This window comes from Vagococcus carniphilus, assembly GCF_014397115.1.
GTDB classification, from domain to species: Bacteria; Bacillota; Bacilli; order Lactobacillales; family Vagococcaceae; genus Vagococcus; species Vagococcus carniphilus.
This window is the reverse complement of the sequence record NZ_CP060720.1, coordinates 344,646-459,988: the sequence shown is the minus strand read 5'-3', so window position 1 is coordinate 459,988 and position 115,343 is coordinate 344,646. Positions and strand designations below refer to the sequence as shown.

123 protein-coding genes and 3 riboswitches (2 of these 126 cut by a window edge) are annotated in these 115,343 nt (G+C 33.3%); of the genes, 30 read left to right on the top strand and 93 right to left on the bottom strand.

Annotated features, from left to right (window positions below):
* The 5 genes from adhE to queA form a co-directional block, all read right to left on the bottom strand.
* Nucleotides 1-1,300, bottom strand: partial view of a bifunctional acetaldehyde-CoA/alcohol dehydrogenase gene (adhE, locus tag H9L18_RS02390; protein WP_126793698.1) — the 5' end (the start) only. The gene continues 1,304 nt to the left of window position 1, outside the view; 1,300 of the gene's 2,604 nt are visible here — the first part of the coding sequence; the start codon lies at nucleotides 1,298-1,300; the stop codon falls past the left edge of the window.
* Between the two features lie 195 nt (nucleotides 1,301-1,495).
* Entirely contained in the window at nucleotides 1,496-1,765 is a 270-nt protein-coding gene (locus H9L18_RS02385) for a post-transcriptional regulator (RefSeq protein ID WP_126793696.1), read from the bottom strand.
* Between the two features lie 37 nt (nucleotides 1,766-1,802).
* Nucleotides 1,803-2,153: a preprotein translocase subunit YajC gene (gene yajC, locus H9L18_RS02380; RefSeq protein WP_126793694.1), complete on the bottom strand. Its 351-nt coding sequence runs from the start codon at nucleotides 2,151-2,153 to the stop codon at nucleotides 1,803-1,805.
* Between the two features lie 82 nt (nucleotides 2,154-2,235).
* Nucleotides 2,236-3,381 carry a tRNA guanosine(34) transglycosylase Tgt gene (gene tgt / locus H9L18_RS02375; RefSeq protein ID WP_126793692.1) on the bottom strand — a complete coding sequence of 382 codons (1,146 nt, stop codon included), beginning with the start codon at nucleotides 3,379-3,381 and terminating at the stop codon, nucleotides 2,236-2,238.
* 19 nt (nucleotides 3,382-3,400) lie between these two features.
* Nucleotides 3,401-4,435, bottom strand: a complete 1,035-nt coding sequence (gene queA, locus H9L18_RS02370) for a tRNA preQ1(34) S-adenosylmethionine ribosyltransferase-isomerase QueA (RefSeq protein WP_126793690.1) — start codon at nucleotides 4,433-4,435, stop codon at nucleotides 3,401-3,403.
* A gap of 179 nt (nucleotides 4,436-4,614) precedes the next feature.
* Here queA and H9L18_RS02365 point away from each other — a divergent pair, with 179 nt between their 5' ends.
* Both H9L18_RS02365 and H9L18_RS02360 read left to right on the top strand, forming a co-directional pair.
* Nucleotides 4,615-4,872: a hypothetical protein gene (locus tag H9L18_RS02365; protein ID WP_126793688.1), complete on the top strand. Its 258-nt coding sequence runs from the start codon at nucleotides 4,615-4,617 to the stop codon at nucleotides 4,870-4,872.
* Nucleotides 4,873-4,907: 35 nt separating this feature from the next.
* The gene (locus H9L18_RS02360; RefSeq protein ID WP_126793686.1) at nucleotides 4,908-5,492 is read left to right on the top strand and encodes a class I SAM-dependent methyltransferase; all 585 of its coding nucleotides are present in this window, start codon (nucleotides 4,908-4,910) and stop codon (nucleotides 5,490-5,492) included.
* Nucleotides 5,493-5,512: 20 nt separating this feature from the next.
* Here H9L18_RS02360 and ruvB read toward each other — a convergent pair whose 3' ends face one another.
* Nucleotides 5,513-6,523, bottom strand: coding sequence for a Holliday junction branch migration DNA helicase RuvB (gene ruvB / locus H9L18_RS02355; RefSeq protein WP_126793684.1), 1,011 nt, complete (start codon nucleotides 6,521-6,523; stop codon nucleotides 5,513-5,515).
* A gap of 12 nt (nucleotides 6,524-6,535) precedes the next feature.
* Entirely contained in the window at nucleotides 6,536-7,153 is a 618-nt protein-coding gene (gene ruvA / locus H9L18_RS02350) for a Holliday junction branch migration protein RuvA (protein WP_126793682.1), read from the bottom strand.
* 189 nt (nucleotides 7,154-7,342) lie between these two features.
* Between ruvA and H9L18_RS02345 the strand changes: the two genes are divergently transcribed.
* Entirely contained in the window at nucleotides 7,343-8,230 is an 888-nt protein-coding gene (locus tag H9L18_RS02345) for a 3-hydroxyacyl-CoA dehydrogenase (protein ID WP_126793680.1), read from the top strand.
* Between the two features lie 41 nt (nucleotides 8,231-8,271).
* Here H9L18_RS02345 and msrB read toward each other — a convergent pair whose 3' ends face one another.
* Genes msrB through H9L18_RS02315 form a run of 6 tightly spaced genes read right to left on the bottom strand, consistent with a single transcriptional unit; the run spans nucleotide 8,272 to nucleotide 15,009 of the window.
* Nucleotides 8,272-8,700, bottom strand: coding sequence for a peptide-methionine (R)-S-oxide reductase MsrB (gene msrB, locus H9L18_RS02340; RefSeq protein ID WP_126793678.1), 429 nt, complete (start codon nucleotides 8,698-8,700; stop codon nucleotides 8,272-8,274).
* A gap of 17 nt (nucleotides 8,701-8,717) precedes the next feature.
* On the bottom strand, nucleotides 8,718-9,272 hold the full coding sequence (locus H9L18_RS02335) for a Maf family protein (protein ID WP_126793676.1): 555 nt from the start codon (nucleotides 9,270-9,272) through the stop codon (nucleotides 8,718-8,720).
* A gap of 11 nt (nucleotides 9,273-9,283) precedes the next feature.
* The gene (mutL, locus tag H9L18_RS02330) at nucleotides 9,284-11,179 is read right to left on the bottom strand and encodes a DNA mismatch repair endonuclease MutL (protein WP_126793674.1); all 1,896 of its coding nucleotides are present in this window, start codon (nucleotides 11,177-11,179) and stop codon (nucleotides 9,284-9,286) included.
* 21 nt (nucleotides 11,180-11,200) lie between these two features.
* Complete coding sequence (gene mutS / locus H9L18_RS02325; RefSeq protein WP_126793672.1) at nucleotides 11,201-13,789, bottom strand: DNA mismatch repair protein MutS; 2,589 nt, start codon at nucleotides 13,787-13,789, stop codon at nucleotides 11,201-11,203.
* A gap of 4 nt (nucleotides 13,790-13,793) precedes the next feature.
* On the bottom strand, nucleotides 13,794-14,189 hold the full coding sequence (locus H9L18_RS02320) for a YlbF family regulator (RefSeq protein ID WP_246433304.1): 396 nt from the start codon (nucleotides 14,187-14,189) through the stop codon (nucleotides 13,794-13,796).
* A gap of 19 nt (nucleotides 14,190-14,208) precedes the next feature.
* A complete protein-coding gene (locus H9L18_RS02315; RefSeq protein ID WP_126793669.1) occupies nucleotides 14,209-15,009 on the bottom strand; it encodes a TIGR00282 family metallophosphoesterase in 801 nt (266 codons plus the stop codon).
* A gap of 150 nt (nucleotides 15,010-15,159) precedes the next feature.
* On the opposite strand from H9L18_RS02315, the gene H9L18_RS02310 reads away from it, so the two are divergent.
* Genes H9L18_RS02310 through H9L18_RS02295 form a run of 4 tightly spaced genes read left to right on the top strand, consistent with a single transcriptional unit; the run spans nucleotide 15,160 to nucleotide 17,753 of the window.
* Nucleotides 15,160-15,789: an NAD-dependent epimerase/dehydratase family protein gene (locus H9L18_RS02310; protein ID WP_126793667.1), complete on the top strand. Its 630-nt coding sequence runs from the start codon at nucleotides 15,160-15,162 to the stop codon at nucleotides 15,787-15,789.
* Nucleotides 15,790-15,809: 20 nt separating this feature from the next.
* Nucleotides 15,810-16,565, top strand: coding sequence for a phosphopantothenate--cysteine ligase (gene coaB, locus H9L18_RS02305; protein ID WP_126793664.1), 756 nt, complete (start codon nucleotides 15,810-15,812; stop codon nucleotides 16,563-16,565).
* Nucleotides 16,566-16,578: 13 nt separating this feature from the next.
* Nucleotides 16,579-17,127 carry a phosphopantothenoylcysteine decarboxylase gene (locus H9L18_RS02300; protein WP_126793662.1) on the top strand — a complete coding sequence of 183 codons (549 nt, stop codon included), beginning with the start codon at nucleotides 16,579-16,581 and terminating at the stop codon, nucleotides 17,125-17,127.
* A 5-nt stretch (nucleotides 17,128-17,132) separates the two neighbouring features.
* On the top strand, nucleotides 17,133-17,753 hold the full coding sequence (locus H9L18_RS02295) for an ECF transporter S component (protein WP_126793660.1): 621 nt from the start codon (nucleotides 17,133-17,135) through the stop codon (nucleotides 17,751-17,753).
* 207 nt (nucleotides 17,754-17,960) lie between these two features.
* Here H9L18_RS02295 and thiT read toward each other — a convergent pair whose 3' ends face one another.
* The 3 genes from thiT to H9L18_RS02280 all read right to left on the bottom strand — a co-directional run bounded on the left by thiT (nucleotide 17,961) and on the right by H9L18_RS02280 (nucleotide 19,735).
* Entirely contained in the window at nucleotides 17,961-18,518 is a 558-nt protein-coding gene (gene thiT / locus H9L18_RS02290) for an energy-coupled thiamine transporter ThiT (protein ID WP_185847471.1), read from the bottom strand.
* Between the two features lie 65 nt (nucleotides 18,519-18,583).
* A riboswitch (TPP riboswitch) is annotated at nucleotides 18,584-18,685 on the bottom strand.
* Between the two features lie 102 nt (nucleotides 18,686-18,787).
* Nucleotides 18,788-18,988, bottom strand: a complete 201-nt coding sequence (locus H9L18_RS02285; RefSeq protein ID WP_126793658.1) for a hypothetical protein — start codon at nucleotides 18,986-18,988, stop codon at nucleotides 18,788-18,790.
* A gap of 135 nt (nucleotides 18,989-19,123) precedes the next feature.
* Nucleotides 19,124-19,735, bottom strand: coding sequence for a TetR/AcrR family transcriptional regulator (locus H9L18_RS02280; RefSeq protein WP_126793656.1), 612 nt, complete (start codon nucleotides 19,733-19,735; stop codon nucleotides 19,124-19,126).
* 124 nt (nucleotides 19,736-19,859) lie between these two features.
* Here H9L18_RS02280 and H9L18_RS02275 point away from each other — a divergent pair, with 124 nt between their 5' ends.
* The 3 genes from H9L18_RS02275 (at nucleotide 19,860) to H9L18_RS02265 (ending at nucleotide 22,129) form a co-directional block, all read left to right on the top strand.
* Nucleotides 19,860-20,969, top strand: a complete 1,110-nt coding sequence (locus H9L18_RS02275) for a YibE/F family protein (RefSeq protein ID WP_126793654.1) — start codon at nucleotides 19,860-19,862, stop codon at nucleotides 20,967-20,969.
* Nucleotides 20,959-21,711 carry a YibE/F family protein gene (locus H9L18_RS02270; RefSeq protein WP_126793652.1) on the top strand — a complete coding sequence of 251 codons (753 nt, stop codon included), beginning with the start codon at nucleotides 20,959-20,961 and terminating at the stop codon, nucleotides 21,709-21,711. The genes H9L18_RS02275 and H9L18_RS02270 overlap by 11 nt, the downstream gene beginning before the upstream one ends.
* A 36-nt stretch (nucleotides 21,712-21,747) precedes the next feature.
* A riboswitch (M-box (ykoK) riboswitch) is annotated at nucleotides 21,748-21,916 on the top strand.
* A 72-nt stretch (nucleotides 21,917-21,988) separates the two neighbouring features.
* Nucleotides 21,989-22,129 carry a hypothetical protein gene (locus H9L18_RS02265; protein WP_185847470.1) on the top strand — a complete coding sequence of 47 codons (141 nt, stop codon included), beginning with the start codon at nucleotides 21,989-21,991 and terminating at the stop codon, nucleotides 22,127-22,129.
* Between the two features lie 86 nt (nucleotides 22,130-22,215).
* Here H9L18_RS02265 and H9L18_RS15490 read toward each other — a convergent pair whose 3' ends face one another.
* Nucleotides 22,216-23,322 (bottom strand): 3D domain-containing protein, encoded by a 1,107-nt coding sequence (locus H9L18_RS15490; protein WP_126793650.1) that lies wholly within the window; start codon nucleotides 23,320-23,322, stop codon nucleotides 22,216-22,218.
* Nucleotides 23,323-23,470: 148 nt separating this feature from the next.
* Between H9L18_RS15490 and H9L18_RS02255 the strand changes: the two genes are divergently transcribed.
* The 3 genes from H9L18_RS02255 (at nucleotide 23,471) to H9L18_RS02245 (ending at nucleotide 27,552) form a co-directional block, all read left to right on the top strand.
* Nucleotides 23,471-23,950, top strand: coding sequence for a nucleoside 2-deoxyribosyltransferase (locus H9L18_RS02255; protein ID WP_126793648.1), 480 nt, complete (start codon nucleotides 23,471-23,473; stop codon nucleotides 23,948-23,950).
* Between the two features lie 124 nt (nucleotides 23,951-24,074).
* Nucleotides 24,075-25,802 carry an ABC transporter ATP-binding protein gene (locus tag H9L18_RS02250; protein ID WP_126793829.1) on the top strand — a complete coding sequence of 576 codons (1,728 nt, stop codon included), beginning with the start codon at nucleotides 24,075-24,077 and terminating at the stop codon, nucleotides 25,800-25,802.
* Between the two features lie 4 nt (nucleotides 25,803-25,806).
* A complete protein-coding gene (locus H9L18_RS02245; protein WP_126793646.1) occupies nucleotides 25,807-27,552 on the top strand; it encodes an ABC transporter ATP-binding protein in 1,746 nt (581 codons plus the stop codon).
* A gap of 73 nt (nucleotides 27,553-27,625) precedes the next feature.
* On the opposite strand, the gene H9L18_RS02240 is transcribed toward H9L18_RS02245, so the two are convergent.
* The 3 genes from H9L18_RS02240 to H9L18_RS02230 are packed head-to-tail and all read right to left on the bottom strand — an operon-like array spanning nucleotide 27,626 to nucleotide 29,382.
* Nucleotides 27,626-28,111 carry an LURP-one-related/scramblase family protein gene (locus H9L18_RS02240; RefSeq protein ID WP_187559355.1) on the bottom strand — a complete coding sequence of 162 codons (486 nt, stop codon included), beginning with the start codon at nucleotides 28,109-28,111 and terminating at the stop codon, nucleotides 27,626-27,628.
* 60 nt (nucleotides 28,112-28,171) lie between these two features.
* Nucleotides 28,172-28,870: a YjjG family noncanonical pyrimidine nucleotidase gene (locus H9L18_RS02235; protein ID WP_126793642.1), complete on the bottom strand. Its 699-nt coding sequence runs from the start codon at nucleotides 28,868-28,870 to the stop codon at nucleotides 28,172-28,174.
* 23 nt (nucleotides 28,871-28,893) lie between these two features.
* Nucleotides 28,894-29,382 carry a MerR family transcriptional regulator gene (locus H9L18_RS02230; RefSeq protein WP_185847469.1) on the bottom strand — a complete coding sequence of 163 codons (489 nt, stop codon included), beginning with the start codon at nucleotides 29,380-29,382 and terminating at the stop codon, nucleotides 28,894-28,896.
* A gap of 82 nt (nucleotides 29,383-29,464) precedes the next feature.
* Between H9L18_RS02230 and H9L18_RS02225 the strand changes: the two genes are divergently transcribed.
* Nucleotides 29,465-30,199 carry an SDR family oxidoreductase gene (locus tag H9L18_RS02225; protein ID WP_126793638.1) on the top strand — a complete coding sequence of 245 codons (735 nt, stop codon included), beginning with the start codon at nucleotides 29,465-29,467 and terminating at the stop codon, nucleotides 30,197-30,199.
* Between the two features lie 38 nt (nucleotides 30,200-30,237).
* Here the strand turns inward: H9L18_RS02225 and H9L18_RS02220 are convergent, their stop codons facing one another.
* The gene (locus tag H9L18_RS02220; RefSeq protein WP_126793636.1) at nucleotides 30,238-30,762 is read right to left on the bottom strand and encodes a folate family ECF transporter S component; all 525 of its coding nucleotides are present in this window, start codon (nucleotides 30,760-30,762) and stop codon (nucleotides 30,238-30,240) included.
* Between the two features lie 40 nt (nucleotides 30,763-30,802).
* Nucleotides 30,803-30,907: riboswitch (THF riboswitch) on the bottom strand.
* A 52-nt stretch (nucleotides 30,908-30,959) separates the two neighbouring features.
* On the bottom strand, nucleotides 30,960-31,346 hold the full coding sequence (locus tag H9L18_RS02215) for a methylglyoxal synthase (RefSeq protein ID WP_126793634.1): 387 nt from the start codon (nucleotides 31,344-31,346) through the stop codon (nucleotides 30,960-30,962).
* Nucleotides 31,347-31,473: 127 nt separating this feature from the next.
* On the opposite strand from H9L18_RS02215, the gene H9L18_RS02210 reads away from it, so the two are divergent.
* Nucleotides 31,474-32,580, top strand: a complete 1,107-nt coding sequence (locus H9L18_RS02210) for an ABC transporter ATP-binding protein (RefSeq protein ID WP_126793632.1) — start codon at nucleotides 31,474-31,476, stop codon at nucleotides 32,578-32,580.
* 72 nt (nucleotides 32,581-32,652) lie between these two features.
* Here H9L18_RS02210 and H9L18_RS02205 read toward each other — a convergent pair whose 3' ends face one another.
* The 6 genes from H9L18_RS02205 to H9L18_RS02180 form a co-directional block, all read right to left on the bottom strand.
* Nucleotides 32,653-33,234, bottom strand: a complete 582-nt coding sequence (locus tag H9L18_RS02205) for a hypothetical protein (RefSeq protein WP_126793630.1) — start codon at nucleotides 33,232-33,234, stop codon at nucleotides 32,653-32,655.
* A gap of 77 nt (nucleotides 33,235-33,311) precedes the next feature.
* A complete protein-coding gene (gene rsmA, locus H9L18_RS02200; protein WP_126793628.1) occupies nucleotides 33,312-34,196 on the bottom strand; it encodes a 16S rRNA (adenine(1518)-N(6)/adenine(1519)-N(6))-dimethyltransferase RsmA in 885 nt (294 codons plus the stop codon).
* Nucleotides 34,189-34,767 (bottom strand): ribonuclease M5, encoded by a 579-nt coding sequence (rnmV, locus tag H9L18_RS02195; protein WP_126793626.1) that lies wholly within the window; start codon nucleotides 34,765-34,767, stop codon nucleotides 34,189-34,191. Before rnmV ends, rsmA begins: the two co-directional genes overlap by 8 nt.
* Nucleotides 34,767-35,537, bottom strand: a complete 771-nt coding sequence (locus tag H9L18_RS02190; protein WP_126793624.1) for a TatD family hydrolase — start codon at nucleotides 35,535-35,537, stop codon at nucleotides 34,767-34,769. The genes rnmV and H9L18_RS02190 overlap by 1 nt, the downstream gene beginning before the upstream one ends.
* A gap of 82 nt (nucleotides 35,538-35,619) precedes the next feature.
* Entirely contained in the window at nucleotides 35,620-37,629 is a 2,010-nt protein-coding gene (gene metG / locus H9L18_RS02185) for a methionine--tRNA ligase (protein WP_126793622.1), read from the bottom strand.
* A gap of 297 nt (nucleotides 37,630-37,926) precedes the next feature.
* Nucleotides 37,927-38,196 (bottom strand): GNAT family N-acetyltransferase, encoded by a 270-nt coding sequence (locus tag H9L18_RS02180; RefSeq protein ID WP_126793620.1) that lies wholly within the window; start codon nucleotides 38,194-38,196, stop codon nucleotides 37,927-37,929.
* 136 nt (nucleotides 38,197-38,332) lie between these two features.
* Between H9L18_RS02180 and H9L18_RS02175 the strand changes: the two genes are divergently transcribed.
* The 3 genes from H9L18_RS02175 (at nucleotide 38,333) to H9L18_RS02165 (ending at nucleotide 41,330) form a co-directional block, all read left to right on the top strand.
* A complete protein-coding gene (locus H9L18_RS02175) occupies nucleotides 38,333-39,679 on the top strand; it encodes an Nramp family divalent metal transporter (protein ID WP_126793618.1) in 1,347 nt (448 codons plus the stop codon).
* A gap of 123 nt (nucleotides 39,680-39,802) precedes the next feature.
* Entirely contained in the window at nucleotides 39,803-40,339 is a 537-nt protein-coding gene (locus tag H9L18_RS02170; protein ID WP_126793616.1) for a hypothetical protein, read from the top strand.
* 133 nt (nucleotides 40,340-40,472) lie between these two features.
* Complete coding sequence (locus H9L18_RS02165) at nucleotides 40,473-41,330, top strand: AraC family transcriptional regulator (RefSeq protein ID WP_126793614.1); 858 nt, start codon at nucleotides 40,473-40,475, stop codon at nucleotides 41,328-41,330.
* 52 nt (nucleotides 41,331-41,382) lie between these two features.
* Here the strand turns inward: H9L18_RS02165 and mtnN are convergent, their stop codons facing one another.
* The 3 genes from mtnN to H9L18_RS02150 form a co-directional block, all read right to left on the bottom strand.
* Complete coding sequence (gene mtnN / locus H9L18_RS02160; protein WP_126793612.1) at nucleotides 41,383-42,060, bottom strand: 5'-methylthioadenosine/S-adenosylhomocysteine nucleosidase; 678 nt, start codon at nucleotides 42,058-42,060, stop codon at nucleotides 41,383-41,385.
* Between the two features lie 30 nt (nucleotides 42,061-42,090).
* Nucleotides 42,091-42,516, bottom strand: a complete 426-nt coding sequence (locus H9L18_RS02155; protein ID WP_126793610.1) for a hypothetical protein — start codon at nucleotides 42,514-42,516, stop codon at nucleotides 42,091-42,093.
* Between the two features lie 194 nt (nucleotides 42,517-42,710).
* Nucleotides 42,711-43,928: an MFS transporter gene (locus H9L18_RS02150; protein WP_126793608.1), complete on the bottom strand. Its 1,218-nt coding sequence runs from the start codon at nucleotides 43,926-43,928 to the stop codon at nucleotides 42,711-42,713.
* A 201-nt stretch (nucleotides 43,929-44,129) separates the two neighbouring features.
* Between H9L18_RS02150 and H9L18_RS02145 the strand changes: the two genes are divergently transcribed.
* Complete coding sequence (locus tag H9L18_RS02145; RefSeq protein ID WP_126793606.1) at nucleotides 44,130-44,993, top strand: Rgg/GadR/MutR family transcriptional regulator; 864 nt, start codon at nucleotides 44,130-44,132, stop codon at nucleotides 44,991-44,993.
* A 105-nt stretch (nucleotides 44,994-45,098) separates the two neighbouring features.
* Here the strand turns inward: H9L18_RS02145 and H9L18_RS02140 are convergent, their stop codons facing one another.
* A complete protein-coding gene (locus H9L18_RS02140; protein WP_246433303.1) occupies nucleotides 45,099-45,767 on the bottom strand; it encodes an HD domain-containing protein in 669 nt (222 codons plus the stop codon).
* A 98-nt stretch (nucleotides 45,768-45,865) separates the two neighbouring features.
* Between H9L18_RS02140 and H9L18_RS02135 the strand changes: the two genes are divergently transcribed.
* Nucleotides 45,866-47,275, top strand: a complete 1,410-nt coding sequence (locus H9L18_RS02135; protein WP_126793602.1) for a cryptochrome/photolyase family protein — start codon at nucleotides 45,866-45,868, stop codon at nucleotides 47,273-47,275.
* Between the two features lie 50 nt (nucleotides 47,276-47,325).
* Here H9L18_RS02135 and H9L18_RS02130 read toward each other — a convergent pair whose 3' ends face one another.
* From H9L18_RS02130 to murQ, 10 genes are all read right to left on the bottom strand, one after another.
* Entirely contained in the window at nucleotides 47,326-47,556 is a 231-nt protein-coding gene (locus tag H9L18_RS02130; protein ID WP_126793600.1) for a hypothetical protein, read from the bottom strand.
* 14 nt (nucleotides 47,557-47,570) lie between these two features.
* Nucleotides 47,571-48,425 (bottom strand): MurR/RpiR family transcriptional regulator, encoded by an 855-nt coding sequence (locus H9L18_RS02125; protein ID WP_126793598.1) that lies wholly within the window; start codon nucleotides 48,423-48,425, stop codon nucleotides 47,571-47,573.
* 16 nt (nucleotides 48,426-48,441) lie between these two features.
* Entirely contained in the window at nucleotides 48,442-49,593 is a 1,152-nt protein-coding gene (locus H9L18_RS02120) for a GNAT family N-acetyltransferase (protein ID WP_126793596.1), read from the bottom strand.
* Nucleotides 49,594-49,601: 8 nt separating this feature from the next.
* Complete coding sequence (locus tag H9L18_RS02115; protein ID WP_126793594.1) at nucleotides 49,602-50,729, bottom strand: exo-beta-N-acetylmuramidase NamZ family protein; 1,128 nt, start codon at nucleotides 50,727-50,729, stop codon at nucleotides 49,602-49,604.
* A gap of 6 nt (nucleotides 50,730-50,735) precedes the next feature.
* Nucleotides 50,736-51,833, bottom strand: a complete 1,098-nt coding sequence (locus H9L18_RS02110; protein WP_126793592.1) for a DUF871 domain-containing protein — start codon at nucleotides 51,831-51,833, stop codon at nucleotides 50,736-50,738.
* 75 nt (nucleotides 51,834-51,908) lie between these two features.
* The gene (locus tag H9L18_RS02105) at nucleotides 51,909-52,214 is read right to left on the bottom strand and encodes a PTS sugar transporter subunit IIB (protein ID WP_126793590.1); all 306 of its coding nucleotides are present in this window, start codon (nucleotides 52,212-52,214) and stop codon (nucleotides 51,909-51,911) included.
* A 51-nt stretch (nucleotides 52,215-52,265) separates the two neighbouring features.
* Nucleotides 52,266-53,543: a PTS sugar transporter subunit IIC gene (locus H9L18_RS02100; protein WP_126793588.1), complete on the bottom strand. Its 1,278-nt coding sequence runs from the start codon at nucleotides 53,541-53,543 to the stop codon at nucleotides 52,266-52,268.
* A gap of 14 nt (nucleotides 53,544-53,557) precedes the next feature.
* On the bottom strand, nucleotides 53,558-53,815 hold the full coding sequence (locus tag H9L18_RS02095) for a hypothetical protein (RefSeq protein WP_126793586.1): 258 nt from the start codon (nucleotides 53,813-53,815) through the stop codon (nucleotides 53,558-53,560).
* A gap of 25 nt (nucleotides 53,816-53,840) precedes the next feature.
* Complete coding sequence (locus H9L18_RS02090) at nucleotides 53,841-54,167, bottom strand: PTS lactose/cellobiose transporter subunit IIA (RefSeq protein WP_126793584.1); 327 nt, start codon at nucleotides 54,165-54,167, stop codon at nucleotides 53,841-53,843.
* Nucleotides 54,167-55,084, bottom strand: coding sequence for an N-acetylmuramic acid 6-phosphate etherase (gene murQ / locus H9L18_RS02085; protein WP_126793582.1), 918 nt, complete (start codon nucleotides 55,082-55,084; stop codon nucleotides 54,167-54,169). The genes H9L18_RS02090 and murQ overlap by 1 nt, the downstream gene beginning before the upstream one ends.
* A 144-nt stretch (nucleotides 55,085-55,228) precedes the next feature.
* Here murQ and H9L18_RS02080 point away from each other — a divergent pair, with 144 nt between their 5' ends.
* A complete protein-coding gene (locus tag H9L18_RS02080) occupies nucleotides 55,229-56,089 on the top strand; it encodes an N-acetylglucosamine kinase (RefSeq protein ID WP_126793579.1) in 861 nt (286 codons plus the stop codon).
* Nucleotides 56,090-56,143: 54 nt separating this feature from the next.
* Here H9L18_RS02080 and H9L18_RS02075 read toward each other — a convergent pair whose 3' ends face one another.
* From H9L18_RS02075 to H9L18_RS02060, 4 genes are read right to left on the bottom strand one after another with little or no spacing between them, the layout of a single operon-like run.
* Entirely contained in the window at nucleotides 56,144-57,109 is a 966-nt protein-coding gene (locus tag H9L18_RS02075; protein ID WP_126793577.1) for a siderophore ABC transporter substrate-binding protein, read from the bottom strand.
* Nucleotides 57,110-57,128: 19 nt separating this feature from the next.
* A complete protein-coding gene (locus H9L18_RS02070; RefSeq protein WP_126793575.1) occupies nucleotides 57,129-57,887 on the bottom strand; it encodes an iron ABC transporter ATP-binding protein in 759 nt (252 codons plus the stop codon).
* Complete coding sequence (locus tag H9L18_RS02065) at nucleotides 57,884-58,846, bottom strand: iron chelate uptake ABC transporter family permease subunit (RefSeq protein WP_126793573.1); 963 nt, start codon at nucleotides 58,844-58,846, stop codon at nucleotides 57,884-57,886. Before H9L18_RS02065 ends, H9L18_RS02070 begins: the two co-directional genes overlap by 4 nt.
* Nucleotides 58,843-59,790 carry an ABC transporter permease gene (locus H9L18_RS02060; RefSeq protein ID WP_126793571.1) on the bottom strand — a complete coding sequence of 316 codons (948 nt, stop codon included), beginning with the start codon at nucleotides 59,788-59,790 and terminating at the stop codon, nucleotides 58,843-58,845. Before H9L18_RS02060 ends, H9L18_RS02065 begins: the two co-directional genes overlap by 4 nt.
* A 151-nt stretch (nucleotides 59,791-59,941) precedes the next feature.
* On the opposite strand from H9L18_RS02060, the gene H9L18_RS02055 reads away from it, so the two are divergent.
* From H9L18_RS02055 to H9L18_RS02045, 3 genes are read left to right on the top strand one after another with little or no spacing between them, the layout of a single operon-like run.
* Nucleotides 59,942-60,397 (top strand): YueI family protein, encoded by a 456-nt coding sequence (locus H9L18_RS02055; RefSeq protein ID WP_126793569.1) that lies wholly within the window; start codon nucleotides 59,942-59,944, stop codon nucleotides 60,395-60,397.
* A gap of 55 nt (nucleotides 60,398-60,452) precedes the next feature.
* Nucleotides 60,453-61,532, top strand: coding sequence for a serine hydrolase domain-containing protein (locus tag H9L18_RS02050; RefSeq protein ID WP_185847468.1), 1,080 nt, complete (start codon nucleotides 60,453-60,455; stop codon nucleotides 61,530-61,532).
* Nucleotides 61,533-61,570: 38 nt separating this feature from the next.
* Nucleotides 61,571-61,951 (top strand): hypothetical protein, encoded by a 381-nt coding sequence (locus H9L18_RS02045; RefSeq protein WP_126793565.1) that lies wholly within the window; start codon nucleotides 61,571-61,573, stop codon nucleotides 61,949-61,951.
* 45 nt (nucleotides 61,952-61,996) lie between these two features.
* Here H9L18_RS02045 and gshAB read toward each other — a convergent pair whose 3' ends face one another.
* The 18 genes from gshAB to H9L18_RS01955 form a co-directional block, all read right to left on the bottom strand.
* Entirely contained in the window at nucleotides 61,997-64,273 is a 2,277-nt protein-coding gene (gene gshAB, locus H9L18_RS02040; RefSeq protein WP_376765016.1) for a bifunctional glutamate--cysteine ligase GshA/glutathione synthetase GshB, read from the bottom strand.
* A gap of 148 nt (nucleotides 64,274-64,421) precedes the next feature.
* Nucleotides 64,422-66,329: a PTS fructose transporter subunit IIABC gene (locus H9L18_RS02035; protein WP_126793561.1), complete on the bottom strand. Its 1,908-nt coding sequence runs from the start codon at nucleotides 66,327-66,329 to the stop codon at nucleotides 64,422-64,424.
* A 15-nt stretch (nucleotides 66,330-66,344) separates the two neighbouring features.
* Nucleotides 66,345-67,262 carry a 1-phosphofructokinase gene (gene pfkB / locus H9L18_RS02030; RefSeq protein ID WP_126793559.1) on the bottom strand — a complete coding sequence of 306 codons (918 nt, stop codon included), beginning with the start codon at nucleotides 67,260-67,262 and terminating at the stop codon, nucleotides 66,345-66,347.
* Entirely contained in the window at nucleotides 67,259-68,011 is a 753-nt protein-coding gene (locus H9L18_RS02025; RefSeq protein WP_126793557.1) for a DeoR/GlpR family DNA-binding transcription regulator, read from the bottom strand. The genes pfkB and H9L18_RS02025 overlap by 4 nt, the downstream gene beginning before the upstream one ends.
* A 127-nt stretch (nucleotides 68,012-68,138) precedes the next feature.
* Nucleotides 68,139-69,428: a signal recognition particle-docking protein FtsY gene (ftsY, locus tag H9L18_RS02020; RefSeq protein ID WP_126793555.1), complete on the bottom strand. Its 1,290-nt coding sequence runs from the start codon at nucleotides 69,426-69,428 to the stop codon at nucleotides 68,139-68,141.
* 11 nt (nucleotides 69,429-69,439) lie between these two features.
* A complete protein-coding gene (locus H9L18_RS02015) occupies nucleotides 69,440-70,252 on the bottom strand; it encodes a Cof-type HAD-IIB family hydrolase (RefSeq protein ID WP_126793553.1) in 813 nt (270 codons plus the stop codon).
* A gap of 16 nt (nucleotides 70,253-70,268) precedes the next feature.
* Nucleotides 70,269-73,844 (bottom strand): chromosome segregation protein SMC, encoded by a 3,576-nt coding sequence (gene smc / locus H9L18_RS02010; protein ID WP_126793551.1) that lies wholly within the window; start codon nucleotides 73,842-73,844, stop codon nucleotides 70,269-70,271.
* 18 nt (nucleotides 73,845-73,862) lie between these two features.
* Nucleotides 73,863-74,567, bottom strand: a complete 705-nt coding sequence (gene rnc / locus H9L18_RS02005; protein WP_126793549.1) for a ribonuclease III — start codon at nucleotides 74,565-74,567, stop codon at nucleotides 73,863-73,865.
* Nucleotides 74,568-74,688: 121 nt separating this feature from the next.
* A complete protein-coding gene (locus tag H9L18_RS02000) occupies nucleotides 74,689-76,482 on the bottom strand; it encodes an oligopeptide ABC transporter substrate-binding protein (RefSeq protein ID WP_126793546.1) in 1,794 nt (597 codons plus the stop codon).
* 23 nt (nucleotides 76,483-76,505) lie between these two features.
* On the bottom strand, nucleotides 76,506-77,399 hold the full coding sequence (locus H9L18_RS01995; protein WP_126793544.1) for an ABC transporter permease: 894 nt from the start codon (nucleotides 77,397-77,399) through the stop codon (nucleotides 76,506-76,508).
* 31 nt (nucleotides 77,400-77,430) lie between these two features.
* Nucleotides 77,431-78,393 carry an oligopeptide ABC transporter permease gene (gene opp4B, locus H9L18_RS01990; RefSeq protein ID WP_126793542.1) on the bottom strand — a complete coding sequence of 321 codons (963 nt, stop codon included), beginning with the start codon at nucleotides 78,391-78,393 and terminating at the stop codon, nucleotides 77,431-77,433.
* A gap of 1 nt (nucleotide 78,394) precedes the next feature.
* Nucleotides 78,395-79,345 carry an ATP-binding cassette domain-containing protein gene (locus H9L18_RS01985; protein ID WP_126793540.1) on the bottom strand — a complete coding sequence of 317 codons (951 nt, stop codon included), beginning with the start codon at nucleotides 79,343-79,345 and terminating at the stop codon, nucleotides 78,395-78,397.
* Nucleotides 79,342-80,346 carry an ABC transporter ATP-binding protein gene (locus H9L18_RS01980; protein WP_126793538.1) on the bottom strand — a complete coding sequence of 335 codons (1,005 nt, stop codon included), beginning with the start codon at nucleotides 80,344-80,346 and terminating at the stop codon, nucleotides 79,342-79,344. The genes H9L18_RS01985 and H9L18_RS01980 overlap by 4 nt, the downstream gene beginning before the upstream one ends.
* 494 nt (nucleotides 80,347-80,840) lie before the next feature.
* A complete protein-coding gene (gene acpP, locus H9L18_RS01975) occupies nucleotides 80,841-81,080 on the bottom strand; it encodes an acyl carrier protein (protein WP_126793536.1) in 240 nt (79 codons plus the stop codon).
* Nucleotides 81,081-81,174: 94 nt separating this feature from the next.
* Nucleotides 81,175-82,185 (bottom strand): phosphate acyltransferase PlsX, encoded by a 1,011-nt coding sequence (plsX, locus tag H9L18_RS01970; RefSeq protein ID WP_126793534.1) that lies wholly within the window; start codon nucleotides 82,183-82,185, stop codon nucleotides 81,175-81,177.
* A 52-nt stretch (nucleotides 82,186-82,237) separates the two neighbouring features.
* Complete coding sequence (recG, locus tag H9L18_RS01965; protein ID WP_126793532.1) at nucleotides 82,238-84,277, bottom strand: ATP-dependent DNA helicase RecG; 2,040 nt, start codon at nucleotides 84,275-84,277, stop codon at nucleotides 82,238-82,240.
* A gap of 100 nt (nucleotides 84,278-84,377) precedes the next feature.
* On the bottom strand, nucleotides 84,378-86,066 hold the full coding sequence (locus H9L18_RS01960) for a DAK2 domain-containing protein (RefSeq protein WP_376765015.1): 1,689 nt from the start codon (nucleotides 86,064-86,066) through the stop codon (nucleotides 84,378-84,380).
* A gap of 43 nt (nucleotides 86,067-86,109) precedes the next feature.
* Nucleotides 86,110-86,472 (bottom strand): Asp23/Gls24 family envelope stress response protein, encoded by a 363-nt coding sequence (locus H9L18_RS01955; RefSeq protein ID WP_126793528.1) that lies wholly within the window; start codon nucleotides 86,470-86,472, stop codon nucleotides 86,110-86,112.
* A gap of 215 nt (nucleotides 86,473-86,687) precedes the next feature.
* Here H9L18_RS01955 and rpmB point away from each other — a divergent pair, with 215 nt between their 5' ends.
* Nucleotides 86,688-86,876, top strand: coding sequence for a 50S ribosomal protein L28 (gene rpmB, locus H9L18_RS01950; protein ID WP_126793526.1), 189 nt, complete (start codon nucleotides 86,688-86,690; stop codon nucleotides 86,874-86,876).
* A 50-nt stretch (nucleotides 86,877-86,926) separates the two neighbouring features.
* Here the strand turns inward: rpmB and H9L18_RS01945 are convergent, their stop codons facing one another.
* Nucleotides 86,927-87,283 carry a hypothetical protein gene (locus H9L18_RS01945; protein ID WP_126793523.1) on the bottom strand — a complete coding sequence of 119 codons (357 nt, stop codon included), beginning with the start codon at nucleotides 87,281-87,283 and terminating at the stop codon, nucleotides 86,927-86,929.
* Nucleotides 87,284-87,365: 82 nt separating this feature from the next.
* On the opposite strand from H9L18_RS01945, the gene H9L18_RS01940 reads away from it, so the two are divergent.
* A complete protein-coding gene (locus H9L18_RS01940; protein ID WP_126793521.1) occupies nucleotides 87,366-87,854 on the top strand; it encodes a hypothetical protein in 489 nt (162 codons plus the stop codon).
* A gap of 89 nt (nucleotides 87,855-87,943) precedes the next feature.
* On the opposite strand, the gene H9L18_RS01935 is transcribed toward H9L18_RS01940, so the two are convergent.
* Nucleotides 87,944-88,144 (bottom strand): hypothetical protein, encoded by a 201-nt coding sequence (locus tag H9L18_RS01935; RefSeq protein ID WP_126793519.1) that lies wholly within the window; start codon nucleotides 88,142-88,144, stop codon nucleotides 87,944-87,946.
* Nucleotides 88,145-88,327: 183 nt separating this feature from the next.
* On the opposite strand from H9L18_RS01935, the gene H9L18_RS01930 reads away from it, so the two are divergent.
* Nucleotides 88,328-89,923 (top strand): ATP-binding cassette domain-containing protein, encoded by a 1,596-nt coding sequence (locus tag H9L18_RS01930; RefSeq protein ID WP_126793517.1) that lies wholly within the window; start codon nucleotides 88,328-88,330, stop codon nucleotides 89,921-89,923.
* A 55-nt stretch (nucleotides 89,924-89,978) separates the two neighbouring features.
* Here H9L18_RS01930 and H9L18_RS01925 read toward each other — a convergent pair whose 3' ends face one another.
* Entirely contained in the window at nucleotides 89,979-90,146 is a 168-nt protein-coding gene (locus H9L18_RS01925; protein ID WP_185847467.1) for a hypothetical protein, read from the bottom strand.
* 201 nt (nucleotides 90,147-90,347) lie between these two features.
* Between H9L18_RS01925 and H9L18_RS01920 the strand changes: the two genes are divergently transcribed.
* On the top strand, nucleotides 90,348-90,680 hold the full coding sequence (locus H9L18_RS01920) for an SdpI family protein (RefSeq protein ID WP_126793515.1): 333 nt from the start codon (nucleotides 90,348-90,350) through the stop codon (nucleotides 90,678-90,680).
* 20 nt (nucleotides 90,681-90,700) lie between these two features.
* Nucleotides 90,701-91,090, top strand: coding sequence for a DUF3139 domain-containing protein (locus tag H9L18_RS01915; RefSeq protein WP_126793513.1), 390 nt, complete (start codon nucleotides 90,701-90,703; stop codon nucleotides 91,088-91,090).
* 71 nt (nucleotides 91,091-91,161) lie between these two features.
* Here H9L18_RS01915 and H9L18_RS01910 read toward each other — a convergent pair whose 3' ends face one another.
* From H9L18_RS01910 to H9L18_RS01875, 8 genes are all read right to left on the bottom strand, one after another.
* Nucleotides 91,162-92,022 (bottom strand): sugar phosphate isomerase/epimerase family protein, encoded by an 861-nt coding sequence (locus H9L18_RS01910; RefSeq protein WP_126793511.1) that lies wholly within the window; start codon nucleotides 92,020-92,022, stop codon nucleotides 91,162-91,164.
* The gene (locus H9L18_RS01905) at nucleotides 92,022-93,008 is read right to left on the bottom strand and encodes a Gfo/Idh/MocA family protein (protein ID WP_126793509.1); all 987 of its coding nucleotides are present in this window, start codon (nucleotides 93,006-93,008) and stop codon (nucleotides 92,022-92,024) included. Before H9L18_RS01905 ends, H9L18_RS01910 begins: the two co-directional genes overlap by 1 nt.
* Nucleotides 93,008-93,472: a hypothetical protein gene (locus H9L18_RS01900; RefSeq protein ID WP_126793507.1), complete on the bottom strand. Its 465-nt coding sequence runs from the start codon at nucleotides 93,470-93,472 to the stop codon at nucleotides 93,008-93,010. The genes H9L18_RS01905 and H9L18_RS01900 overlap by 1 nt, the downstream gene beginning before the upstream one ends.
* Before the next feature lie 4 nt (nucleotides 93,473-93,476).
* Nucleotides 93,477-94,649: a Gfo/Idh/MocA family protein gene (locus H9L18_RS01895; protein WP_126793505.1), complete on the bottom strand. Its 1,173-nt coding sequence runs from the start codon at nucleotides 94,647-94,649 to the stop codon at nucleotides 93,477-93,479.
* A gap of 178 nt (nucleotides 94,650-94,827) precedes the next feature.
* Nucleotides 94,828-95,655 carry a carbohydrate ABC transporter permease gene (locus tag H9L18_RS01890; RefSeq protein ID WP_126793503.1) on the bottom strand — a complete coding sequence of 276 codons (828 nt, stop codon included), beginning with the start codon at nucleotides 95,653-95,655 and terminating at the stop codon, nucleotides 94,828-94,830.
* 13 nt (nucleotides 95,656-95,668) lie between these two features.
* A complete protein-coding gene (locus H9L18_RS01885; RefSeq protein ID WP_126793501.1) occupies nucleotides 95,669-96,577 on the bottom strand; it encodes a carbohydrate ABC transporter permease in 909 nt (302 codons plus the stop codon).
* A gap of 15 nt (nucleotides 96,578-96,592) precedes the next feature.
* Nucleotides 96,593-97,870 carry an ABC transporter substrate-binding protein gene (locus H9L18_RS01880; protein WP_126793499.1) on the bottom strand — a complete coding sequence of 426 codons (1,278 nt, stop codon included), beginning with the start codon at nucleotides 97,868-97,870 and terminating at the stop codon, nucleotides 96,593-96,595.
* Nucleotides 97,871-97,971: 101 nt separating this feature from the next.
* Nucleotides 97,972-98,892 carry an AraC family transcriptional regulator gene (locus tag H9L18_RS01875; RefSeq protein ID WP_126793497.1) on the bottom strand — a complete coding sequence of 307 codons (921 nt, stop codon included), beginning with the start codon at nucleotides 98,890-98,892 and terminating at the stop codon, nucleotides 97,972-97,974.
* 300 nt (nucleotides 98,893-99,192) lie between these two features.
* Between H9L18_RS01875 and H9L18_RS01870 the strand changes: the two genes are divergently transcribed.
* Complete coding sequence (locus tag H9L18_RS01870) at nucleotides 99,193-100,221, top strand: Gfo/Idh/MocA family protein (protein WP_126793495.1); 1,029 nt, start codon at nucleotides 99,193-99,195, stop codon at nucleotides 100,219-100,221.
* Between the two features lie 63 nt (nucleotides 100,222-100,284).
* Here H9L18_RS01870 and H9L18_RS01865 read toward each other — a convergent pair whose 3' ends face one another.
* The 18 genes from H9L18_RS01865 to H9L18_RS01780 all read right to left on the bottom strand — a co-directional run.
* Complete coding sequence (locus H9L18_RS01865) at nucleotides 100,285-100,980, bottom strand: hypothetical protein (RefSeq protein ID WP_126793493.1); 696 nt, start codon at nucleotides 100,978-100,980, stop codon at nucleotides 100,285-100,287.
* 241 nt (nucleotides 100,981-101,221) lie between these two features.
* Nucleotides 101,222-101,635: a GNAT family N-acetyltransferase gene (locus tag H9L18_RS01860; protein WP_126793491.1), complete on the bottom strand. Its 414-nt coding sequence runs from the start codon at nucleotides 101,633-101,635 to the stop codon at nucleotides 101,222-101,224.
* 54 nt (nucleotides 101,636-101,689) lie between these two features.
* Nucleotides 101,690-102,103, bottom strand: coding sequence for a helix-turn-helix domain-containing protein (locus tag H9L18_RS01855; protein ID WP_126793489.1), 414 nt, complete (start codon nucleotides 102,101-102,103; stop codon nucleotides 101,690-101,692).
* Between the two features lie 122 nt (nucleotides 102,104-102,225).
* Complete coding sequence (locus H9L18_RS01850) at nucleotides 102,226-102,879, bottom strand: thiamine diphosphokinase (RefSeq protein WP_126793487.1); 654 nt, start codon at nucleotides 102,877-102,879, stop codon at nucleotides 102,226-102,228.
* On the bottom strand, nucleotides 102,879-103,532 hold the full coding sequence (rpe, locus tag H9L18_RS01845) for a ribulose-phosphate 3-epimerase (RefSeq protein WP_126793485.1): 654 nt from the start codon (nucleotides 103,530-103,532) through the stop codon (nucleotides 102,879-102,881). Before rpe ends, H9L18_RS01850 begins: the two co-directional genes overlap by 1 nt.
* Nucleotides 103,533-103,549: 17 nt before the next feature.
* Entirely contained in the window at nucleotides 103,550-104,431 is an 882-nt protein-coding gene (gene rsgA / locus H9L18_RS01840; RefSeq protein WP_126793483.1) for a ribosome small subunit-dependent GTPase A, read from the bottom strand.
* A 93-nt stretch (nucleotides 104,432-104,524) separates the two neighbouring features.
* Nucleotides 104,525-106,393: a Stk1 family PASTA domain-containing Ser/Thr kinase gene (pknB, locus tag H9L18_RS01835; RefSeq protein WP_126793481.1), complete on the bottom strand. Its 1,869-nt coding sequence runs from the start codon at nucleotides 106,391-106,393 to the stop codon at nucleotides 104,525-104,527.
* Nucleotides 106,390-107,145 (bottom strand): Stp1/IreP family PP2C-type Ser/Thr phosphatase, encoded by a 756-nt coding sequence (locus tag H9L18_RS01830; protein ID WP_126793479.1) that lies wholly within the window; start codon nucleotides 107,143-107,145, stop codon nucleotides 106,390-106,392. Before H9L18_RS01830 ends, pknB begins: the two co-directional genes overlap by 4 nt.
* Before the next feature lie 24 nt (nucleotides 107,146-107,169).
* Nucleotides 107,170-108,540 carry a 16S rRNA (cytosine(967)-C(5))-methyltransferase RsmB gene (gene rsmB / locus H9L18_RS01825; protein WP_126793477.1) on the bottom strand — a complete coding sequence of 457 codons (1,371 nt, stop codon included), beginning with the start codon at nucleotides 108,538-108,540 and terminating at the stop codon, nucleotides 107,170-107,172.
* Nucleotides 108,533-109,474 carry a methionyl-tRNA formyltransferase gene (fmt, locus tag H9L18_RS01820; protein WP_126793475.1) on the bottom strand — a complete coding sequence of 314 codons (942 nt, stop codon included), beginning with the start codon at nucleotides 109,472-109,474 and terminating at the stop codon, nucleotides 108,533-108,535. Before fmt ends, rsmB begins: the two co-directional genes overlap by 8 nt.
* Nucleotides 109,467-109,958 carry a peptide deformylase gene (gene def, locus H9L18_RS01815; protein ID WP_126793473.1) on the bottom strand — a complete coding sequence of 164 codons (492 nt, stop codon included), beginning with the start codon at nucleotides 109,956-109,958 and terminating at the stop codon, nucleotides 109,467-109,469. The genes fmt and def overlap by 8 nt, the downstream gene beginning before the upstream one ends.
* 13 nt (nucleotides 109,959-109,971) lie before the next feature.
* Nucleotides 109,972-112,392, bottom strand: a complete 2,421-nt coding sequence (gene priA, locus H9L18_RS01810) for a primosomal protein N' (RefSeq protein ID WP_126793471.1) — start codon at nucleotides 112,390-112,392, stop codon at nucleotides 109,972-109,974.
* Between the two features lie 152 nt (nucleotides 112,393-112,544).
* On the bottom strand, nucleotides 112,545-112,922 hold the full coding sequence (locus tag H9L18_RS01805) for a cytidine deaminase family protein (protein ID WP_126793469.1): 378 nt from the start codon (nucleotides 112,920-112,922) through the stop codon (nucleotides 112,545-112,547).
* A 74-nt stretch (nucleotides 112,923-112,996) separates the two neighbouring features.
* Nucleotides 112,997-113,308, bottom strand: coding sequence for a DNA-directed RNA polymerase subunit omega (gene rpoZ / locus H9L18_RS01800; protein WP_126793467.1), 312 nt, complete (start codon nucleotides 113,306-113,308; stop codon nucleotides 112,997-112,999).
* Complete coding sequence (gene gmk, locus H9L18_RS01795; protein ID WP_126793464.1) at nucleotides 113,309-113,923, bottom strand: guanylate kinase; 615 nt, start codon at nucleotides 113,921-113,923, stop codon at nucleotides 113,309-113,311. It abuts the gene before it with no gap.
* Between the two features lie 101 nt (nucleotides 113,924-114,024).
* Nucleotides 114,025-114,909, bottom strand: a complete 885-nt coding sequence (locus H9L18_RS01790; RefSeq protein WP_126793462.1) for a YicC/YloC family endoribonuclease — start codon at nucleotides 114,907-114,909, stop codon at nucleotides 114,025-114,027.
* Between the two features lie 10 nt (nucleotides 114,910-114,919).
* On the bottom strand, nucleotides 114,920-115,138 hold the full coding sequence (locus H9L18_RS01785) for a YdbC family protein (RefSeq protein WP_126793460.1): 219 nt from the start codon (nucleotides 115,136-115,138) through the stop codon (nucleotides 114,920-114,922).
* Between the two features lies 1 nt (nucleotide 115,139).
* Nucleotides 115,140-115,343 carry the final stretch of a patatin-like phospholipase family protein gene (locus H9L18_RS01780; RefSeq protein WP_126793458.1) on the bottom strand. The gene runs 1,497 nt beyond the window's last position, so 204 of the gene's 1,701 nt are visible here — the last part of the coding sequence; its start codon lies off the right edge, out of view; it ends in the stop codon at nucleotides 115,140-115,142.

Genomic DNA, 115,343 nt, shown 5'->3' with positions numbered 1-115,343 from the left:
CATAAGATCCACAACCCAGTGTTAATGAAGGAATCATTTCATTGTAGATATCACCAATACCACCTTGAGCTGCTGGTGAATTGATTAAGATACGACAAGCATTCATTCTTAAGCCAAACTCGATATGTAAATCTTCATCTTCTGAATGTAATACAGCTGTATGTCCTTCTCCACCAAGTTTTAACATTTTCTCACATAATTCTAAACCATGCTCACGACTGTTAGCTTTAAACATTGCTAAAACTGGAGATAATTTTTCTCTTGATAATGGGTAATCTTCACCAGCATCTTCTAATTCAGCGATTAGAATTTTTGTTCCTTCTGGTACTTTGATTCCAGCATCTTTTGCGATTGAAACTGCTGAATGACCAACAATATTAGGATTAACAGCTGTTTTAGCTTCATTCATAACTGCTTTTTCTAATTTAGCTAATTCATTTGGTTTCACAATGTAAACTTGATGTGCTTCAAATTCAGCTTTTACTGTATCATAAATTTCTTTATCAACAATAACACCTTGTTCAGACGCACAAATCATTCCGTTATCAAATGATTTAGAAGCAATTAAATCGTTTACTGCACGTTTGATTTTAGCAGATTTTTCAACATAAGAAGGTGTATTACCAGGTCCAACACCTAATGCTGGTTTTCCTGTAGAGTAAGCTGCTTTTACCATACCTGCTCCACCTGTTGCTAAAACAATAGCAACTCCTTCATGGTTCATTAAACCATTTGTTGCTTCAATTGATGGTTGTTCGATCCATTGAACACAATTTTCAGGTGCTCCTGCTTGAATCGCTGCATCTCTTACAATACGAGCTGCTTCTGCTGAACATTTTTGCGCGCTTGGATGGAAAGCAAAAATAATTGGGTTACGTGTTTTAATTGAAATCATTGCTTTAAAAATAGTTGTTGATGTCGGGTTTGTTGTCGGTGTTACCCCACAAACCACTCCAACTGGGTCTGCGATTTCAATAATTTGTTTTTGTTTATCTTCATTGATTACACCAACTGTCTTATCATATTTGATATTATTCCAAATACTTTCTGATGCAAACATATTTTTAATTGCTTTATCTTCGTAAATACCACGGCCAGTTTCTTCAACTGCCATTTTCGCTAAAGGCATGTGTTCGTTTAATGCTGCCATTGCCATTTGATGAACAATGTGGTCAACTTTTTCTTGATCAAAAGCTTTCATTTCTTTTAATGCCACATTTCCTTTTACAACTAACTCGTCAATCATTTGTGCTACATTATTTTCTTTTACTTCAACTTTTTTATCTTTTGTCTTAACCATAATAGCCTCCCGAAAAATTTGTTATTTACTTCACAAATGTAATATACAATATTTTTTCATTCTTGTAAAGTGTTTTTGTGATTAATTTCACTTTTATTCTAAAAAGTAAAAGTAACTATTCTTATAGGTTTAAAATGAATAATTACTTTTATTAGATATGTTTACACCTTTATTGATAAAATAATCACAATACCTTTACATTAAATCGTCTATGTTTTGACAATCATTAGTCATCATTGCTTTCATTTGTTGGTAATCAAAAAATTCATTCGGTGTCATCTTTTCAATATCTTCTTTTATCAAAGCTATCGTTTCTGGAGAACTTTTTTTCCAACGATACTCACACAGATATTCCCAGACATCATTTTCTGTCACTCCTTGATAACCGTTACTCGCTAAATTATTCAACCAATCTTTGACAACTGATTTTAATAACCATCTTTTAGTTCTACTTATTTTTGTCATCTTTAATACCTCAACATAAATAAAAAAAAAGAAAATCTTATTGATTTTCTTTTTCTTCTTCAACTATTGTTGTTTCAACTTCTTCAACCACTTCAGTTTCTTGAACTCGAGCTGGAGTTGCTGTTGTACCTTCTTTGACTGTTTTAATAGCGTTACGTTCAAATTCTAAGTAGATACCTTCACAGTCAATAACAACTGTACCTTTATCAGTATTTACTTCATGAACTACACCGTATAAACCACCAATTGTAACAATCTCGTCGCCAGCTTTCATATTATTAAGCAATTCTTGACGTTGATTTTGTTGTTTCTTTTGTGAGCGAGTCATGAAAAACATCATCCCACCGATAATAACTAACGGAAAAATCATTGTTCCTAAACCGTTCATTCCATACACCTCTTCTTCTTTTATAAGTCACTATACACTTTAACAAATTTTAATAGCTTACACTAGCTTATTTTATTAAAATTTAGAAATTTTTCGGATTTTCTTCATTAAATCCATACTCTTCAAAAAAGGTTTGTCTAAATTCTAATAAATTATCATCCATGATTGCTTGTCGGACTTGTTTCATCACATTTAGTAAGAAATACAAATTATGATAAGAAGTTAAACGAATACCAAATGTTTCATCGCATTTAATTAAATGACGGATGTACGCACGAGAATAATGACGACATGTGTAGCAATCACATTTTTCATCAATTGGTCTAAAGTCTTTGGCATACTGAGCATTTTTAACAACTAAGCGGCCTTGACTTGTCATACAAGTACCATTTCTCGCAATTCTAGTTGGTAGAACACAGTCAAACATATCAACTCCGCGAATAACACCATCGATCAATGAGTCTGCTGTCCCTACTCCCATTAAGTAACGTGGTTTATTTTCAGGGATTAATGGTGTTGTAAATTCTAACACACGGTTCATTTCAGATTTAGGTTCTCCTACAGATAACCCACCAATTGAGTAACCTGGAAAATCTAAACTAACTAAATCTTTAGCACTTTGCTCTCTTAAATCTTTGAATCCAGCCCCTTGAATAATACCAAATAAGCCTTGACGATCAGCATTTTGATGGGCGTTTAAGCCACGTTCAGCCCAACGAGATGTTCGCTCAATTGATTTTTTAACATAATCATGACTTTGCTCAAATGGTGGACATTCATCAAAACTCATCATGATATCTGGTCCTAATTTATTTTGAATTTGAATAGCTTTTTCAGGTGATAAGAACATTTTAGAACCGTTCAAATGATTTCTAAAATGAACACCTTCTTCTTCAATTTTTCGCATATCACTTAGTGACCAAACTTGAAAACCACCTGAATCTGTTAGTATTCCTTGGTCCCAGTTCATAAATTTATGCAGGCCGCCTGCTTCTTCTACAATATCTTCACCAGGACGTAACCATAGGTGATAGGTATTACTTAAAATAATACCTGCTCCCATATCTTTTAATTCCTCAGGCGCCATTGTTTTAACTGTTGCTAAAGTCCCAACCGGCATAAACATTGGTGTTGGAAATGTTCCATGAGGTGTGATAATTTCGCCTAGTCTTGCTCCTGTGTGTTTCTCTTTTTTAATTAAACGATATTTAATCGCTGGTTCACTCATTTAATCTTCCTACTTTCTTTTATTTTACAAACATAGCATCGCCAAAACTGAAGAAACGATATTTTTCTTCTACTGCATGCTCATAAGCATGAAGTACATGTTCTCTTCCTGCAAAAGCACTAACTAACATGATCAACGTAGACATTGGTAAATGGAAATTAGTTGAAAAAGCATCTACTACTTTAAATTCATATCCCGGCTTAATAAAAATTTCTGTCCAACCACTATCAGCTTGTATGTCACCTTCAAATTTTGAACCAATTGTTTCTAGGGTTCTAATAGAAGTTGTTCCTACTGCTACCACTCGTCCACCTGATGCTTTAACCTCTCGAAGAACTTCGGCTGCTTCTTCTGTTAAACGATAAAATTCACTGTGCATGTGATGGTTGTCTAAATCTTCCACACTAACAGGTCTAAAGGTTCCTAACCCAACATGTAATGTTAGATAAACTAACTTCACACCTTTAGCTTCAATTTTTTCTAAAAGTTCTTGAGTAAAATGTAGTCCTGCTGTTGGGGCTGCTGCTGAGCCGTTTTCTTTAGCATAAACAGTTTGATAACGTTCTTGATCATCTAACGTTTCTTTTATGTATGGTGGTAGAGGCATCTCTCCTAAAGATTCAAGGTTTTCTAAAAAGACTCCTTCATAAGTAAAATCAATGATTCTTCCGCCATGCTCTAACTCTTCTTTAACGATAGCTTTTAATCTACCGTCACCAAAAGAAATAGCTGTACCAACTTTTGCTCGCTTAGCTGGTTTTATTAAAGTTTCCCATCTATCGCCCTCAATATTATTCAATAAAAGAACTTCTAAATGCCCACCAGTTTCTGGCTTTTCTCCGTGAAGTCTTGCAGGTAAAACTCTTGTATCATTCATAACAAGAGCATCCCCTTCATTTAACTCATCTAATATATCATTGAAATGCTTATCTTCAACTTTTCCAGTTTCTTTATCTAAAATTAGTAATTTGGAAGCTGCACGATTTTTTAACGGTGTTTGCGCAATCAATTCTTCCGGTAAATCAAAATCAAAATCCGACGTTTGTAATGTCATAATCTTCTATTCCTCTCTCAGTCATTCTGTTGTATTTTAACATCTTTCCTTAAAAAGAAAAAGAGGAAGGGAATATCACAGATTAAATAGATTATTTTTAGAATAAATCAGTTACAATTCTTTATTTAAATTTTGTCATTAAAGAAATAAGGGTATACTAGATAAAAGGAGAGTTTTTTATGGAGAAGAGAAAAATACTTAGCATTGTAACTGCCCTGTTGTTTGTTGTTTATATTTCTGTTGCCTTCAATTGGCTCAACTATGAAAATTCAATCAGTTTTTTGATTTTCATCTTAGCTCTAATTATCATTATTATTGCTAATAAAGAAAATGATGCTGCTACTAGAGTTGCCTTTAGTTTTATTTTATTCAGCACAATACTCCCTATTATCATTCCATTTATTTTTTTATTTGATTACTGGTTGGATCGCCCCTAGTTAATTAGTTTAACTAATAGTAAAGGAGAATAATCATGAAGGCTAAATTTTGGGATAAACTTGCTCCAAGCTTTGATAAAAACAACACTATTAATCCATTATTACTTGAAACTATTAAAAATTACCTATCCTCACAAGACAATTTATTAGAGATTGGGACTGGAACAGGACAAATGGCAGAAGCTTTATCTGAAAGTTGCTATTTTATTGAAGCCAGCGATTTTTCACCTGAAATGATTGCTCGTGGAAAAGAAAAACAATTAGCACCTAACATTAATCTTTCTATTCAAGATGTAGCTAATTTAACCTTTTCTGATAGAAGCTTTGAAGTTGTATTAGCAATCAACATTCTTCATGTCGTTTCTGATATCGATCAAGTACTCAAAGAGGTTCATCGAGTGCTCAAAACAGGGGGCTATTTCATCTCTGTTGTCCCTATTTTTAAACAAAATAAACTAAAGTTCTTTTTATTAAGTTTTCTCATGAAGCTAATGAAATTTCGGCTATGGTCTATTTCAGATTACCGTACACTCTATACTAAATATAAATTTGAGATTATTTGCGAGCGAAGTATCTCTGATGACGGTAGCTCTATTCTATTAATTGGTAAAAAAGAATGAGTTCTCTTTTTAAGGAGAACTCATTCTTTATAAAAGTCATAACCTAAATGCTCATAAGCAAATTCTGTCACCACTCGACCTCTTTGCGTTCTTTTAATGAATCCTTTTTGTATCAAATAAGGTTCATACATATCTTCTACCGTTTCTGTTTCTTCACTAATATTAACCGCAATCGTGGTTAAGCCAACTGGTCCTCCATTATAGAGTTCAATCATTGTTCTTAGTATTTTTTGATCCACATAGTCTAATCCTTTATGGTCAACTTGAAGCATTTTTAAGGCTTCATCTGCTAATTGGATGTCAATTTCACCATTTCCCTCGACTTGAGCAAAGTCACGGACACGTTTTAATAACCGATTGGCAATACGTGGTGTGCCTCTTGATCGTCTCGCAATTTCAAAAGCACCGGATTCAACAATATCTGTTGCAAATATATCAGCTGACCTTAGAACGATTTCTTTTAAATCATCATCTTCATAATATTCCATATGGCAAATAATTCCAAAACGATCTCTTAAAGGAGCTGATAACATGCCTGCTCTTGTTGTTGCACCAACTAATGTAAAAGGCGGTAAAGGAAAATGAACAGGGTGAGCATTTGGACCTTGTCCCACCATAATATCTACATAAAAATCCTCCATAGCCGAATAAAGAAGCTCTTCTGCTACTCGAGGTAATCGGTGAATCTCATCAATAAATAAAACATCTCCAGGCTCTAACTCATTTAAAATGGCAACTAAATCTCCTGGTTTTTCAATTGCTGGTCCACTAGTTGTTTTGATATTAACCATCATCTCGTTAGCAATAACCATCGCCATCGTTGTTTTTCCTAATCCAGGAGGGCCGTAAAGTAAGACATGGTCTAATGATTCTTCTCTTTGTTTAGCTGCTTTAATATAAATTTCAAGTTCTCGCTTCACTTTATCCTGACCAATGTATTGAGATAAATACTGAGGTCGGAGTGACTTTTCTAAAAACTCTTCGGATTGTTCTGCTTCACTTGATAAAAGCCGACTTTCTTCCTCATTCATTTAATCTTCTCCCTACTTTTTCATTAATAATTTTAATCCATGACGAAGGATTTCATCTGTTTTGTGGCCTGTCATCACTTCAAGTTCTACTTTAATTCGCTTGATTTCTCTATCTGAGTAACCAAGTGCCTTCAATGCTTCGATTGCTTCATGAAGTGAACTATCATCAACACTTGTAAACAAATCATCTTGTTTCATGCTAACAGATTTTGGCTCACCTGTTATTTCTAGTTCACCTAGTTTACCTTGTAAGTCTAAAACCATTTGTTGAGCTGTTTTCTTCCCTACTCCTGGGAATTTTGTTAAATATTTAGCATCTTCTGTTTCAATGGCATTAACAAGTCCGGCATGATCATCTAATGCCATAATAGCTAAGCCACTTTTAGGTCCAATACCTGAAACACTGATTAATTTTAAGAAAAGTTGTTTTTCATCCAAATCAGAAAAACCATATAAAACATGGGCATCATCTCTAATAACTTGATGCAAGTACACCGTTACTTCCTGTTCTAAATAAGCAGAATAGCGAAACGGATTCGCTACCGCAATTTGATAACCAATTTGGTTTGTTTCAATCACAATATAGTAAGGACTAATGAATGTAACCTTCCCTTTAATATACTCAAACATGCTTTTCTCCTTTATTAATTCTTTTAATTTCCGCACATACGTTCTCTAAGATTGTATCATATCTTAGTTTTTTTACCAAAAAGTTTTGTGTTTCCTTTAAAATAACAGGCAAAACGTTTTATTTTAACTTATTATCATTTAGGACTATACTTTAGTTGTACCCATAATTGGAAAGAAGGTAGATTTTTGATGGATATTAAAAATGTAACTGTTATTGGTAGTGGTGTTTTGGGTAGTCAAATTGCTTTTCAAATTGCCTACTCTGGGTTTAAAGTGACTGTTTTTGACATTAATGATGAAGCTTTAGTCAAAGCACAGCGTAGTATGGTGACGTTAACCAAAAGCTATGAAAGAGACATGGAAGTGACCGATTTAGAACTAAAAGAAACTCTTTCAAATCTTATCTACACAACTAATCTTGAAACCGCTTCAAAAGAAGCCGATTTAATCATTGAAGCTATCCCTGAAATCAAAGAACTTAAAATTAATTTGTACAAACAACTAGCAACGATTGCTCCTGAGTCAACTATTTTTGCAACGAACACTTCAACTTTTTTACCAAGTGACTTTGCAGCTGAAACAGGACGACCTGATAAATTTTTAGCTCTTCATTTTGCTAATCAAATTTGGCTGAATAACACAGCTGAAATAATGGGAACAGCTGAGACTGATCCAGATGTTTTCGAGACAATCGTAGCATTTTCTAAAAATATCGGTATGATTCCTTTACCCCTTTACAAAGAACAACGAGGATATATTCTTAATTCTTTACTCGTTCCACTCCTCAAATCAGCTGAGGATTTATTGGTGAATGAAGTTGCCGACCCTGAAACGATTGATAAAACATGGATGATTGCAACTAAATCACCACGTGGTCCATTTGGTATTTTAGATATTGTTGGTTTAAATACGGCTTACAATATTGCTCTTAGTAAAGACACAGACGATTCTAAAAAAATCGCTCAATTCTTAAAAGAAAATTACCTTGATAAAGGACACCTTGGTATTCAATCCGGACAAGGATTTTATACTTACCCAAATCCTTCATACTTAGAAAAAGATTTCTTAACAGAATAGACAAAAAAGGATTGTGACTTAAATAATCACAATCCCTTTTTTTAATTAAATAATTGTAAATAGCTTCCGTAACCTTCTTCACGCATTTTTCCAACTGGAACAAAACGTAAAGCTGCTCCGTTAATACAATAGCGCAAGCCACCTTCAGATGTGGGGCCGTCAGGAAAGACATGGCCTAAGTGAGAATCAGCTTCCTTACTTCTAACTTCTGTCCGCACACGAGAAAGAGTCGTATCTTCTAATTCTTGTAACGTAGCAATCGGTTTGGTAAATGATGGCCAGCCACATCCAGCATCATATTTATCCTTTGAAGAAAATAACGGTTCTCCGCTTACTATATCTACATAAATACCTTCTTCAGAAAATTGATCAAATTCACTCGTAAAAGGGTGTTCTGTTCCGTTTTCTTGAGTCACTTGGTATTGTAGTGGGGTTAATTTTGCTCTTAAATCTGCTTCATTTTTTTTCATTATTCTGGCTCCTTTTTTTAAAGAACTTTTTTCATAACTTGATTAACATAACCGATTGGAAATCCGACAATGGAATAATAATCCCCAGAAATTTCTTTAACAAATAGCGCACCTTGACCTTGAATCCCGTAAGCTCCAGCTTTATCTTGGTGCTCTTTAGTCTCGATATAGCAATTAATGTCCTCTTCTTCTAATGGGTAAAAAACAACATCTACTGTTTCTGTTTTTTGAAAAACCCCTTGTTCAGTGTTTATATAAACACTGGTTAACACTTGGTGGGTTGTGTCACTTAATTTTTCCAACATTCGATAAGCGTCCTCATCATTTTTTGGTTTTCCCATAATCTCATTTCCTAAAACAACTGTTGTATCACATCCAATCACAATATCTTTTGGCTTATCTTTAATTAAGCACATTGCTTTTTCTTTAGCCATTCTCTCAACATAAGCTAAAGGCTCTTCTCCTACTTGTACAGTTTCATCAATATCAGCAGGCATGATGTCAAACTCTTTAACTGATTTACTAAGTAATTCTTTTCTTCTAGGTGAACTTGAGGCTAATATCACTGACATTTTTTATCCTCCTAATGCGGATCTTGTATTCGTTTGAACAGTTTCTCCATATCTTTATTGGTGAAGCGGATTAATACTGGTCTACCATGAGGGCAATTAAATGGATTTTCACAGTGTTTTAAATCTTCTAGAAGAGCACGTGCTTGTTTTTCATCTAGATAGTGATTAGCTTTAATCGATCTCTTACAACTCATCATTATCGCTGTATCTTCTCTAAATTTTGCCACACTTGCTTTTCCTGTTTCTAAAAATATATCGATCATTTCACGGATGATACTTTCTTCTTGCCCTTTAATATACCAAGTCGGATGACTTCTGACAATTAAACTGTTATTGCCAAAATCTTCTAAATAAATACCGACTTCTTCTAACACAGATTGATTTTCTTTAATCCTCAAAACATCATCAGCAGAGTACTCTAAGACAATTGGAACAAGTAGCTCTTGTAAGTCGTTTGATACTTCTCCAATTTTTTGTCTGAAATATTCATACTTGATTCGCTCTTGAGCTGCATGTTGATCGATAATAAAGAGGCCATCTTTATTTTGAGCAAACAAATAAGTGCCATGCATCTGACCAAAATAATCCAAGTCCGGAAAACTTTCGATTTCTTCTTTGATTTCTTTTTCTTCTTCAAACACAGGTATTTCAGTAGCAACTTCCTCTACATGAAAGTGCTCTTGCTCTTTTAATACACTTGGTTGCGACATTTCAACAAATGGTTGGCTTTTTTCTTCCGGCTGATTTTTTAAATAAAAATCACCAGATTCTCTATCATAAGCTAAATCACTTGGTACACGTGATTCAACTGATTTTTCTATTACTTTTGGTTTAGAAAAATCTAAATCAAGTTGTTCTACTTTTTCTTCTGGAGCCATTCTTTTTCTGTAAGGAGCACTGTCACTCGCATTAGGAATTAGCACTTGGTCCATTAAAACGGATTGGATAGCCTCTCTAATTAGAACAACTAATTCTTTTTCTTTACTTAGACGTACTTCTTGTTTAGTTGGATGGACATTTACATCCACTAATAAAGGATCCATCTCAATTTGTAAAACCACTAGAGGAAATCTACCTACCATTAATTTTGAACCATAGCCTTCAATGATGGCTTTATTCAAAACATAATTTTTAATAAAACGGCCATTGATAATTAAGGACAGATAATTTCTGCTGGCTCTTGTCACTTCTGGTAAGGAAATATAACCTGAAAGTTTAAAATCCAAATCTTCACTCTCAATTTTCAACATCTTCTTAGCTGTTGCCACACCGTAAATACCAGCAATGGTTTGCTTCAAATCACCACTACCAGTTGTTACCAACATCCGGTTGTCATCATGAACTAATCGAAAAGCAACGTTAGGATGACTCATAGCTAACCGATTAACGATATCTCCAATATTGGCTAGTTCTGTTTGAAGTGTCTTAACGTATTTAAGTCTAGCTGGCGTATTAAAAAATAAATTTTCAACTGTAATACTAGTCCCCTTACGTAACGAATGAGGTTTATGTTCTTCTACTTTTCCTCCTGAAAGAAATAAATAGCTACCATTTCCTTCTCCAGTTGATGTTTCTAAGGTTATTTCAGAAACTGACGCAATACTGGGTAGAGCTTCTCCCCTAAATCCTAACGAACGAATTCGGAATAAGTCATCTCGGTTATGAATTTTACTAGTAGCGTGGCGTTTGAAGGCATTTAAAACATCATCTGCTTCAATTCCTTCACCATTATCCACTACTTGAATTTTTTTTAATCCTGATTCTTCTAAATAAATATCGATTTGCGTACTTCCAGCATCAATCGCATTTTCAACTAACTCTTTTACAACGGATGCTGGTCGTTCAACCACTTCACCTGCCGCAATCTGATTGGCAAGCGTTTGAGATAATTCTTCAATTTTCGTCATTCACTCTGCCTCCTATACTTATTAAAGTTTCTTTTGTAATTTAAATAGACAATTAAGAGCATCCATTGGTGTCATTTCCAATAAACTCAATTCTTTTAATTCTGTTAAAACGGTTGTTTCTGATTCAGATAAACCGCCAAATAAAGAAAGCTGCTCTGTTTCTTCCACCACATCTTGTTGAATAGGTTGTTCTTTGATAGATTCTATTGTTACGTCCGTTGTTTTAGCCTCTAAATGAACCAATATATCTGAAGCTCTTTCTAATAGATCATCTGGTAAACCTGCCAGTTTAGCAACATGGACACCATAACTTTTGTCAGCAGGTCCTGTCATCATTTTATGTAAAAAGACAACTTCTCCATCCTTTTCAACAGCTCCAACATGAATGTTTTTCAAACCAGACAACTCTTCTTCAAGTACCGTTATTTCATGATAGTGAGTTGAGAACAACGTTTTAGCTTTTACATTTTTATGGATGTATTCAATAATAGCTTGAGCTAAAGCCATGCCGTCATAAGTAGCTGTCCCTCGACCAATCTCGTCAAACAAAATTAAACTTCTTGGTGTTGCATAAGATAAAGCTTGATTAGCTTCCATCATTTCAACCATGAAAGTACTTTGACCTGAGATTAAATCATCTGAAGCCCCGATTCGTGTAAAGATTTGATCAAAAATTGGTAACACTGCTTTTTCACATGGAACGAAACAACCAATTTGAGCCATAATAACCGTTAAAGCTAGTTGTCTCATATAAGTACTTTTACCTGACATATTTGGTCCTGTAATTAGTAATATTGATGTTTCTTCATCCATTAAAACAGAGTTTGGTACATACTCTTGTTGTCCTAATACTTTTTCAACAACTGGATGTCGTCCTTCAATAAGTTCAAGTTCATGTTTGTGGCTCACTAATTCTGGTCTAACATAATGATATGACTCACTAATGTCAGCAAAACTTTTTAAAACATCTAAGCTTGCTATTGATTTGGCCAACTTTTGTAAAAAATCAATTTCTTTTTTGACTTCTTCACGCACAGATAAAAATAATTGATATTCTAATTCTTGAGATTTTTCTTCTGACTCTAAAATCAACGTTTCAATTTCTTTTAACTCTGGTGTAATGTAACGTTCAGCATTGGCTAACGTTTGCTTTCTTTCATAACGCCCTTCTGGTAATAAATCAATGTTACTTTTAGTAATTTCAATAAAGTAACCAAATACACGATTGAATTTTATTTTTAAGGTTTTAATGCCTGTTTCTTTTCGTTCTTTAGCTTCAAGTTCTGCAATCCATTGTTTCCCATTACGCATAGCATCTCGGTAAACATCTAATTGCTCATTGTAACCGTCCTTAATCACATTACCTTCTGTAATCGCTAATGGCGCATCTTCATTAATAGACGCGTCAATCATTTCAACAAGCTCAAAAGCTGGCACTAAATCAACTAAAAGCTCATCCCACTCGCCCTGATTAATGCCTTCAAGCACTTGGCGGATACCTGGTACTTGGTTCAATGAGGTTTTTAATTGGATTAAATCACGACCATTTACCGTGCCAAATGCCACTCTTCCAGCTAAACGTTCTAAATCATAAACTTTTTTCAAACGATCTTTTAAATCCATTCGTTCAAAATAAGCATTTAATAAGCTTTCAACCATATTTTGACGAGTTACAATTTGTTTTTCTTGAACAAGAGGACGATCTAGCCATTGTTTTAAAAGTCTAGCTCCCATCGCTGTATTGGTTTCATCTAGTAACCACAAAAGAGTGCCTTTTTTCTCACCTGTCCGAATCGATTTTGCTAATTCTAAATTGTATTTAGAATAATAATCCATTTTTAAAAAGTGATCTGATTGATAACTAATCGCTTGTTGTAAGTGATCCAAATTTCTTTTTTGTGTCACTTGTAAATAAGAAATCAGTGTCTTAGCCCCTGTTTTAAGGGCTTCATTTTCTAAATGAACGACTAAATGACTCATCTGGGCAACTGGTTTTTCAGCGACTTCATGTTTTGAGATGACAATATTATGTTGATCTAATTTTTCTTCCAAGCCTGTATCAATGCTTGAGCCAATCACGATTTCTTTGGTCTGTAAGCTTTCACATTCATTAATGATGTCATCTACCGTTTCAAGTAAACTAACTTTAATTTCTCCTGTACTTAAATCTGCATAAGAAAAACTATATTGTTTATTTTCTTCAATAAAGGTCACAGCTGTTAAATAATTATTTTCTCTAGATGCGACTTCTCCCGAAGCTACTCTCGTTCCTGGTGTCACTAATTGAACAACTTCTCGTTTCACCATTCCCTTTGTTGTTTTCGGGTCTTCTACCTGCTCGCAAACTGCTACTTTGTATCCTTTTTCAATCAACGTATCAATATAGTTAGCCGCTGCATGGTGAGGAACACCACACATAGGAATTGGGTCATCTGCGTTTTTATTGCGACTTGTTAAAGTTAATTCTAACAACTGAGAAACTTGTTCTGCGTCATCATAAAATAATTCATAAAAATCACCTAGACGGTAGAATAAAAAAGCATCTGGATAGTCGGCTTTAATGCTAAAATACTGTTCCATCATTGGTGTGTGTTTCGTTTTTTGAGGCATCTAATTACTCCCCTTCTACTGCCTTGTTTAATTCCTCTTCTAATCCTTCATTCACTTTTTTCTCAAGGGAATGTGTTACATGTTGTAATAAATCATTTGCCTCAACTAATTTTTCTCGGTAAGCAATGACTAATGGATGCTCATCAAATTCTTTTTGCTTAGCATCTGCCAAACGAATGGCTTCTCTTTCTGCTTCTGGTTTATCATAATGAGCAAATTGAACCGCATCCTTTTGAAGTGCCTTTATTTCTTCAACCATTTGCTTTAATCCTTCATGCTGATCGACTTTTTCAGCAATTTGTTTATATGAAACAATGATTTCGTTATCACTTATCTTTTCCAATAAATTATCTAAAGCTAACTGAATCGTTTCCTCGTACTGAAACTCTCGTTCTTCCACTATTTCCTCGTCCTTTCTTCTATTCTTTAAAGGGACGGTCTGGATTAATAAGATTAGCTTCAATCTTTTTCGTCTTTCCTGTTACATCATCAATATCAATCACACAATAAGATAATAGTTCTCGACCTTCTGTGACCACTTCAAAACGATGAGGTAAGGCTGTTCTAAATTTCTCAATAACAGCTGTTCTATCCATTCCTAAAATACCGTCATAAGGACCAGTCATCCCTACATCAGTGATATAGCCTGTTCCTTGTGGCAAGATTCTTGCATCATTTGTTTGAACGTGGGTATGAGTTCCAACAATTGCTGATACACGTCCGTCAATATACCAACTCATAGCTTGTTTTTCACTCGTTGTTTCACCGTGAAAATCTACAAAAATATGAGGAGTTCTCTCTCTTGCTTCTTCAATTAATTCGTCAATGACCGTAAAAGGATCATCTATCGCTGTCATAAAAGCTCTTGCTTGAAGATTAATAACGGCTAACTCTTGTTGATTAACCTTTACAAAAACCATTCCGACACCAGGTGTTGTTTCTTTGGGGAAGTTTGCTGGACGAACCATTTTTTTAGCGTCTTCAATAAACTCAAAAATTTGGTGATTATCCCAAGCATGGTTTCCTAGTGTGACAACATCTGCTCCGTCTTGAAGTAATTTTTTATATATTTTTTCAGTAATACCACGACCTGCTGCTGCATTTTCTCCATTAACAATAGTCACCTGTGGTCTATACTTCTTTTTTAATTTTGGTAAATAAGTGGTAATTGTTTCTCTTCCTAATGATCCTACTACGTCTCCGCAGAATAAAATTCGCATGAATGACTCCTCTTTTCTAATTAGCTACTTGCTATATTCTATCAATTTTTGACCTTAAATAAAAGCAATCTTGATTTTACTTTCACCATTCTTTCAATAGAATGTGTTAGAATGATTAACATAAAAATAGGTTAAAGGAGTGAGTCTAAAATGACAGCAACACTCATCGTTTTTGGCGGAAGCGGTTTTATTGGTCAAGCCCTCTGTAAAGAAGCTCTTAATCGCCATATGTCTGTTGTCAGTATCTCCAAACATGGTAAACCCAAAACTAATGACAAATGGATGTCAAACCCTTTAATAACTTGGTGTGCTATAGATGTTTTTAAAGATGATTCTTGGAAAAATCACCTCTCTTCTGATACATGCTGTATTAACCTGATCGGTATTCTATTTGAAAATAAGAAAAAAGGCTTAACTTATGACAAAATGATTGTAGAAGCTAACCGATTAATCAGCACTGAAGCTGAAAAAAAGAATTGCCCTTACCTCTTTTTATCTGCTAAAGGTGGGCCTCATGGTTACATTAAAGCTAAAAAAGCTGCAGAAGAGTCATTATTTGATAAAAATAATCCTACAATTATTATTCGAAGTGGCTTAGTGACAACCAAAGAACGTCCTTTTACTTATATACAAGGCTTGTTAATAAAGGGAGCAACTTATGTCCCTCTTCTCAAGTCTATAGTAAAAACCGTTTATCCCACTTCTTTAAACAGTCTGGTTCATCAAATACTCAATGAAATCTCAGAACCAAGTTATAAATTAATCTCAGATATTCATTAATATAAAAAGGAGCTTTTAACATGAATATACTTATCACTGCTGGCGGAACATCTGAAAAAATCGATGAAGTTCGCCACTTAACAAATCACGCAACTGGAAGTTTAGGAAAAGAAATTGCTAATTCCTTGAAAAATGAGGCTGTGAACGTTTATTATGTTCATGGACCACAAGCTGTTTTACCTGAGAATGATGCAATTCATTTCTTTCCAATTCATTCTGTTCAAGACCTTTATGACACAATGAAAAAATTACTAACCACTATTTCTTTTGACTATGTTATTCATAGTATGGCTGTTAGTGATTATGAACTAGATACAGCAACTAATGAAGCATTACTGTCAGAACAAATTGCTGAAAAAATAATTAGCGAAGAATATAAAACCAAAGAAGAGTTAGCTCAACTCATTAAACAAGTTCTAACTGACTCTCATCAATCAGCACAACCTGCACAAAAGAAAATCAGTTCTAAAAACGATAAATTAATTTTAGTCATGAAAAAAGCACCAAAAGTCATTTCTCAAATAAAAACTTGGCAGCCTAGCACACATCTCATTGGTTTTAAACTATTAGTAGATGTTTCAGAAGAGGAATTAGTTAGTGTTGCACAAGACAGCATTGAAAAAAACAAGGCAGACTACATTTTAGCCAATGATTTAACTCATATTAAAGGTGATCAACACATTGGCTTATTCGTTTCAAAACAAGGAATAGAACAACGCTTTAATACCAAAAAAGAAATTGCTCAAGGAATGAAGCAACTTATCCTGAAAAATTAGAGGAGGATTTATTATGACCACTGTACTATTAGGTGTTTCAGCTAGTATATCAGCTTATAAAGCAGCCGATATCGTTAGCCAATTGCGAAAAAAACAAATCGATGTCGAAGTAATCATGACTACCAATAGCACTAAAATTATTCCAGAATTAACATTACAGGTTCTTTCAAAAAATAGAGTCCATACAGATGTTATGAGAGAAGACCAACCAACTGACATTAACCATATTGATTTAGTTAAACGTGCTGATTTATTTGTCATTGCACCTGCTTCAGCAAATATTATTGGAAAAATAGCAAATGGTATTGCTGATGATATGCTTTCAACAACAGCTTTAGCTGTCCATGACATACCGAAATTAATTGCTCCTGCGATGAATACTTATATGTATGAAAATCCAGCGATGCAAGATAACTTAAAAAAACTAGACCGTTACGGGTATTCTTTCATTGAGCCAAAAACAAGTTTGTTAGCTTGTGGTGATTATGGAAAAGGAGCTCTAGCAGATGTTGATACAATTGTTACAGCCATTTGTGCTCAATTAAACGGTACTGAGGAGTAATTCTATTGAAAACTAAACAACTGACATTAACAGCTATTTTCTTATCTATCATTATCTTATTTTCATTCACCCCACTTGGGTTTATTAATCTAGGATTTATAAAAGCTACACTTGTTCATATTCCTGTTATCATTGGTGCGATTGTACTCGGCCCTAAAATAGGAGCTCTTTTAGGCTTATCTTTTGGTGTTTTAAGTATGGTAATTAATACCATGACACCATCTATTTTATCCTTTGCTTTTTCACCCTTTATTCCAGTATTAGGAACTAACGAAACTAGTCTTTGGGCCATTGTAATTGCACTAGTCCCTAGAATCTTAACAGGAGTTATTCCTTATTATGTTTTCAAATGGCTACAAAAAAAGAAAGTTGGAGACAAAACATCTCTTTTCATTTCAGGGGCAGCTGGCTCAATGGTCAACACTATCCTTGTCATGAATTTAATCTATTTTGTTTTCCAAGATGCTTATGCAGCTTCAAAGAAAATGGAAGTGGGGGCCGGCTTATATAAAGCAGTTCTTTCTGTTGTCTTTATAAACGGTGTTCCAGAAGCTTTAGTTGCAGGAATTGCAACAAGTGCCGTTGCAATTGTCCTACTAAAGGTCTATCAAAAAAATCAGTCTTAAGGTTGACGCGATATTTTTAATTAGGTGTTAATATAAGTTTATCAACGATACAGGAAATTGAAACTAACTAATTAAAAAATCATGGTAGCTATTCAAACTACGAAACAGGACTTGGTTTTTCTAATTGATTCAAAATCCTTCTAACTGAATTTAATTAACAATGTAAAGAAAACAGCCGATGATCCCCCTCATCGGCTGTTTATTTTTTTATTCAACTAAAAATAATTTAGGACTTTTCTTAACTAGTAATAAAACAATAACAAAAGTAGCAATTCCTGTTAGAACAGCATTTGTTCCATTAATAACTAGAGAATAAACCACAGGACTTAATCCCCAAAGAGCGTACTTGCCCCAAAAAATGAACCCAGCTACAAAATGACAAATATAACGCGCTAAGGTTCCGACAAAAGTCCCAATAAATAGAAGATAGCCTAGTTTACCACTGTTTTCCTTGATCGCTTTCTGAATTTTAGTTGCATAAATTCCAGAAAAGCCAATAAAAGTATAAGCTAATAAATACTCAATTAAAGCTTGAGAAACTGTTAAAATATATGCTTTCCCAAGTAAAAAATGGAGTAATCCCCAGATTAAACCACTATATAAACCTGCTTTTGTTCCTCTTCTAAAAGAGTAAACTACAATTGGTAACATTCCAATTGAAATAGAAAATCCTGGTCCAAACTTTAATGGAATAAAAGATAATGCCATGGCAAATGCTGCCGCAATTGCTCCTTCTAACCATACTCTTGACCTTGATGACACCATAATAAAACTCCCCTTCACTTGTATTGTCAACCGACCACACAACCAAAGAGGAGTAAACTTGTTTTATTTTACTCCATCACAATTCCTACGCTTGTCCTAACAATTTCAGGTTCTAGGGTTTAGAATAATTTTACTCAATCTCAGCTAAAGCTCCCCTTTGTGATGGTACCGGTATTTAAATGTCTTCGTGAAATAGTATCTCATTGAAAGCGGTAATAGTCAAACTTACTTCACTTTCTTAAAATTCTATTTGTAGTTCCTACTATCATTTAGTGACTATTTCCAACAACTGGTAATCCTTCTTTTTCTTCACCAGGTTCAATTACTTTAAAGGTATCTTCAAATCCTGTAGTAGCTTCTACTTTTTCTTTTTGAGGCGTTATACTTTCTTTATCTATCGTATCAGTTGCTCTTGTATGCTGTTTGTTTTCAATCGTATCTGTAGGTATTTCTTCCTTTTTGACGTACAAGAGACTAAAAAAGTAAAAGGCAATAATAGAAATAAAAACTTAGAAAATTTCATCAATCACCACACCCTTTCACATACAATATATCATCTAAGAAATAATAAAAATATCAATAAGCTTAAAAAAAGAGCAACTTTTTTACGCTTTAGGATAGCTATCATAATTTTTCCCTATTTGAAATTTAAAAAGAGCTAAACATAATTCATATCGCTCTTCACTAGTTGCCGTATCCTCTTTCAATCCCATTAAAATGACATCAAAAATCCCATTAATTATTATTTTGTCGAATTTTTTCCTTACTTCAAAAGAACTTCCAATATAACTTGGCCTTAATCCTGTCGAACATCTTACCTCAATAATTTTTTCAATGATTGAGCATCGTTTCTTTTCATAAACCATTCCTTCACTTTTATCAAGTATAATCACTACTTCTCTGTAGTTATTAACAATTACTCTTAAATATTTTTCAATGGCATCGTCTATAGAAGCTGTATCCTTTCCTAAGTGATATTCATTGCATGTTTTTGCTAAATTGACAATGGTTTCTTCAATATAATCTACAGTGTCAGTCGTTATGACTGTATCAAATAATTCATCTTTATTTTTGAAATAAGTATAGATATTTCCAACTGACATATTCATCTGTTTAGCAATATCACTCATTTTAGTCTTAAAGTAGCCTTTTTGATAAAAAAGCTCTAAAGCTGTTTCCTGAATAGCCATTTGGACATCTTTTTTCTTTAATTGCATTTTTATCTTCCTCACGTCATTTTTATTAAATATATTATAACATTTCTTATTTTTTATTTTATTTCCTTCCTCTTTAAAATAATGTTACTATTTTGAATATGATCCATTCTAAGGAGCTGAATTCATGCTTTCAATGACAAAAACAAAAAAAATCAGTTTATTCCTTTTATTACTTTTCACAATCATAGCTATTTTCGGAACTTTTCAATTTAGTCATCAAGAACAAACTGTTGGGAAAGTAATGGAAGAAAAAACGGTTCATTCTGAGAAACAAGTTGATGAACATGGGAATACAGATAAACTAACCACTCAACAAGTTAAGCTACTCATTTTGAACCACAAATATAAAGGAAAAGAAGTAACTATCACCAACACTTATAGTTACTCTCAAATCAAGGACCACCACTATCATAAAAATGAGTATGTTTACATCGATGTCTCTCATCAAGGAAAAGAACTTTTCGGTACCCTTTTAGAGTTAAAACGTGACCATTTTTTAATTATTCTAGTTAGTTTACTCTTGTTTCTACTAATATTAATATATGATTTATCCGGAATATTGACTTTTTTCAGTTTTATTCTTAACGGCGCTATACTTTGCCTTTTGTTCTGGTGGTACAAACAAATCAATAGCCATTTGCTATTACTTCTTTTTATTGCTGGCATTCCTTTGATTGTTACGCTTACTTTGACTGTTGCTAATGGATGGAATAAAAAAACAAAAATAGCGATTACTTCTACGGTAATTGGCAGTGCAGTCACTTTTCTTATTGGCTTTTTAGTTATTGAGTTATTAGCTCATAAGGGGCTTCGCTATGAAGAGATGGAATTAGTTACCAGACCACCACATATTTTATTTCTAAGTAGTTTACTCATTGGTTGTGTCGGAGCTGTTATGGATGTTTCTATGACCATTATTTCTTCTCTTTATGAGTTAACACAGACTAAACCTAACGTCACAAAAGAAGAAATAACAGAAACTGGTAAAAAAATTGGAGAAGATATTATGGGACCAATGATAAATATTATGTTTTTTTCTTACCTAAGTGGTGCGATTCCGCTTATTCTTATCTTTCTAAGAAATAATATGTCCTTTAATTATGCCTTTTCAATTGTTTTATCTTTAGAAGTTGCTAGAGCTCTAGTCGGTAGTATTGGCATTGTTTTAACCATCCCTTTATCTATCAAATTAACTACCTTTTTCTTGAGACGAGGTGCTTTAAATGAGCGTTAATTTTATTTTATTTTTAATTCTAGCTTTTTTGATGAGCTATATTGGTAAAAGCAAAGGTCGTCTAGCTTTGTGTGCCCTATTCTTCAATCTATTATTTATGTTTATCATGTTAATTTTAATTAATTGGGGATTTTCTAGTATATTACTTACACTTATAACGAGCATTGCCATCACCGCAATGAATTTATTCTTTATTAACGGTTATCACGCTAAAACAATTACTGCTTTTCTTAGTAGTTTAATTGTCTTAATCATTATGATGTTACTTATTTTGTCATCTGTTAAACTTATGCACCTTCAAGGTCTCCCAAGCGAGGAGTTAATGGAGATGGATATGTATTCTTTAAATATTGGCATCTCTTTTGTTTCTTTAAGTACCTCCGTTATGGTTATGAGTGTTGTAGGGGCAATCAATGACATTGCTATTTCTATTACTTCTGCCATTTATGAATTAAAACGAAACTCACCTACTCTAACCAAAAGAGAATTGATTCACTCTGGTATTGTTATTGGAAAAGATGTCTTAGGTTCTACGATGAACACTTTAATCTTTGCTTTAGTCGGCGGGCAATTAGCATTATTTGTTTGGGTTAGTGATCTAAACTATTCTTTCCATCAGTTATTAAATACTAAAATTTTAGTAATAGAATGGAGTAATTTACTCTTAAGTGGAATAGCAATTATTTTAACCATTCCTATCTCAACTCTTCTTATTACTCGCTCTATTATTCAAAAAAGTTGACACATCAAAAAAAACATGTTAACTTTATGTACGTTAATTAAATATTGTTAGGTGAGGCTCCTATACAAACATAGGCTATTGCCCAAAAATGTCGAGAGACACCAATGGGTAGGACAAGAACTGTCGAACACAAGGCTTTTCTCAAAATAGCTAAGATTTATCTTTACGTTGTATAGTGCTAAAGCTCAACATTCTAATCATTGTTTCAAATTTATTAGACTGTTACTTCTTGCCTATTTTTAGCAAGAAGTTTTTTTATTTAAGGAGGTGGATTAGTATGACTATTATTTTAGCATCTTTTGTTATTGCGGCACATATTGTTGGACATAACATGACTGAAATCACAGCTACTACTGTTGAGTTAGACGAACCAGATCCCACCGTTTTTAGCAATATAAAACCATTAACACGCCCTTAACTAGACGAGTTCAAATGAACGAGTCTAGTTTTTTTATTAACTTTCAAATAAAAAAGACGAACCCATAAGTTCGTCTTTTAGAATTATTATTTAACTGTTACGGTAACGCTTCTACGTCCCCATTGTGTACATTCTGCAACTGTATTGAAATGTAAATCAATACGATTACCAATGATAGCTCCACCAGTGTCTCCGGCTACAGCATAACCATATCCTGAAACTTCTACAACAGACCCTAAAGGTATAACGCTTGGATCTACAGCAATAACACGTGAGTTTTCACGTAAATCAATACCTGTTGCTGTAAAGTTTGATAAACCAGGTTGTGTATATGAATAGCCTGTAGCTTCCATTTGTAACACTTGAGAACCTGATGATGTTTCAGTTGGTGCTGGAGTTGGTTGTTCTTCTTCCACTACTTCTTCTTTAACTGGTTGTGATACTTTAGAAGTAGATGTAATTGGTGCTTCATTTTTTGTTTCATCTGCTTTTTTAGATTCTTTTTCTTGAATCTTAGCATCCAATTCTTTTCTATTTGCTTCCTCTACTGCTGCTTTTTTAGCTTGAGCTTCTTTAGCAATACGATCTTTTGATAATTTTTCAAGTACTGCTTGATTATCACTTAACTCTTCTTTTAATGAAGCTACGTTCTTTTCTAATGAGCTTGCTTCTGTTTCCATCGCTGTTTGTTTTTCAGATAATGATGATTTACTATCTTCCAAAGATACTTTTAATTCATCTAATTTATCTTTATCATTAGCTAAAGAATCAACTTTTGATTTTTCAGCTCCTTGAAGTACTGTAACAGCATAAGCACGATTAAAGAAATCTGACATATTGTCAGCTGTTAATAGAGCATCCATCAAGTTCATTGAAGAACTATTTTCTTGCATGCTCTTCATGCGGTCTCCCATTAACTCAGTTCTTTTAGCAATACTTTTTTCTGTTTCTTGAATTTTATTTTGTGTTTCTTTAATAGTTCCTTCAGTCTCAGCAACCTCTGATTTAAGTGACTCCACTTCTTGATATTTCGTGTTAACCGAATCAAGTGCTTTGTCTATCTTACTACTAATTTCGATGCTTTCTTTTTTCACAGATTCTTCTTTACTATCAGCAGCTAAAGACACTACTGGTGTAGCTGCTACAGCTACTATAGAAGATAAAAGCATTAATGATAGTCCTTTTACTTTCAACAATGACAACACCTTTCAATTTCATACCGTCCTTTTATTCTTTACCAATTATACAAGAAGATACTTCATTCAATGTAACAATCTCTTTACAAATTGTTACATTTTAAGCTAAGCTATACTTAATCATGTAACAGTTAGGAGTTTTTTTATGTCAAAACAAATCTATTTTGCTAGCCCTTTATTTTCAGATATGGAACGAGTTTATAATGAATCCCTCGTTAAAAAAATCAGAACCATGTATCCTGAGCTTAACGTTTACTTACCTCAAGAACAGGGTGAAATCAATGATAAGGAAAGTTATGCTGACGCTAAAATGATTGCTAAATACGATACTGATGCACTACTTAATAGTCAACTTGTCTTAGCCATTTTAGATGGCGTATCAATTGATGTAGGTGTAGCCTCTGAAATAGGCGTTGCTTATCAGGCAGGAATTCCTGTTTTAGGTTTATTTACAGATTCAAGACAACAAGGTGCAGATAACCCCAAAAAAATCACCGCTTTAAAAGAAGTTGGAGAGTCTCAATTTCCTTACATGAATCTCTATACATCAGGATTAATCAAGTTAAATGGTCAAATTTTAAATAACGAAAAAGACTGGTTAAAAGAAATTACTACATATTTATAAGTTTAAAACAAAAGACAGAGTAAAGGCAAAATAGCTTTTACTCTGTCTTTTTAACTTAACTTTAAAAACAAGCGCTCTTATCGTACAATGTGGGTATTCAATAAAAATGAAAGAAGATGATTCTGTGCTGTCTCTTATGAGCTATGCAAGCAAATATAAAAAACAATTAATTTTAGGACCATTCTTTAAATTACTTGAGGCCATCCTCGAGTTATTTCTTCCTTTTTATATGGCAAAACTGATTGATCAAGGAATCAGACAAAACGATTTAGCTTATACCATTAAAATGGGTATTTACATGCTGATTATGTCTATCGTTGGATTAATTTGTGTCATGATTTGCCAATACTATTCCTCTATTGCTTCTCAAGGGTTTGGAACCGAACTTCGAAATGAAATGATGAAAAAGATTAACCAATTTTCCCATCGTGAAATTGATTCCTTTGGCTCAGCCACACTTATTACTCGAGCCACAAGCGATATCAATCAGCTTCAATTAGCTTTAGCTATGCTAATTCGCTTAGTCATTCGAGCTCCCTTTTTAAGCATTGGCTCCATTATTATGGCTTTTTATATTGATACACAAATGGGATTTATTTTCTTAATCACAATCCCTGTTTTTTCTTTAATTCTCTTTTTCATCATGAAAAAGACAGTACCTTTATATAAAAAAGTACAACAAAAAATTGATCATCTTAACTTAGTTGTCTCAGAAAATTTAAGCGGTGTTCGTGTCATTCGCGCCTTCTCAAAAAAAGAAAAAGATGTAGAAAACTTTGGTGAAGTTAGTGATGATTTAGCTCAAGCTTATAATAATGTGACAAATCTATCTGCTTTATTATCACCAACAACTATTCTTATTATGAATTTCTCTATTATTTTCATTCTCTATTTTGGTGGCATTCGCGTTAATACTGGCTATCTTCAAACTGGGCAAGTTCTAGCACTCATTAACTATATGACACAAATGTTACTCGCTCTAATTGTTGTCGCAAATTTAGTTGTTATTTTCACTCGTGCTTTCGCTTCTGCTAATCGTGTAGAAGAAGTATTTCAAACACAACCAGAAATCGAGACAACTCCTATTGAAAATGAATTACCCTGGAATGAAGAAACTCTGTTATCTTTTCAACATGTCTCATTTAAGTACACTGAAAAAAGTGGTTATGCTTTAGAAGATATTAATTTTAATTTGAAGAAAAATCAGACTCTAGGAATTATTGGACCCACAGGTAGTGGTAAGTCTACCTTAATTCAATTAATCCCACATTTTTATTCAACAAATGAAGGAACTATTTTACTTAATAATCAATCTGTTAATTCTTTTAAAACAGGGCAACTACGTCAACATATTGCTACTGTTCCTCAAAAAAGTACTCTTTTCAGTGGAACAATTCGTAGTAATTTATTACTTGGAAAACCCGACGCCACCGAAGAAGAATGCTATGAAGCTTTAGATATGGCTCAATGTTTAGAATTCGTTATGTCTCTGCCAGACAAATTAGATTCAGAGGTTTTCGCCAACGGTAAAAACTTTTCTGGTGGTCAAAAGCAGCGTCTAAGTATTGCTCGTGCTCTTATCAAGCGTCCAGATTTACTTATAATGGATGATTCTTTAAGTGCTCTTGATTATCAAACCGATTTATTAATTAGACAAGCACTCAAAGAAAAAATGACAAAAACAACTGTCATTATTATCTCTCAACGTGTTTCTTCTGTTAAAAATGCAGACAATATTTTAGTCTTAAAAAACGGAAAACAAGTTGGTTACGATTCTCATGAAAGATTACTAGGAAACTCCAGAACCTATAGAGATATTGTCAATTCTCAAAAAGAAAGAGAGGTAGAATAAGATTATGTCTAAAAGAAATATTCAGCGTTTTTTACCTTACCTCACTGATTTAAAAAAAGAAATTATTTTAGCAGCTCTTTTAGGTTTAATTAATGGCACTTCTGCTGTGATGATGACTTTTTATATTGGGAAAGCAATTGACACTATGGTAAGCATTCATGAAGTCAAACTAAAATCTTTGATGTCCATCCTAATTCTTTTAATCGGTATTACTCTTACCACAACTCTTTCACAGTGGTTGATTCAACGTTTAGCTAATCGAGTTGCTTATTTTTCTATTGCTCATCTAAGAAAAGATGCGTTTACCCATTTAAATAAGTTACCACTAAAATTTTACGATCAAACAGCTCACGGAGATATTATGAGCCGATTTACCAATGATTTAGATTTTGTTTCTGAAGCTTGCGTGGCGATTTTTAATACTATTTTTTCTGGAATGACTATTGTCATTATTTCTCTTATCAGTATGTTTTTCTTAAGCCCAATTTTGACACTACTAGTTTTAACAACAACTGGTTTTATTTTCCTTGTTAATTGGTTAGTAGCTCAAGGTAGCCAAAAACAATTTCAAAAACAACAAAAAATAGTTGGAGATCTCTCCGGTTTTTTATCTGAAACAATTGAAGGCCAAAAGGTAATTAAGGCGTTTCAAGGTGAAGAAAAATCTTACGAACAATTTAGTAATCAAAATGCAACACTTCAAAAAGTCGGAGAAAAAGCTCAGTTCATTTCTTCTTTAACCAATCCCCTTTCTAGGTTTGTTGATCATTTGGGTTATTTAGCAATTGGTGTTGTTAGTGGTGTTCTTATTATTAATCAAATTGGAAATATCACAATTGGAATTATCACTAGTTTTATCATTTACTCCAGTCAATTCTCAAAGCCATTTATTGAATTATCTGGAATTACTCCTCAAATTCAAACTGCTTTAGCTGGATTAAGTCGAATTTTTCAGTTAATGGATGAACCTGAGGAAAAAATTTATTCCAATGAAAAAACTGATGCAATTATTGAAGAAGGTAAAATTGAATTTAAAGAAGTTGCCTTCTCCTATCAAAAAGAAACACCTTTAATAGAGAATTTTAATTTACTCGTTGAACCTGGTAAAACAATTGCAATTGTTGGAAAGACTGGCGCTGGTAAATCAACACTAGTTAACCTTTTAATGCGTTTTTATGAAGTGACTTCAGGAGAAATTTTGATAGATAATGTACCTATTAAAGAAATACCAAGAGATACGCTTCGCCAATCTTTTGGTATGGTTCTTCAAGAAACATGGTTGTTCCAAGGTACTATTTGGGAAAATTTAACTTTTGGAAATCCCAATGCAACAAAAGAAGAAGTTATCACAGCTTGTAAAGATGCCTCCATCTATCACTTTATCACTACTTTACCTGATGGTTTTGAAACACAATTAGGCCAACGAGGTTTAAGTATTTCTGATGGTCAAAAACAACTTCTAACGATTGCTAGAACAATGATTAGCCAACCTAAAATGTTGATTTTAGATGAAGCTACTAGTTCAGTCGATACGTTAACAGAACAACTCATTCAAGATGCCTTTTTAAACATGATGAAAGATAAAACAAGCTTTGTTATTGCTCATCGTCTATCAACTATAAGAGAAGCAGACACTATTCTTGTTATGGAAGCTGGTGAAGTCGTCGAAATTGGTTCCCATGACGAACTCCTTAAAATTAAAAATGGTTTTTACTACACTCTTTATCATGCACAATTTAAACATTTATAATAAAAAAGCATCAAGGCCGTTTACCAGCTTTGATGCTTTTTTTTGCGAAATGTATCTTCATACAAACTTATCTTTAAGCAATTTCTAATTGTTCATTTGATTTGATGTAATCAAGTGTCGTTACAAGGCCTACTAGACTAGCTTCATTATCATCTTCAAAAATAGTTATTTCATATGAATCTCCTATAGATGTCCAACGTTTTCTAACTTTAGCCACTTTACGATAGCCCAACATAACATTAAAGGACATACCAAATAAGTCTCCATCAATTGTTAACTCATCACTAGTAGCAATATACTTTGACGTTCCTTGAACTAGTCCCTTTTCAATAATAAATACTTTTTTATTATCAACTTCAACTATAAATGTTGATCCATCATTTGATTGTTCCTTTGTGACCATAGCCACTTGTTGATTTTCAGATTTATGTATTGTAATTAGCTGAGAGTTTTCAACCGAGTTTACTGACACTCCGTATACGTCTTTTTCATTACGGTTTGTCACAGTGAATGTTTCGCTTGGGTTAGATACCTTTCGCTTCATAAAAAGTTGTCTCACTAAGCCACTCCCTTTTTTTTATTATATATAACATTATACTAGTTATTAGAATAATAATCATTATAAATTATTATTATTCATTAACTCTTTTATTTTTTTCAAAGAGAGGCACTCATAAGTCGGTTTATCTTCTACCGATTTATCCGAATACAAATTCAACCAAATAGAGTCAATTCCCACTCGATTAGCTCCTCTAATATCCGAACTCAAACTATCTCCTATCATTAATACTTTTGAAAGATCTTTAATATTTTCTTGAGTGAAAATAGTATCAAAAAAGCGAACATCTGGTTTTTCAAACCCAACTTCTTCTGAAATGTAAAGCTCTTTAAAGTAATGAGTCATTTCTGCATTTTTTAAACGTTGTCTTTGAGTTCTTCCTACTCCATTAGTTCCAGCAAACAGAATGTATCCTTCCTCAGTTAAATAGTCGAGTAACTCGTAAGCTCCATCTATTAAATCATTTCGACCTTCTAAAAATTGACGATATTCATCATCAGCTTTTTTTCCATCTACTTGAAGACCTTGAGCAGCAAAAAATCTAGCAAATCGTGTTTCTAATACAGCAGCTTTCTGAATAGTACCTTCTTCTAGTTTTGACCATAATTCATGATTAATTTCTTTATACGTTGAAAAATTTTCCTCGTTAAATATAACTCCATATTTAGCAAATAAATCCTGTAAAGCGTAATGTTCTGATTTTGTAAAATTTAATAATGTATTATCTAAATCAAAAATAATATATTTGTATGTCTTCATAATTTCCCCTCATTTACCTTAATTTAATGTGATTTAAAATGATGTGGCGTTTGACTCACTTTTCTTTTTTCTTCACTTTGTAATTCATTATAATGGGTTAGAACCTCTGGATTCAATTCTTTTGTTCCCTCTATAAAATGAATTTTTTCTTCTCCTGCATGACAAGCTGTTTCATAGTACCATTTCTTCCATTTTAAAAAAGATAACATCGTCTCTAGAGAAGCGATCTTCTTCTCTAATTCTAATTCTTTTTCTGTAAAAAAAAGTTTTCTTTTTTCTAAAGTCGAATCCCCCTCCATTGTCCATTCAACAAACTGACCAATTTCTTTCACTGGTACATCAGATAACTTTAAACATTGAATCACTTCTAAATATTTTAAATCTGACTCACTAAAAATCCGATGCCCTGAATCATTTCTTTTAACAAATGGGATGAGCCCTATTTTATCGTAATACCTTAATGTATCTGCAGAAATATGGGTTAATTTTGACACTTCACCAATTGAATACATTTTTTTCCTCTTTTCCCTTGACTTGGAGTTAACTCCAAGGTTTATTCTCATCACATATTACAAATGAAGGATGTGTTTAACAATGGCAAACAAACCATTAATTGTTATTACAGGTGCCAGCTCAGGCTTTGGTGCTAAAACAGCTCAACTATTTAATCAAGCAGGTTACCCATTACTGCTTCTTGCTCGTCGAATTGAAAAAATAAAAGAGTTACCTTTAGATTTTAACAATGTTTTAATTGAGCAAGTTGATGTCTCAAACAGTCAAGAATTTAAACAAGCTATCAAAAAGGCAGAAGCTATTTATGGCCCCACAGATTTACTTGTAAATAATGCAGGTATTATGTTACTTGGAAATATCGTAACACAATCTGAAGATGAGTGGCAGAAAATGTTACAAACAAATATTATTGGCGTCTTAAATGGAATGAAAATCGTTTTAGAAGATATGACAAGTAGAAACAGCGGAACAATCATTAACATTTCTTCTATTGCTGGTTTTAAAGCCTTTACTGATCATGCTGCATATGGCGCAAGTAAATTTGGAGTACACGGATTGACTGAAACAGTCCGTCAGGAAGTAGCTAACTCAAATGTTCGTATCTCACTAGTATCTCCTGGCGCTGCTGAAACAGAATTACTGACACATGTAACTAATGAAAAATCACTTGATGATTATCTTGCTTGGAAGGATAGTATGGGAGGATTAACTTTAGATCCTGAAAAAGTTGCTGAAACCATTAAATTTATCTATGATATGCCTCAAGAAGTAACAATTAGAGAAATAGCAATTGCCGCTACTAAGCAACAAGCATAAAAAATAAGGATGCTATTAGCAAGCATCCTTATTTTATCTTATACATTAAACTTAATAATTTGTTTTTGGAACACGCTAACATTAACCATAGCGTACGTTATAAAGATTTGAACCACACACATAATACTTGAGCTTATGATACGTGCTGGTAAAAATGCAAATACTGCATTTCCTTGCATCATGTATAACCATAGTGTATTAAGCGGTAAACTCAAAATAAACGTAACAATAATATTTACGATTATGATTCGTTTTAGGGTTAAATCTTTTTTATAATAGAAACTACTATAGATAATTCCTGATAAAAAAGCCGTTAATGTGAATCCAGGGAAGTATAATCCTCCTGCTGGAAACAACATCGCTCCAATAAAGTCACATAGCGCATTAGCTGATCCAGCAATAATTGGACCAAATAAAATTGCCATAATCACAACTGGGATAAAGAAAAAACTAATCTTTACAAAACCGGTTGTAATCGATAAAAATTGTGACAAGATAATCCGAAGCGCCATTAATACCCCCATTAACGCAATAGTTCTAGCAGTAAAACGTTGTTTCTCCATTCTAGCATCTCCTTTTTAGATAGAGTTGCTACATCCATTATGCAGCGAATGCAAAAATAATGTCGCAAGTGCTCCATTAGCACTTTTCGTCCAATAGGCAACATCCCATCCCATTGGCACTTGACGCTTTATTTTCTACTCTGTTTTTTTGTTTTACACTAAAACTATATCATATTTTTTTTGAATTACAATAAAGCTTATGACAGTCTATTTTTCGCCAAATTTTCAAGTTCTTTAAATAATAAAATAGCCGTACTTTTATTAGTAGCAAGTGGTATTTCATAGACGTCACTTAAACGAATTAGCGCATTAACATCAGGTTCATGAGGTTGTGATGTCAAAGGATCTCTTAAAAAAATAATCATATCCATTTCACCTTCAGAAACCCTTGCTCCAATTTGTTGATCCCCACCTAAAGGACCCGATTTAAATAGATGAATCTTCAAATCTGTCGCTTTCATAATTTTGGTTCCAGTTGTACCAGTTCCAAATAATTCATGCTTTGATAAAATCTCTTCGTATTCTTTTGAAATTCGGATAATTTCTTTCTTCTTTTTATCATGAGCAATCAATGCTATTTTCATAAAAACTCCCCTTTTTTAAATTTTCGTCATTTTGACATAAAAAATTGGTCACCTTTCACATTGTAAGCGTATTACATTTTCCATTATACTCTATGTAACAAATGAAGCGAAAGAAGGAAATTTAGAAATGGTAGAAATCGCATTAAAACACATACATAAAAAATATGACGGAAACCCTAACTATTCGGTAACCGACTTTAACTTAGATATTAAAGATCAAGAATTCATCGTATTCGTTGGACCATCTGGTTGTGGTAAATCAACTACATTACGTATGGTAGCTGGTCTTGAAGATATTTCAGAAGGTGAACTATGGATTGGAGATCGTTTAGTAAACGACGTAGCTCCTAAAGACCGTGACATTGCCATGGTATTCCAAAACTACGCACTTTATCCACATATGACTGTATTTGATAATATGGCCTTTGGTTTAAAACTTCGTAAATATGACAAAGCTGAAATCAAAAAACGCGTGGATAACGCAGCTGATATTTTAGGTTTAACAGAATATCTAGACCGTAAACCAGCAGCGTTGTCTGGTGGACAAAGACAACGTGTGGCATTAGGTCGTGCAATTGTTCGTGATGCTAAAGTATTCTTAATGGATGAGCCTTTATCAAACTTAGATGCTAAATTACGTGTTGCTATGCGTGCTGAAATCGCTAAATTACACCGTCGCTTAGAAACAACTACAATCTATGTAACTCATGATCAAACTGAAGCGATGACAATGGCTGACCGTATTGTTATTATGAAAGACGGCTTTATTCAACAAATCGGTACACCTAAAGAAGTATATGACACACCTAACAATGTTTTCGTTGCTGGATTTATCGGTTCACCAGCTATGAACCTTTTCAATGTTACTTTGGGAGAAGATGGCTACATCACAGATGGTCATGACTTACGTCTAGAAGTTCCAGAAGGTAAATTTAAAGTCCTTAGAGAAAAAGGCTATGCTGGTAAAGAAGTTATTTTTGGTATTCGCCCTGAAGATATTCATAGTGAACCAATTGTAAAAGACGCATCACCAAGTAGCGTTGTTAACTCTGAAGTAGTCGTTTCTGAATTATTAGGTGCTGAAACAATGCTTTACACTCGTACTGGTCAAACTGAATTTATTTCTAAAGTAGATGCTCGTTCTGCTTATGTTCCTGGTGAACGTATCGAGCTTGCTTTCAATTTAAATAAAGGTCATTTCTTCGATGCAGAAACAGAAATGGTTATCAGATAATAAAAGTATTCCCTCTTTCACTTTTTATTAACCAACAAAGTGAAAATTAAAAAGCTTGATTCTAAAAAAGAATCAAGCTTTTTTACTTTTTAATTGTTGTGCTTTTAAATAAACTGGAAATTTAAATTTCGTTCCTAGTTTTTGAGCAACTGAAAAGGCTATTCCATAATCAATCAAACTATGAATAAAACCACCTACACCAACAAATACAATGACAGTCATGAAAAATCCTGATGTATAACTTTCTGCTGATAACTTACCTGTCATGAAAAATAGCGTAACGACTAAAGTCTCACAAGTAGCATGTATCAAACCAATCACGACATTAAATAACATCATTTTTTTTGGTGAATCTATTATCGAAGGTCTTTTTGACAAATAAAGAGCTCCGAAAAAAGCAAAAATAACATGTGATAACGCTCTGAATCCAATAATAAATGGTAATGATAAAAAGAAACCAAATGCTGTTCCTAAAGCTACTAATACAGCAACCCAAGGAGATACGAACATTGCTAAAAATACTGGCACATGACTTGCTAAAGTATAAGAGGCAGGACCAATAACAACTTTAACTGGCATGACTAACGGAATCATAATTCCTAAAGCAATAAGTAACGATGCATAAGTTAATGACTGTACTGACATTTTTTTCATCTAATTCATCCCCAACATCTTTTTCACTATGATATCGAATTCACAGAGAAATGTCAACGAACGTTTTTTTATAAATACTATTTTTTATTCGCTATTAAACGATTTGATAACTCACCAAATTCAATAATACTTAGAGTTTCCCCTCGACGTTTAGGGTCAATGTTACATTCATTAAGAGATGTTTCTAACCACTCTTTAGTTGCTTCATCTTTTCCAAAATAACTGATTAAATTATTCCACAATGTTTTTCTTCTTTGTGTAAAAGCTGATCTAGTTAACTTAAAGAAAAAGTCTTCATCTACTACATCAACAAGTGGTGTCGTTCTCTTTTGCAATTTGATAATAGCTGAATCCACGTTTGGTTGTGGCACAAATGCTGTCTTAGGTACAATAAAGGCTAAATCAGCATCCATATAATATTGAACAGCAATCGATAATGAGCCATAAGCTTTTGTTCCTGGAACAGCTGTAATTCGATCTGCTACTTCTTTTTGCATCATAACAACCATTGATTCAACATCTAAGCCAGACATCAATAAATGCATCATAATAGGTGTCGTAATATAGTATGGTAAATTAGCTACCACTTTAATACTACCTTCTGTTTGAAAAACACTTTCTGCAATCTGCTTCACATCTGCTTTTAGAACATCTTCATTCACTACAGTGACATTATTATATGGACTCATCGTATCATCTAGAACTTCAATTAAGCGTTGATCAATTTCAAAAGCTAGAACCTCTCCATTTGATCTAGCTAAGTGCTCTGTTAAAGCACCAATACCTGGTCCAATCTCAATGATTCGATCGGTTTCGTTTAATTCAGCAGTACTAGCAATATTTCTTAAAATATTCGGTTCCGTTAAAAAGTTTTGTCCCAAACTTTTTTTGAAGGAAAAACCATATTTTTTTAGGATTTCTTTTGTGCGACTAGGTGTTGCAATATCTTTATAATCATTCATCTTTTTCATCCTCTAAAATTTCTTTCATTCCTTGAGTGAACACATCTTTTTTAATTTGAAACATTTTCAATCTTTTTTTCAATTGTTTACCATTTGTATAACCGATATTTAATTTCTCGCCTAGCAACTCTCGTCTTTTTTTAGCAAATTTTCCAGCTATCAAACCAAAATGAATCAAATCTTCTGTATCAATTTCAGATTCAAATACCTCTGTACTTGGTGTTGAGACATTTCTTAATGCTTCTAAAATGGTTTCATTACTTGCGTGTTCTACACCTAGACTATTTCCCTGACGTTTAGGTTCTCCTTTTTTTCTGGAGATAAAGGCATGTTTGGCTGAGGGGACAGCTTCAGTAATTTGTTTTCGTATTTTTTCCCCTGAAAAATCTGGATCTGTAAAAACAATTACTCCTCTAATTTCTTCAGCATGCTCTATTTTGGACAACGTTTCCTCACTCAAAGCAGAACCATTTGTTTCAATCGTATCAGCATCAACAACTTGCTGTATTCTTTTAGTATCTGACTTACCTTCCACTACAATAATTTCTTCAATTCTTATTTTTTTTGTCATTATTCACCAATCCTAAATAATCGGTGAGCGTTATTTCGGGTTATTTCAGCCACTTGCTCAACAGGAAGCTCTCTTATTTCAGCCATTCTTTCAACAACATATCGTGTGTATCCTGGCTCGTTTCGCTTACCACGGTATGGCATTGGCGCTAAGTATGGTGCGTCAGTTTCAACTAGTAATCTATCCATTGGTACAATCCCAGCTGCCTCATGAACTTCAAATGCTTTTTTAAAGGTTAAAACACCACTAAAAGAAATGTGCATACCTAGGTCTAAAAAGCGTTTTGCCCACTCACCGTCTCCGCTGAAGCTATGCATAATGCCACCGATATCATGAATTTTTTCTTCTTTTAAAATTTTGTATGTATCTTCAATCGCATCTCTCGTATGAATACTAATCGGTAAATTCATCTCTTTTGCAATTGCAATTTGTCTTCTAAATATTTTATCTTGAACTTCTTTAGGATCTTCCATCCAATAATAATCTAGACCAATCTCACCTAATGCGACAACTTTTTCTTCTTCTAATTGATATTGTAAACGTGATTCAATTTCTTTCGTATAACTACCCGCTTCTGTTGGATGCCAGCCGATAATACTATAAATATCTTTATAAGTCTGACTAAGTTCTAATGATTTATCTATTGTTGGGGTATCAAACCCTACAACCGCCATTTCAGTTACACCAAGTTCTTTTGCTCTTTCTATTACTTCTGGAATTTCATCTTTAAATTGTTCTACGTTCAAATGGGTATGAGTATCAAATATCATTTGTTTCACTCCAATCTTCTTTAGTTTAACACAAAAGAAAACGACTGAAAGAACAAAAGCTTATCTTTCAATCGTTTTTTGATTACGCAATAATTGAACCGTTATCCGCACATTTAGGTGCTTCTACAACATATAATTGTCCGTCTTCATTTTCTGCTGATAAAATCATTCCTTGACTAACTTGCCCTCTAATTTTACGAGGTTTTAAGTTAGCAACAATGACAACTTTTTTCCCAACCAATTCAGTTGGTTCTGGATAAAATTCAGCAATTCCTGAAAGAATTTGACGATCTTCTTTATCTCCAGCATCCAAACGGAATTGGAGTAATTTGTCAGCGCCTTTAACTTTACGGCAATCAATAACTTCTGCCACTTTTAATTCTACTTTATCAAAATCATCATATTTCACTTGCTTTTCTTTAACTGACACTAACTCAACTTCTTCTGGATTCCAAGTATCTTCTTCCTCTGAAGCATTTGTTGTTTGGGCCATTTGCTCTTTAATGTAAGCCACTTCCACTTCCATATCTAAACGAGGGAAAATAGGTGTACCTTTACTAATTACTTTTGTACCTTTAGGGAAATCTCCAAATCGAATGTCTAGCATTGATAGAGTTTCTTCTCCTAAGCCTAACTGATTTAAAATTTCTTTTGGTGTTTCAGTCATAATTGGTTGTAATAAGATGGCTGAGATACGTAAGCTTTCAGCTAAATGGACCATCACACTATTTAATGAATCTTTTTTCTCAGGATCTCTTGCTAATACCCAAGGCTCAGTTTCATCAATGTATTTATTCGCACGAGAAATTAGTTTCCAGATTTCGCTTAAAGCGACATTAAATTCCATTTTTTCCATTGCTTTATTATATTTACCAATAACATCAGCTGCTGTTGTTGATAATTCGCTATCAAATTCTGTTACTTGAGAAGCGTAAGCTGGTACGTTACCATCACAATATTTATTAATCATGGCAATCGTACGATTTAATAAATTACCTAAGTCATTAGCAAGGTCATAGTTAACTCTTGCAACAAAATCTTCTGGTGTAAAGACTCCATCTGATCCAAAAGGAATAGCACGCATTAAATAATAACGTAAAGCATCTAACCCATAACGTTTAACTAACATTTCAGGGTAAACAACGTTCCCTTTTGATTTAGACATTTTACCGTCATTCATCACTAACCAACCGTGAGCAAAAATTTGCTTAGGCAGAGGTAAATCTAAAGCCATTAACATAATTGGCCAATAAATTGTGTGGAAACGAACAATTTCTTTACCAACCATATGCACATCTGCAGGCCAATATTTTTTAAAGTTGCTATCATCATCAGTTCCATAACCTAATGCTGAAATATAGTTTGATAGTGCGTCAATCCAAACATAAACAACATGTTTAGGATCTGCATCTACTGGAATTCCCCATGAAAAAGAAGTACGACTAACAGCTAAGTCACCTAATCCAGGTTTGATAAAGTTATTAACCATTTCATTTTTACGAGAAACAGGTTCGATAAAGTCAGGGTGAGATTCGTAATATTCAAGTAAACGATCTGCATATTTACTCATACGGAAAAAGTAGCTTTGTTCTTTAACAAGCTCTACTTCATGTCCACTTGGTGCTTTTCCACCGATAACTTTTCCTTCAGCATCTCGGTAAACTTCTGCTAGTTGATTTTCTGTAAAATATTCCTCATCAGAAACAGAGTACCAACCTTCATACTCACCTAAATAGATGTCACCTTGATCTAATAATTGTTGGAAGATTTTTTTCACTGTTTGCATGTGTGATTCGTCTGTTGTACGAATAAATTTATTGTAATCAATATCCAATAAATTCCATAATTTTTTCACATCAGTGGCCATCTCATCAACGTATTCTTTTGGTTCTATACCCAATTGTTCAGCTTTTTGCTCAATTTTTTGGCCATGTTCATCTAAACCTGTTAGATAAAAAACATCAAAGCCTTTCAAACGTTTGTAGCGAGCCATCGCATCACAGGCAATTGTTGTATAGGAACTACCAATGTGTAGTTTTCCACTTGGATAATAAATGGGGGTTGTTATATAAAATGTTTTTTTCTCCTCCATTTGTAAACCTCCTCGATTTTTATGGGTAAAAGGACACCCATTTTTACATATAGTCCTGAATATTATATCACATTTTCTTTACCTTTTTCAGTAAAACAAAAAAAGAAATACTTGTTACTTTAAAAAGTATCCGCAAGTATCTCTTATTTTTTTAGATAATCATTAATTTATTGATGTTTGTTTAATTTTCGGTTGTTTTTTGTAGTATAATCCACTATAATTTAATTTTGTGGTGTTCATACATCATATTTTAGGCTAAGGCTGTCTTTGGACGGTCTTTTTTTATTTTCTAAAAAATTATCTAGCTATTAAATCATTATATTCTTTATGTTTATCAAAATAGCTCACAACATAAGAACACGTTGGTATAATTTTCAAATCTTCTTTTTTAGCTTTTTCAATTACAGCTAAAACCAATTTTTCAGCAAGACCTTTTCCTCTTTGGCTTGAATCAACAAACGTATGATCCACTACCATATGTCTTAAACCTTTCATTTGCCAAGTAATCTCAGCAACGTCTTTTCCCTCTTCTTTTAATACAAATCTATTTTTTTCTTCTTGGAACATAACTCACACTTCCCTATCTCATTTATTTTCATTTATTATACTCCTAATTAATCGAATAACTCAAAGTTTAAATACTTGCAATTTTTTCTAATGAAAAATACAATTTAGGTAGACCTAAAAAGGAAGTGTCTTATCAATGAACAAACATCAAACTTTATTAAAAGATAAGCTTAATGGTTTAAGTTTACCTGAAATAAATAATTCTGTTTCAATTCCTCAAAATGCTAGTTTTCTAAAAAAACTACTTGCCTATTCAGGACCTGGTGCTCTTGTTGCCGTTGGCTATATGGATCCAGGTAATTGGGTCACCTCTATTGCTGGGGGCGCTCAATTTGGATATCTCTTACTATCAGTTATTCTAATCTCTAGCTTAATTGCTATGATGCTTCAATACATGTCAGCAAAATTAGGTATTGTAACTGGAATGGATTTAGCTCAAGCCACACGTGTTCACACAAAGAAAAAAACGGGTATTTTTCTATGGATAGTTAATGAACTAGCTATTATGGCAACTGACATTGCCGAAGTTATCGGTAGTGCTGTTGCTCTAAATTTATTATTTGGTTTTCCACTTCTAGTTGGCGTATTCATTACTGTTTTAGATGTCTTCCTATTACTTACTTTAACCAAATTAGGCTTTAGAAAAATTGAAGCGATAGTCATGACGCTTATTGCTACTATTTTTGTTATTTTTATGTACGAAGTTATTCTAGGTCAACCTAATTTACCAGAATTAGTTCAAGGCTTTATTCCAAAAAAAGAAGTGGTGACAGATAAAAGTGCGTTACTACTTGCTCTTGGTATTGTTGGAGCTACAGTCATGCCACATAATCTATATTTACACTCTTCTATTGTCCAATCTAGACAATACGACCGTCATAATCCAGCTGAAATCAAAGAAGCTATTAGATTTGCCAAATGGGACTCTAATATTCAATTATTCTTTGCTTTTATCGTTAATTGTCTATTACTTACTTTAGGAGCAACTCTTTTCTTTGGGCACGGAGAAGCTTTATCTACTCTGGGGTCTTTGTATCATGCTTTATCTGATTCAGCCATTGTCGGTGCCATCGCCTCTCCACTACTCAGTGTTCTTTTTGCAGTCGCCCTACTTGCCTCTGGACAAAATTCCACTATCACTGGTACTTTGTCTGGACAAATTATTATGGAAGGCTTTATCAAGCTTCATATTCCAACATGGGCTAGAAGACTAATCACAAGATTACTAGCTGTTACGCCTGTTGTGATTGCGATTATTTTATTTGGTGATTCAGAGGAAGTCGTTGAAAAATTATTGATTTATTCTCAAGTTTTCTTGAGCGCTGCACTTCCTATCTCTATTATTCCCTTAACACTCTTTACAAGTCAAAAGGAACTAATGGGGGATTTCACTAATAAAAAATTCTTAACTATCTTAGCTTGGGCTATTTCAATCATCCTTACTATTTTAAATATTTACTTGATTATTTCTACTTTTCTTTAAAATTCACTTAATTTTTGCTATTTTCAGCTAACAATAGCATTTATTTTTAGAATTAGTCTTGGTACTTTAGCGCTGATAGCTTATAATAAAGGTATAAAAATACTATTATTGGAGGACAAGTCCATGTTTCAACAACAAAAAGTGTATAAAAGTTTGGAAAATCGTAACTTTACCCCTGAAAGCCTATTAAAAGAATTAGAAGACTTAAAAGAATTTAAATTTGATGATGTTTCTTATACTGGGATTAGCTTAAACATTGATATGTTAATCACTCAATACTTAAGAAATGAAAACTTTGAATTAATCGAAGTTCAAGGTGGATTAGCTAAGAAAAATTATGCTACTTGGTTTACAGATCTTTCTTTAGCCATTAACATTTTTAACCACTTTGCAGATTACACAAAAGCACATTTCAACTATTACTTAGAAGAAGCTAAAAAATATCAAGAAGAAACAGGTCATAGCAACACATCACCTGAATACAAAGCTTACTTTGAACAAGGTAACTCAATGTACTTCCATGATGTGCTACATAGTGTATTTGATTTATCTAGAAAAATTGATTTAAGTATCGATGATTTCAACGAAGCATTACTTGCTGATAATGAAGATGCAAGTGAATATGTTTTACCTGAAAAAAAAGTTTTCGAAAGTAAATAAAAAAATGAATTTTATAGAGGGTGACTTTTCTTATGTCGCCCTCTTTTTTAATCGACAAAAATTGCCAAGAATCATCAAGTAACTCTTTTAAAAAAGGAATAGACTAATCTCAAGAAGAAAGAGAGGAACAACTATGAACGAGTTTGCTAAAGTAATCAACTACATTGAAGATCATTTAACCGATACCATTGATATGAAGGAAATAGAACGGCTTTCTCAAATGTCAGAATTTAATTTTCAAAAAATTTTTTCAGTTTTGTCAGGTATTTCTCTAGGAGAGTACATTCGAAAAAGGCGCCTTTCCAAATCCTTTTATGACTTGAAGGAAACTGACACAAAAATTATAGATATTGCTTTCAAATACGGTTATCAGTCTTCAGAAAGCTACAGCAGAGCCTTTCAGCAATTATTCCAAATCTCACCTTCTAACGCTCGAAAAACAATGAATCAATTAACATTGTTTCCAAAGCTTACGATTCGCGTTCAAATTAAAGGAGGAACTGAAATGAATTATCAAATTATTAAAAAAGAATCATTTTTAGTCACAGGTATCAAAGAAAGCTACACTTCTGTCGATGAAGGTCAAAGTAAAATCCCCTTATTTTGGGATAAATTCAATGAGTCTAGTCTTTTTGATCAAGTCGTTAAAGAAAAAGATAGTTCAGGTCCAAATACAGTTTTAGGTATTTGTTTACCCGGCGAAAATGGTGCTTACAATTACTTGATTGGTGTTAATGCGACGGAAGTAACTAAACAAGAAAATCTTGAAACAATCACACTACCAGAAACTGATTGGGTTATTTTTAAAGCTGTAGGGAAAGTCCCTGACGCTATTAGAACAACCTATCAAGAAATTTATGAATCTTTCTTTCCAAGCACACCTTACTCTCCTAAAAATTTACCTGAGTTTGAATCCTATCCATTAGATATGGATCCGATGTCTGAGAATCACATCACTGAAATTTGGATTCCTATTAACAAAGAAGAATAAAAAAAAGAAACGGTATCACGAAAGCTTCTGTGATACCGTTTTTTTGTATATTCTATTCACTTTTTAATTGCTTTAAAGCAATCATCTTCAAGAAAGATTTTCCTACCTTATCACTGACAAACTTTTCATTAAAATCATAGGTATCTTTAGCACTATCATCTGCTAAATCAGAAATACCTCTGATTGCCATAAATGGTAATTGATTAATGTAACAACAATGAGCAATTGCACTTGATTCCATATCTACTGCCGAAGCCTCAAAATCTCTAATAATTTGATCTCTTTGCTCATTACTTTCTACAAAACGCTCCCCTGAAACAATTCCACCTTTAATGACTTCTTCCATATTTTCTGATACAAAATCTAACAACAATTCGTTTGTTTCAAATTTTGATATATAAGGAAATAGCTCTTCCATTTGGTTAATTTTGACATCATGATGGCTATAAAATTCACCAACCACAATATCTGCTGGTTTTAATCCTTGTTTCAAGCCACCAGCAATTCCCAAGTTAAACACACAAGCCGGTTTAAAATGATCAATCAGCATTTGTGTATAGGTGACAGCATTTGTTTTACTAACACCACTTGTTACCATAACTAATTCATTACCTTCATATTCAGCTACATAAAAAGTATTACGGTTCATTTTTATCTCTTCTTTAACCGTCACTTGCTCTAAAATATAAGCCAGCTCTATTGGCATAGCCGTAACAACACCTATTTTCATCTTTACTTTCCTTTCTCTTAATCAGCTTAACTATTTAAATTCACCTATTCTTTTTAACGCTAAACAATGTTTAGTATATTCAGTATATTCCATTGACATTTTTATTTCCTGAGCCATTTCATACGAATCGTTGTGAATGATTCGTAGTTGGTAACAAGTCTCAGCTTTATCACCAAAACCTCTTACAGTGAGTCCACCTGCTCTTAATTTATATTTATCTTTTGAAAATATTTTTTCTCCAAAATAATTATAAATGTAACTATCCTCAGTAACAGTGAAAGTGGCTTTTCCTTCCAAATAGAGAAATAAAAAGGGCATGATACAAAGAATACTAGTTATTAATAATTCTCCTTTGTCAGTTATTGGGTCGATAAAAAATATTATAATTACCAAATAGATTATAGCTAGAAAAATAATTTTTCTTTTATTCTTTGGATTTGTTTTAAATGAGTACACTTATTCTACCTCCTTAAAACACTACTTTTATTCATTATATCATTCAAATGTCATCCTAGTAGGAGTTTTTCTTTTTTATCATTGATGACACAAGAGCCACTGTTATCATTACTCTGAATAGTTTACGATTGATGAGAATTAAATAAAGTTAAGAAGTATTTATAGAGGAAATAATCTCTAGATGAATAACCTTACTAAAAATATACGCTTTTTTCTTTAGTTAGTATAAATAGCATATAAAGCAAACAAAAAATAGCAATTACAAATATGTAGCAGACCAAACTTATATTAGCTATTCCCATAAATATCATTGATATGATTGATGGAACTACTAGAAAAAAGCTATCCATACAGGCATAAATTGTTCCCATCTGTTCGGCAGATGTACTTTTTATTATTTCTGAACTAAATCTTAAATTAAATATACTTGTTGTAAATATTGACATTAACAACACTACTATACCTAACCATAACTGATCTATAAAAAGCATTGCTACATATAATAAGTTACCTAAGAATGATGTGAATAATAGCGTTTTTGTAGGTATTTTTTTTAGATAATTGGCACCTACCCAACTACCAACAATACCACTAACCATAATAAGAGCTTGTATCATTGCTATAGAAAATGAAATATTAATAATTGTATATTCAGAGTTATAAGATAAAGCTATCGTACTAATCGGAACAATTGTAACAGCAACACTATTTAACCCTGCTGCAATAATAAATAGAGTTCTCATTTTCTTAATTTCAAGAAGTTTTTTTAATGATGAAATAACATAAGAAAAGACATCTTTTACACTATTATACTTTTGAGACTCAATTTCTAATTCTATTTTTTCTAACTTAGGATGAATTACACTAATTCCTATTGATACAATAAAAAAGGTAGCCGCATTTATAAAAGCTAATTGAAAAATACCTACTATGCTAATAAGAATTACTCCTAAAAAGTTTGCAAACATACTAATACTACTTCTAACTACAAAATTTATAGATAATGCTTTTTCCAAATTTTCTTCTGAAACTATAAATTTTATAAAAGGATCAATACATAAAGAAACATATCTCCCAAATAGGTCACTTACCGAATTTAAAATACCTATAAAAAAAATGGCATAGATAGAATCTGTAAACATAATAATTAATCCAATTATGGCATAAATCATTCCCCTGACTATACCAGATTGAAAAAAACGTTTAGTTCTTTGCCTAGTTGAATCAGCTAAAACACCTAATAAAATTTGAAAAAAATTAGGAATTGTTTCAGAAATACTGACAATCATAACTGCTAGAGAAGGATTAGATAACTTACTCGCATATGACAATAAAGCCAGATAATAAAGGCTATCCCCTAATAGGCTAATCCACTCTAACGACCTCCACTGCATATAAAGTTTATTTTTCAAACAATCACCACTTTACATTCATTTAATATATCTTTTTGAGATTCATTACATTCGTAATAATTTCTATCAATTTAATAAAACTCTTCACTCTTCTACATATTTACTACCTCTCCTTGTTCAGATAAAATTAATTAAAACATGTTGTGAAACAATTAACTTAAGGTGTAAACTATAATCACATAAAAAAGGAGAGTGTTTCCTATGATAGATGATGGTCAAATTTTCAAAACAATTAGGAAATCACGTAACATTTCTCAAAATGAAATATCTAAAGGAGAGCTTTCAAGAACAACTATTTCAAAATTTGAAAATAATAAGGTAACTTTGTCAGCCACTAATTTTCATTTTTTACTAGACTCTTTAGATATATCAGTAGAAGAATTTAACTACATAAAAAATGATTATTCATACAAAAGAAAAGAAGAGATCATCGTACTGTTTAATCAACTTTTTTCAAATGCTGATAATTACAATATTGAAAAATTAATTGTGTTATGTGAAGAATATCTAAAAGAAAATTATAGTAAATCAGTACAATGTATTTTGAACACTTTATTTGCATTAAAACATTTGAACATAAGTGAAAATAAATTAAATTGCCATTCAAAAATATATGTAGCAGATGTGTGGAATATTCTATCTGATATTGATTCATGGACGTTATTAGATTTGAAAATCATTAATTGTTGTCTCTATTTTTTTGAACCTAATACATATATTCACATAAGTGATCAAGTAATAAAAACTTTAGATAAATACAAGAATTTTACTAATATAATTGTTTTGGAAATATCTATTTATTTAAATTTAACAATGCTTTTTTTATTAGAAAATAATTTAGAATATGCTAAAAAATTTGTGAAAATCGCTTTAAAAAAAGCATATAAAAGTAAACGAATCGATTATATAGCAACTGCTTCCATACGATATGGAATTATTTTTAATAACGAGTCTGAAATAGAAAAAGGACTAAATTTATTAAATATTTTAGATGATGACAATCTCTCTATACCTATAAAAAAAGAAATTAAACTATTTAAAAATAATGACTTGTCACATCCTTAAGATAGATCTTTGTTTAGAATAACTATTAGGTTTAACAGAACAAAAAAGTCGTTTTGCATAACGCCAAACGACTTTTAACTTATCCTATTTTTTTCATAAAAATCACTATTTATTTTCTCCCCACTCTTCTAAAAAACTCTCTACAAAGATTCGCATTATTTTGTCTCTTTTTTCTGCTAATTCTTTTCCTGTTTCTGTCTGCATCATCTCTTTTAATTTGAATAATTTCTCGTAAAAATGATTTATAACCGTTTGATTCACTCGGTATTCTTCTTTTGTAAGATTTTCTCTTGGAGGAATATTAGAGTCATACATCGCATGTCCTTTTTTACCACCATAATAAAAAGTTCGCCCAATACCAATTGCCCCGATAGCATCTAATCGATCCGCATCTTGAACGATTTTTTCTTCTAACGTTAAACTTATTTTTTCATTAGATGCTAGCTGATGACTAAAAGAAACTCTTTCAATAATCCTTAATATTTCTTGAATTGTTTGAGATGATAATTGTAGAGATTCTAAAAAATGAACTAACTCTTTTTTTGCTATTTCTGAATCCTCAACTAGTTTATCATCTGTCACATCATGAAGGTAAGCTCCTGCTAAAATCAAAAAAAGATTTCCACCTTCTTTTTTTTGTATTTTTTTAGCATTATTTACAACACGATAAATATGGTCCATGCTATGGCCCGTTTTGTCCCCTGCTAAAACTTCCTCTGTATATTTTTCAATAGCTATTATTTGTTCTTTTTCGTTATTTGTTAATGTCATCATTTCTCCTATTCCAGAAATTTATTTTTAACTTGTTAAATTCAGTATAACTTAATTTTACTAAATATTTTGATATAATACAGAAAAAAGGAGGACTAATCATGGCTACCCATATGATGTGGTTTAGAAAAGATTTACGCTTAGAAGACAACACTGCCTTAAATTATGCTCTTACTTCTCTTGATAAAAAAGATCAGTTACTTTGTGTTTTCCACTTAGATGAACAACAATTTAGAATAGGTTGTCACGCTCATGATTACTTTTTTTCTACTTTAAATAATTTTCAAAAATCAGCTAAAGAAAAAGGCGTTTTCATTTATTTTTTATCAGGTGATTTATTTTCAGCTTTCGATAACCTAAAACAACAATTTCCAGATTGGTCTGATATTTATTTTAACTTAGACAACAGAGGATACGGCTTAAAAAGAGATTTAACCGCTCTTCATTTTTTAGAATCAAAAGAAATACGAGTAACAACTTTTGAAGAAAACCACCTACACCAAGCAACTGAAATTACAAAACCTGATGGCTCTTCTTATAAAAAATTTACTCCTTATTATAAAAGATGGCTCTCACTTTCTAAACCAATGTTTCAGCCAGACTTTAACATTCCCAATATCAAACAAATCAAACAAGATTCTGAATTTTTCAAAGAAGGCGACAAACTATTTAAAAAATTACTGGATTTAAGACAGACAGATTTTTCTTTAGAGGTAGGTGAAGAAAGGGCAACTGAGCGATTAAATGACTTTGTATTAAATCAATTAGATTCTTACGAACAAGAGAGGGACTTTCCTGGGATCGACGGAACCAGTCGTCTATCTTCTCATCTTTCAACAGGATCTATTTCGATTAGAAAAGTATTTCATGCTTGCCAGGCAATGCCTTCTAGCAACGGAAAAGATACTTTTATTAAAGAGCTTGCTTGGCGGGATTTTTACCATATGATTTATCACTATCACCCTGATCAATACAAGGAAGAACTAATAGAAAAATATCGACAATTACCTTGGCAAACCAATGAAGAATTATTTAACCAATGGAAAAATGGGCAAACTGGCTATCCGATTATTGATGCTGCTATGAGGCAACTTCAACAAACCGGTTGGATGCATAATCGTTTACGAATGTTAGTTGCTTCATTTTTAACAAAAGATCTCCTAATTGATTGGCGATTAGGTGAACGTTATTTTGCCGAACAACTTATCGATTATGATGCTGCTAGTAATATTGGTGGATGGCAATGGGCTGCTTCTACTGGTACGGATGCTGTTCCTTATTTTCGTATTTTTAATCCCACAACCCAAGGAAAAAAGTTTGATAAAGACTGCCTTTTTATTAAAACCTATCTACCAGAACTAGCTTCTCTTCCAGCTAAATTCATTCATGAACCAAGTACCATGTCATCTAAAAAGCAAGAAGAGTTCCAATTTCAAGTAGGAATCGACTACCCAAAACCAATTGTTGATCATAAATTAGCTCGTGCATTTGCTTTAGAGTGGTTTAAATAATAAAAAAAGATGAGTTCACACTGATTGTGCTGACTCATCTTTTTTGATTTTTATTTTTTAGCCGTACATTGATAGAACAGGACTGCTCCCCATTCTTGCTCTTTAATACCTAATTTAATTGCGCGAGCTGCCTTATCTAAATCAATACTTGTATCTGACGCATCAAACATTAACTGGATACCTTTTTTTTCTTTGAAAGTAAACGTCGTTCCTTCATAGTTAAAACTGTTAACATATTCTATTACTTTATCTTGACATAATGCTGTATTTACTACGATCATTTTTCCATGACCTCCTATAATTTATTGTAATCTTTAACCTCTTGTCTTGATGTTTCAATAGTAGAGTAAATTTTCTCATAGTTTCTCGTTGCGTAACTAAAAAATAAAATATCTACTACCATAAATTGGGCATGAAGTGAGCTAGTTGCCGCACTTCGTAATTCTGCTTCTTTTGGTTTTACTGTATGTAAAGCTATATCTGATTTTTTAGATAGATAATTAGAGCCAAATTGGGAAATACCAATTGTTTTAATACCATGTTGATTGCCAGCCTCTACTAAATAAGTAATCTCTTTTGTGTTTCCCGAATTAGAAACTAAAAGCATAACTGCATTTTTAGGAGCGGAAACAAGACTAGCTAGCATAATATGAACATCTGAAATCGCAATAACACTTTGACCTACTCTATTAAATTTTTGCATAAAGTTCTCTGCCACCAACCAAGAAGCTCCGATGCCAAAAGCATATATAACTGGTGCTTTTTCAATTGCTTTTACAGCTGTCTCAATTTTAGCATCATCTAAATATTTAGTTGTGTCCGCCATTGACTGATAAGCATTATATAATAACTTTTCTTTTATACTTTCAACAGGCTCATTAGCTTCAATATCTGAGAATTGAGTTGGTTCTGATTTAGTCACCCCTGAAGCTAGTGACACCTTCAATTGAGTAAAGCTATCAATCCCAATACTTTTACAAAAACGAATAACCGTTGCAGGACTAGCACCTGTTTTTTCAGCTAAATCCGATGTAGTCATTGCCGTTACCTCAACCGGATTGATTAAAACAAAATCAGCAATTTTCTTTTCTGATTTTGTTAGTTCTTCGTAAATGCTCTCTATTCTTCTTTTCACATTTATTGTCATCATATAGACGTTCTCCTAATTAAAAATGATCAAATATTTCAACAGGTTGGAATTGATATGTTTCAGAAAATTGGTTTAAACTTTCTTTGGAACATTCAATCAAATTAAGATAACTTAATTCTTCTATTGTCTTGTAGCCAAAAAATAATGCTGACAACGCCTGTATACTAATTTCTATTATAACATCATCATTTGCTACTTGATCATTAATTCTCTCTATTTTTCCATTTTCAACCTTGAATAGTCCATCGTTCCATTCACACAGTGGGTCTTGAATGTTTAAATAAAAACAATTAGTTGTTGTTTTTACTGGCACAACAGACATCGTTTTTTCAACATCTACTATTCTTCCCATAAATTGATTTCCTACCAAACGATCACATGGAACAGCTGTTAGAAAATAATTTAATGGGTGATGGATACTTGAGACCCCTTGAATTTTAAAGAAGTTAGAACGATGAAGTGTTATGTAGTGAAGCAATTGTTTTTGCGCTTCATACGTTTTCGTTACCAAATCTTCCATCAAAAAGGTAGTCCCTGATTTTCGATAACGCATGAATCCATCTTCCACCAAAACAAAATAACTATCTGCTTCTCTTAATTCCAGTCGTTCCCACCAAAGCTCATCACGGAACATCCAACCATGTTTCATTTCAGCCACTTCATTATACAATATCTGTATCTTCTCTTTAGGCCAATCATTAAAATCAAATCGATGAAAAACTGGCACACTATCTAATTTAATCTCTGGAAAATCACGCATATCAATTTCATAATTAATACTATCAAACATCACTTCCCAGCCCATTTTTCGGTAGTAACCAACAGAAAAAGGACCTAAAACAGAAACATATTGTTCTTCTTCTCTCATCAATTTTAATGATTCTTTGATAATTTGTTTCATTACACCACCACTGCGAAATTCAGGATAAACTCCTACAAATCCCACACCTGCCATTTTAAAGGTATGCTGGTACAGTTGTTGAGATAATGGAAGTGACATCATTTGACCAACAAGTTTGCCATCTGAAAAAGCTCCCGTGCTAGTTGAATGCTTTGTCCAATTAATATAATCGGTTAGTTTATCTCCAGTATACTTTCTGCTGAAACAATAATCTCTTAGTGGAACCATTTGATCTATTTCATTTGATTCTATTCTACGAATATCCATGTTATCACCTACTTATATAAAAGGTATTTGCTTCTTTTTTCTTTAAATTCTATCACTAACTCTTCATCATCCATACTTACTTCATATGGGTGACCTGCTAAATGAGTGAAGAATAAATGGGGAGAGGTTTCAAAAGGAATCTTCACTTCTAATTGATCCGGGTACATCTCTTGAATCATCCTTAATAATTTATACACCGCGTCAAGAGGCTCACTCTTTTCTTTATCAAACACATGGCACTGAACCCCTTCACAGGCTTCACCTTGATGCTTAGAAAAAGTCGGTGTAAAAAAGACAGGTCTAAATTTTATTCCGGACAAGCTTAATTCATTTAAATTTTCAGCTAATTTCGTTCCATTAATAAACGGAGCTCCAATTATTTCAAAAGGTTTTGTTGTACCTCTTCCTTCTGAGAGATTGGTGCCTTCAATCAAACAAGTTCCTGTGTAAAGCCAAGCGGTTTCTGGTGTTGGAATATTTGGTGACGGCATCACCCAAGGTAATCCAGTTTCTTCAAAAGTCATGCCGCGTTTCCATCCCTTAATTGGAACCACCACTAGATCTGCTTGAACTGCTAATTCTTCATTACAAAAATAGGCTAATTCTCCAACTGTCATACCATATACATTAGGAATCGGTAACATTCCCACAAAAGAAAAATAAGCTTCTGGCATCAAATGACCAAAGACATGATTACCGCCCAAAACGTCCACTCTATCTAAGACGATAAATTGAATATCTGCCTCTTTAGCTACTTTCATACTTAGATACATCGTATAGATGTAGGTATAGTAACGAGAACCAATATCTTGAATATCATAAACTAAAACATCTAACTCTTTAATGTCTTCAAGAGAAGGAGCTCTTTTATCACCATACAAACTAATCACTTTTTTAGAGAAATAAGGATCAAAATAGCTTGCTACATCTTCACCTGCTTGAGCTTCTCCACGAATCCCATGCTCTGGTGCAAAAAGGATAGTTAAATCACATAACTCATCCAAAACGGAAACACTCGAATCAAACTCTTTTGTTAAACCAGTAACATTAGTGATCAATCCTACTTTTTTCCCTTTAAGGTTTTCTTCAAAAGGAGAACCTTTTAGATAATCAATGCCATTTTGAACGATACTCATGTTAACCTAACCTCTTTCTCTAAAATAAAATTTTTGCCACGGTTTTATTGTATCTAACAAGAATAATTCTTCTTCTACGACTCTTCCAACTACATTTGATTTACCTGAATTTTCCATATCACTCAAAGCAATTTGCAATTCACCAGCATAATGACCGTATAGATCACTTTCAATAATAATATCTCCCTTTTTAATCATTTGAGGTGCGTTAAAAACTGGGAAAGGATGCCCTTTATATTTCACACGACTCATCGTAGATCGAGCAATATTACCTGAAAAATCACCACGGTTATAATGCGGCTCTTCTAAAACAATTGAGCGCTCTACATCGGGAATACTTTCTACTAATTCAACATCCAAACAAAGCTTAGTTAAGTCTAATCCTTTTATAGAATCAAATTCTTCGTCTGATGCAAAACAGTTTGAAATGATAATATCATCCACAGCGTTAATTGAAATGAAATGTTTAATTTGAGTCGCTAACGGTAAATTACGGTGCATCTCTAATGTTGGTAAACCATCTGTCACAGGCCATGGACCATAACTATCTGGTGATTGACTTGTTATAAAGGCTGCCGTTCTTAATCCAAATTTCTTAAATCTATCAGTACACTCTAAAAAGTAATCCATCGTCAATCCTGAATAACGATGTGGATAAAAATTATGACAGCCTCTTAAATTGTATTGATTTGGTAAGAAATCCATAACAGTTTCAATGTAATGAGTATTGTTGCTCATGTTGACTTCAATGCTTAACCCTTGAGGATTAAAAGTCATTAACGATTCTTCGCTACCACCATAACCATAATCAAGACGAATGCCATCTGCTTGCATCTCTTTAAAGAAACTTAAATCATCATAGCTAATGTCTAAATCAGTAAAAACTTTAGGACTAATATCAATAATAATTTCAAACCCTAAATTTTTAGCAAATTCATTAATTTCTTTAAATTCATTAACTAACACATCTTTGTCTTGACTGTCCACAGATAATAAGCAAGAAAAAATTCTTGAGAATCCTGCTTGATGAGCTTTTTCTATATAGTTTTTCATTTCTTCAACAGTTGATTTTTCGGGATAAATGGAAATACCTAATTTTCTCATGATTTTGCCTCTTTTCATAAAATTAAAGGAGTGAGGACACAATAACTGTATTCCCACTCCAAAACGGTTTATTTTTTAGCCAAGCAAGTCTTTTACTTGTTGTAAAAGTTTTGGACCGCCTAATGGGCTATATGCCATTGGTTCAATTTGTCCACATGGAACACCAGCTTTATCTGCTTCTTCTTTTAAAAGAGCAAAGCGATGCTTAATTTGAGGAGCTACCATAGAAACATCGTAACCTTTTTTCACTTCATCTGGAAATTGTTGTGTACTAACAGCTAAAACATCCATTTCCATTCCTTTAGATGCTGCCTCTTTTTTCAATGCGTTTACTGCGATAGTACTTGACATACCTTGTGAACATACGAATAATACTTTCATTCTAATTTCCTCCCTTTTTAATCTTAGTTTACTTCAAATACTAATTGATTTCTAGTTTGCTTCTTGAGCCATTTCCTCAGCATACATTTTCTTGTCATAAGCTTTAACAAATGGGTAATAAATAATAAAGTAAATTGCTAGGTTAATCATTACTAAAATAATTGCTCTCCAGTCTCCGTTTGTTGATAAGTAAGCTTTAATTGGTGCTGGAATCGCAAATGGTGTTACCACTGAAACTTTAGCAACAAAATCAAGTTTCATTACAACGTAGGTAATTGTTGTTGTCACAACTGGTGCTACCACAAATGGAATAGCTAAGATTGGGTTTAATACAATTGGAGCTCCAAACATGATTGGCTCATTTATATTAAAGATACCTGGAATTAATGATAGTTTACCGATTTGTTTCATATAAGTTGATTTACTCATCATGAATAAAATACAAAGAGCTAGCGTACCACCTGAACCACCGATCCAAATAAATAAATCAAAGAATCCCTCAGTCCCAATATTTTGAGCAACACCGCCATTAGCAACTTCTGTAATATTTTGTTCTAATAAAACTAACCATAACGGACGAACAATTGAACCAATAACAGAAACACCATGTACACCTGCAGACCATAGTAAACAAATTAGTAATACTGGAATTAAAACACCTAAGTAAGTATTTCCTGCAATATCAACTACTGGTTCGAAAACTTTCATAATAGCTTCGTTGATGTTGAACTTTAAAATATGACAAACGAACCAAATTAATGTAAGAGAAATCATACCTGGAATAATTGCTTCAAAAGAACGTGCAACAGAATCTGGTACTTGTTCTGGTAATTTAATCGTGACATTTTTTTCCTTACAGAAACGTAAAATTTCAACTGCTAAAATCATTGTTAAGATGGCAGTAAACATACCTCCGCCACCAAGGAAATTCATTGGTAAAACCCAGCCTAATTCTTCTCCACTTTCAGCCGCTGTCCCTATAACTGGTGTCATAGTCATTAAGAATGTTCCAAGAGCCAAACTACCTCCAGAAACACCATCTAATTCATAGGACTTAGCCAGCGAGTAACCCATACCATATGAGGCATAAAGCGCCATCAAACCAACAGTAATACGATACGGTAACATAATAGATGGAACATACGGTTGAATAAACTCAGTCCATGCAGGAATCGGGAAATTAACTAATAAGACAAAGAAACTACCAATCATAATTAATGGCATGGTTGAGATAATACCATCACGAACTGCTCTTAGATGCTTTTGTTCGGCTAATTTTGCCATTGGAGGCAACATTTTATTTTCAATCCAACTAAAAAATTTATTCACTTTTTACTCTCCCCTTAAAACTTAATTTTTAAATCACTCATTTTTATTCTCGATACTTCAAAACCTGCGACTACCATTGAAACCCCATTCAAAATTATCAAGTATTGAACAATCGCTGGAACAGATTTAAAAAGAAGGGTTGGGAAAATGGTTACGACCAACATCCCAACTAAAATATATTTTCTTTTCTTAAACTCTTGATAAACATACTGGCCCAAATGAATAGACAACAAGAAAACAACCATAAAAATAATGACTTTAAAAAGAATCATGTTTATCCCTCATTTTCATTGCTCTTTATTTTAATGCATCCATTTTTTTATGCATGCTAATCATACATTCAATTAATGATTTAGCTTCAATTGCCGTCATCAAATGATCTTGTGCATGAACCATTAATAAACTAACTTCTGTTTTTTCACCAGCAGCTTCTTTTGAAATCAAACTAGTTTGAACTTTATGTGACTCAATTAGATTTTGATCTGCTTCTTTTAATAAACGATCTGCTTCATCATAGTCACCTTTTTCAGCAGCAGCTAATGCTTCATATGATAAAGATTTTGCTGTTCCGCCGTAATTAATAATATTAAAAATAATTAGTTCCATATTTTCTTGTTCACTCATTACATTCCCTCCTTTTCTTTTTGATTAACAATGTCATAGATTTTTCCTGAAGAATTGACTAAAAGATTTTTTGCTTCTTCATTCGATACTTCAAGTAAAATCATTAGAATAGCAACTTTCACATTTTGCTCTGAAGCAATAAATGTTTTTTCAGCAATATCATCATCACAATTAGTTGCAGCTTTAATAATGTTTTTAGCTCTAACAACTAGTTTTTCATTCGTTGGTTTTACATCCACCATTAAATTGCTGTATACCTTACCCGTTTGAATCATCAGAATTGTTGAAATCATATTTAGAACCATTTTTTGGGCTGTGCCCGCTTTCATTCTTGTTGAACCTGTTACAACTTCTGGTCCTGTCACCACCTCAATTGGATAATGACTCACTTTACCAACTTCTGAATTGGAAACACATGAAACTGAAATGGTTTCTGCTCCGATACTATTAGCATATTCTAAAGCTCCAATAACATAAGGTGTTCGTCCAGAAGCTGCAATACCAATTAAACAATCTTTACTAGTTAATTTATTATGTTTTAAATCTTCAATGGCAAGTTCTTTTGAATCTTCCGCGCCTTCTACTGCTTTAAACATGGCATTAACTCCACCAGCTAAGATACCAAAAATATACTCTTCTGAAACACCATAAGTTGGTAGACACTCAACAGCATCTAGAACGCCTAACCTCCCAGATGTACCTGCACCAATATAAATGATTCTTCCGCCTGTTTTGAACTTTTCTAGCGCTGTTTGAATGGCTTTTTCAATTGCTGGACTAGCCTTTTTAACTGCTTTAGAAACGGTTTCATCTTCTCGGTTAATTAATTCAATCAGCTCATCCACAGAGAGTGAATCAATTGCCAATGAATGTGGATTTCGATTTTCTGTTTCTAATTTCGATAAATCTATTTTCATTTCCCGCCCCCCTTTTTCTTTTCTCACACACAGTGTATCACAATAAAATAATATTTCAATGTTTTTGTTTAAAAAAAGAAATATATTTTCATTAACAAGATTTTTCATCTTTTTTTTGGTACAATCATTTCGAGGTGATAAGACATGAAAATTGGAATTGATGCTGGAGGAACTAAAACAACAGCTCAACTATTTAACTCAGATGGAAACATTATTAAAACTGTTAAAACAGGATTTGGTAATCCTTTAATTAATTACAGAGAAGCTTTAAATAATATTGAAGAGGCTATTGATAATTTAATTGATGCCTCACCAAGCCCACTAAAAAAAATCGCAATTGGTTCTGCAGGTGCCGAATCAGGTGGTTACGTTGAAGAGATGACTCATTATTTTGAAAAAAAATTTCAAACCTCAGTCATTGTTATGAGCGATTTATCACTCAGTCATATAGCCACTTTTAATAATAAAGACGGTATTTTGCTTATTGCTGGAACTGGTTCATCTTGTTTATACCGAAAGAATGGACAATTTTATCAAAAGGGTGGTTGGGGACATATTTTAGGTGATGAAGGGAGTGCTTATTGGTTAGGGTTACAATTACTAAAACAACTAATGGCTTACTTCGATCAATCACCATTATTAAAAGATGCTGACATTCTAATCCCAGAACTTTTAAAGTTATTCCCTTCTAAAAAAGAAGTAATCGAATTAGTTTACCGAAAACCTAAAGCATATGTTGCTGAAATAGCTCAACTCACAGAGGATTTTAAACAAGCAGAGTTTATTCAAGATTTAAATAAGGAATGTGCTAACCATTTAGCTAATTTAGTTCTTTCTTCTACAGAAACAACTGGTGAAAAAGTTTTGAGTATCGCCTTAGAAGGAAGTGTCATCACTAAGAATAAGGCTATTCAAACTCATTTTCTAAAAAATTTAACTGATACTGGTTATACAGTAAACTTAATAACAACTTCTAGTGGAACTAACGGTGTTTTATATATATAACAAAAAAGGCTGTGATAATAAGTATAAAACTTAAATCACAGCCCTTTATTTATGTTATTTAAACGCCTTTAACACGTCTTCAATCATTAATTCAGTTGATTCAATTCCACCACCTGACAGATACCAAACATCTGGTGTTAACGAAATAACTTTATCATTTTTCCCGGCATTTGTTTGTTTCACTAATTCATTTTCAGCAACATTATTTTTACTGTCATCTCCACCAATTGCTTTTGTTCTATCAATAACAAAAAGAATATCTGGATTTTTCTCTAACACATACTCATAAGACACTTCTTGACCATGAGTTGATGCTTCAATTTTATCATCTGCTAAAGCAACACCAAATGTATCATGGATAATCCCAAAGCGTGAACCTTCACCGTAAGCAGATAGTGAACCTTCATTCACTAAAGTAACTAATCCTTTTTCCTTACTTTTTTCAGCTTTTTCTTTCACTTCTTTGATGCTTGTTTCTAATTTGGTAATCTTTTCTTTTGCTACATCTTCTTTATCAAAAATAGTACCTAATGTTTCAATATTTTGTTTCGTTGATTCCCATGTTTTACTACTATCCACACCTAAATATAATGTTGGTGCAATTTTTTCTAAGTCCGCTTGAGAATCTTGTTGACGTCCTGAAATAATAATCAATTCTGGTTTCATCGCATTGATTTTTTCTAAGTCTGGCTCTTTGATACCTCCAGCCGACTCAACAGAATCAAAACTAGATAAGTATTTAGGTAATGTTTTTAATGGAGCTCCTACAACGCTATCGCCTGCTCCTAATTGATTGATTGTATCTAAAGAACCCATATCAAAAACAACTACTTGTTTAGGATTTTTGGGAACTTCGATTTCTTTCCCTTCACTATTCTTAACTTTTATTGTTTTTTCTTCTTTTGCTACACTACTTGTTTTTGTTTCTTCTTTTTTATCCTCAGCTTTATTGCCACATGCCCCTAAAAATAATCCTGTCACTGCCAAAAGACTTACTAAGCCGACTAATTTTTTCTTCATTTTCTTCCATTCGCTCCTCTTAATTAAAATACAAACAAAATCTCTTTCCTTCCATCTCACAGACACGAACACTCATGTCATAAAGATCATCCAAAACTTCTTTTGTGATAACTTCTTCTGTTGTTCCTGTTTTAAAAATTTTACCTTCTTTCATTGCTACAATTTCATCTGCATAGCTTGCTGCAAAATTGATATCATGAAGTACTATAATGACTGTTTTTTTCTTTTCATCCACTAATCGACGAATTGTCTTCATTAATTGAACCGCATGATTCATATCTAAATTATTGAGTGGCTCATCTAGGAATATATACTCTGTATCCTGAGCTAGAACCATTGCAATATAAGCTCTTTGTAATTGTCCTCCAGAAAGTGTATTGATGCTTTCTTCTGCTAAATCAAGTAACCCAAGATAAGACAAGGCTTCTTCAATTTTTTCTTTATCCAAAGCAGTTAACTTTCCTTTACTATGGGGAAACCGACCAAACGCCACTAACTCTCTTACTGTTAATTTAAGCTGTGTTCCATTAGCTTGTTTTAGAATCGATAACTTTTGAGCTAGTTGCTGTTGATTCCAAGTTTTTATTTCTTCTTTCTCTAAATAGATGCCTCCTTGATCCTTATCAATCAAACGGCTCATAATAGAGAGCAGAGTACTCTTTCCAGCCCCATTAGGACCAATAAAAGCTGTCAATTTATGAGGGGTTACTTGGTAATCAACTTCATGAATAACTTCTTTTGTGCCATACTTTTTTGTCACTTGATCTATTTGCATCACGTATTTCCTCCTCTCTCCTTTAATAGTTTCCAAACAAAGTAAAGGCCACCACTAAATTCGATTACAACACTTAAGGTTGTATTCATTTGAAAAACTTGTTCCACTAAAAATTGACCTGAAACAAGAAATAAAATACTTAATAACGCACCAGCTAAAAAAAGAAAAGTGTGCTTATAAGTTTCTAACCATTGATATGTCACATTAGCGACAATAAAACCTAAAAAAGTAATAGGACCAATTAATGCAGTTGCTAAAGCAACGGATAAACTAATTAAAAAAAGAAGATATTTTTGAAACCTTCCTACGTTAATCCCTAAATTAATCGCTTGGTCCATTCCCAAATGAAGAACATCTAGCTTATTAGCTGCCTTCATAAAGAGGATAACAAGCAACATTACAATAGGTATTACCAAAACAAGGAGAGAAACTTCAACATTACTAAAACTAGCAAACAATTTCCCTTGTAATTTATCATATTCATTTGGATCCATCATCACTTGTAAAAAAGTACTCATACTCTTAAACAAAGTCCCTAAGATCATTCCAATCATTAACAATAAAAACAGATCTTGTTTCTCTTTTTTCAACAACGCTGAAAAAAGTAGAACACTTAAAAAGACCATCAATACTACATTTATGATAAACAAACGAGGATCTCTTTGATGAGAACTTCCCCAAATAAAAAAGAGGACTGTTTGAATTAAAACATATAGAGAATCAAAACCTAGAATACTCGGTGTTAAAAAATGATTTTGAGTTAGAGTTTGAAAGGTAATGGTTGAAAAACTTGTTAAAATGCCAACAATAACAAAGGCGAGTAATTTTTTTCCTCTTAATAATAAAGCAAATTCCCAATTTCCATATGTTTGATACGTTAAAAACAACATAATCATTGCTATCGTCAATACACTCAATAAGACTAATTGAATAATCATTTTTGATTTAATGTGTTTTCTCATTCTTTTGCCCCCTTTACCAGCAAGACAATAAAAATGATACTACCAATAACACCTACGATTAAACTGACAGGAACTTCATAAGGTTGCCTAATCACGCGGGATAATATATCACACATAACTAAAAATAAACTTCCTGAAACTGCAGTAATCCATAAGGTTTGCTTCATCTGATCACCATAAAATTGAGAAACGATATTTGGAATAATGACACCTAAAAAAGGAAGTCCTCCGATAGTTACAAGTGTCACACTACTTGTAACAGCAACTAACAAAAGACCTAGCATTTGAGTTCTTTCATAATTTAATCCCACATTAACAGCTATGTCTTCTCCCATGCCGACAATTGTAAATTTGTAAGCAAAAAAATAACAGATAATTAAAATTGGAACAGAAACGTAGATTAGCTCGTAATCTCCTTTAGTCACTGTGGCAAAATTACCCTGCAGCCATGAAGTCATATTTTGAATTAGTTGAAATTGATACGCAAAAAAAGTAACGACTGAACCAATAATGTTACCAAACATAACGCCCACAAGAGGTATCATGATTTGATTTTTTCCCGGTATTTTTTTAATTAATTGAATAAATAAGTAAGTGCCTAAAAAGGCGAAAATAAAAGCGATAAAAGAACGAATTAAAATTGAACTTGCTGGAAAAAATAACATGGCAACCAACATGCCTAATCTTGCACTGTCCATCGTTCCTGCTGTCGTTGGTGAAACAAATTTATTCTGAGTTAAGTGCTGCATAATCAACCCACAGACACTACTCGTTGCTCCAGCAATGATTAAACTAGCTGTTCGAGGAATGCGCGTATTCCAAAAAACAAGTTGCTCTAAATCACTAAATTGAAATAGATGAGTAATCGAGATACTCTGAACACCAACAAATAACGATAAAACTGAAAAAAAGATTAATAAACCAATAGGTATTGTTTTTTTCATAGTAACCCTTTCAATTTCCTAATTGATAATGATTTTCATTTCCAATCCAGTTTAACTAAATTGAAACAAAAATGCAATAGCTTTATAAAATCATGTTTAATCAAACCTGTGGTATACTTAAGGTATTAAACAAGAGAAAGGAGTTAGGTAATTGGCAAAAAAAGACATTCAAGATTATTTAGACAAAGGGATGTACGGAACACCCAAAATAAAACCCGATGAGCAAAAAAAATATCTGGGAACCTACCGAGAACGTGTTGTTTTCATCATGACATTTGATGAAGCTAAACAAAATGCCTACGATGCTTTTTGTTTAGAAAAATTCGCGAATCATCCAGATGGTACTTTATTAATTGACGCTAATAGTAGCATGACAATTCAAAATCATTTTATGAAGCTTACGCAGCAAAAAAAGATTGATTTTCGTCTTGTAGATTCAGATGCAGAACGTTTAAAGGGTGATGATATTGCCATGGTTTTTACTTTAAGTAAACCGATTGACTTAGAAGATATCTCAGTAAAAGAAAAACTTTCTAAAAAAATAACAACCACACCTAACGTTCAAAAAGAAAAAAAATCTGGGTTTTTTAAAAAAATATTCAGTTAATCTTCAAAAATACGCGATATGATAATTTTAATCATTATTTAAGAGGGGTTTTATTTTGACAAACATTAAGAATAAAAAATGGTTCATTCCTGTCGCTTCTGTTTTTTTGGTGATTCTCGCGTTTTCTAGTTTTTACTTTAAAAATAATATTCTTCATGCTGAAACAAATAAAACGGAAGCCTCATCTCCAAATCCAGCTGAAGAAAAAATCGATGACTTAATTAATTCTGCTAATCTTTTTGGTACTGTCGCAATTGTTAAAGATGGTGAATTTGTTTATACCAATAGTTATGGCTTATCAAATAAAGATAAAAATATCAAAAATACCACTGACACTATTTACCCAATTGCTTCTCTTCAAAAAAATATGACTGCTGTCATAATTGCTCAATTAATCAGCGAAGATAAGTTAACTTACGACACAACTTTAACTGATTTTTATCCTGATTTAGAACATGCTGATGAAATTACTATTCGCCAATTAATTGACCACACAAGTGGTTATGTAATGCCTGAAGTATCAATTGGAAAAGTTTTAACAACTGAGGATGAGCAATTAGCAAACGCTCTGGAAACTAGTGTCTTCCAAGATAACAACAACTATAACTATTCTAATGGAAACTATACGCTTTTAGCTGGAATCATTAAAAAGCTTGATGACATGCCTTATGAAGAAAGTTTACAAAAAAGAATTTTAGATCCTTTAGAAATGAATAATACTTATCTTTGGAATCATCTGCCTAAAGGTAAAACTATTCCAACTGAGTACTACCATAGAAATGATTCTGATTATGTAACAGATGGCGCCGTTTACTCTGAAGAATTAATGAGTACTTTACTTGGAGCTGGAAATCTCTACTCTACAGCAAAAGATGTTGCAACTTTTGAAATTTCTTTAAACAACGGTGTCTTACTAAAAGATGAAGATTATTTAGAACTTTTAGGAATTGAACACAATCAATTAATTGAACGAACTGGAAATATTTCTTCCGAAGGTACTCGAGGTGGCTATAGTAGTTATCTATACGGTGATATTACCAATCAAAATGTCATCATTTTTCTTTCCAACCAATCCAAAGATGAGTATCCAGAACAATTAATGACTAACATGTATGAACAATTATTATTACTTTAATTTTTTTATAGTAAGTCTATTTTAAAGGAGCGATTGTTATGGAACAAAGTAGTCTAATCAAAAAAGAATTAGCTCAAGCACTTCATGCTCACATCATGTTATTAAAAGACATTGATACAATTGATCACGATTCAGAAGAAGCTTTACGTTTTGTTTTCAGAAGTCTAGGCTTTATGTTAGAACGAATTCCAGAAGCCCTTGTCTCTGATAATGAGGAAGATCTATACTTTGCTGCTTTCCAATATTATAATTTACTAGCAGAATTAAAGAGTAATTTAGCTTTATCTTATCCTCATCTATCTATTGATTTACATAATTTCCCTGACTCTCATGTCGCTATATTAAATGACTGGTGGGAAAAGAAAACAGGATTGAAAGTGGACGAACCAACAAAGCAAACAATGAGTATACATTCCTAACGAAAATAGCTGTTGAAAAGCATTATACTTTTCAACAGCTATTTTTTATTTTTTAATTTCTGGATAAAGTAATCTTAAAACATCCATTGTTAACCGTCTACCAAGACCTGCAAACGGATAAATATGCATGTGCATAGCTGGGTTAAAGTTGCCTTCGATAATACCATAAGAATCATCTTCTTTATTTCCTGGCCTGTTTCTATCTGGAATAATCAAATCAATCCCACAAATCTTAGCACCTAACGCTTCTGTAGCAGCTTCTGCTATTTGTTTATAACTTTCATCCATCTCTTCTGTCACATCAATGGAATCACCACCGGTACTCACGTTAGAATTTTCTCGTAAATAAACAATTTGATCCTTTTTAGGAACACTCAAAATCGTTAATTCTTGCTCTTTTAGCATTAACCGTTCTAATTCACCTAGCTGAATTAATTCTAATGGTGCTCTATGATCTGTTCCTCTTAGCTTATCTTTATTTTTTTCAACAACTAATTCTTCAACAGTCATCACACCGTCCCCCACTACATTAGCAGGTGTTCTCAACATAACGGCGCGTGTTTTACCATCTAAAACAAAGAAGCGATACTCTGTTCCTGGTAAAAATTCTTCGACTAGAACATCAACATCTTCTTTAAAAGCGATTTCTAATGCTGTTTGGTAATCTTCAAAAGAAGCGCCATCTTTAAAAATAGAAATTCCTAAGCCGTAATTGGTCGATTTAGGTTTTACAACAAATCCTTTTTTGGCAAATAGCTCATAGCTATCTTCTGCCTTTTCCATTGTTGAAAATTCTTTTCCTCCAGGGACTTTAAATCCAGCTTTAGCCAGTACCTTTTTAGTAACTGTTTTATTTTCCATTAAAAGTGGCACAACATAAGAATCCTTACTTGTCATATTCGCATTTTTTACATATTCAACTCGTTTATTAAAACTCAACTTTAAGAATTGATCATTCTCATCTAATACTTCCACTTTTACGCCATTTTGAATGCTATCAAACATAAATATTTGAGTCGATAATTCCATATGACGATAACCTGATAACTGATAAGGACGCTCAAAAGCTTGTGAATGATAACGTTCTGCTAATTCTGTTCCTAACTCTTTGTTTTGTGCCACTTCTTTATCTTCAGCTAAAACAACACGAGCAGCTAACGTTTTTTCTGGTGCTTCTAATGCCTCTTTACCACGCTCAATTAATTCTCTTTCTTTATCAGAAAGATTCAATTGATTAGCCATTTCTTCCATTTGATTTAATAGCCAAATACCTTCATCATAAAGAGCTGTTTTATTAAATGGATTTTCTAAGGAGACTTGATCATTAATTTCCACTCCTTCGTCTAAGAGTGTTTTGATATCATCTCTTTCATCTAACCACAACATAGTCATCACAAATAAGTGAAGGAATTCTAAGGTTTCAAGAGTTGTACCATATTCTGCAAAAGGATCTAAGTCAATATTTCTCAACTCAATATAACGAACCCCTTTTTGACGTAACTCTTCTAAATTATCTGTTCCTCTCAATCGAACTGACGAATAAAATTCTTTAGCTTCTATCAAATCACCATTATCAACTAAATGCTCAATATCATCTACGTATTGATTTAAAGACTCATAAGAAGCTTTTATCTCTGGGCGATTGGTGTAGCCAAAATGACTATTTCTAATACTTCTAATTGGTTCATTTGGTGATTCCTCTGTAAAATAACCTGGTTTTGCGTATGGACTTGCACCAAATAAATAAGTTATTAACCAGCGATATCTTAAATAGTGGCGAGACGTTTTTAAATAAACTTCAGTTCTAAATTCTTCAAATGTTAACTCGCGAGACTCTTCTTCATACATTGCTTTCAACATCTCTTCTGAAAACTCAAAATTGTAATGAATCCCACTAACCATTTGTTTTCTTTTTCCGTAAACTTTTGCTAAATAGCGTCTGTAATTCACGTCACCTTGGTCACTTAATTTAGCAATAATTATTTCTCGGTCATCTTCTGGTAAGGTTGGTGGCATACTTAGAGGCCATAACCTTTCATTATCATCTAAAGAACGTAGTGTTACATCATGTAACGCCCCTAAAAAACGCAGTGTTTCTTCATTAGAATCAAATACTGGAGTAATTAATTCTATTTGAGTTTCACTAAAGTCTGTTTGTATATAAGGATGAATATCTCGACTTGCCACTTGTTTAGGGTGATCCGTTTTAGCTAAACACCCCTTTGGCGTAATACGTTGACTCTCTTTTTCCAAGCCAATACGGAATTCTTTAAATAAAGGTCTGATTGTTTCAGACGCCAGTGTCTCTTTTATTTTTTTTATCATAATTTGTCACCTTATGCCTTTATCATTCTTTTCTCCAATCATTATAGCACTCCTTAAAAACATTCTCTAAAATTCTGTTTCAAAAAAAAGAAGGTAAAAACAAAATTGATAATTAAATCAGTTCCGTTTTTTACCTTCTACTTGTTTATTCGGCTACTTTTTTCTTTAAAAAACCTAGTACAAGAGCACTAACAAATGATCCAATTAAAATGAACAATAAGTATAAAATTGGTTTGTTAACTAACATAATAACAAAAATACCACCATGAGGAGCCATCAGTTTAATACCTGTACCTCCAACAAGAGCACCAGCCAAAGCTGAACCAACCACAAAACTTGGAATCATTTTTAACGGATCAGATGCAGCAAATGGAATCGCTCCTTCTGTAATGAAAGAAAAGCCCATTACCACATTCGTTAAACCAGCGTCTTTGTCCTTTTGACTAAATTTATCTTTAAATAGAATAGTTGCAATTGCAATCGCTAAAGGTGGTACCATACCACCAGCCATAACCGCTGCCATCATAGGACTTCCACCTGTGGCAACTGTTGCAGCTAACGTCCCTGTACCAAAAACGTAAGCGGCTTTATTAATAGGGCCTCCTAAATCAATAGCCATCATACCTCCAAGTAGTGCTCCTAAAAGAGCGGCATTACCTCCTGATAAACCATTTAGGAAATTATTCAAACCTGTATTAATAGCTGCCATTGGTACATTAACTACTAGCATAATAGCACCTGTAATTAGAACTCCTAATAAAGGATAAAAGAGAATTGTTTTAATACCATCTAAAGATTTTGGTAATCCTTTTAATACTTTTCTTAAAAATTCAACGACATATCCGGCAATAAAACCACCTAGTAAGGCTCCTAAAAATCCTGCTCCACCAGCATTTGCTAATGCACCCGCTGCAAAACCTGCAACTAAACCAGGACGGTCACTAATACTAGAAGCAATAAATCCAGCTAATACTGGTAACATAAAACCAAAAGCTGCTCCACCAATCGTATTTAATTGAGCCGCAAATGGGTGATAACTACCTAATTTACTTAATTCACTATGAGGAACGCCCATTGTTTGGTCCACTAAAAAGGATAGGGCAATAATGATCCCGCCACCAATAACAAATGGTAACATGTGGCTAATCCCATTCATTAAATGTTTATAAATCTGAGAACCAATGCTTCCTGTACTTGACTCTTCTTCTGAAGCTTCACTACTACCACTATGATGATAAACAGGTGCTTTTTCAGATAAGGCTAAATCAATTAACTCTTCTGATTTTTTGATGCCATCACTAACAGGGCGATTAACTAAATGTTTACCTTCAAATCTAGCCATCTCAACATTTTTATCTGCGGCTACAATAACTCCGACTGCATTTTCAATATCTTCTTTTGTTAAGTGATGTTTAACTCCTTCTGAACCGTTTGTCTCAACTTTAATATCGACATTCATTTCTTTAGCTTTATTTTTAAGAGCATCTTCAGCCATATAAGTATGAGCAATCCCAGTTGGACAAGCTGTTACTGCCACCACAAAAGGTCGTTCTGGTGAAGCTTTAGCTTCAGTCATTTCATTGTGCTCTTCATCGTATTTCTTTTGAGCTTCATCAAATAAAGAAATTACCTGTTTAGGTTTAGTAGCTCCTTTTAATTGATTGATTAAATCTGGATTCAATAGTAAACGAGAAAGACCTGCCAAAGCTTGTAAATGAGTATCATTAGCCCCTTCTGGAGCAGCAATCATGAAAAACAGAAAAGTTGGTTGACCATCTAAACTCTCATAATCAACGCCTTTGCTACTCTTAGCAAATAAAACAGTTGGCTTAACGACAGCACCATTTTTAGAGTGGGGCATAGCAATCCCATCTCCTAAACCGGTGGAAGTTTGCTCTTCCCTAGCAACAATTCCGGCTTCAAAAGTAGCTTTGTCATTAATTCGACCTGCTTCATATAATTTATTGACCATCTCTTTAATAGCATCTGATTTTTTAGTAGCTTGTAAGTCCATAATCATGGCATCAACTGACAACAAATCAATAATTTTCATTTTCTTCTCCTCCTATTAATTTTTAACTTGATTTATTTTAACTTTTTCGACTAAATTTAAAATATCTTTTCCTAACGCTAAATCTTCACTAAAAGCTGTTGCGCTTCCTGAAGCAACCCCATAAGTAAATGCCTTTATAGGATCTTTATCTTGAACGTATTGACTGACAAATCCAGCCACCATAGAATCTCCTGCTCCTACTGAATTCTTTAAAGCCCCAGTTAACCCTGGTGCACGGTACACGCCTGTTTCATTAAACAAAGCTGCACCATCTTTTCCCATCGACAGTAGTACCTGTTCTGCACCCATTTCAACTAATTTTTCCCCATAAGGAATCATCTCTTCAAAAGAATTAAATGATGTATTAAAGATAGCTGCTAATTCATGATGATTTGGTTTAATTAGAACTGGATTGAATGGTAGAATATCTAGTAATTGGTCATTACTAATATCTACAACAAAAGGAATTCCCTCTTCCTTTACAAGTTTAACTAGCTCTATATAGACATCATTAGGTAAACCTTTAGGAATACTACCTGAGAAGACAACTAAATCTTCAGGTGTTGCATCTAACAACTGCGCTTTTAAAGCATCCAAATGAATCTTTTCAATCGTTGGTCCTTGTCCATTAATTTCCGTTTCTACATCACTTTTTAATTTGATATTAATCCGTGTATCTCCTGGTACTTCAATAAAATTAGTTATTAATCGCTCTTCTGCCAACCTTTCACGGATGAAAGTTCCCGTAAAACCACCGACAAAACCTAAGTTAGTTGATTCCACTTTTAAATTTTTCAGAATTCTAGAAACATTAATACCTTTACCACCTGGAAATTTATACTCTTCTGTTGTTTTATTCAATTCATCTAGCTTGAATTCTGGCACTCGAATCACATAATCAATCGCTGGATTTAATGTTACTGTATAAATCATTTTAAAACCTCCTTAATGGTTGTTTTGGTTCTTAGACGATCACTGATATCCTCTTCCAAGGAGTCTGTAATAATTAAAGCTTCTTCTAGATTACCTACCTTAGAAAAATTCACTTTACTAAACTTAGATTTATCTGCCAATACAAAAACATGTTGCGCTTGATTCATAGCAGTTTTTTTAGTTGCAGCTTCTTCTGCATCTGCTGTCGTATATCCATAATCTAAATGAATTCCATTTATCCCCATAAAAGCTCTATCAAAATAGCATGATTTAATTTGTTCAATGGCCTGACTGCTAACAGCGGCTTTTGTTGCCATCCGAATTTCACCACCTATCATAGTCGTTTTAATTCCTAAATCTGCTCCAGCACTTGCATGATATACGGAATTCGTTATCACATGAACGTCTTTTTCTTTTAAAAACGGTAACATTTCATAAGTTGTTGTCCCTGCATCTAGATAGATAAATTCTCCTGGTGAAACAAGAGACGCCGCATATTGAGCAATTCGCTGTTTTTCATGAATGTTTTTGGATGATTTCTCCCGCATGTTTAATTCTGTTTCTAACTTGATTATGCCTTTAGCACCACCGTGAACTCTTTTTAGAATTCCAGCTTCTTCCATCTCTTGTAAATCACGACGAATGGTTGATTCTGATACATCAAAAGTCATCATTAAATCTCTTGTTTTAATAATTTCTTGTTCATTTAATAAAGATAAAATCTTATGTTGCCTTTCTTCTGTTAACATATTAATCACTCCATATTTTTATAATACTATCATAAACGTTCTTTTTCAATCAAAAACCTTCATAATTCTAAAAAAAGAAGAAATCAAAGGAGAACGTCACCATTCTACTTGATTTCTTCCTCATTTTTTAATTTTCGTACATAGCCATTAAATCTTTAAATAGGCCATAAACAAATTGATTTGGTTCAAAGTCTTCTAAATCAGTAATTTTTTCTCCTAAACCAACTAATTTAACTGGTAAATGTAGTTCGTTACGGATAGCTAGAACCATACCACCTTTAGCTGTTCCATCTAGTTTAGATAAAACAATTCCTGTTACATCTGTCGTATCTTTAAACTCTTTTGCTTGGGTCATTGCATTTTGACCTGTTGTTGCGTCAACAACTAGCAATACTTCGTGAGGTGCTGAAGGATATTCTCTTTCAATAACACGCTTCATTTTTTCTAACTCTTTCATCAAATGAACTTTATTTTGTAAACGTCCAGCTGTATCCACTAATAAAATATCGTAATTTTCTTTTTTAGTTTTCTCTACAGCGTCAAACACAACAGCTGCCGGATCACTACCAGCACTATGTTTAACAACATCTACTTCAGCTCGCTTACCCCATACGGCTAATTGGTCAATCGCACCTGCTCTAAATGTATCTGCAGCTGCTAGTAAGACTTTTTTACCTTGTTGTTTGTAACGGTAAGCTAATTTACCAATACTAGTTGTTTTACCCACACCATTAACCCCAACAAAAAGAATAATCGTCGGTCCGTCTTTTTGGATGTTTAATTCATTATTTTCTTCTACACCCTCAGATTCGTAGATTTCAACTAATTTTTCAATAATTGTATTTTGAACGTCAGATTGTTTTTTAGCATTTTTCAGTTTCACTTCTTCTTGAAGTTCATCTGAAATACGTAAGGCTGTTTCAAAGCCAACATCCGCACTAATCAAAGCTTCTTCTAACTCTTCAAAAAACTCATCATCTACTACACGGAAGTTAGAAAATAAGTCATTCATAAATTGACCGAATGTTCGACGAGATTTTTCTAAACCTTTATCATACTTTTCAATGGTTTCTTCTTTTGGTGTAACAACAGGTTCTGGTTTTTCCTCCACAACTGGCATTTCAACCTTAACTTCTTTAATAACAGGCTCTTCGATAACAGGCGTTTCTACTACTTCTTCTACTACTTCTTCAACAACAGCTTCCTCGATATTAGGTTCTGGTGCGATAACAACCTCTTCTTGGGTCTCTTCTATCTCTTCTTTAGCTTCTTCTTCAGTAGTAGTTTCGACAGCCTCGGGAGAGTCCGTCTCTTCGGCTAATTCTTCTACTTCAGTCTCTTCTGTTGAGAGTAATTCTTTTTCTTCTTCTGGCTTTTCTCCCAGAACTGCTTTTTTTATCTTATCAAAAAATCCCATAAATACACTCCTTACTTAGTTAAAACAAACTTTTCAACAGCATAAGCAACGCCATCTTCTTCATTTGATTTAGTCACAAATTGAGCTAATTTTTTTACTCGTTCATTACCATTTCCCATAACAACACCCATACCGGCATATTCAATCATAGAAACATCATTTTCTTCATCACCAATTGCCATCACTTCAGATTGTTTAATACCTAATTCCTTGGCTAATAAATCAATACCATGAGCTTTACTAACCTCTGGATGAATAATTTCAAGTAGACACTCACGAGATTTCATTATGTTAAATCTATCATACCATTCTTGTGGCAATTGTTTTAATTTTTCATCTAAATAAGCTGGTTCTACTCCAACAACCATTTTATTAAAGGTAATTGATTCGTCTAATTCAGCTGGTGAAACTGTTTTAAAAGCTAAAATAGGATTTAATGTTTCATACAATGATTTTTTACTTTTTGATGTTGTCAAATTATAGCAAGTATCAACAGAAATAACATCTAAAGGTAAATCTAGTTCTGTCATTATCTCAGCCATATCTTGAACATCTTTTAACGTTAACGAATAAGATAACAACTCTTCTCCAGTATCATTCTTTTGAACAGCGCCTCCGTTAAACGTAATACTATAATCACCCGAGTCTCTTAATTCTAAGCGATTTAGATAAGATTCAACTGCTATTAGTGGTCGTCCTGTACAAAGAACAACTTTCACGCCTTGCTCTTTAGCTTTTGTTAAAACTTCTTTATTTCTATCTGTAATTGTTTTTTCATCGGTTAACAATGTACCGTCTAAATCGATTGCTATCAACTTAATCATTGATATCCTCCTTATATTAAAGCATTTCTAACTCTTCTTGATTTTCTAATTCCTCTAAATGAACAGAAACAATTTTAGAAACGCCTGATTCTTGCATTGTCACACCGTATAACACATTGGCAGCTTCCATCGTTCCCTTACGGTGAGTGATAACGATGAACTGAGTATCTTCACCAAAATGACGTAAATAATTCCCGTATCTTGTTACATTCGCATCATCTAACGCAGCTTCCACCTCATCCAAAATACAGAAAGGAACAGGTCTTGCTTGAATAATGGCAAATAATAAAGCAATAGCTGTTAATGCTCGTTCTCCACCTGAAAGCAGACTTAAGCTTTGCAGTTTTTTACCTGGTGGTTGAGCAATAATATCAATCCCTGTGTGTAATAAATCAGTTGGGTCAGTTAGCACTAAATCGGCATGTCCTCCACCAAACATATTAGGAAAGACAATCCTAAATTCTTCTCTGATATCTGTAAACACTTCATGGAATTTTTTAATAACCAACTCGTCCATCTCATTCATTGTCTCAAACAATTCATTTTTTGCAAGAACCAAATCTTCTTGTTGCGCAATTAAAAATTGATAACGTTCGTTAACTTCTTCGTACTGCTCAATCGAAGATAAGTTAACAACGCCTAATGTTTGAATAGCTGCTTTTAACTCTTGAATAGAAACTTTTCCTTTTTCAAAATCTTCTACAAATGGGTATAAAGATTTTCCTCGCTCATAAGTCAAGCCATACTCTTCTTGTAAATAAGTTAAAGCCGTATCCAAAGAAATTTCTGAACGATTCTTAGCAACTTCTAAAGTTGTTTTAGTATCCATTGCTTCTTGGATCGCTTGATTTTTTTCAGTCACCTCTTGATCTAACAGAGAAATTTCTTTAAACAAGTTTTCTCTTGTCTCTTTTAATTCGTTCAAGGTGATTGAAATGCTTTCTCTACGTTCCTTCAATTCTTCCATATGCTTTTGAATCTCTTGGCTTCTTTCACCTTGATTCACATGTTCTGTTGATTGAGAATCTAATTGAGATAAAATAGCATTCTTTTGAGAAGCAACTTCTTCTTGCTCTACTTTTTTCTCTGTTTGTCGTTTAGCAACTTGAACCGTTTTTTCAAGTAAAACAGCTAAATCTGATTGTTTTTGGTTGAGTCGTTTTTGAGCTTCTTCTTTTTTTTGAGCGTTTTCTTCTTCTAACTGGCTCGTTTGACTCATCAACTTATCTAAATCTGCTTTTTTCTCGACAAGTTTTTCTTGAGCTTCCACTAACTGTTCTTTTTCTTCTTGATAATCCTCTAAGAAACGTTGCAACTCTCTTTTTTCATATTCAAAGGCACGACGTTCTTTTTCTTGTTGACTGCTTCTTTGTTCTAATTGAGCAACTTCATTCGTTAAATTTTGCTCTAATAAACGAGCTTCTTCTCCAGCTCTTCGAACATTTTCTAACGTCTCTTCAGCTAATTGGAAACTTTCTTTTAACGCCCTTACTTCTTTTTCTTTTGTTTCGTATAGACGCTCCATCTGTGAAACTTGTTTTTCTAATTCTTTTAACTCATGCCCTTGAGAAAACAGTTGGTTATTTTGACCAGATTTACTTGCCCCACCAGTCATAGAACCACCTGGATTCATCACGTCTCCATCTAAAGAAACCACTCGATATTGATAATTAATTGCCTTAGCTAATTCATTAGCTGCTGGTAAATCTTTAGCAATAATTGTTAATCCTAAAATATTTTGGATAACCTGAGTAATTTTTTTGTCGTATTGAATCAATTCACTCGCTACACCAATAAAACCTGGATGCTGAGCTACTTTATTTCGAATTGATTGATTCAGTTGACGAGGTTTAATCGTTGTTAAAGGTAAAAATGTCGCTCGTCCTACTCGTTTTTGCTTCAAGTAAGAGATAGCTTTTCTAGCACTTTCTTCATTCTCTGTAATAATGTGTTGGGCAGAAGCTCCTAAAGAATGTTCCATAGCTAACGTTACTTCTTTAGGTACCTCAATCAACTCAGCTACAGCCCCTACAATACCACCGAGATTGTCTCTTTCTTTTAGGACAGAACGAACACCTTGGTAAAACCCTGAATAACTAGCTTGCAAATCTTTTAAACTCTTCTCTTTCGCTTGAGCTTGTTGGAGAATTTTAAGAGCTTCATACATTTGTCTTTCGTTAACAGTTACTTGTTGTTTTAACGTGTTAAACTCACCTTGTTTTTCTCTAAAATCAGTTAGCAAAGTAGCAACTTTTTCTGTCTGTTTTTCTAGCTGTTTTTCTTTTGTTTCTTTTTCAATTTTAGTTTCTTTTTCTTCCAACAATAAACGGTCATAAGTCGTTACATCTTTTTCATTACGAACCATCTCTTGCTGGTATTGTTTTTCTAAATGTTTTAAATCATTATTAATATTTGTTTGTTGTTGCATCACATCGACATAATCACTTCGTAAATCCTCTAGCTGCTCTTTAGCAGACTTACTAAATCGTGCGACTTGCCCTTGTAACTCTTTTACGTCTTGATTCAATTCTTTTTCAGCTTTAGAAAGTTCTGCTTTTTCAGCAATTAGTTTTTCCAATTCTTCTAAAAGAAGCGATTCTTTTTCATCTAACGTCACTAAAGTCTCTTGATAACTTGTTTTATTTTGAACAGAAAAACGTTGGCGTTCTTCAACCACTTTTTTCTGACCTTCTAATTGTTCATATTGAGTTGTGACCTCTAACAGATGACGTTGTTTTTCCTCAATACTAATTTCAACCGTTTCACGTTGTGTTTTTAATTCCGTTAATTTGGTCTCTGCAACAAGCAAATCACTCTTTCTTGCTTCAATGGTTTCAACTAATACACTAACTTCTTTTTCTTTTTCATCCCAAATTGATTTATGGTTTTCAATTTCTTGAACGGTAATATTCACATCAATTTCAGTTAATTGTTCTTTTAAATGACGATATTTTTTTGCTGTATCACTTTGTGCTTTAAGAGGTGTTAATTGTGCTTCAAGTTCGTAGATAATATCTTGAACTCGGTTTAGATTGTCTTCTGTTTCAAACAAACGACGTTCTGCCTCTTTTTTTCTTGTTTTATATTTAAGAACACCTGCTGCTTCTTCAAAAATCCCCCGTCTATCTTCAGGCTTACTATTAAAAATAGACTCAACTTTTCCTTGAGAAATAATCGAAAAAGATTCTTTACCTAATCCTGAATCCATAAACAAATTAACAATATCTTTTAAGCGACAGCTTTGCTTATTAATAAAGAAATCACTATCACCACTTCTTGTTAATCGTCTAGTGACACTTACCTCACTAAAATCGATTGGCAAAAAACGTTCTTCATTATCTAAGACTAAAGTCACTTCTGCTAAATTTAAAGGGGCACGTGAAGAAGAGCCAGCAAAAATCACGTCTGGCATTGTTCCCCCTCGTAAATTTTTCGCTGACTGCTCTCCAAGCACCCATCTAATGGCTTCTGTTATATTACTTTTCCCGCTACCGTTTGGTCCGACAACTGCAGTTAATCCTTGATTAAATTCAATAATGGTTCTGTCTGCAAAAGACTTAAACCCAGCAATTTCAATTCGTTTTAAATACACTAAAGTTTAGTCTCCTTCCTACCGCTGACTTTTTTTCTTTAAATCAGCTAGTGCAACCTCAGCTGCTTTTTGTTCAGCTGCTTTCTTTGATTTACCTGAGCCTAGACCTAAAACTTTTCCACCTGCTTTAACTTCTACATGGAATACTCTACTATGAGCAGGTCCTTCTTCATTAATTAAGCTATACTCAATTAAAATATCTCCATTTTTTTGTAAAACTTCTTGTAAAGCTGTTTTATGATCCATCTCATGTGAAAAAGCACCAGCTTCGATTTTTGGAATAATCACTTGATAAATAAATGTTTTTGCGGCAACTTGGCCTTGGTCAATGAAAAGAGCGCCTAAAAAAGCTTCAAATAAATCACATAAAAGTGAGGCACGCGTACGGCCATTTGAATTTTCTTCTCCTTTACCAAGTCTTACAAATTGATCAAATTGACAGTCTTTAGCAAACATAGCTAAACTATCTTCTCGAACAATTGTTGCACGTAATTTAGTTAGTTTTCCTTCAGGTAACTCTTGAAAGTTATGGAATAAATAATCTGAAATAATCAATTCCAAAACAGCGTCACCTAAAAACTCTAAACGTTCATTATCCGTTAATTCTAAATGTCGATGCTCATTCACATAGGATGAATGGGTAAAAGCTTGTTCTAAAAGACTGATGTCCTTGAATATCACTTCATACTTTTCTTTTAATAAATTAATTAGTTTTTCCATCATGTATTTTAACGCTTCCTCTCATTCCTAATGTTCCCTTATCATTATACGTTGTTTCCTTACGATTTAAAACAAAAACTATCAACCCAAGAAATTTTCTTAGGTTGATAGTATAATTGTTACTTTATTTTCTTGATTCAGCTGTTAACTCAACATCAGCCCATCCAGTATGTTCTTTTTGGATAGCCCAGTCAAAGTTTTTAACGCGTGAGCTCATTGGCATTACTTCATTACGGAATAATGTTGGGAATGCAAATGCTTCTTCACTTGCGTATTGTTGCCATTCTTTAAATACTTTTGCACGGTATTCATTATCAAATGATTTTTCTGAATCCATATCAGCTAATAATTTACTGTTTTCTTCACTAGCAAAACGAGTGTAGTTAAAGGCTGCTTTTTCACCGTATAGAGGTGTTTGTGATGGGTTGTAACTTACAGACCATGCACCTTGATACACATCTACTTCTGGATCATCATTTTTCAATTTATCATAGAACGCATTGAAGTCAATCAAGCGACCAGTTGTTAACTGAACATCTAAACCAATTTCTTTCCATTGGTCCATGTAGTATTCTGCAAGTGGTTGAGCTGTTTCTCCACCTGACATAGAAGCAAATTTAATTTCAAGTTTTTCGCCTTTTGGATCACGACGGAATTCTTCACCATCTTTTTTCTTGTAACCAGCGTCATCTAATAATTTGTTTGCTTTATCTAAATCTTGAGTGTAACCTTTAAGGTCTTTGTCATGCATTTCACCTAATACTGGTGGAATTAATGAGTTAGCTGATGAACGTAATCCGTAGTAGAATTTATCTGCTACTGCTTGATTATCTACAGCGTAAGCCATTGCTTGACGTAATGATTTGTTTGCCATTTTAGCATCTTTATTGTATTTAACTTCGCCATCTTCCCATTTACCTAATTTAAAGCCAATGTAAGTATAGCTGAATTGCTCACGACCAAGCATTTCATAGCCTTCAACATCTTTATATGTTGGATAGCTATCTGTTGGCATAGAGAATACAAAATCATATTTTTTAGCTTTTAAAGCTTCAACAATTGAGTTTGATGGAGCTTGACGCATAATAATTTTATCTAATTTTGGTTTTTCACCATAATAATATTCGTTAGGTGCATATTCAACGAATTCACCACGTTTAACACTTGTCATTTTGTATGGTCCATAAGTAACAGGGTTTTTACGAATAGCATCACTTGATTCCATTCCTTTAACCGGCATATCTTTAAAGATATGTGCTGGCATAGCACTTTGCCATGGGCCACCGTCACCATCAGCTGTTAGTAAACCTGGCTCCACTTTTTCATACTCAATTTCAACTGTTTTATCATCAACTTTTTTGATTCCTGAAATTGAATCAGCTTTGCCATCATGGTAATCTTTCATCCCAACAATACGTTGCATGTTTTCACCGTAACGAACACCACCAGTTCCTTCATAATCAGGATGTCCAATGATTAAGTATGGTTGGATAATATCTTCAGCTACTAATGGTTTACCATCTGACCATTTCACATCTTTAGTAATTTTAATAGTACCTTTTTTAGCTTTTTGATCTAAATCAAATGTAGCCACACCTGTGTCATCCATTTGGAAGGCTTTATCAAAACCAAATAAAGTTTCATGAGATGGTTGCATAAAGTAAGTGTCATAGTTGTCCGAGTTAAATGCAGGGTCAAACAATCCTTGGAACTGAGTATCCATTACAACAGCGCCTTCGAGCGTTCCACCTTTTACTGCTTTCCCGTCATTACTTGTTTTCATTGGGAATTTTGCAATATCTTCAGTTTCTTCGCCTTTACCTTTTTTCCCGTCTTTGCTTCCGCCACCACAAGCAGCAAGCCCTGCTGTTACTACAGCAGTAAGTGCCATAGCACTAATTAGTTTTTTGTACTTCATTTCCTTCATTCCCCCTTGTTTTTTTATCCTAGTCGTTGTCTAGCATCTGCTGAACGCTTAAACGCTTGACCAACATAATTTATACTTAACATCAATACCAGGATTAGTACTGACGCTGGAACCCAAATCCATGTTTTCTCTGATAACACATCACCATTAGATGCATATCCGATTAACGTACCTAAACTTGGTGTTGAAGGTGGTAACCCAAATCCCAAGTAAGATAGTGTTGTTTCAATACCAATGTTAGCTGCAAAGTTAATTGTTAAATTGGTAATGATTAAAGAACTTAAGTTAGGCATTAATTCGCCAAACATGATTTTGAAATCATTCGTTCCTAATGTTTTTGAAGCACTGATATAGTCACGTCTGACCTCTGATAATGCCTTACCTCTAAAGAGTCTGGCTTTTGCTACCCAGTAAAACAAACTCATAATCATTACAAAGCTGTAAACATTGTATTTCGGTGTAATTGTAACAAATACAATGATAACCATTGTGATTGGTAAAATCATGACAAAGTCTACGATACGCATGATAATTGTATCAATAACGCCACCATAATAGCCTGCCATAATTCCTAATCCAACCCCAACAATCGAAGTAATTATAGTGATTGAAAAACCAATAACAATTGAGTTTCTAGCCCCTATAATTAATTGTCCTAAAACATCACGTCCACCTTCATCTGCTCCTAAAATAAAGCCATCTCCAGGTGGAGCATACTTATCTAAAATACTTACTTTCATAACCGCTGCTTGGTCTGTTAATAACGCACCAATGAATATAGCTAATAACAAAATAACCAAAAGACCTAATGAAAATAATGCTAATTTATCTTTTTTAAATTCTCGTGCAATCATCTTCATACCAGTTGGTGGTATACTGACTGCTTCTTGTTTAACTTCTTTACTCATTTCTCTTCTCCTTTCTTAATCACAAGTATTTTTATTGGATACGAATACGAGGGTCAACAATACTCATTACGATATCAGAAATTAAGTTTCCGACGATTGTTACAATCCCTAAAATTAATACTAAGGCTGTAATAACTGAGTAGTCACGACCATTAATCGTGTCAATAAATAATTTACCAATACCTGGATAAGCAAAGGTTTGTTCAATAACAACTGAACCGCTAATTAAAGCTGTAATTTCATAACTTAATTGAGCTGCAATTGGTAATGAGGCATTTCTAAAAATATGTCTTGTAAAGACTTTATTAGTTGGAACACCTTTTGCTCTTGCAGTACGAACAAAGTCCATTTGTTGTGCATCAATTACTTCATTACGTAAATACTGAATGGTTACAGCTGTTGCCAATAGAGCTTGCGAGATTGCTGGAAGTATCATGTGATACAAACGACTCAGCTGGTACTGGACTGTTCCTTCAGCTATTCCCGTACTAACGGATCCTGTTGTCGGGAACCACTCTAGTCGGTAACCAAAAATAAACAGCATCACTAAAGCAAAGATAAAAATAGGTACCGCGAAACTGACGAAGTTATAAACAACAACAGTTTTATCAAATAATGAATTTTGGTATCTTCCTGAGAAAAGACCTAATGGTAACGCGATTAAATACGTGAAAATAACTGTTAATAACGATAACCAAATTGTATTCGCTACACGTGAACCAATAATATCAGTTACTGGTAATTTGTATAAAAAACTTTGCCCAAAGTCACCTTGAACTGCATTTCTGATCCAATCCCAATATTGTTGATACCAAGGATTATTTAATCCTGCTAACTCTTTCATACGCTCAATCGTTGCTGGGTCAGTGTTTGGATTAACACGACCAGTAAACGGATCTCCCGGCATTGCTTTTGCTAGAAGAAAGATAAATAAACTTAAAATAATGATTTGAGGAATCATTGCTAAAATACGACGTACGATTGTTTTCCACATACTATTTTCCTCCCCCTTCGCTCAATTTAACGGCTGCTCTATGAGTTGGACTAATAGTTTGTAGGTCATAAACTCGACCGTTTTCATCATAGTATTGATTATAAAGTTCATCGTATTCTCTTTCGACTTTACGACGATTTTCTTTATGCTCAGCTCTATTATCTACATCAATCTTAGGAATAGCTGACAATAAACGTTTTGTATAGATATGTTGAGGGTTAGTATAAATATCCTCACGCGAGCCGATTTCTACAAATCGACCTCTATTCATAATGGCAATATTGTCACACATGTGTTTAACCACACCTAAATCATGAGAGATAAACAAGTAACTCAAGTTGTATTCTTCTTGAATACGTTTCATGAAGTTTAATACTTGGGCTTGTACAGATAAGTCCAACGCAGATACAGGCTCATCTGCAATAATTAATTTCGGATTAGTCGCAACTGCTCGGGCTACTCCCAAACGTTGTCTTTGTCCACCTGAGAACTCATGAGGATATTTGTAAAGGGCATCAGTTGGCATCCCTACAATATCTAGTAAACCCTGAACTTTTTTCTTTTCTTCTTGATCAGATAATTTTTCAAAGTTACGAATTGGTTCTGCGATAATATCGATAACGCGTTTTTTAGGGTTCAAACTTGACATTGAATCTTGGAATATCATTTGAACGTCTTTATTATAACCAATCTTTTTTCTAACGCTTTTATTAACAACATCATTATCTTCAAAGATAATACTGCCTGATGTTGCTTTTTCAAGTCCAACAATTGTCTTACCAATCGTTGATTTTCCAGAACCAGATTCTCCAACTAAACCATAAGTTGTTCCTGATTCAATTTCAAAATTCACACCATCTACTGCGTATACATAGTCAACAACCTTATTGAAGAATCCACCGCGAATAGGATAGTGTACTTTTAAGTCTTTAATTTCTATTAATCCCATTATGCTTCTCCCTCTTCTTTAAAGTGAAAATGCTTGTAACATGTACAACGAACAAAGTGTCCCGGCTCTACTTCATGTAATGACGGATTATGTTCATGTGCGTCTTCATCAATCCATGGAATACGTTCAGCAAAACGACAACCATCACGTTTCATATTTTTAAGTGAAGGTACCACTCCTTCAATAACGTGTAAGTCGCTATCATGTGCGTCTTCTTGTGGAATTGAATTTAATAATGAACGTGTATATGGATGCATTGGATTTGTAAATAATCTATCTGCAGGAGCTTCTTCAACGATTTGGCCACCGTACATAACAGCTACACGGTCTGCTGTTTCAGCAACAACACCTAAATCATGAGTGATTAAAATAATTCCTGCTTCTGTTTCTTTTTGTAAGTCGTTTAATAAATCTAATATTTGAGCTTGAATCGTTACGTCTAAAGCCGTTGTAGGCTCATCCGCAATAATAATCGGTGGTTTACATGAGATAGCAATCGCGATAATAACACGTTGTCTCATACCTCCTGATAATTCATGAGGGTATTGTTTAGCTACTCGTTTAGGATTTACAATCCCTACTTGGTCTAGCAACTCTACCGCTCTTTCTTTTCTTTGCTCTTCATTCAAATCAGTGTGATAAAACAGCGCTTCGGCAATTTGGTCACCAATTCTCATTAATGGGTTTAACGCTGACAAAGGATCCTGGAAAATCATCCCAATATCATTTCCTCTTACCTTATTATATAACGTTTCTGATAGCCCTACGAGATTCAAATCATTGTAGATGATATCTCCTGTAATTTTAGTTTTATTAGGATCTTGTAGTCCCATAATTGTCATGGCTAACGTACTCTTACCACAACCAGACTCCCCAACAATTGCTAAAATTTCATTTTTATCTAATGTGATTGACACATCATCCACTGCATCGAAATAATCGTCTTTGATTCGAAAACCAGTGTGCAAATTTCTAACTTCTAATAACTTGTTGTCAACAAACAATAGAATTCTCCTTTCCTGTTCTATTCCCGTACCGATTTCATATTTACTTCTAACTCTTCATTTATTGTTCAGAGTTTCTTCTTATAAAAAAACCCTATGATATCTTATAATTATATTAGAATTATACGTATTTAGCAATAGTCTCTGCCAACACTTTATGAGATTAACATTAAAAAAATAGGTGTTAACCCTCATAAAGAGGTGTATACCAACTTTCTTCTTTTCATTTAATCTCTCTTTTTTATTCTCATTTTGTCCATAAAAATCCAAAAAAACATCAACAATCCCAACATTAAGAACTTAAAAATCACTTTGAGCATTTTATCACCAATAGTTTTAATGTGAATAAAAAAAGAGAAAGTTTAATGAGAGTTTTTTAATTTTAATAAAATTATTATCTCATTTTGTTTATAAATATTTTTATTGATTATACCTTTTAAATAAATAAAAAAAGATAACTCGGACAAAATCATCTCGTAGTTATCTTCTTCATGTTATTGGTTAGCCATAATATAATCCACAGCTGCCCCAATAGTTTCAATTTTTTCTGCATCTTCATCAGATATTTCTGCTTCAAACACATCTTCTAATTCTAAAACAAATTCCATAATACTGATAGAATCCGCTTCTAAATCATCTTTAATACTGATTGCCTCAGTAATTTTATCTTCATCAATTTCAAAATGTTCAATTACGATATTTTTTATTTTTCCAAAAACTTCTTCACGACTCAAATTAATTGCACCTCCGTTCACCTTATAATGCGTTCACAATCATCTTACCTACAATTTTACTTGTAAAGAAAGTATTTGTCTATCCTTTTAAATATTACTCTTTTATTTTAGGTGTTTCAAAGAATTCTTGCAATTCGCCTACTAAATTCGTTTCTAGCATTGTTTTTATTTGGCTAATCGTATTTCTAACAGCTTCTGGCCCTGTTGAGCCATGAGTCTTAACCACTGGAGCCTTCACGCCAAATAAAACGGCACCACCATGACTTGAATAATCAAGGGTACTTTTCATTCCTTTTAAGCTGTCTTTTAGCATTAATGCTCCCATCTTACTCTTTAAGCCACCATCTGTAATAGACGTTTTTAAAATAGACATTAAAGAAAGAGCTGTTCCTTCAACAGATTTTAATACCGCATTTCCAGTAAAGCCATCTGTCACGACAACGTCAGCAACCCCTGAGAATATATCTCTGGCTTCAACATTTCCCACAAAATTAATACTTTCTTCTTGAGCAAGTAATTCATAAGCTGCTTTTGTTAACTCGCTACCTTTTGTTTCTTCTGTTCCGTTATTAAGTAGCCCCACTCTTGGGTTATCGATGTGACGAACTTTTTTCGCGTAAAAAGAACCTAATATACCATACGTCAATAAATGCTCTGGCTTATTGTCTGCATTGGCTCCCATATCAATGAAATCAAAACCAGCATCTTTTTCACCTGTAAAAACAGGCATAGTTGTCATAAGTCCTGGACGTTCAACATTTTTGATTCGTCCCACAACAAAAAGACCAGCTGCTAGTAGTGCTCCTGTGTTACCAGCTGAAAAAATAGCATCTGCTTCACCATTTTTTACCGCTTGAGCTGCTAGTACCATAGATGCTTGTTTTTTCTTACGAATCGATTTAACTGGCTCATCATCACTTTCAATCTTTTCATCTGTATGGATAATGGTAATATTCGTTTCATCTGTTAAATATTTTTTTATTTCTTCTTCTTTTCCATATAATAGAAATTCAATTTCTGGAAAATCTTTTTTAGCTAAGTTTACTCCTTCAATAATCGCTTGTGGGGCATTGTCTCCTCCCATAGCGTCAACTGCTATTTTCACTTGGCTCCCTCATTTCTTCTTTTAAACTATTTTCTATTTTACCATAGACTCATTAATCTAAGAACTCTGATTCTTTTTCTCTTTCTTTCAAACTCTTAACAAGAATTTGGTTCTCTGGTTGAAGTGACCAATCTTCTTGATTCCATAAAGTAATTGCCTCTAATCTAGCTGTTTCTAAAATCGGCGCATCAGCTACCATGTCCCCCACTTTAAATTCTGGGATACCTGATTGTTTTGCACCAAAGAAATCCCCTGGTCCTCTCATCTCTAAATCCTTTTCACTTAAAACAAAGCCATCTGTTGTTTCAGTCATAATCTTCATTCGCTCTTTCCCTTGATCACTCTTAGGACTTGCAACCAAGATACAATAGGACGCAATGCTTCCTCGCCCAACGCGCCCTCTTAACTGATGAAGCTGAGCTAAACCAAATCGGTCTGCATCCATAATCATCATCATTGACGCATTCGGAACATTTACTCCGACTTCAATAACAGTTGTAGAAACTAATATTTGAGTTTTATTTTCTTTAAAATCATCCATAATTGTTTCTTTTTCTTGGGCTTTCATTTTTCCGTGAAGTAACCCTACTTTAAAATTCGGCTCAAAAAACTGTTGTAAATGCTCATAGATTTCCGTTGCATTTTTGACATCTAACATTTCTGACTCTTCTATCAAAGGACAAATCACGTAAGCTTGTTGTCCAGCTTTTAATTGACTTGTCATCCACGTTAAAACAGAATCGATTTGTTTAGGTAAAATCCATCTTGTTTCTATCGGAATTCTCCCAGCTGGTAGTTCATCAATAACAGACACATCCATTTCACCATAAGCCGTAATTGCTAAAGTTCTCGGAATTGGTGTTGCCGTCATGAAAAGAACATCAGGGTTATCCCCTTTTTCTCTTAATAATTTCCGTTGATTCACACCAAATCGATGCTGCTCATCAGTAATTACTAAACCTAAATTGCTAAATTGAACCTCTTCTTGAATAAGTGAGTGAGTTCCAATTAGAATATCTAGCTCACCTGATGCCAAATCAGCCAGAATTTCTCTTCTTTTAGCTTGTTTAGTAGAACTTGTTAAGAGAGCTAGCTTCACTTCTTCTGGATCAAACAGACTTAGTAAACTCTCCATGTGCTGTTCTGCTAGAATTTCTGTTGGTACCATCAATGCACCTTGATACCCTACACTAACAACTGCATATAGTGCAATCGCTGCAACAATCGTCTTGCCACTTCCTACATCCCCCTGAAGTAGCCTGTGCATATGAGCTTCATTTCTTAAATCGGCACAAATTTCATTCACTACTCTTTTTTGAGCCGTCGTTAACTCAAAAGGAAGGGTCTGGATAAAAGCTTTTAGTTTATCCACATCGTATAAAATAGATTTTCCTAACTCTTTTCTTGTCTCTTGATTTTTCAGCTGAATCATTTTCACTTGAAATAAGAAAAACTCTTCAAAAGCTAAACGTCTTCTTGCCAAACGATTTTCTTCCACACTATCAGGAAAATGCATCGCATAAGAAGCTTGTTTTTTAGGCATGAGACGATATTTTTCTAACAACCAAGTTGGAAGATTTTCCTCCATATCATTACCATATAGATCCCAAGAGCTTCTAATTAAATCCACTAACGTTTTTTGTTTAATTTTCTTATTAACGTGATAGATGGGAGAAAAGTCCTCCTCTTCATCTTGCGTAGCTAAAATTTTCATTCCTGTTAGAGCTTTTCTTTTACCATCCCATTTACCATAAATGGCGATTTCTTCTGATGCATGAATTTTAGATTTTAAAAAAGGCTGATTAAAAAACGTCACATTAATTACTGCTTGTTCGGTCATCATACGAAAAATCAATCTACTTTTCTTAAATCCGTAGTAATTAACAACCGGCTCAGCTAGTACTGTCCCTTTTAGTACAACTTTTTCTTGGTCTTGAATTTCATCCAACGTTTTTTCTTGGATGTCATCGTATCTAAAAGGATAATAGGTCAACAAATCATAAATCGTATGAATTCCTAAAGATTCTAGTGTTTCTGCTCTTTTTGGTCCAACACCTTTTATCTGATTAATTGGACTACTTAATTGATTCACAAGCACCCTCCTTTATGAGAAAAAAGAGGCTGAACCATTTACTGGTAGCCTCTTTTTCATAATAAGACAACGTCATTCAATAGACTTATCCTTATTTTATTTATTCAGCGGCAAAAAGATATGGATATACCGGTTGATCTCCTTGGTGAATTTCAACTTCTAATTCTCCATCAATTGCCATTAAAGCTTCTTCTAAGCGTTCAGCTTCTTCTTGTTCACCATCTTCACCAATAATGATTGTCACGATTTCAGAATCATCTTGTAACATTCCTTTTAGCGTTTCAAGTGACGCTTCCAAGCGGTCTGGATTGGAAACAACAATTTTGCCTTCGATCATACCGATGAAGTCATCTTTAGTGATTTCAACGCCGTCGATTGATGTATCACGAACAGCTGTTGTTACTTGTCCACTAACCACATCTTCTAACATATCTCTCATAGCTGATTCATTCTCTTCAAGAGATACTTGGTCGTTAAAGCCTAATAAAGCTGTCATTCCTTGAGAAATTGTTTTAGATGGTACCACAATCGCTGGAATTTCACTTACTTCAGCTGCTTGGTCAGCTGCCATAAAGATATTTTTGTTGTTTGGTAAGATGATTACTTTTTCAGCATGAACTGCGTCAATTGCTTTCAAGATATCCTCTGTACTTGGGTTCATTGTTTGACCACCGCTAATAATGTAATTAGCTCCCATACTACGGAATAACTCTTGAACACCACTACCAGCTGCAACAGAAATAATACCATAAGGTACTCTTTCTTTTGGTTTTTCAGGAGCACTTTCATGTTCTAAGATTGTTTCGTGTTGAACACGCATGTTGTCCACTTTAATCTTAATTAATGAACCAAATTTTTGGCCATAATTCATGACTTCACCTGGTTGTTCTGTATGCACATGAACTTTAATAATTTCATCATCAGCAACGACTAATAATGAATCACCTAATTCATTTAAATAATTTCTGAATGTATCATAGTCAAATTCACTATCAACTGTTGGACCTTCGCCAATACGAACCATAATTTCAGTACAGTAACCGAATTTGATATCTTCTGTAGCAACAGCTCCTGAAACACTTCTATGATGCTCAGCATTCACCATTGCATCCATTTGTCCTGGTGTTGGTTGATGTAAATCACTTTCAACTACTTTACCTGATAATGATTCAAAGAAACCTTCATAAACAAAGACTAATCCTTGACCACCACTATCCACTACGCCAACTTCTTTTAAGACTGGTAGCATATCAGGTGTTTTGGCTAATGCTTTTTTAGCACCCTTTAAAGCTGCTTCCATTACTTCAATACAGTCATCTGAGTTTTTAGCTTTTTTCTCAGCCGCAATAGCAGCTCCACGAGAAACAGTTAAAATAGTTCCTTCAACAGGTTTCATTACTGCTTTATAGGCAGTTTCTACTCCATTTTTGAAGGCATCTGCCAATCCTTGGGCAGTTAGTTCTTCCTCAGTCACGATTTCTTTTGAGAAACCACGGAATAATTGAGACAAGATAACGCCTGAGTTCCCTCTAGCGCCCATTAATAGACCTTTAGATAAAATACCTGCAAGTTCTCCAACATGTTCACTCGTTGCATCTCTTACAGCTTTTGCACCACTTGTCATTGATAAATCCATATTTGTTCCTGTATCCCCATCAGGTACAGGGAAAACATTTAAAGAATTGACAAATTCGGCATTTTGATTCAAACGATTGGCACCTGCTTGAACCATTGCTTGAAATTGTCCTCCGTTGATTGCTTTCACTTCCACTAAAATGTTCCTCCTCATTTCATTCAAAAACATATATCATCATATGCTGTGCAATCACATTTTATTCAGGTTGTACTCTGACACCTTGGATAAAAATATTAACAGAATTTGCGACAACCCCGAGCATTGTTTCAAGATTGTATTTCACTTTTTCTTGCACGTTACGACTAACTTCAGAAATTTTTGTTCCATAGCTCACCATGATATAAACATCTACCGCTACGCCATTTTCTTCTTGACGTACGACAACACCACGTGAGTAGTTTTCTTTTCCTAAAATATCATTTACATTATCTTTAATTTGATTTTTGCTTGCCATTCCAACGATACCATAGATATCTGTTGCAGCTCCACCCACAACAGTAGCGATAACATCATTAGAAATTTCAATGGTACCAGTCTGTGTTTTAATTTTTACAGCCATTTTGCTACCTCCCTATAGTCAGTAATTCCCATTATCATCCCTCAGTTTATCACAATCTACAATAATGTTAAAGAAAAAATCATATATCGTCAGCTTTTTTTCATTCCAATTGAAAATCTAATAAAATTCTTATTGCATAAACGACAGAATTATGATAAATTATTCTAGTGTGATTATTGTACAAATGATATATTCAAAGCAAAGGAGGGAATATCATGGCAAAAGAATGTTATATAACTGGGCGAAAAGCTAGATCTGGTAACACTCGCTCTCACGCAATGAACGCTTCTAAACGTACTTGGGGTGCAAACCTACAAAAAGTCCGTATCTTAGTTGACGGTAAGCCTAAAAAAGTTTGGGTTTCTGCTCGTGCTTTGAAATCAGGAAAAGTTGAACGCGTTTAATAATTTTTGAGACATAGAGATTAAATAAATAAACTCAACGACAAAATCAATTATTGATTTTCAGCCGTTGAGTTTTTTATTTGTTTTAACTGTTCAATTGTTTGTTTAACTTGTTTTTGACTAGGAAAATATGCCCCATTATCTTTAAATTTAGTTGCTTTTAAATCCAATACACCTATCCCAGAAATTTGACTTAGTGTCTGAATGGGCATATCTAATTCTTCTACCAATCCCCACATTTGGTTTATCTCTGCTTTTCTTTTTTTCATGACATACTGACTCGTTGGAAACATGATGACAGCATATAAAAAAAACAAACTATAATTTTTTGAAGAGAAAAAAGTTAAAACAAAAAACATAGCAATCCATACACCATATAAAATATAGAGATAATTCGATTTTTTCATTTATATCAACCCCTTAGAGATATCATATCATAAAATAATAAGCTACTTACATGGTATAATAAAAAAAAGAGGAGTGATTGAAATGAAAATACTAAAAAAATTTTTTAAATTAGTTTTACCTCTGACAGTCCTACTTCTAGCCATTGCCGGATGTTCAACGAACAAAAGTAATGTAAAAACAGCTCAAATTAACCAAATCGTTAAAAGTGGTGACAGTTTACAAGAAAATGGCTACTATGTTTTTGAAGATGGTAACTTGGATGTCTCTCTCTCATTCTCGCCTTTTTTAAATCCTAATAAATCTCCCTCAGATACTGAGTATGACGCTAAAATCAACAACGAGATCAAGCAGATTAATAAAGAATTTCCTAAGGCAAAATTAACTAAAAAAGAATTTGATAATAAGTTTGTCAAATCACTTAAAAATGTCACTTTTTCAATAGAAAAGAAAGATAAGAAAGTTCTTATCAAAGGAAATGATATCAACAAAGAATTCCAAATGTCAGACTCAAACGACAATCGACTAATAGATGATTTAGGCACTGAATATGAATTGGTTTATACTAAATAAATGTATCTTTAGATAAAAAAGCAGAATCCTATTAAGTTAAGATTTTGCTTTTTATTTATATTAATTAACTAAATCACCCAACTAAGTAACTAGTCTTGTTCATTTAACGCCTTAGTTCCTTTACGTTCTAAATTTGCAGGGTTAGTTCCAGAAGAACCTGCCATCGCACTAGAACTAATGCCATTATTGGCTATTGCTTTTGACCCCTTTAAAGGATCTTTCCCTTTTGCTCGCAACTTATCATTTTTAATACGGATTTTTTCTGACTTTAGTAGTTTTTTCTCTGACATAAAAATCCCTCCATTGCTTTTCCTTTATTATATCATGTGTAAATTAACTTATCGTAATCTTAACTTCTCACTTACCATATCTTGTACTTGTAGTTTACATTTCAAGTTAACAAGTTCACAATAGATATAAATATTGGATAAATAAAATAGAAGTTGATTATTTATTATTAAGGAGATAAAAAAATGAAAAAAATAATTCTCATCCACTGGAAAGATAATTTGTGTGTCTTATTTTTTATTTCGTTAGTATCTATCAGTTCAATTGTCAGTACTCTTATGCTCTCTTCCATACTCGATGCTTTGATAAAATTTGATTGGAACCAATTTCTAAATTACACATTCCTATTAATCGTTGCTAATATTTTTTTACTTTTCTTCCTTTATTTCCAAATAAAATATATTAATAAAACAATCCAGAAAATGTCAAACTACCTTAGATATCAAATTATTAATAGGATCGCTAAAATGTCTCCCTTAGAATTTAAAAAGCAAACTATTGGTAGTTATACCTCACGCCTTATTAATGATACAAACCAGATTGAACAGATTGCCTTTGAAAAATTCTATGAATTATTTGCAGGTGTTATTACATTGATTTTCTCGTTAGTAACTCTCTTTTTAATTCACTGGTCGCTGTTTTTACTAGTATTGGTTGAAAGCATCTTTTTAATTCAGCTACCTAGGCTATTAAATAAAAAATTGAAAAAGGCAACTCTTAGCGTGACGAGTCAAAATGAAGTGTGTACTTCAACCACGACTCAATTACTATCTGGTTATAGTACTTTCTATAATTTTAAGAATTCACCCTACTTTGTAGAAAAAATAAAGAAAGAATTTCTAATTTTAGCAAACAAGAAAAATTCACAATATCATTTGGTTGCTCTCGTTGCTGTTTTAGGTGGAGTAAGTAATATCGTTGGTCAAATTACTGCTTTTTCTATGTCCGGCTATTTAGCTTTTCGCCAGATAATTCCTATAGGAATCATCTGGACGGTCTCTAATCTATCAGCAAAAATTTTTAATCTTGTTGGTTCTTCTAGTCAAAATATTTCTAGTATTCAAAGTGTTGCTCCTTTATTTGAAAATATTAATAATTTTATATTCTCTGTTAATGATGCGGACCACGAAAATTATCCTATTGATAAGATTGGCTCCGGAATTATCCTTAAAAATACAGGTTATTCATACGATAAAAAGAATTTTTTATTCAGAAATATTAACTATCATTTTCAACCAAATGGAAAATACGCTGTCATTGGTAAAAGCGGTTCAGGAAAATCAACTTTACTAAATATCCTAAATAATAATCTCTCGGATTATGAAGGAAGCATTGTTTTAAATGATATTGAATTGAATACTATTTCTAAGGATAGCGTTTTAGATTTTATTTTATACATTGACCAAAATCCTTATATACTAGAAGGTTCTATTCGTGAAAATATCGTTTTAGGTGATTGCTTTGACGATGAGGAAATAAAAGAAGTATTAAAACAAGTTCAATTGAGCCAATTTGCTAATAATTTAGATTTTAGCTTAAAAGAATCTGGCAACAATGTTTCTGGTGGACAGAGACAACGGATAGCTTTAGCAAGAGGACTTATCAGAAACAAAAAAATTATTTTACTAGACGAAAGTACATCTAGTTTAGATAAAGAGACGGCTTATGAAATTGAAAATCTAATTTTAAGTATGGACGATATTACTGTCATCATGGTGAATCACAACTTAACGCCTTTAATCAAAGAAAAATTAGACGGCATACTCAATTTATCAGAATAAATAAAAACTAAGAAAGGCTTTCAAAATCCGAAAGCTGTTCTTAGTTTTTTATTATTTATAATTTAGGTTTTATAAATTTCTTATGAATCAGATTTCCAACGATTGCACCAATAAGCGCTATACCAAACTGAATTAATCGATTAGATGTAAAATCTAAAAAAAAGAGTATTACCACAACAAGTACAAAATAAAAACCAGAATTTAACCAATCTTCTTTTTTCATAAAAAAATCTCCTTCATATTCACTCAATTTTTTCTTATACCAACAACTACTATCTGTTAAAAAGTTTATCCTATACACTACCCTGTTAATTATATACCTTTTCATTCGTAAATGCGCATAAAATAACATAAAACACAACTAGTTAAACAAATATGTTTTATCATGCTATAATTATTTAACTAGCACAAGGAGGAGAGATTGATGCTACTACTCATTTTTTCTTTTCTATTTTTACACTTTTCAAAGACTTACTTGTCAGAACCTCCTAAAAAAATTAATAAATTTGAAGGATTTAGAACAAAAAAATCTATGTCTTCTAAAGAAAATTGGGATCAAGCACAACTTTTATTGGGGCATTTCTTTAAAACTATTTCTACATTTTTACTATTTATCGGTTCTGTCATTTGCCTATCAGAAATTATTGTTTTTTTCTTTTCGAGAACGGGTATTATTTGGTTATTACTTTTAGAATGCTTAATCTTTTTTATCTGTTGCATTTATTTAAAATATTCTGTTGACTCTAACTTAGAATAATAAATATAGGAGAATCCGCTATGAAAAAGAAAATCAGAAATATTTTAATATTAACTGTGCTTTCTTTCCTATTTATCTTTTTTATTACCAAAAAAACTTACGAATATAGACTAGAAAAAGAATTCTATTCTTATGCCATAAAAAAAGAAATTCCTAAAAATAAGATAAGAAAAACTGAATTAATTTACTTTTCAAAAGGAAATCGTTATGAATACAATGTTTATTTAAAAAATACTAACGATGATTCCTACATTATTTTTGCTTATGTTTTGCCAAATTTTTCCATTAAATCTTATGTAACACAAAAAATATACCCAAATGATTTTTTTAGTTCTGCCTACATTGAAGGAGCAGTTGTAGATTTGGATAGTACCTCTGCTCGTCCATTAATTGATGCAATTAATAAATAAACCAATTTGTACAATTCACTCAAAAAAAATCCACAAACTACTACTTAAACGTAGTTAGTTCGTGGATTTTTTTACATATTTACCAACCGTTTAATCGCTTTAGCTGTATCTCTTGCTAATTGATCCCCTTCATAAGCATATGGTGATAATTCAGCTGTAATTGGGCCTGTGTAGCCTATTTCTTTTAATGACTCCATAAGTCTAGGCCAATTTAAACTACCTGCTAAAAGGGTTGTAAAGCCGTTAATATTGCCTACTGCTGTATTAAAGTCTTTCACATGTACTTTAGCAATACGTTCTCCCAATATGCGTACCCATTGATCTGGGAAGCCAAACTGTAAAACATTTCCTGCATCAAAGTAAACTTTAACATAGGGATGATTTATCTCATCAATAAATTGACGCATCTCAAGTGGACTATATAAAAATTTATTCCAGACATTTTCTACGCCTAAATAAATCCCTTTCTCCTCAGCGTAAGGCGCTAGTTCGATAAAAGCTTCTTTTGCTAGCTCATAACATGTATCATAAGGTCGTTCTTCATTTACCACACCTGGAACGATTAAAACAGTATCTCCACCTAAGATATAACAAGCATCAATCATGCGTCTAGCTACTTCTTTTCCTTGTTCTCTTACTGTTGGGTCAGGATCATTTAATGGATATTTCCAATGAAGAGCAGTTGCTATACTACTAATAGGTAAGTCATATTTTTCTGATAATTGCTTTATTTTTAAAAGCTCATCTTCTCTCATATTAAGTGTTAAATGTACCGTATCTTCCAACCCTAGATCAGATACAATACTTTCTACTTTCACTTCTTCTGCCATATTAAATTCAATCGTTTCAAAACCTGCTTCTTTAGCTAATTGAAACGTTTCTTCTACTGTTAAATTATTTGGTAAAGACCAACTATTAACACCTATTTTCATTATTCTACAACTTCCTTTCTTGTAACACGTTCACTAGCTTCAATGGATTGATAGGCCATCTCAAACATCTCAATAGTAAACTTCCCGGCATTTCCATCTACAGGTGATGGTTTATCTAATTCAATTACTTCTTTAAAGTTTTCAAACATAGCCATGTCCATATCTGTTTCATAGAAAACCCATTGATTGGCTTTATCACCTTCTAAAAATAGTTCTGCTTTTCTTCCAAAACCATCTACTACGGTTCGTCCTTTTTCAGAAATAATTTCTAACATAGCGTCTCCCCAAACAGGATAGTTTCCTGGGCGATTCCAAGATGTATCTAAACTTAAAAGTTCCCCTGATTTGAAGCGAACATGTAATAAGCCTGTGTCCTCAGTTTCAATATCACTAACTGCTGTTAATCCTTGAGCCCAAACACTATCAATTTCAACATCAAATAACCAATAAACTAAATCTGCAATATGAATGGTATGATCAACAATCGCACCACCTCCAGATAATTCTTTTTTAACAAACCAACCACCTGGTACTTTACCGTGATTACTTGCATTAATAGCATATATTTCTCCCAGTTCACCCGAAAGAACCGCTGCTTTTAATTCTTGCATAGTTGGAGCAAAACGTACTGGATGACAAACCAGTAATTTTACTTGATTTTTGTTTGTGACATCAATCATCACATCTGCTTCTGAAACAGAGAGAGCCATTGGTTTTTCAACAATTACATGACACTTATGTTCTGCTGCTGCAACAGTATATTCACAGTGATATTTATTTTCTGAACAAATCACAACCGTGTCACAACCTGTTTCAAATAAAGCTTCTAAACTTTCTTGTTTAGGAATGCCATGTCTATTAGAAACTCCTTCTGAGCCTTCCTCGTTATGATCATAAACTCCTATTATTTCAATATCGAGTTCTCTCATGCATCGAATGTAGCTTTCAACATGCATGTGAGCACATCCAATAATCCCTACCTTCATTAGCTATTCCCTCCTTTTACAACTTGTGAAAGAATTGATTCACGCCACGTTTGACTTTTAGCTGTTACCTCTTCAAACTCATAGTCTTTTTTTGGAATACAGCTAGAAACAAAGGCTTCTTCACTTTCAGAATTAAAAACATATAATCCGTCTGTTCCGGCTACTTCTAATTTTTTAACAAATCCATCTGTTGTTTGAGTTAGATTAATAAAAATATTAAATAGAATAGCTCCTTCAAATTGACCCGTTACTAATAAAACTTGTCTTCCTTTTCCTAAACTAACAGATAACTCTTTAACTTCCTTCATTCCCATTTCTTCAAACCATGTATAAAGTTCACTTAAAATCATATCTAATTTGCCATCATGTTGTTTATTTAATGATAAGGAATATCTGACAAAACTTACTTTTCCTAGCTTTTTTTCTTTTACTAAATCAACACAGGCTTTGTCTTCTAATTTCATTAACTTACCCCTCTCCTTTTTGAATCTTAACTATTTGATTGGTATCAATTGCTTCTTGAGCTGATAAAACTAATCTAGTCACTGATGCACTACTTCTTAAATCAGAACGTGGCGTCATTTCTCCTTCGACACAGTAAAGAAACTCTTGAATCATCTCATCATCTCCACCACCATGTCCGCCATTATCCACAACGGTGTAAACCATCTCTTCTCGTTTTAAGCGGTCGTTCACAATAATTTGATTACGCTCATCATCAAAATAAAGCTCTCCCTTATGGCCAAAGAACTGAAACTCTCTACGATAATAAGCACTGAATTGGCAAATAGAGTAGGTTAGTTTTACATTATTTTGATAATTCACTAGTAGCGCTTGATTATCTTGCACGTCTATTTCTGAATCAAATACACAGTTATCTGGCCAATCATCTTGCCAGTTTACTTGTTTATGTCGATTAATATTGATAATACTTTCCTCACATTCAAACTGAATTGGGCATGTCTTGCAGTTGAGTGGAGCATCTAATGGTTTGCCAAATTTCTTAATAGCTCCTTTTGCTCCAAACACATCTAAGCCGCCTAAACCAGCTACTTGAATTGGTTCAGAATCAATCATCCAATTTAATATATCTAAACTGTGAGATGATTTTTGTAATAACAAACTTTGAGATTTTTCTTTTGTTCGATGCCAGTCGTGGAAAAAAGCATAACCACCATAATGAATATGATCAATACCATTAGCTAAGTAAATATCACCGATAATACCTGACTTCAATAATTCTTTTGCCTTAGCATAAAGTGGTGCGTATCTTAAGACGTAACCTACTAAAAACACTTTTTCATAGTTTACTAAAGCAATTTCTAACTCTCTCACTTTTTCTTCCGTGATTTCTAGTGGTTTCTCACAAATAATATGTTTTTGATATTTAATTGCTTCAAGTACAATCTCTCCATGAGTTCCGTCTGGTGTTGCAATAAATATAGCCTCTACTTCAGGATTTTTAAGTAATTCATGGTAATCCTTAGTTTGAGGTATATTTCTTTCTTCAAACATATCAAAATGATTACCAGTCACATCACTCACCATAACAACCTCAATTTCTGGATGAGGTATCAAGGAATGAATAGCGAACTTACTACCCCGATTTCCTAATCCAATCACACCAAATTTTATTGTCATCTCTTCTCCCTCTCTTCTTTCTTAGTCTCCTTTATTATCCTAATATTACGAGTAAATGAATACCTATTTAAAAGGATTAAAGCTTTTTGTATAAAAAGTATGTCTCTGATTATAAGTTTTTAAAAGAATTACTAACAAGAAAAGAGGAAGCCAGAAAATGGTTCCCTCTTTTTTGTTATTAGCTTTTTGAACCACTCAAAGCAATCCCTTCGATGAATTGCTTTTGGAAAATTAAAAATAAAATAATTAATGGAATAACGGCTAAAAATGAACCTGCCATCATTAACGGATAATCCGTTGAATGTTGACCACTCAATGAGGCTAAACCTGCTGAGAGTGTCATTTTTTCAGTCGATGTATTAATAATTAACGGCCAAAGTAAAGAATTCCATCCGTATAATAACGAGAATATCGATAACGAAATCAGCGCCGAACGTGATAATGGCACAATAATCGTGAAGAAGATTTTAATACGAGAACATCCATCGATAATAGCTGCTTCTTCTATCTCTTTTGGGATTGTTAAAAAGAATTGTCTTAGTAAAAATGTCCCAAAAGCTGAAAATAATCCTGGTAAGAAAAGAGCAGGTATTGAATCAAGTAAACCTAACTTTTGAACGATTATGTACTGAGGAATTAAAAAAATTTGTCCTGGTACCATTAATACTGAAAGTAAAATAATAAATAAAGCATTTTTAAAAGGAAACTCTAACCTTGCAAATGCATAAGCTGCCATCGAACAAAAGAATACTTGTCCTACAGTAATGACTGCTGTTGAAATAAATGTATTTAAATAAAATTGTCCAAAATTAAGTTCTGTAAATATCTTTGTAAAGTTAGCCCACTGAGGAACTTCCGCAAAAAACGTTGGAGGAACAGCAATTGCCTCGGTGTTTGTTTTTAATGCTGTTAGAACCATCCATACAAAGGGAAAAACCATTAAAAAAGAACCTAAAATTAATAACAGATGGACGACTATTTTTTTGCCACTCTTTAAGTTTTTCATTTGATTTCTCCTTTTAATAATGAACCCATTTCTTTTGTAATCTAAAGTTAACAACTGTGATCAGTAATGTAATTAATAATAACAAGACTGAAATTGCTGCTGCGTATCCTTTATCGTTAAACACAAAGGCATTTCGATAAAAGAGATATGATAGAGATTGTACATTTTTTAACGCTGGATTTGTCTCTGAATACATCAAAAAGATTAAATCATACACTTGTAATGCTGAGATAAGTGATGTAATCATGTTAAAGAAAATCGTCGGAGTTAAAAGAGGTAAGGTAATGGAGAAAAATTTTCGAATCGGACTTGCTCCGTCCATATCAGCTGCTTCATAAAAACTTCTCGGTACCCCTTGTAATCCTGCCAAATATAGAACAATTGACGTACCTAGTGAAGCCCATACACCAACTACTACTAAGGAAATCATTGCCCATTTACTATCTGTTAACCAATTTGGTCCAGCAATTCCGATTTTTAAAAGTAGTTGATTGATAATGCCGTACTCTGCATTGAACATCCATTTCCAAATCATCGCAACAGCAGAGGTCATTGTAACGGCTGGTAAAAAATAAATTACTCGATAAAAACTAACACCTTTAATTTTATTATTTAGTAAAACAGCTATCACAATTGAAATAGCCACACCGATGGGCACGGTGAAAATTGCGTAAGTTAGCGTATTTTTAGTTGCCAACAACACCGTGCCATCAGACATTAATTTTTTAAAATTTGCCAAGCCTATAAATGTATAACCACCAAACTGATTCCACTGTGTAAAGGAATAAAAAACATTTTGAAACATGGGAATCAAATAGAAGATTAAAATTCCTAACAAAAGAGGTGAAACAAATAGAATAGCGGTGAAAAGACCTTCTTTATCATATTTTTTACCAAAAATTTTGATAGAACCTGTTTTCATCCTACTCACCCTTTACTATTTGCTTAGTAGTTCGTTCGCTTTTTTAGCGTATTCTTCACTAGCTTCTTTTACTGTTTTATTACCCATCCAAGCTTCGTTAAAGATTTCTGTTTCAATTGCAATAGCTGACATACCGTTTTTATTATTTGGTAATGGAACTGCATATTCAACAGCATCAACGAATACTTTAATATTTTTATCTTTGTATGAATTAATCCACGCATCTTGTGTTCCTTCACGAGCAGGAATTACTACTCCACTCTCAGCAATTTTCTTGTTTACTTTTTCAGATGATAAGTAATCAATCCATTTAGCTGCTGATTCTTTATTTTTTGAATGCGCTGACATAACATTTGCTAAAGCATTAGATGTCGTTGCTCTTTTTTTACCTTTAGGAAGTGGCGCTACATCTATATTTTTCAAACCATAATCTTCCTTAAAGAAAACTGGAGTCATGTAAGAACCATCAACTGCCATTGCTACTTTTCCAGCTTGTAATAATTCTGATTGTGTTGTGCTTGCCATTGTTTCAACAGGAACTGCTGAACCTTGTTCACTAAATTTATGCCAGTATTCAACGCCTTCAATCGTTGCTGGCTGGTCAAAGGCTGATTTTTTACCATCTTTTGTAAATGGTTGCCCTTCATTTTGATAAATCGTTTCGTAATAACCACCTTGCCATGTAACAGGTGTTGCCATGCCATAGATGCCTTTATCTTCATCTGTTAATTTTTTCGCTGTTTCTAACCAAGTATCCCAAGTCCATGTATCATCTGGATAAGCTACTCCAGCGTCATCAAAAATTTTCTTGTTATACCATAATCCATTTGTATCGAAGTCTTTTGGAATACCATATAATTTTCCTTCATGTGTATATGACTCAATATATTGCTTAGGAAACGCTGATGTATCAAGTTTATAGTCATTTAAAGGTTCCACAACACCTGACTCAATGTAATCTGTTGATTTTGGAATATTCAACCAAAATACATCAGGTGCATTTTTTCCTGTAATGGCAGTTTCTAACTTAGTCCAGTATTGAGCCCAAGGCGTTACTTCAAGTTTTATCTTAATATCTGGATTTTCTTCTTCAAAATCCTTCGCAATTTCTTTAAAAACGACTGCTTGCTCTTTATCCCATAAAGCATAAGATATTTCCGATTTGCCACCTTCGCTCTTTTTACCACCATCTTTATTACCACAACCGACAACTGCAAGTGATAAAATACTTAATGCCGCTGCAAATAAACCTAGTTTAATTCTCTTTCTACCTTTTTGCTGCTTTTCCACCATTAATACTTCCTCCCTCAAAATATATATATTTAAAAAAATATTTCTTTAGTTCTAAAGAAATATTAGTTACCTAGAGTTAGCGTTTACATTATTTAGAACTATTAAGAACTTATCTTTTCCTCATACGCTTTTATTGATTTTTCGTAATCGCTAGGTGAAAGACCTTCATATTTTTTAAAGCTTGTTGAAAAGTAATGAACTGAATCAAATCCCAATTGTTGGGCAATTTCAGTAAAGCTTAAATTATCTTCCCGAATTAATTTTTTCGCTTCTTCCATTCTCAACACTTTAAGATAAGTCATAACGGTATAACCTGTTTCATTCTTAAAGAAACGCTTTAAGTAAGTTTTACTTAGATAGAATTCATTACAGATATCATCCAATAAAACCGTTTGACTCATGTTTTCTTGTAGATACAAAATAATCTTGTTAATCGTACTGTCTTTAAATGTTTTCTTTAACATACCTGTGGACCTTTCAAAGTTAACTGGTTCTAACTCTACTCGAATAAGTTGAATTAAAAATTGTTGTAAATAAAGATACATCATTTGCTCTGCTCCAATAACCGGTGAAGCCAATCGATTGCTCTCTTGATAAAGCCTACCCAAATCATCCACAAAAACTCGTTTTGATTCTCGAATAAATGAGCCTAAAATTTTTCGTTCGTTTTCTGTTAACTTCATAATTTTCTTTTCAAAAAATGTCATCACTGGTGAATGACTTACAAAGCTAATCACCAATACATTAGAAGCAACAATCCCATTTCCACCAATTGTATGGAATTCATTTGGACGATGAAAAATGATATCTCCTTCAGATAATTGATAGTTCATGCCATCAGCTGACACTTCAACTTCTCCTTTATCGACATAAACTAATTCCCAAAAATCGTGTTTCTCTCCATCGAAGTAATAGCTCTTAGTAAACTCGTTGTAATAGACTGTTATTATATTCTCTATTTCAACTAACATATCTGGTCTTTTTAACTGATTATCCAATGGTTTTTGTTGATTATTTTTCATTTTTTACCACCATCCCTAGTTATACTAGTTTTAATCATAGCATTGATATCAAGTTTTTTTCACTAAGTTTTAATTTTTCTTCTCGGTGAATTCATTATTACCTGAATTTTTTTTTTTGAATAGGGCTCTCTTCTTAGTTGGTCTTTTTATATAAATTTTGGAGCCCATTTAAAAAAAAGTCTTTTTTACATTTAATCATAGCTGGCCTTTTTTCATAAATTCTATGTCTTTCATTCTAAATAATTAACACTTTGCTTCTTGTTATTATGATGATAGAAATAAAATATAGGAGGTTTTTACATGTTAAAAGTAGGTCTTGTGGGCTTAGGTTTTATGGGAAATGCGCATTTACAAAATTATATTCGTTTAGAAAAAGAAGGGTTTCCTATTAAATTAGTAGCAATTTGCGACATTGATGATAAGAAACAAGGTGGTGCGTTAGTAGAGGGAAATCTACCTGTTGGAATTGATAATGTCGATTTTTCTAACTATAACTTCTATAAAGAAATGGAAGAAATGATCAAAACTGAAGAACTTGATTATGTGGATTTATGCCTTCCAACTTACATTCATTCAACTATGGCAGTTGAAGCAATGAAATTAGGAGCTCACGTATTTTGTGAAAAACCAATGGCTATCTCTTCTAGCGAAGGACAAAAAATGATTGATGCCTCAAAAGAATATGACAAACAATTAATGATTGGACAAACGCTACGCTTCTTCCCAAGTTATCTATACTTGAAAGAAACAATTGAATCTAAACGTTACGGTGAAGTTGTAGGTGGTTATTTCTTCCGTGGCGGAACAACTCCTATTTGGTCATGGGAAAACTGGTTGCTACAAAAAGATAAATCTGGTGGATGTTTACTAGATCAACATATCCATGATGTGGACACTATCAACTGGTTATTTGGTTTACCAGAAGCCGTATCAACTAGTGGTAAAGTTATTAATGAAGGCAATGGCTATGACATTGTTTCAACTAACTACTACTATCCAGATGGAAAAGTTATTCATGCTGAAGACGATTGGACAATTAATAACGACGATTATGGTTTTGAAATGAGATTCCGTGTTAACTTCGAAAAAGGAACTATCATTTTAGAAAATGGTGTCTTCAAAGATTACCCTCACGGTGAAAAGAGTTTTGAACCTGATATTAGTAAAGAAAGTGGCTATTATTATGAAATCAAACACTTTGCTGAAAGTATTTTAAACAACACACAAGCTGATAAACGCGTTCCATCTGAAAGTGCTCGCGATACTATTTTCTTAGCAGAAAAAGAACAAGAATCAGCAGACCAAAATGGTGTAAAAGTAAATTTATAAACGATATAAATATGAAAACGCATGAAATCTATTTAGACTTCATGCGTTTTTTTATTTAATTGATTAATCTACCCATCGTATAATAATCCAATGATACGTTAAATAATTAAAAGCTCCCTCTCCTCCAGTAGCATCTGCAGAAAAGCTAAGTGCAAATGTTTTTTCAGGGATATTATTCCACTCAAGAATATTTCCTTTAATAGGTTCTAAATTTGCCAAACCATTAGTTCCAATTTTATATTTAATCGGAGCATCTTTAAATTGTTTCGATAGTATAACAGGATCAACTAATTTAAAAGAAGGATCTTTTTTTGATAATTTTATTGATGCAAATCTTCCTGGCATAAAAATATCGATACTTTTTAAGTTATCTAACTTATCTAGAGGACTCAAATTCAACAATCCTTGTCTATCTTCACGTATACCAGAATTCGCGTCAATACTGCGAGATTTTAAAGTTAAATGCTCTAAATCCTTTAAATCATATAAGAAACCAAGTCTATCAATTGGTTTGTACAGAGGTATCTCTTGAAAATTAATTATTTTTAAGTTCTCAAGAGAATCTAAACCTTCAACCCCTCCTGAGACATCAGATCCCCATCCAGATATACTTTCTAAAGCCTCAAAATTTTCAACTTCATCTGCAAGTAACTCTCTACCATTATTAAGATGTAAGTTTTTTACTTGTTTTACTGAATCCTTTCTAATTAAACCAAATTTATTATAAAATTCAATATCCGATTGCTCTTTCTCTTTCATAAAAATTTCTTTAGCTACACTATGAGTAGTATCCTCACCATTTATCGAAAAATACTCTATCGGTACTGGTTTTTTTGATAATTCTACAGCTAAACTATTAATGCTACCAACTCAAAAAAAACAAATGAACATAACCGCTGATATCAACATTTTTCTCATAACTGAAACCCCTTTCTTTTACATTTAAGATTATATCATAATTAAATAACGATTTAAATGTCTATTAAACTACACATGATTCTTATTCAACCCTCTTCTTCAAATAATACTTAGTCGTTCCTTCAAATGGACAGTCTTCTAATTCTCCAAATATGGTAAAACCTAGTTGCTTATAAAATGTTAATCCCTGATAGTCTTGCGTATTGACAGTTAAGTATCCGCAATAATGCTGTTTAGCTATTTTTTCCATTTCAGTAACTAACTGTTTACCATATCCTTTTTTTCGACAACTTTCTCTAACTGCGAGTAAAGAAATATGAAGTGTATTCCCTCTCATTTTTCCTAAAATACCACCTGAATAATGATCTTCTTCAAACAAACCAAGAGAAAAAATGGTTTCTTTATAATCTATTGAGTTAAAAATAGTTCGATCGTATTCAGTTAATAGCTCTGTTAATTGTTTCGTGTTTTCGATTTCATTCATTTCTCTTATCATAGTTACATTCTCCTTTTAATAAGAAAAAATCAGCCTAATATTAGACTGATCCTTTTATTGATAAAGTTTACGCAAAATTTTTACAAGTACTAGTACTGTACTTCCTGTTATTAACAAACCTACACCAAAACCATTACAAAAACTTTGTATATGATTGTTTGGTATTAATATGCTAAATAACATCATTATAATACCTACACCACTTATAATAATCCCACTATTTAAAATTTTCTTTTCCTGGTTTTCTTTTTTTAATTCTTTCATCATAACGACATCCTCCTTAATTAAATTATCTAAGGAAATATCATAAATATTACTAAGTTCTACTAAACTATAAATATCTGGGATGCTCTTTCCTGTTTCCCAATTAGAAATAGTTTGTCTGGAAACATGTAATTTTTGAGCAATCTGTTCTTGAGTAAGCCCTACTTGTTTACGTTTATCTTTTAACTTAGTTGAAATATCCATGGTAATCTCCTTTATTTAATCGTAGATGATATCATTCATTAAAACAGCCAAAATTCCTTGTCATATCTGAAATGTCAAAGATTTTTGACATGATTTTTAATTAAAAAAAGACATTTCATTTGTTATTCATCTCTCGTTTGAATCACACTCATCACACCTGTAGCAAAAGAAAACGTACTTGTCTCTCCCACAAATTCATTACTGGACAAAGATCTTGGATAAGAAAAATCGACATCTTTTAATGTGTATTTTGCATCATATAAATTTAGTTTCGTAACTGGTGTCAGGCAAATGTAAGCCAGGTAAGTTTTATCATTTTCTTTTTGAATAACATGTTCTCCTGGTTTAAAATAAGTCACACTATTTAGTTTATCAACAATACTTATTTTTTCTATTACAGGCATAAATCTTTCCTGAAGTGGTAACCATAAATTAGATAAATAATGGTCTAATCTACCACCAGTAGCACCTATTAAAATAATATTAGCGTCTGGATAATGAGACATCGCTTCTAAAACACCTAACTCCATATCTGTATCATCTTTTTCGGCGCGACAACGTTCGATATTGGTTACTCTTTCTTTCACCCATAACCATTCTGATTCATTCAACGAATCAAAATCTCCAACTGCTTCTTTAATAGGTAGTCCTGCTTTTAGTCCATACAGTGTGCCTCGGTCAACACCAATCCAAGCTGTACTTTCTTTTTGATAAAAATCAAGAGAAGGCCAATCACTAGGTTGACCTCCTCCGATAATCACAACATCTCTAATCATTATTTTGTTACTTCTCTTAATGTCGCAATTCTTTCACCAACATCTGGTGAATTATACACATAAGAACCAGCAACTAATACATCTGCTCCAGCATCTACACAAGCTTTAGCTGTTTTATTATCCACACCGCCGTCAATTTCAATTTCATAGGTATAGCCTTTTTCTTTTCTCAACTCATCTAATTGTTCTACTTTTTCTAAACATTCTGAAATAAAGGCTTGTCCACCAAAACCTGGATTAACTGTCATAATTAAAACTAAGTCAGCTAAAGGTAATACATGCTCAATAACAGAAACCGGTGTTCCAGGGTTAATGACAACGCCAGCTTTAACACCTTCATTTTTAATCATTTGCATCGCACGATGAATATGAACAGTGCTTTCTGCATGAACCGTAATAATATCTGAGCCTGCTTTAGCAAAATCTGGAATAAAGCGTTCTGGTTCTACAATCATCAAATGAACGTCTAATGGCAATTTAGTTACTGGACGAATAGCTGATACAATGTTAGCTCCTAGGGTAATATTAGGAACAAATTGGCCGTCCATTACATCCACATGAATATAGTCTGCCCCTTTTTCTTCCACTAATTTAATGTCTCTTTCTAAATTTGCAAAATCTGCGCTTAAAATTGATGGTGCTATTTTAACCATAACTATCTTCCTCACTTTTATTTTTTATTGTATTTAGGTTTTCTTGCTTTCACTTCTTCTGCGAATTGTAAATAATTATCATACCTTGATTGAAGGATTTCACCCGTTTCAACACGATGTTTCACTTCACATTTTGGTTCTTTATGATGTTTACATTCTCTAAACTTACAAAAAGCAGAAGCCTCTAAAAATTCAGGGAATTCTTTGGGTAAGTCATCTATCTCAATTTCTAAAAACTCAATCGAGCTAAAACCAGGAGTATCTGCTACTAGTCCACCATTTAATTCTAATAATTCAACATGACGTGTCGTATGTTTTCCACGTCCTAATGCCTCTGAAATTTCACCGACCTCCAATTCTAAGCTCGGTGCAATTGTATTTAAAAGTGTTGATTTACCAGCACCTGATTGCCCCATAAAAACAGTTAAATTATTTTTGAAAAAATCAGTTAACTGTTCTTTTTTACCACCTTCAGAAAATAAAACTGGATACCCTACAGATTCATAATAACTCCTTACCTTTTCCATCTCTTCTTTGACTTCAATAGGTGCGATATCAAGTTTTGTTATATAAATAATTGGTTTAATTCTTTTTGATTCTAGAGTGACTAAAAATCGGTCTAACAAGTTATAAGAAAAATTAGGTTCTATACAACTTGTTACAACAACACCCAAATCAATATTAGCTACAGGTGGTCTGATAAGCTCATTATTTCTTTCTAAAACTTCAAGTACATAACCATCTGTCATATTCGTACTTTCAAACGTTACCCAATCGCCGACTAAGGGAGTAATATTTCGGTTTCTAAAGTTTCCACGAGCTCTTGTTTGATACGTTTTCCCTTCATGATAAACATAGTAAAAACCGCTTAAAGCCTTTCTTATTTGCCCTTTTGGCATAGTGCCCCTCCTTTTAATTATCTTGTCTTCTATGCCTTTTATTGTAACACAACTCAAAACAAAAAAAGAAAGAGAAATCAAAAGATTCTCTTTCTAACTATTGTGTTCATCATTATTTTGATCTTGAGCGCTATCTACTGTTGAATCAGTGTCCTCCGTACTTGTTGATGTCTCTGGAGGAGTTGTTTCTGATGTAGTTGTAGACGTAGATGTTGAGCTACTTGTTGACGAAGTTGGTGCTGGTTTTTGTCCTGCAGAGAAAATCACAACAATTTCATCACCTTTTTTCACCCGACTAGAGCTACCACTTCTTGGATAAGCATAAGAAACATTACCTGCTGTAACATTATCTGAATACTCTGAGCCGCCATCAATAAATACTAAGCCTTCACCATCTAAATAGCTCATTGCTTGTTCTCTTGTAAAACCGGTCATATTATCCAGAGCAAACGTTTTGGCACCATCACTAACAAAAAGAGTTACTTCAGCCTCTTCTGGCGTCACATCACGATTTGCCTTTGGTGTTTGTTTGATAACTTTATTAGCTTTATGTGTGTCAGAATGTTCTTTTTTAATTTTAATATTTTCATCCTTGAAACCTTTACTGAGTAGATCATCCTTAGCATCAATTACATCTTCATCTGTATAATCCTTCATTTTGATAGCTTTTTTACCTGAGCTAATGTAAAGAGTCACTTCACCTTTATCTTTTTTAACAGAAGTGCCAACTGGTGGGTCTGTTTTTACGACCATATCTTTTTCAACTTTATTGTCACTAACTTTTTTCGTTTTACCAACCTTAATCTTCTTCTCTTGAAGAATCATAATAGCCTCTGTTTCTGATTTTCCAGTGACATCAGGAATTTCCACATCGCCGCCTTTACGACCTAATGCAAAAAGTCCCCCTGATAAAAGAAGAATTATGCCTAAAACAATAAAGAAAATTTTCATCTTACGTTTTGATTTTTTCTTCACATCATCTAATTCATCATCATCGTCATCATCTAAGTCTGGTAAAGAAGACTTCTTAACCATTTCTTGTGGCCCTTGATTTGGTACATAACTTTCATCAATGGGATCAAGCATGATTGTTTCATCCATCATAGCTGTTGGTTCAAAAGGAGCTTCATTTGCTCTTTCAGGGCTAAGTGCTGTTTTTAAATCAGCAAACATATCATCTACAGTTGCATAACGATCAGCCGTTTCTTTAGCTGTTGCTCGTAACACCACATTTTCTAACGGTTGTGGAATATTTGGGTTGGTATCTCTAACTGAAGGCATTTCTTTTTGAAAATGCTTCAGTGCGATAGATACAGCTGACTCTCCTTCAAAAGGAACTGCACCAGTCAATAATTCATACAAAATAATTCCTAGTGCATAAATATCTGATTGACGCGTTGCCATTCCACCCCTTGCCTGTTCAGGTGATAAATAGTGAACAGAACCTAACAAGGTATTCGTTTGGGTAATCGATGTTTCTGATAATGCAATAGCGATACCAAAATCCGTAATTTTAGCTGTACCATCTTCATTGACTAAAATATTTTGTGGTTTTAAATCACGGTGAATAATTCGATGTTGATGAGCTAAAGAGATAGCAGATAAAACTTGACCCATAATATCTACAACAACATTCAAAGGGATATTTTTTTGATTTCTAATATACTGTTTTAAGTCTGTTCCTTTAACATACTCCATAACAATATATTGCATACCATTTTCTTCTCCAACATCATAAACACTTACAATATTTGGATGAACCATCTCTGTTGCAGCTAATGCCTCTCTTTGAAAACGTCGAATAGCATCTTGGTCATTTTGAAAGTCAAATCGCAACACTTTTACTGCTACTTCACGGTTTAAAATTAAATCCGTTGCTAAATAAACATTAGCCATGCCACCACTACCGATATTGCCGATAATTTCATAGCGTTCGCCTATTTTGGTACCTATTTTTATCATGCCTCATGGTCCTCCTTATTTGGAGACGTAAACTCTATCAATAAAGCTGTAATATTATCTGTTCCCCCAGCTTCATTTGCTTCAAAAATCAATTGATCCACTCTTTCTTTTAACGGAAGTGGTTGTTGCACAATCCGTTTAATCTCACCATCTGATAACATGTTGCTCAAGCCATCAGAACAGAGTAATAAATGGTCATTTTCAACGATAGAAACCACTGATAAATCAACTTCAACTTCTCCTGGAACACCCACTGAACGAACTAAAATATTCTTCTTCGGATGTTTGGCAGCCATATCTGAAGTGATTTCTCCTGTTTTAACTAATTCATTTACTAAAGAATGATCATCTGTCAATTGTCTAATCGCACTATCTCGAATAATATATGCACGACTATCCCCCACATGAGCTAACAAAATTTGATCACCAAGTAACGCTGTTAATACCACAGTCGTTCCCATGCCATATTTTTCTGGATTATTACTTCCTTCATTGTAAATCACTTGGTTTTCTCGTTGGATAGCTGATACAAGGAATCTAGCAACTTCATCTTGTTTTTTCAAGCTTGTTTCTTCCCAAGCTTTTCCAAGTCCAGTTACTGCTAAAAAACTCGCTGTATCTCCTGCTTGATGTCCACCCATGCCATCAGCGACAATTCCTATCACAACACCTGATTGATTTTTATATACGCCTACTGTATCTTGGTTACTTTTCCTTTTGCGTCCTACATTCGTCTGGAATTCAATTTTCATGATTTCACTCCTTTGTTCGGCCAACTAAGCTTTTCTTCTCAAACAGCAAATGAAAAATCCATCTGTCTGATAATGATGTGGATAAATTTGTAACATTTTATCTTGGTAGCTCTTTGAAATAGATTCTGAGCCTATCACATCAATTTTTTCAAAGTTGGGATGTTTTTCCAAAAATTGGTCTATCACTTCTTTATTTTCCTCTGAAGTAATTGTACACGTACTATAGGTTATTATACCCCATACCTTTACTTTTGTAACAACACTTTCTAATATTTCTGACTGAATCTGCTGTAACTCTAGGATATCTTCTGTTCTTTTGCTGTATTTTATGTCTGGTTTTCTCCTTAGTAGTCCTAAACCAGAACAAGGAGCATCAACTAAAATGCGGTCAAACGTGTCATCTTCAAAGGTAGTTGCAACTTCTCTTGCATCCATTTTTTTAGTTTCAATAACAGAAGAAACACCTAGTCTCTCAGCATTTTCATTAATTAGATTAATTTTATGGTCATAAATATCAAGAGCAGTAATTTTACCACCTTCTTCTGAATCTAAAAAACTAGCCATATGAACTGTTTTTCCACCAGGAGCAGCACAGGCATCTAAAATATGATGATTTTTTTCAATCTGCATACTTGGTGCAACTAACATCGAGCTCTCATCTTGCACTGTGATAAGCCCTTTTTTAAAAAGGTTACTTCCAGCTAAAAAACCTTTTTTAGCAACAATTCCGTAAGGCGAAACAACACTTTTTTCTGCAAAAATGCCTTCTTCTTCTAACTGTTCAATCGCCTCTTCTCGTGACAACTGATTTGTATCAACTCGTGCACTGGCTTTACTTGGTAAAAGTAATGATTCTCCTAGTTCTTTTGTTTCATCATAACCAATATCATCAACTAATTTTTTAGTTAACCATTTAGGAATACTGATTTCTGTTGATAATCGTTTGAGCTTATTTTTAATCTCATCAGTTGGTCGTGGACCTTTTCTTTGAATGTTTCTCAAAACGCCATTAACATAACGACCAATTCCTGGATTACCTTTTGCTTTAGCAATTTCAACTGCCTCATCAATGGCACTATAGACAGGAACTTTATCTAAATACTCCATTTGATACATCGATAAAAGAAGTAAATACTTCACCCAGTTTTCAATTTTAGAGGTATCTTCAACAAAATCAGTTAAGCCATATTCTAATGTCATTTTTCGACTGATTGTTCCATAAACAATTTCGGTCATTAGCCTACCGTCTTTTTCAGACAAACGGTGCTTACTAATATATTCTTTAACCAATAAGTTAGAATACGCATCTTGTTCAGAGACTTGGGTCAATAATTCCAAGGCTGCTAAACGAGGTGATTCATAAACTTTTCTTGGTAATTTTCGGTTCTTATTCAAAATGATTGCCTACTTCCATTTCACGACCTACACCATTTAAGTACTCAACTGCTTTTAGGCGGCCTTTTCCTGCTGGTTGTAAATCATTGATTTGTAACACCGTACCTTCACCACAAGCTACCCAAAAATTCTTTTTATTAATTTGGATAATCGTTCCAGGTTTTTCAGTTGTTGTTTCTTCTAAAACCATAGTATCCCAGATTTTAACACGACTATCTTGATACATCGTGTAAGCTACTGGCCACGGGCGCATACCTCTTACTTGAGAGTCGACAAGTCTACTTGTCTTTTGCCAATCTATTTGCTCTTCTTCACGAGTAATATTAGGTGAATAAGTTACTTGAGATTCTTCTTGAGGTGTATCTTTTATTTTACCTTCTAAAAAGTCTGGTAACATTTCAAGTAACATTTTTTTACCTAGTAAGCTTAATTTTTCAAACATGCTACCTACATCATCTGTTTTCTCAATCGGTAATGATTCTTGAGTTAAAATAGCTCCTGCGTCCATTTTTTTAATCATACGCATGATAGTAACACCTGTTTTGTCATCTCCATTAATAATGGAGTAATGAACAGGTGCTCCACCTCGATACTTAGGCAGTAAAGAAGCGTGTACGTTAATAGCTCCTAAACGTGGGCTCTCCAATAAGCTTTCTGGTAAAAATTGACCAAATGCTGCTGTGACAATTAAATCTGCTCCTAATGTCATAATTTCATCCATCTCAGCTGAACCACTTATTTTTTCTGGTTGTAACACTTTAATATTGTGTTTTAACGCTGCTTCTTTTACAGGAGGCGGTGTTAGAATTTTTTTTCGTCCAACTGGGCGGTCTGGTTGTGTTACTACACGTAATACCTCATAACCTGCTTCTACTAATCCATCTAAAATTGGTACTGAAAAGCCTGGTGTCCCCATAAATATTATTTTAGTCATAACCATGTTCCTCCATATACGCTACTAAATTATCTGGTTCGATTGTTTCAATAATGCTATCTGTAAACAATTCTCCTCTTAAATGCTCCATCTCATGTTGGAAGGCTCTTGCTAGATAACCTGTTGCATCAACTTCCATTTCATAACCTTCTCTATCAACATAACGCACAGTCACTTCTTCATATCTTTCAACTGTTCCATATACGTCTGGAAAACTTAAACAACCTTCCACATCAATTGATTTACCTGATGAAGCAATAATTTCTGGATTGATCATTTCAAATAGACCTGTTTCCTCATCTAATTCAATGACAATAACACTTTTTGAAACACCCACTTGATTAGCTGCTAAACCGATAGCATCTTTTGCTTTAATCACTTGATACATATCATCTAATAAATCAATGATTTCATCATCAATATGTGTCACCTTTTTAGTTGGTGTTGTTAAAACTTTATTGGGATATAATACTATTTTTTTCACATTTTTGTCCTTTCTAAATAAAATGCTGTGGCTCCATATCAATCGTAATTCGAAGACCGTTTCGTATTTCTTTTTGAGATTCTTCTAAAATGATTTTCAAGCCATTTGACAAATTAGGTTCATTTTTATATTTAATAACTGTTTGGTAATAATAACGTTTATTAATTCTAGCTACAGATTTTGGCGTTGGTCCTAAAAGAATAGCACCTTCTGATAAATATTTCTTTAAAAAAGCAACAATTTCATACATTTTCTTAGCAGCTAGATGTTCTTCTTCATGACTCACGACTAACTGAGCAGTAAAATAAAAAGGAGGATAGTTCCCTTGATGGCGTAATCTCATTTCTTGTTGGTAGAAAGCTTCATAATCTTGTGCTTTAGCTAACTCAATTGCATAATGTTCAGGGTTAAAGGTTTGAATAATCACCTCACCAGCTTTTTCGCCACGCCCTGCTCGCCCACTTACCTGGGTTAATAACTGAAATGTTTTTTCACTTGATCTAAAATCAGGCAAGTTTAAAGCTGTATCAGCATTTAAAACGCCCACTAGCGTAACATTTGGAAAATCCAATCCTTTAGCAATCATTTGAGTACCGAGTAAGATATCTGCCTCTTGATTACCAAATTGAGCTAATAATTTTTCATGACTTCCTTTTCTACGAGTTGTATCGACATCCATTCGAATCACTCTTGCTTCTGGAAGCAATTCTTTTAATTCTTCCTCAACTTTTTGTGTCCCTGTTCCATAATAACGAATCTTGTCACCGTCACAAACTGGACAACGATATGGAATGCGCTCTTCGTGACCGCAATAATGACACTTCATTTGTTTGGTATCCATATGAAGGGTTAAAGAGATATCACAATTAGGACATGGCAAAACATAGCCACAATCGCGACACATCACAAAAGAAGAATAACCCCGTCTATTTAACATTAAAACAGACTGTTCTTTTTTGGCTATGCCACTCTTTAACTTTTCAAGAAGAGTGCTAGAAAAAGTAGTTGTCAGAGATTGTTTCATCTCTTCTTTCATATCAATAATATCGATTTGTGGCAACATTGCTTTAGACACCGCACGTTCAGTTAATGTTAATAGTTGGTACACTTTTTTTTGAGCTCTTGCTCTTGCTTCTAAAGAAGGTGTTGCACTTCCTAAAAGAACAGGACAATGATGGTATTTTCCACGCCAAATAGCCAAATCCTTTGCATGATAACGAGGCGTTTCATCCTGTTTATAACTACCTTCATGTTCTTCATCAATCACTATTAAACCAATATTTTCAAGCGGTGCAAAAATAGCTGATCTCGCTCCAACTACAACTCTAGCTTCTTTTCTTTCGATTTTTCGCCATTCATCGTATTTTTCCCCTTGAGATAACCCACTATGTAAAACAGCTACATCATCTCCAAAACGCTTTTTAAAACGAGTCACTGTTTGAGGTGTTAACGAAATTTCAGGTACTAACATAATCGCCGTCTGATTTTTTTCTAAGACATGAGCTATTGCTTGTAAATAAACTTCCGTTTTCCCGCTACCTGTTACACCTTCTAAAAGAAAGACATCTGATTTTTCTTGATCCATCGAAACTTTCATTTTATCTAAAGCAAGCTGTTGTTCTTCATTTAATTTCAATGGTGTATCTTTCTTAAACTGGTGGTGAGCATAAGGATTTCGGTAAACTTCTCTTTCTTCAATCGTTAACCAACCAGATTTATGCCCTTCATTAATAGTTGGACGAGTAATATCATGTGTTTCAAGTAATTCTTTGATACTAAACTCAGACTCATCAATTTCCATTAAAAAATCAAGTAAACGATGTTTTTGTGTCGCATTTTTTCTTGTTTTTTCTTTTTCAAGTAACAACTCTGAGTTTTCTAATGCTTTTTTTATGACACGTTTAGTTTTAACTTTATTCTTCGTTGTTACTTCATAACGAATGTCTACTTTTCCATCTCGTCTTAACTCTAAAAGTTCTGAGAAATGAGGAGATTCTTTAGCAATGTCCCATTCAATTTCACCTAAACCTAAAAACAACTCATCCGTTATCTTCTCAGGTAAATTATTATCTAGTAAAGTGACATACTTTTTATAACTAGAACGCATCACACTTGGTAACATTGTTTGAAGACACGTAATTTTAAACGAATAGGTGGTTTCTTTCATTTCATCTGCCAACTCTAAAAGCTCTTCATTTAAAACAGGATGTAAGTCCAAGACATTAATAATTGGTTTCAAATCATTTGGCATAATATCAAGTTCTGTTAAACCAACTATAAAACCTTGAATATGACGATTCCCATTACCAAAAGGAACTTCTACACGCATACCTATTTCTATTAATTCTGTTAACGATTCAGGAATGGCATAACTAAAAGGTTGATCTGTCTGCATGGCAGGAACATCAACAATCACATCTGCTATAAATGGCATCACATCTCATCCTTTCTCATCTGTCTTATTGTACTAAAATTTTGCCTCTTTGTCTGTTTCAATCTAGTAAATAACTCTTAACAAATTAGAACAACAAAAAAAGAACCTTTTCAGCTTTTTATTTGCTTAAAATTGAGTTCTTTTTCCAATTTTTATTTTTTCCAATCAAAAGGCAATAAGTCTTTCAACGTATAAATATTATTTTCTCCTAGGGCAATTTCCATCTCCACATTACGTTCATCTAGTTGAGATAAAAACTCACGACATCTACCACAAGGTGCTAAAAATTCTCCCTTAGTATCTACTGCAACTAATCGAACAACATGCGTCTCTCCGTGCTTCAACATGTCTGCCGCCGCTGCATGCTCGGCACAAAATCCCATAGAGCAAGCTGTATCGATACAAATTCCCGTATAAATATTGCCATCAGAAGTTTCTATAGCAGCTGCAACTTGACCACCTTCTGCATAGTCAGAATATTGCTTAGGATTAATGACACGAGTTGCTTCTTTTTTTAGTTTATCAAACATTGTCTTTATCACCTCTTTAATTAACATTTACTAAAAAAGAGAGTGAAACAAGTGTTTCAAACTCTCCTTTATTATTACATTTTGCGATCCATTTGAATGCGAGCTTCTAATTCTTGATGCTCACGACGTTTGTTTGCTTTTCTTTCTTCTTCTTGGCGTTTTAATAATTCTCTTTTTAATTCTGGGTTTGGATCAATCACTACATCACCATTTGCGATTTCTTCTAAACCACGACCAACATTTTTCACTGAAACAAATTTATCTTCTTCAATCATTGGTTGCGCTCCTAAATCTAATTCATGAGCACGTTTACTTGATAAAATAACCAAAGAATATTTTGAATCTACTTGTTCTAATAACTTATCAATTGATGGTGTTAACATAATTTAAAACTCCTTTAACATTTTTTCGTAGCGATGAATCACACGATCTACTCGGTAATGTTCGCTCTCAATTATTTTTTTTATACGATCTACAGCTAAATCTACTTTATCATTAACAACTGCATAATCATAATGACGCATCATATCAACTTCTTCGCGAGCCACTTTCATTCTTTCGTCAATCACAGCCATATCATCTGTTCCACGATTCACAATTCTTGATTTTAACTCATCAAAATCAGGAGGCGTTAAAAAGATAAAAACACCATCTGGCACTTTCTCTTTTACTTTCATCGCTCCTTGAACTTCTATTTCCAAAAAGACATCCTTACCTGAATCAAGTGTCTGATTCACATAATCCAAAGGGGTACCGTAGTAATTGCCAACGTACTCTGCATATTCTAACATTTTTCCGGTTTGAATCAACTCTTCAAATTCTTCCCTTGAACGAAAGAAGTAATCCACACCTTCTTTCTCTCCAGTTCTCATTTGACGAGTCGTCATTGAGATTGAATATTCAAATTCATTGCCTTCACTATCAAATATTGCTTTTCTGACCGTACCCTTACCAACACCTGATGGTCCGGATAGTACGATTAATAACCCTCTTTCTGACATGTTGTCTTCCTTTCACATACTTTTTAGTTTTATTTACTATAATGCACTCTGAAAGAAAATTTTGCAAGGTAGATTTCATAAAAATTTAAAGAAAAAGGAACTTATTCAATGTTTTGAACCTGTTCTCTAATCTTTTCAACCACCGTTTTTAAGAAAACAACCTGTTCTTTGATGGCGATAGTTGTTGATTTAGAACCGATTGTGTTAACTTCTCGGTTCATTTCTTGAATTAGAAAGTCCATTTCTTTTCCAACAGGAGCATCTTTTTCGAGTAATTGATTTAATTTACCGACATGAATCTCTAACCGGTCTAATTCTTCATTAATATCTCCTCGCTCGATTAAAAGAGCTACTTCTGTCAACAAACGATTCTCATCTACTTTGTCACCAATCAAATCTGTCATTTTTTTCTCTAATTTTTCTTGGTAATCTTTTTCAATCATCTCTGACTGCTCTTTAATGATTACAACGGCATCTTTGATTTCTTGCTGATAGGTTTCAAAGTATTTTTTGATTTCCATTCCTTCTGCTAATCGGCTTTCTTCTAAAGCTTGAATAGCTTCTTCAAAAGTTTCCATCAAATCTGTTACTAACTCTTCGTCTACCTCTTTTTTTTCTACAACTTCAAATAATTCTGGATGCATAATAGCTCCAGTCATTATTTTAGAAGGTGAAAATTTCTTTCCTTTATATCGACTCTCTTTAGCTTCGTTTAATTCAAGCATTAATTGATCCATCAAATGCCAATTAATCGCAATATCTTGGTCACTACCAGACTCTTTTTGAATGGTTACAAAACACTCAACTCGCCCTCGACTTAAATATTTTTTAGCACAATTTTTCATTGGCATTTCAAGTGAGTTAAATTCTCTTGGCATTCTGATTTGTGTATCTAAAAACCGATGATTGACTGATTTTATCTCAACTACTATTTGGTAATTTTCTTTCGAGCAATTACCTTTACCATACCCTGTCATACTTTTCATTTTTTATCACCTACATTTTACTTAATGATTCTTTTAAAGCATTGAATTCTTCGTTTGATAAAGTAACACCTTTACCCATTTTTTCATGATCTGGAGCCCAATCTCTTAAATCAAATTTTGGTGGACGCCCATTCCAACTCACTAAATTAAGTTCTTTTCTCCATCCTTTTGGGTTCTCTGAAAGGACGACAATTTCTTCTACAATTTCATAAGAAAATTCTTGTGCCATTTTATTTATTCCTCTTTTCTAAAAACATTAAAAACAGTGCCTCTAAACCAATTTTCCAAGAAACATCCAATAATAAGTCATAACTATCTCGGTGACTTTCTGCTTCATCTCCAAAATAATGGTAATAAGAAGCGATTTGTTGAAACTCCGAGATAGGAGATTTCTGTTGCGCATACTTCGTCAACCATTCACCTAAGGAGTACAT

Bases quoted from the DNA above. Each gene is read 5' to 3' on its own strand.
- H9L18_RS02360 (WP_126793686.1), top strand. From the start codon at position 4,908: ATGAAGGCTAAATTTTGGGATAAACTTGCTCCAAGCTTTGATAAAAAC.
- H9L18_RS01900 (WP_126793507.1), bottom strand. From the start codon at position 93,472: ATGAAATTAGAAGACAAAGCCTGTGTTGATTTAGTAAAAGAAAAAAAG.
- H9L18_RS01875 (WP_126793497.1), bottom strand. From the start codon at position 98,892: ATGAAAAATAATCAACAAAAACCATTGGATAATCAGTTAAAAAGACCA.
- H9L18_RS01905 (WP_126793509.1), bottom strand. From the start codon at position 93,008: ATGAAGGTAGGGATTATTGGATGTGCTCACATGCATGTTGAAAGCTAC.
- mutL (WP_126793674.1), bottom strand. From the start codon at position 11,179: ATGACGAAAATTGAAGAATTATCTCAAACGCTTGCCAATCAGATTGCG.
- H9L18_RS02060 (WP_126793571.1), bottom strand. From the start codon at position 59,790: ATGAAAAAAACAATACCTATTGGTTTATTAATCTTTTTTTCAGTTTTA.
- H9L18_RS02000 (WP_126793546.1), bottom strand. From the start codon at position 76,482: ATGAAGTACAAAAAACTAATTAGTGCTATGGCACTTACTGCTGTAGTA.
- ruvB (WP_126793684.1), bottom strand. From the start codon at position 6,523: ATGAATGAGGAAGAAAGTCGGCTTTTATCAAGTGAAGCAGAACAATCC.
- H9L18_RS01855 (WP_126793489.1), bottom strand. From the start codon at position 102,103: ATGGATATTTCAACTAAGTTAAAAGATAAACGTAAACAAGTAGGGCTT.
- H9L18_RS02335 (WP_126793676.1), bottom strand. From the start codon at position 9,272: ATGTCAGTGATATTAGCCTCAAGTTCACCTAGAAGAAAAGAATTACTT.
- murQ (WP_126793582.1), bottom strand. From the start codon at position 55,084: ATGAAAATAGATTTATCGAAATTAGAAACAGAAAATCGAAATCCACAT.
- H9L18_RS02265 (WP_185847470.1), top strand. From the start codon at position 21,989: ATGACTATTATTTTAGCATCTTTTGTTATTGCGGCACATATTGTTGGA.
- queA (WP_126793690.1), bottom strand. From the start codon at position 4,435: ATGACATTACAAACGTCGGATTTTGATTTTGATTTACCGGAAGAATTG.
- H9L18_RS02140 (WP_246433303.1), bottom strand. From the start codon at position 45,767: ATGATGACATTAACAAATAACGAAAAAGAACAAATAATAGCTATTGAA.
- opp4B (WP_126793542.1), bottom strand. From the start codon at position 78,393: ATGTGGAAAACAATCGTACGTCGTATTTTAGCAATGATTCCTCAAATC.
- H9L18_RS02300 (WP_126793662.1), top strand. From the start codon at position 16,579: ATGACCACTGTACTATTAGGTGTTTCAGCTAGTATATCAGCTTATAAA.
- H9L18_RS02120 (WP_126793596.1), bottom strand. From the start codon at position 49,593: ATGGATATTCGTAGAATAGAATCAAATGAAATAGATCAAATGGTTCCA.
- pfkB (WP_126793559.1), bottom strand. From the start codon at position 67,262: ATGATTTATACAGTAACATTAAATCCAGCGATTGATTATGTGATTCGA.
- H9L18_RS02015 (WP_126793553.1), bottom strand. From the start codon at position 70,252: ATGATTAAGTTGATAGCAATCGATTTAGACGGTACATTGTTAACCGAT.
- H9L18_RS02035 (WP_126793561.1), bottom strand. From the start codon at position 66,329: ATGAAAATTATTGATTTGTTGTCAGTTGATGCCATGATTATGGACTTA.
- H9L18_RS02105 (WP_126793590.1), bottom strand. From the start codon at position 52,214: ATGAAAGTATTATTCGTATGTTCACAAGGTATGTCAAGTACTATCGCA.
- H9L18_RS01935 (WP_126793519.1), bottom strand. From the start codon at position 88,144: ATGTCAGAGAAAAAACTACTAAAGTCAGAAAAAATCCGTATTAAAAAT.
- yajC (WP_126793694.1), bottom strand. From the start codon at position 2,153: ATGAACGGTTTAGGAACAATGATTTTTCCGTTAGTTATTATCGGTGGG.
- msrB (WP_126793678.1), bottom strand. From the start codon at position 8,700: ATGAAAAAAAATGAAGCAGATTTAAGAGCAAAATTAACCCCACTACAA.
- H9L18_RS02125 (WP_126793598.1), bottom strand. From the start codon at position 48,425: ATGATGACAATAAATGTGAAAAGAAGAATAGAGAGCATTTACGAAGAA.
- H9L18_RS02280 (WP_126793656.1), bottom strand. From the start codon at position 19,735: ATGCAATTAAAGAAAAAAGATGTCCAAATGGCTATTCAGGAAACAGCT.
- H9L18_RS02025 (WP_126793557.1), bottom strand. From the start codon at position 68,011: ATGTTAACAGAAGAAAGGCAACATAAGATTTTATCTTTATTAAATGAA.
- H9L18_RS01805 (WP_126793469.1), bottom strand. From the start codon at position 112,922: ATGTTTGATAAACTAAAAAAAGAAGCAACTCGTGTCATTAATCCTAAG.
- H9L18_RS01885 (WP_126793501.1), bottom strand. From the start codon at position 96,577: ATGAAAACAGGTTCTATCAAAATTTTTGGTAAAAAATATGATAAAGAA.
- fmt (WP_126793475.1), bottom strand. From the start codon at position 109,474: ATGACTAAAATAATATTTATGGGGACACCAGGCTTTTCAGTACCAATT.
- H9L18_RS02245 (WP_126793646.1), top strand. From the start codon at position 25,807: ATGTCTAAAAGAAATATTCAGCGTTTTTTACCTTACCTCACTGATTTA.
- ftsY (WP_126793555.1), bottom strand. From the start codon at position 69,428: ATGGGATTTTTTGATAAGATAAAAAAAGCAGTTCTGGGAGAAAAGCCA.
- H9L18_RS02145 (WP_126793606.1), top strand. From the start codon at position 44,130: ATGATAGATGATGGTCAAATTTTCAAAACAATTAGGAAATCACGTAAC.
- rnmV (WP_126793626.1), bottom strand. From the start codon at position 34,767: ATGACAAAAAAAATAAGAATTGAAGAAATTATTGTAGTGGAAGGTAAG.
- H9L18_RS02275 (WP_126793654.1), top strand. From the start codon at position 19,860: ATGCTTTCAATGACAAAAACAAAAAAAATCAGTTTATTCCTTTTATTA.
- H9L18_RS01860 (WP_126793491.1), bottom strand. From the start codon at position 101,635: ATGATAAGAGAAATGAATGAAATCGAAAACACGAAACAATTAACAGAG.
- H9L18_RS02110 (WP_126793592.1), bottom strand. From the start codon at position 51,833: ATGAGAAAATTAGGTATTTCCATTTATCCCGAAAAATCAACTGTTGAA.
- H9L18_RS01920 (WP_126793515.1), top strand. From the start codon at position 90,348: ATGCTACTACTCATTTTTTCTTTTCTATTTTTACACTTTTCAAAGACT.
- H9L18_RS01930 (WP_126793517.1), top strand. From the start codon at position 88,328: ATGAAAAAAATAATTCTCATCCACTGGAAAGATAATTTGTGTGTCTTA.
- H9L18_RS01830 (WP_126793479.1), bottom strand. From the start codon at position 107,145: ATGAAAATTGAATTCCAGACGAATGTAGGACGCAAAAGGAAAAGTAAC.
- H9L18_RS02175 (WP_126793618.1), top strand. From the start codon at position 38,333: ATGAACAAACATCAAACTTTATTAAAAGATAAGCTTAATGGTTTAAGT.
- H9L18_RS02045 (WP_126793565.1), top strand. From the start codon at position 61,571: ATGGAACAAAGTAGTCTAATCAAAAAAGAATTAGCTCAAGCACTTCAT.
- H9L18_RS01785 (WP_126793460.1), bottom strand. From the start codon at position 115,138: ATGGCACAAGAATTTTCTTATGAAATTGTAGAAGAAATTGTCGTCCTT.
- H9L18_RS02235 (WP_126793642.1), bottom strand. From the start codon at position 28,870: ATGAAGACATACAAATATATTATTTTTGATTTAGATAATACATTATTA.
- H9L18_RS01995 (WP_126793544.1), bottom strand. From the start codon at position 77,399: ATGAGTAAAGAAGTTAAACAAGAAGCAGTCAGTATACCACCAACTGGT.
- H9L18_RS02255 (WP_126793648.1), top strand. From the start codon at position 23,471: ATGTCAAAACAAATCTATTTTGCTAGCCCTTTATTTTCAGATATGGAA.
- H9L18_RS02205 (WP_126793630.1), bottom strand. From the start codon at position 33,234: ATGAAAAAAATGTCAGTACAGTCATTAACTTATGCATCGTTACTTATT.
- H9L18_RS02345 (WP_126793680.1), top strand. From the start codon at position 7,343: ATGGATATTAAAAATGTAACTGTTATTGGTAGTGGTGTTTTGGGTAGT.
- H9L18_RS02165 (WP_126793614.1), top strand. From the start codon at position 40,473: ATGAACGAGTTTGCTAAAGTAATCAACTACATTGAAGATCATTTAACC.
- rsmA (WP_126793628.1), bottom strand. From the start codon at position 34,196: ATGAATGATTATAAAGATATTGCAACACCTAGTCGCACAAAAGAAATC.
- H9L18_RS02315 (WP_126793669.1), bottom strand. From the start codon at position 15,009: ATGCGAATTTTATTCTGCGGAGACGTAGTAGGATCATTAGGAAGAGAA.
- H9L18_RS01890 (WP_126793503.1), bottom strand. From the start codon at position 95,655: ATGAAAAACTTAAAGAGTGGCAAAAAAATAGTCGTCCATCTGTTATTA.
- H9L18_RS02190 (WP_126793624.1), bottom strand. From the start codon at position 35,537: ATGATATTTGATACTCATACCCATTTGAACGTAGAACAATTTAAAGAT.
- thiT (WP_185847471.1), bottom strand. From the start codon at position 18,518: ATGGTGTCATCAAGGTCAAGAGTATGGTTAGAAGGAGCAATTGCGGCA.
- rpe (WP_126793485.1), bottom strand. From the start codon at position 103,532: ATGGTTAAAATAGCACCATCAATTTTAAGCGCAGATTTTGCAAATTTA.
- H9L18_RS01870 (WP_126793495.1), top strand. From the start codon at position 99,193: ATGTTAAAAGTAGGTCTTGTGGGCTTAGGTTTTATGGGAAATGCGCAT.
- H9L18_RS02310 (WP_126793667.1), top strand. From the start codon at position 15,160: ATGACAGCAACACTCATCGTTTTTGGCGGAAGCGGTTTTATTGGTCAA.
- tgt (WP_126793692.1), bottom strand. From the start codon at position 3,381: ATGAGTGAACCAGCGATTAAATATCGTTTAATTAAAAAAGAGAAACAC.
- H9L18_RS02270 (WP_126793652.1), top strand. From the start codon at position 20,959: ATGAGCGTTAATTTTATTTTATTTTTAATTCTAGCTTTTTTGATGAGC.
- H9L18_RS02090 (WP_126793584.1), bottom strand. From the start codon at position 54,167: ATGAGTGAACAAGAAAATATGGAACTAATTATTTTTAATATTATTAAT.
- mutS (WP_126793672.1), bottom strand. From the start codon at position 13,789: ATGCCTCAAAAAACGAAACACACACCAATGATGGAACAGTATTTTAGC.
- rsgA (WP_126793483.1), bottom strand. From the start codon at position 104,431: ATGCCAAAAGGGCAAATAAGAAAGGCTTTAAGCGGTTTTTACTATGTT.
- H9L18_RS02365 (WP_126793688.1), top strand. From the start codon at position 4,615: ATGGAGAAGAGAAAAATACTTAGCATTGTAACTGCCCTGTTGTTTGTT.
- H9L18_RS02080 (WP_126793579.1), top strand. From the start codon at position 55,229: ATGAAAATTGGAATTGATGCTGGAGGAACTAAAACAACAGCTCAACTA.
- H9L18_RS01915 (WP_126793513.1), top strand. From the start codon at position 90,701: ATGAAAAAGAAAATCAGAAATATTTTAATATTAACTGTGCTTTCTTTC.
- H9L18_RS02095 (WP_126793586.1), bottom strand. From the start codon at position 53,815: ATGATTCTTTTTAAAGTCATTATTTTTATGGTTGTTTTCTTGTTGTCT.
- rpmB (WP_126793526.1), top strand. From the start codon at position 86,688: ATGGCAAAAGAATGTTATATAACTGGGCGAAAAGCTAGATCTGGTAAC.
- H9L18_RS02115 (WP_126793594.1), bottom strand. From the start codon at position 50,729: ATGAGTATCGTTCAAAATGGCATTGATTATCTAAAAGGTTCTCCTTTT.
- H9L18_RS01960 (WP_376765015.1), bottom strand. From the start codon at position 86,066: ATGAGGAGGAACATTTTAGTGGAAGTGAAAGCAATCAACGGAGGACAA.
- metG (WP_126793622.1), bottom strand. From the start codon at position 37,629: ATGGAGGAGAAAAAAACATTTTATATAACAACCCCCATTTATTATCCA.
- H9L18_RS01925 (WP_185847467.1), bottom strand. From the start codon at position 90,146: ATGAAAAAAGAAGATTGGTTAAATTCTGGTTTTTATTTTGTACTTGTT.
- H9L18_RS02135 (WP_126793602.1), top strand. From the start codon at position 45,866: ATGGCTACCCATATGATGTGGTTTAGAAAAGATTTACGCTTAGAAGAC.
- H9L18_RS01910 (WP_126793511.1), bottom strand. From the start codon at position 92,022: ATGAAAATAGGTGTTAATAGTTGGTCTTTACCAAATAATTTAACAGTA.
- mtnN (WP_126793612.1), bottom strand. From the start codon at position 42,060: ATGAAAATAGGTGTTGTTACGGCTATGCCAATAGAGCTGGCTTATATT.
- H9L18_RS01955 (WP_126793528.1), bottom strand. From the start codon at position 86,472: ATGGCTGTAAAAATTAAAACACAGACTGGTACCATTGAAATTTCTAAT.
- H9L18_RS02065 (WP_126793573.1), bottom strand. From the start codon at position 58,846: ATGAGAAAACACATTAAATCAAAAATGATTATTCAATTAGTCTTATTG.
- H9L18_RS02130 (WP_126793600.1), bottom strand. From the start codon at position 47,556: ATGATCGTAGTAAATACAGCATTATGTCAAGATAAAGTAATAGAATAT.
- H9L18_RS01790 (WP_126793462.1), bottom strand. From the start codon at position 114,909: ATGAAAAGTATGACAGGGTATGGTAAAGGTAATTGCTCGAAAGAAAAT.
- H9L18_RS02210 (WP_126793632.1), top strand. From the start codon at position 31,474: ATGGTAGAAATCGCATTAAAACACATACATAAAAAATATGACGGAAAC.
- H9L18_RS02180 (WP_126793620.1), bottom strand. From the start codon at position 38,196: ATGTTCCAAGAAGAAAAAAATAGATTTGTATTAAAAGAAGAGGGAAAA.
- H9L18_RS01850 (WP_126793487.1), bottom strand. From the start codon at position 102,879: ATGATTAGAGATGTTGTGATTATCGGAGGAGGTCAACCTAGTGATTGG.
- gmk (WP_126793464.1), bottom strand. From the start codon at position 113,923: ATGTCAGAAAGAGGGTTATTAATCGTACTATCCGGACCATCAGGTGTT.
- H9L18_RS01940 (WP_126793521.1), top strand. From the start codon at position 87,366: ATGAAAATACTAAAAAAATTTTTTAAATTAGTTTTACCTCTGACAGTC.
- priA (WP_126793471.1), bottom strand. From the start codon at position 112,392: ATGCCATTTATAGCAGATGTGATTGTTGATGTTCCTGCCATGCAGACA.
- pknB (WP_126793481.1), bottom strand. From the start codon at position 106,393: ATGATAAAAATAGGTACCAAAATAGGCGAACGCTATGAAATTATCGGC.
- H9L18_RS02385 (WP_126793696.1), bottom strand. From the start codon at position 1,765: ATGACAAAAATAAGTAGAACTAAAAGATGGTTATTAAAATCAGTTGTC.
- ruvA (WP_126793682.1), bottom strand. From the start codon at position 7,153: ATGTTTGAGTATATTAAAGGGAAGGTTACATTCATTAGTCCTTACTAT.
- H9L18_RS01865 (WP_126793493.1), bottom strand. From the start codon at position 100,980: ATGAAAGAGAAAGAGCAATCGGATATTGAATTTTATAATAAATTTGGT.
- H9L18_RS02220 (WP_126793636.1), bottom strand. From the start codon at position 30,762: ATGGAGAAACAACGTTTTACTGCTAGAACTATTGCGTTAATGGGGGTA.
- H9L18_RS02075 (WP_126793577.1), bottom strand. From the start codon at position 57,109: ATGAAGAAAAAATTAGTCGGCTTAGTAAGTCTTTTGGCAGTGACAGGA.
- H9L18_RS02170 (WP_126793616.1), top strand. From the start codon at position 39,803: ATGTTTCAACAACAAAAAGTGTATAAAAGTTTGGAAAATCGTAACTTT.
- H9L18_RS02230 (WP_185847469.1), bottom strand. From the start codon at position 29,382: ATGTATTCAATTGGTGAAGTGTCAAAATTAACCCATATTTCTGCAGAT.
- H9L18_RS02225 (WP_126793638.1), top strand. From the start codon at position 29,465: ATGGCAAACAAACCATTAATTGTTATTACAGGTGCCAGCTCAGGCTTT.
- H9L18_RS02215 (WP_126793634.1), bottom strand. From the start codon at position 31,346: ATGAAAATAGCATTGATTGCTCATGATAAAAAGAAGAAAGAAATTATC.
- coaB (WP_126793664.1), top strand. From the start codon at position 15,810: ATGAATATACTTATCACTGCTGGCGGAACATCTGAAAAAATCGATGAA.
- rnc (WP_126793549.1), bottom strand. From the start codon at position 74,567: ATGATGGAAAAACTAATTAATTTATTAAAAGAAAAGTATGAAGTGATA.
- H9L18_RS01945 (WP_126793523.1), bottom strand. From the start codon at position 87,283: ATGAAAAAATCGAATTATCTCTATATTTTATATGGTGTATGGATTGCT.
- H9L18_RS01880 (WP_126793499.1), bottom strand. From the start codon at position 97,870: ATGGTGGAAAAGCAGCAAAAAGGTAGAAAGAGAATTAAACTAGGTTTA.
- H9L18_RS01895 (WP_126793505.1), bottom strand. From the start codon at position 94,649: ATGACAATAAAATTTGGTGTGATTGGATTAGGAAATCGGGGTAGTAAG.